Genomic DNA, 101,687 nt, shown 5'->3' on the forward strand with positions numbered 1-101,687 from the left:
ATCATGGTGCCGCACTTTTGCAGCGGAGAAAGACATGGCCACCAAGGAAGAACTCGAACAGCAACTCGAAGTCGCGCGCCGCGACATCGAAACCCTCGCCACCATGGCGGGCGGCACTGTGCGCGAGCAGGTGCAATCCGGCGTCGACCGCGCCGGCACCGAGATCGAGCATCTCTCGGCCGAGGCGCGGGCGCTCTATGATCAGGCTCGCAATGAAGGCGCGCGGATGCGGCAGATGACCGAAGAGCACATCCGCTCCAACCCGCTGGCGACGGTCGGACTGGCCTTTGCAGCCGGGGTCATCCTGTCGGGGCTTCTGGGGCGGAAATGAGCCTCGGGGGCGGGTTGATGCATCTGGTGACGGAGTTCCTGGCGCTCAAGTCCCGCAGGATCATCCGGCAAGCTACCCTGGGGCTGGCGGCCGGGTTGCTGGTGGTGGCGTTTCTCGGGATCACCCTGACCTTTGCCTGCATCGGTCTCTTTCTGGCGCTTGAGCCGAGCGTCGGTGGCCCCGGCGCGGCCTTGGTCGTGGCCGGGATCTCGCTGGTGCTGGCGCTGGTGATCCTGCTGGCGATCTTCGTGGCGATGCGCCGTCGTCGCCGCCCGCGCCGGCGGCCCGGGCCGATGCCCGCGACCCCGGCGGCGGGCCCGCCGCCGGCCCCGGGAGCACCGCCGCAGACGCCCGGATCGACACCCGGCAGGCGCAGCGTTCCGGTTGCCGCAGCGTCAGGTTTTCTGACCGGGTTTCTGACCGGCCGGGCGACAGAGAAAACCCCGCCCCGGCGTTGACCGCAGCCCGCATGCTGGGCCATATGGGGAAAACGCCGGGGAATATCATGGACGTATCACGCGAAGGTTCCGGTCAGGATCACGGGCCTTTCGGCCGCGCCCTGTTCGACGATCCCAGCGCCCGCCGCCTGGCGCGCGTCGGGGTGGTCGATATCGGGTCGAACTCGGTCCGATTGGTGGTGTTTGACGGCGCCGCGCGTTCACCGGCGTATTTCTACAACGAAAAGATCATGTGCGGGCTGGGCGCCGGCATGGCGGAATCGGGGGCGCTGAACCCCGAAGGCCGCCGTCGGGCGCTTTCGGCGCTGCGCCGGTTCCAGTACCTCGCCCGCGGCATGGATCTGCCTCCGCTGACCGCCGTCGCCACCGCCGCGGTGCGCGATGCGCAGGACGGGCCGGATTTCTGCGACCAGGTGCTGCGCGAAACCGGGCTGAAAATCCATGTCATCGACGGCGAGGAGGAAGCGCGGCTGTCGGCGCAGGGGGTGCTGCTGGGCTGGCCGGGCTCTTACGGGCTGGTCTGCGATATCGGCGGCTCGTCGATGGAACTGGCCGAGATCAACGATGGCGTTGTCGGCAAGCGGGTGACATCGCCGCTCGGGCCGCTGAAGCTGCGCGACGTCAAGGGCGGTGCCAAGGGCCGCAAGGCGCAGATCAAGTCGGTGATGGAAGACCTGCACACCCGCATGGGGCCGCAGTCGAACCGGCTGTTCCTTGTCGGCGGCTCGTGGCGCGCGATTGCCCGGATCGACATGGAGCGGCGCGGCTATCCGCTGCATGTGCAGCACGAATACCGCATGACCACCAGCGCGGTACGCGAGACGGCGAAATACATCGCCGGCTGGGATCTGGAGGAGCTGCGCAGCCTTTGCGGCCTGTCGTCGTCGCGGATGGCGCTGGTGCCCTATGCGGTCGAGGTGCTGAAACGGCTGGTGCAGACCTTCCGCCCCAAGGATATCGCGGTGTCGAGCTATGGCATCCGCGAGGGGCTGCTCTATGAGCAGATGCCGCAGCAGCTGCGCGACCGCGATCCGCTGATCGAGGCCTGTCTCTTTGCCGAGGCCAAGGATGCGCGGCTGCCGGGCTTTGGCCGCGATCTCTATGAATTCATCCTGCCGCTCTTTGCCAATGCCAAACCAGCCAAGCTGCGGCTGGTGCAGGCTGCCTGCCTGTTGCATGACGTGAGCTGGCGGGCGCATCCCGACTATCGCGCCGAGACCTGTTTCGACAATGCTACCCGCGCCAACCTGGGCGGGCTCAGCCACTGGGAACGGGTGTTCCTGGGGCTGGCGCTGCTGCACCGCTACAAGAACAAGCGTTCCGGCACCCGGTTCGAGGATCTGTTTCCCATTCTCGAGGAGAAAGAGCAGCGCGAGGCCGAGATTCTCGGCAAGGCGATGCGGTTCGGGGCGATGCTCTGGATGTCGGAAGGCGGCCACATCGGCGAGCTGGGCTGGCGGCCCAAGAAGCGGGTGCTGAGCCTGCGGCTGTCCGAGGGTGCCTGGCCGCTCTACGGCGAAGTGGCGGAGGCGCGGTTCCTGTCGCTGGCCAGCTCGCTCGACGCCACCATCGACGTGCAATTGACGGGCTGACGGGCGAAAAGGGCGGGCAAGCTAGCGGTGAGGCCCCGGATCAGGTCCGCGGCGGTGTGGTGCGGGACGCGATGCTGCCCCGAAGCCAGGGGGCGAGCGACCGCCCGCCCCCTGTTTCGCAATTCCTCGCTCAGAGTTCGCTCAACCGGGCGAGCGCATCCTTGAGCTTGGCTTCTTCCTCTTCGCGGGCGGCAAGGTTGGCGCGGGTTTCCTCGACCACCTCGTCCGGCGCGCTCTGCGCGAATTTCGGGTTGTTCAGCCGGCCGCGCAGCCCGCCGAGCTCCTTGGCGAGCTTGCCGAGGGTCTTTTCCAGCCGCGCCTTTTCAGCATCGACATCGATGATCTCGGCCAGGGGCAGGCCAAAGGTGGCGCCGCTGACCGGCAGGGTGGCGCAGCCCTTGGGGAAGCCTTCGACGGCGCTCAGACTGTCGATCCGCGCCAGGCGTTTGATCAGCGTGTCGTTGCGCGCCCAGGCGTCGCGGGCGAGGTTGTCCATCTCGGTCACCAGCATCGGCACATGCAGGCCGGCCGGCACATGCATCTGGGCCCGGACCGAGCGGGTGGTCTCGATCACCTCGATCACCCAGTTCATCTCGCGGTCGGCCTCGGGGTCGATCAGGCCGCTGCCATAGGTCGGCCAGTCGGCATGCACCAGCATCTTCTGCCGCTCGGCCAGGGTGCCCCAGAGCTCTTCGGTAATGAAGGGCATGATCGGATGCAGCAGGATCAGGCATTGGTCGATGACCCAGCCCATGACCTTCTGTGTCTCGGCCTTGGTCGCGTCGTCCCCGTCAAGCAGCAGTGGCTTGGAGAATTCGACGTACCAGTCGCAGACCTTGCCCCAGACAAAGGCATAAAGCGCCTGGGCGGCGTCGTTGAAGCGGAAGTCTTCGAGCGCCTGATCCACCACCTCGCGGACCCGAGCGGTCTCGCCGATAATCCACTTGTTGACCATGGCCGAAGCTTCCGGGACCACGCCGTCCGAGCCGGTGGCGTCGTTCATCTCGGCAAAGCGGGCGGCGTTCCAGAGCTTGGTGCCAAAGTTGCGGTAGCCGGCGATCCTTTGCATGTCGAGCTTGAGCACGCCGCCGAGCGAGGCCATGGCGGCATTGGTGAATCGCAGGGCATCGGCGCCATATTCCTCGACGATGTCCAGTGGATCGACCACGTTGCCGGTGCTCTTCGACATCTTCTTGCCCTTGGCGTCGCGCACCAGGCCGTGCAGGTAGACGGTGTCGAAGGGGATTTCATCCACCACGGCGAGCTGCATCATCATCATCCGGGCGACCCAGAAGAAGATGATGTCCTGGCCGGTGATCAGCGTCGAGGTCGGGAAGTATTTGCGCAGCGCCTCGGTGTCTTCGGGCCAGCCCAGGGTGCCGATCGGCCAGAGGCCCGACGAGAACCAGGTGTCGAGCACGTCCGGGTCGCGGAACACCGGGATCGCCTGCGGCCGGTGGCGCTGGTCGACGCCGGTCAGGTCGGGATCGGTGCGAATGGTCTCGGCCAGCAGGTCAACGGCGGCTTTCTCGTCCTCGACCAGGAGGAATTCGGCGTCGTCGCCAAAGGTCGCGTGCATCTGCGCCAGCGCCTCTTCCTCGGTGGCGGCGCAGAACGAGCGCCATTTGTCGCCGAGGCCCGGGGTGTGCCAGACCGGGATCTGGTGCCCCCACCAGAGCTGGCGCGAGATGCACCAGGGTTCGATGTTCTCGAGCCAGTTGAAATAGGTCTTTTCGCCGCTTTCAGGCAGGATCCTGACGGTGCCATCGCGCACCGCGTCGAGCGCCGGGCCAACGATCTTGGCGGTGTCAACGAACCACTGGTCGGTCAGCATCGGCTCGATCACCACTTTCGAGCGGTCGCCGAAGGGCTGCATGATCGGTTTGTTCTCGACATAGGGCATCATGCCGCCGTCGAAACAGGTCTCGCCATCCTCGTTCGGCGGGGCCGGGACCATGACCGCGAGGCCTTCCTCGGTGATCTGTTGCACCACCCGCTTGCGCGCCTCGAACCGGTCGAGACCGCGCAGATCGTCCGGCACCAGGTTGATGGCATCGGCCTCGGATTCGCTCAGCGTGCGGTCGCCGGTGGCAACCTCGATGGCAATCTCCGACGCCTCCTCGTAGGGGTCACCGTCGTCGCGCATCCGCCCCTGGGTGTCCATCAGCCGGTACATCGGGATGCCGCCGCGTTTCGCCACCTGATAGTCGTTGAAATCATGCGCGCCGGTGATCTTGACCGCGCCCGAGCCGAAATCGGGATCGGGGTATTCATCGGTGATAATCGGGATCAGCCGGCGGTGCTCTTTCGGCCCGACGGGGATTTCGCAGAGCTTGCCGACGATCGGCGCATACCGCGCGTCCGAGGGGTGCACCGCGACCGCACCGTCACCCAGCATGGTTTCCGGCCGGGTGGTGGCGATCGAGATATAGTCGCGGGTCTCGCGCAGGGTGACGTTGCCGTCTTCGTCCTTCTCGACGTATTCATAGGTCTCGCCGCCGGCCAGCGGATACTTGAAGTGCCACATGTGGCCCGGGGTCTCGATGTTCTCGACCTCGAGGTCCGAGATCGCGGTCTCGAAATGCGGATCCCAGTTGACCAGCCGCTTGCCGCGATAGATCAGCCCCTTGTCGTACATGTCGATAAAGACCTTGATCACCGCGTCGTGGAAATTGCCCTCTTCGCCGGCGGGCGCATTCGGCGCGCCCGACATGGTAAAGGCCGCGCGGTCCCAGTCGCAGGAGGCGCCGAGGCGCTTCAACTGTTGGAAGATGGTGTTGCCCGAGGTCTTCTTCCACTTCCAGATCTCGGCGGTGAAATCCTCGCGGTCCCAGTCGCGGCGCGGCGGCTTGCCTTCCTCGGCGAGTTTGCGTTCGACGACCATCTGCGTGGCGATGCCGGCGTGGTCGGTGCCGGGCTGCCAGAGCGTGTCATAGCCCTGCATGCGTTTCCAGCGGATCAGGATGTCCTGCAAGGTGTTGTTGAAGGCATGGCCCATGTGCAGCACGCCGGTGACATTCGGCGGCGGGATCATGATCGCATAGGTCGAGGCGCCGTCCTTGGCGTTGGCCCCGGCGCGGAAGGCGCCGATCTTTTCCCAAGCCTCGTAGATCCGCGTTTCGGCGGAGTTCGCGTCGAATGTCTTGTCCAGTGCCATGGGGCTTCTTCCGCTGTCGTATTGGGTCCGGCTCGGTCTAGCGAATGTGCGAGCGAAGGTGAAGCCGGTAAGCTACTCGGTGACCATCTCGACCTCGCGCCGCACGTCCTCGATCTGGCCGCGATGCTCGTGACGCGCGCGGGCGGCGGTGACCAGGGCGCGAAAGATCGCCCGCTGCCTTCGGGCGTAGAACAGGTGTTCGGGGTGCCATTGCACGCCAAGCGCGAAGGGATCGGCGATGCGCTCGACCGCCTGCACCATGCCGCCGAGATCGCGGGCGGCCACTTGCAGCCCTGCGCCCAGGGTGTCCACCGCCTGCGAATGCAGGGCGTTGATCTGCATCGGTTTCAGGCCCGAGACCCCGGCCAGCCTGGTCTCGGCGCAGATTTTCACCGTCTTGCGCGGCAGGATGGTCCAGACCCGTTTGGAGGCGGTATAGACGCCATAGGCGTCCTGGTGCAGTGTGCCGCCAAGCGCCACGTTCAGCATCTGCGAGCCGCGGCAGATGCCGAGCACCGGTTTGTCATGCTCGAACGCCGCGCAGACCAGCCGTCGCTCCAGCGCGTCGCGGTCCGGGTCGAGCCGGGCCGACGTGACCAGCCGGCCGCCGTAGAGGTCGGGCGAGATATCGTCGCCGCCGCCGATGATGATGCCGTCGACCCTGTCGATATCGGCATCGCGGCCGGCGACCCAACGGGTCGCCCGGCCGCCTGCCAGCCACACGTTGAGCGCGACCAGAGGAAAGATCCGCCATCCCGAGCGGCGCGAGGTGGTCACTCCGATCAGCGGTCGGCTCATGTTATCGGCTCCTCGGCCAGACCGGCGCCGATCAGCAGGTCGCCGCAGCGCTGCGCCCAGGTGCGGCGCGACAGGGTGACCGGCCCGTGCGCCGCCTGCCAGACCCGACCCATGGCGGCCAGCAGGCGCGGGTCTTCGGCCAGCCTTTCGACCAGCAGCCAGCGCTGCCATTCGGTCAGCAGCGACCAGTCGGGTTCGTCGATGCGACAATCGGGCAACCGGAAATGAAAGGTGGGCCGGGCCGAGGTGGCTTCGGTCTGGACGCTGGCCAGGTGGTCGGGGGCGAGATGCTTGAACAGAGGAAGCATGTCGAGCCCGCGATTCCGGGTCGGATTGTGCTGGACATAGAGATCGACCAGCTCGGCGAGCGGCGCGTTCTCGGGGAGCGCCAGAAGCGCGCGCACGAAGGTCGTGGGGTAGGGCGCGGTGAACGGCAGGATGCGGCGGGTGTCGTCGATCGGCATGGCGGCGCGCAGCCAGTCTTCGAGCAGGGCATAGGCGGTCAGCGGGCGGCGGATGTCCTCCATGCTGTCCGAGGCGATCTGAACGTTGAAATGCACGCCAAAGCCCAGCACCAGCCCGGCGCTGCTGCCGCGCGCGCCGCCATCGCGCAGGTGCGGCAGAAGCCTGTTGAGCCGGGCCAGCCCGTCAAGATCGAGCGGTTCGGTGACGATTTCGACCGGGATGATATCGCGGCCCAGGGCCATCGCCGCGTCGCGCAGCGCGCTTTTCTCGGATTTGCGCAGCGAGGTGTCGAGATAGATATCGAGCGCGCCGACCGGGCTGTCTTCCAGTTTCCAGGACGGGCCGCTGCCCCGGGCGAGCGTGCCGCCAAAGGCCTGTTGCGCGATCTTTGCCACCCGCGCCTCGGACAGTCCGCCCAACTCGATCTCGACCCCGACACGGCGGGGGCTGCCATCGGCGGCATCGGCGCGGGGCAGGGGGGCAAAGGCGGGTGTCGCGTCACTCATGCCAGAAAGCTTAGTGCCCCGGCGCGAAAAGGAAACGACGACCCGCGGTTCCGGCTCAGAGAATGCCTTCGTAGATCGGCTCCAGCGTCTCGTGATCGAACAGCGACGAAACCGAAGTGCCGTTCCAGATGTTCAGGATCGCCTGGGCAAACACCGGGGCCGTGGGCACGATGCGGATGTTCTTGGTCTTTTTCACCGCCTCGGTGGCCTCGATGGAATCGGTGATGACCAGCGATTTCATCACCGATTTCGAAATCCGCTCGACCGCCGGGCCGGACAGGACGCCGTGCGAGATATAGGAATGCACCTCGGTGGCACCGGCCTCGATCAGCACTTCGGCGGCCTTGCACAGCGTGCCGGCGGTGTCGCAGATGTCATCGACGATGATGCATTTCTTGCCTTTGACGTCGCCGATCACCGTCATTTCGGCCACTTCGCCGGCCTTTTCGCGGCGCTTGTCGACAATCGACAGCGGCGCGTTGATCCGCTTGGCCAGTTCCCGGGCGCGGGCCACGCCGCCGACGTCGGGCGAGACCACCATGATGTCGTTGAGCTTGCCCTTGAACTGGTTCTTGATGTCCAGCGCAAAGACCGGGCTGGCATAGAGGTTGTCGACGGGAATGTCGAAGAAGCCCTGGATCTGGGCGGCGTGCAGGTCCATCGTCAGAACCCGCTCGATGCCGGCCTCGACGATCATGTTGGCCACCAGCTTGGCACTGATCGGGGTGCGGGCCTTGGACCGGCGGTCCTGGCGGGCATAGCCGAAATAGGGGATCACGGCGGTGATCCGCGCCGCCGACGACCGCTTCAGCGCATCGGCCATGATCAGGAGTTCCATCAGGTTGTCATTCGCCGGGTTCGATGTCGGCTGGATGATAAACATGTCTTCGCCGCGCACGTTTTCGTAGACTTCGACGTAAACTTCCTGATCATTGAACCGCTCGACGCGGGCATTCACCAGATCGACATTGATGCCGCGATGCATCGACATCCGGCGGGCGATCGAGCGGGCCAGTGGCAAATTGGCGTTGCCGGACATGAGTTTAGGTTCGACGAGCTGCGGCATGTGAGTGAGATCCCGGGCAAGAAAAGTAAAGGATTCGTGACGTTGACTTCGCTTAGCACGCGGTTACGGTCCGCAAAACCCAACTGTCAGGGGACAGCGCGACATGACACAAATTGACTACTATCTGGCGACAATCTCGCCTTTCACCTATCTCGCCGGCACCGAGCTCGAGGCGATCGCCGCCCGCCATGGCGCCAGCATCACCTACCGGCCGTTCGATATCATGGCCTGTTTCGCCCGCACCGGCGGCACCCCGCCCAAGGACCGCCACCCCAATCGGCAGGTCTACCGTTTGCAGGACATGGAGCGCCGCGCCAAGCGGTTGGGCAAGCCGCTCAACCTCAAGCCGGCGCATTTTCCCACCAACATGGCGCCGTCATCTTATGCGCTGATCGCGGCGCAGAATGCCGGTGGCGGCGATCTGGGGGCGCTGGCGCACAGCTTCCCCCGCGCGGTCTGGGCCGAGGATCGCGATATCGCGCAGGATGACGTCATCCGCGACCTTCTGGAACAGGCGGGCTTTGATCCGGGGCTGGCCGACAGCGGGCTGCTGACCGGTGCCGAGACCTATGCCGCCAACCTCGAGGCGGCAATCGAGGCCGGGGTCTTCGGCTCGCCCTTCTACGTGGTGGGCGAGCAGCGGTTCTGGGGGCAGGACCGGCTCGAGGATCTCGACCTGCACCTCGCCGGCAAGCTCTAGCCGGGGCGGGTGCCTGCCGGACCAGTCCGGGCAGGCGCCGTTTTCCGGTTCAGGCCGTCTCGGGCACGTTGCTGCGGGCTCGGGCGAGCCATTGCCAGACCAGCCCGATGACCAGCGCCATGCCGACGTGACCGACAAAGGACGATTGCGTGTAGGCGCCGAACCCCATCATGAAGCTGCGCCCCATCGCCGGCGCGAGGATGCCCTGCGCCACGAACCAGAGCAGGACCCCGGCGCCGAGACCGGCGGCCGCATGGCCGACGCCAGAGAGCCGCTTGACCGCCCAGACCGTGGCAGCAAATCCGAACACTCCGATCAGCACATGCACGGCAAAGGCCGCCGCATAAGGCACCTGCACCCCGCTGGCCATCCGCGTCAGGCCGATGACCAGATTGGCCGGTTCAAGCTGCACGCCGAAGAGCGAAGGCGATATCAGCCAGGCATAAGCCTCGAAGCTGAGTTCGCCGGCAAGCCCGGCTAGGGCAAGATGTGTCGCGGTGCTGGTGATCTTCTTGGTCATGGTGTCCCTTGTCTGTCCTGATCCTGTGATCCTGCCGGGCCTGTCCGGGGCGCCGGTCAGTGACAGATGTGCGGGTGTCCGCCGCGCCACCAGAGGCCAGGGCGGCCGCTTGCGGTGACGTTATCAACCGTGATGACCGCCGGGCAAAGAAAGACCCCGGCAGATGGGCTGCCGGGGTCTTGTCTGAGCGGATTGTCTGAGCGGGCTCAGGGCTGTTCGTCTTCGTCGTCATCTCCGCCGGGCAGGTTGAAGAAGCTGTCGGCATCGCGGATGTCGCGGTTGTCCTCTTCCTCGTCGTCGTCACTGTCGGACAACGAAAAGGTTTCCAGCCCCTCGATGGCGGTCGGCATGCGCGGCTCGGGCGCCATTTCAAGGCTCTGCTCGGTCGAGAGCAGCTTGCGGCGCTCGTCGTCCGACATCGCCTCGCCTTCGGCGGCGCGTTTCTTGGCCGCCTTCTGCACGGCGGCGTCAAGCTCGGTCTGCTTGCAGAGCCCCAGCGCCACCGGATCGATCGGCTGCATGTTGGCGATGTTCCAGTGGGTGCGCTCGCGGATCGACTGGATCGTCGGCTTGGTGGTGCCCACCAGCTTGGCGATCTGGCTGTCGGCCAGCTCGGGGTGGAATTTCACCAGCCAGAGGATCGAGTTCGGCCGGTCCTGACGCTTCGAAAGCGGCGTGTAGCGCGGGCCCCGGCGCTTGTCCTCGTCGTGGGCTGCGGGATTGAACTTGAGCTTCAGCTTGGCCAGCGGGTTGGCCTCGGCCTTGTCGATGTCGGCCTGGGTCAGCTGGTTGTTGGCAATCGGGTCGAAGCCCTTGACACCGGCGGCGACATCGCCGTCGGCGATGCCCTGAACCTCGAGCTCATGCATGCCGGTGAAATCGGCGATCTGCTTGAAGGTCAGCGTGGTGTTGTCCACCAGCCAGACGGCGGTTGCCTTGGGGTGCAGCAGTTTGGCCATGCGGCGGTCTCCTTGAAAACAAAACTCTCCCGTCGCCTGGATTGGGCTGTCCCGGTCTCTGCCGGAACGGTTTCCATTGTCGGGGAACTTCGGAGGCTTATAGTGCCGCAAACCGCGAAAGGGAAGTAAAAATGCGTGTGATTGCTCTGTGCGCGGTGCTCTGCCTGCCGCTGATGGCCCGGGCCGATGGCGAGAAAGCCGGCGATTTCGACTATTGGGTGCTGGCGCTGAGCTGGTCGCCGAACTGGTGCGAGATCGAGGGCGATGCCAAGGGGTCTGAGCAATGTGATCCGCGTCACGACTTTGGCTGGACGTTGCATGGTCTCTGGCCACAGTACCAGCGCGGCTGGCCGGCCTATTGCCCGACGGCCGAGCGCCCGCCATCGCGGGCGATGACCCGCGACATGAGCGATATCATGGGCACGGCCGGGCTCGCCTGGCACCAGTGGAAGAAACACGGCAGCTGTTCAGGGCTCTCGGCGGCGGGCTATTTCGAGGCCTCGCGTGCGGCTTACGAGGCGGTGGTGCGGCCGGAGGTGTTTCGCAAACTCGACCGCCCTGTGCGGCTGCCGGCGGCGGTGGTGGAGGAGGCCTTTCTCAAGGACAACCCGGCGCTCGAAGCAGACGGGATCACCGTGACCTGCCGCGACGGGCGTATCCAGGAAGCGCGGATCTGCCTGTCGCTGGAGATGGAGCCGGTGCCCTGCGGGCGCGACGTGGTGCGCGATTGCACCTTGCAGGATGCGCTGTTTGCGCCGGTGCGGTAGCGATTGCAGGGCTGGGTGGGGCGGCGCGCCTGTCAGGCGCGCGTGGCGTGTGATCGCTGAACCCCCGCCCCGGGCCTGAACCGGGGCCTCGCCGGCCGCCAGGAGGTCCCGGGTCAGGCCCGGGACGGTTGCGCTCAGAGGCCGGTTTCCGCCGCGATCTCCTTGCGCGACTTGCGCGCTCGTTCGGTGGCGGATTTCAGCTGGCCGCAGGCCGCCATGATGTCTTCGCCCCGCGGTGTGCGGATCGGGCTGGCATAGCCGGCCTTGTGCACGATATCGGCGAATTTCTCGATCCGCTCCCAGTCCGAGCGCTCGTAGGGCGAGCCGGGCCATTCGTTGAACGGGATCAGGTTGATCTTGGCCGGAATGCCCTGGATCAGCTTGACGAGCCGGCGGGCGTCGGCATCGCTGTCGTTCACGCCTTTCAGCATGACATATTCAAAGGTGATCCGCTCGGAGTTCGACAGACGCGGATAGTCGCGCAGCGCGCCCAGCAGCTCTTCGATGTTCCAGCGCTTGTTGATCGGCACCAGCTTGTTGCGGGTCTCGTCGGTGGTGGCGTGGAAGCTGACCGCCAGCAGGCAGCCGATCTCCTCGGCCGTGCGCGCGATCTCGGGCACCACGCCGGAGGTCGAGAGCGTGATGCGACGGCGCGAGAGCTGGATGCCCTCGGCGTCCATGGCGATTTTCATCGCGTCGCGCACGTTCTCGAAATTGTAGAGCGGCTCGCCCATGCCCATCAGCACGATGTTGCTCAGCAGCCGCGTTTCGTTCTTGGGTGCGCCCTTTTCCGGCCATTCCCCCAGGTCGTCACGCGCCAGCATGACCTGGCCGATGATCTCGCCGGCGGTCAGGTTGCGCACCAGTTTCTGGGTGCCGGTGTGACAGAAGGAGCAGGTCAGCGTGCAACCCACCTGGCTGGAAATGCAGAGCGTCCCGCGATCGGCCTCGGGGATATAGACCACCTCGACCTCGTGGCCGCCGGCAATCCGCACCAGGTATTTCCGGGTGCCGTCGGCGCTGACGTTCTTTGACACCAGTTTGGGCACATCGATGCTGAAATGCTCTGCCAGCTCAGCGCGGTAGGCCTTCGACAGATTGGTCATGGCGTCGAAGTCGCGCACACCCCATTGGTAGATCCACTGCCAGATCTGGCCCACGCGCATCTTTGCCTGCTTCTCGGGCGTGCCGATCGCCAGCAGCGCGTCGCGCATGGCGTCACGGGTCAGGCCAACGAGGTTGGTCTTGCCGCCTTCGGGCAGCTTGCGGGGGATGGTCATCACATCCTGGGTGATCGGCGCGGTCATGTCAGCGGCTCATTTTCCGAAAGAAGTGCCCCACATATAGGATTCGGGCGCGGAATCAAAAGGATTCCCGCCCCTTTGCGACAAGTCGCCCACCAAAGCGCCCGGGTCAGGGCGCAGGCCGATCAGCCGGCGCAGCGGTTTTCGGCATCCTCGATCATCGCGGTGAACCCCAGAAGCGAGAAGGTGTCCTTGGTGACCGTCCCGCGCGACGAGCGTGCGGTCAGCACCGCCGCCGAGCCGCGCTTCATCGCCGTCACGATCTTGGCATCGTCGCTCGGCGACGCCGCCCAGGCCCATTCACCCTCGGTGAACATCTCGAACTCGGTGCCGTCGATATCGACGGTCACCGTCGAACCGCTGGCAAAGGGATAGCCGCCGGTAAAGGTGATCTGCGGCGTGTTCACCCCAGCCTCGGGCCGGAAGAAGGCAAACAACAGGATATCGCCCCGCCGCACCGCCACCACCCGGCCATCGCGGGTGTTCACCGTTTCCTTGGGCCGTGTCACCGCCCAGCATTCCTTGGGATCGTCCTCGGTGAAGACGCTCCAATCCGTCTGGGCCGCGACGCGATTGGTGCTTTCCTGCTGCGCTGCCACGGCCGTTGCCGCCGCCAGTGCGATCACGGCGGCCATGCTGCGGGCAAAGGGAAGAATCATATGTCCAGCCTCCAAGCTGTCCTAGCCTCAACTACAATAACAAGGCCGCGCTGCCCCGTGATTTTGCTTCGGGTTTGCCACGCGGCCGTTTTCTTCTCGACAAAAGCACATTAGCGTCAAAGGTGCGACGGGCGAAAGGCCCGTTGGCAGAAAATCGCCAATATTTGAACGGTGTTTGATGACCCCAAATCCCCATGCCGCCGCTGTCCCGCTGGTCGAAATACGACGCGGTCCCTTCCTTGAAAGCCTGCATCACGGGCATGCCGTGATCTGTGATGCCGGCGGCGAGATCACCGAGGCCTGGGGCGACCCCGAGGCGGTGATCCTGCCGCGCTCCTCGATCAAGATGATCCAGGCGCTGCCGCTCCTGAGCAGTGGCGCCGGGGACGATCTCGACAGCCGCCGGCTGGCGCTGGTCTGTGCCAGCCACGATGGCGCCGCGATCCACACCGACCTCGCCAGGGCCTGGCTCGAGAGCCTGGGGTTGGGCGAGGACGACCTGCGCTGCGGCCCGCAATGGCCCGACGACCGGCCGGCGCAGGCCGAGCTGATCAAGGCCGATGCGCGGCCCTGCCAGGTGCACAACAATTGTTCCGGCAAGCATTGCGGCTTCCTGATGCTCAACAAGCATCTCGGCGGCGGTCCCGAATACGTCCTGCCCGATCACCCGGTTCAGCGCGCCGTTCTGGCAGCCTATGAGGAGGTCACCGGCGAGACCAGCCCGGGCTATGGTATCGACGGCTGTTCGGCGCCGAATTTCGCCGCCTCGTTGCAGGGCGTCGCCCGCGCCATGGCCTGGTTTGCCAGCGCCCATCAGCGCAGTGACACCCAGAGCCGGGCCGCCGCCCGGCTGGTGTCGGCGATGCATGAGCACCCCGAGCTGGTGGCCGGCGAAACCCGCGCCTGCACCGAGCTGATGCGCGCCATGGACGGCGTGGCGATCAAGACCGGCGCCGATGGCGTCTATACCGCGATCCTGCCGCGGCAGGGCCTCGGCATTGCGCTCAAGATCGCCGATGGCGCTACCCGCGCCAGCGAGGCGATGATGGCGCAGCTGCTGATCCGGTTGGGCGTGCTCGATCCGGCGCATCCGGCCGCGCTGCGCCGCGTCAACCACGTGATCAAGAGCCGCCGCGGTATCGAGGCCGGGGTGATCCAGACCGTGGAGGGCGTCTGATGCCGGTCGAGGCCGTCGTTTTCGACATTGGCAACGTGCTGATCGAGTGGAACCCCGAGCGTTTCTTCGATGCGCGGCTCGGGGCCGAGCGGCGCAGGCAGCTGTTTTCCGAGGTGCCGCTCCTGGCGATGAACGACGAGGTCGACAGGGGCGTCGATTTCGCTGCCTCGGTTTCGGCGCTGGCGGCGGATCATCCCGGCTGGGCCGAGGATATCGCCTGTTGGCATGACAACTGGATCGAGATGGCCAGCCCCGCCATCGACCGGTCTGTGCGGCTGCTGCGGGCGCTGCGGGCGCGGGGCGTGCCGGTGTTTGCCCTGTCGAATTTCGGCCGCGCGACCTTTGACATCGCCTGCGCCCATTACCCGTTCCTGACCGAGTTCGATCAGCGCTACATCTCGGGCCATATCGGCGCGATCAAGCCCGAGCCGCGCATCTACGAGCTGCTCGAGAGCACCTGTGGCGTGGCACCGGCCGGGCTGCTCTTTGTCGACGACCGGGCCGACAATATCGCCATGGCGCAATCGCGCGGTTGGCAGGTGCATCACTTCGAGGGTGTGGAGGGCTGGGCCGACCGGCTGGTGGCCGAGGGACTGTTGGAAAAAGAGGAGGCGGAATGAGCATTCCTATCATCGGATTCGACGAGGGCGAGGCGCGGCTTGACTGGCTGCGACTGACCGAGGCGCTGGCGGCGGGCCACAGGCTGCCCGAGGCCGAGATCGGCGACACCTTCCTGCGGCGCGGCGGCGATACGCTTCTGAGCCGCGCCGCCTGGATCGACGGGCTGGGCGCATTGGTCAAGACGGCGACGATCCACCCCGGCAATACCGAGGCCGGTCTGCCCACGATCAACGGTGCGGTCAGCCTGTTCGACGACCGCACCGGGGTACTCAAGGCGATGGTGGATTTCCACCTTGTGACCAAATGGAAGACCGCCGGGGATTCGCTGCTCGGCGCCCTGCGGCTGGCGCGCAAAGATGCGCGCAACGTGCTGATCGTCGGCGCGGGCACGGTGGCGCGCTCGTTGTTCGAGGCCTTTGGCGCCGGGTTTCCGGATGCCCGCTTCACGGTCTGGAACCGCACCCGCGCCAAGGCCGAGGCGCTGGCGGCCGACTGCCCCGGCATGGCGGTGGCCGGGGAACTCGAGGCGGCGGTGCGGGCGGCGGACATCGTGGTCTCTGCCACCATGGCCACCGAGCCGGTGATCCGTGGTGACTGGTTGCAGCCGGGCCAGCACCTCAACCTGATCGGCGCCTACCGTGCCGACATGCGCGAGGTCGATGACGCGGCGCTGCAACGCGGGCGGGTCTTTGTCGACAGTTTCGACACCACCATCGGGCATATCGGCGAGATCGCGATTCCGCTGAAGTCAGGGGCGATTGCCCGAGAGGACCTGTTGGCCGATTTCTATCAGCCCGAAGCGATGACCCGGCAGCGCGAGGACGAGATCACCGTGTTCAAGAACGGCGGTGGCGCGCATCTCGACCTGATGACGGCGCAGCATATCCTCGATCAATGGTCCGACGGCTAGGGGTGCAGCGCGCGGCCTGCGCTCAGGCCGTGACCGGCAGCGGCCGGTTTTCCTTGACCGGCAGATGCACCACCGCCGAAAACGCCCCGACACCGACGCCGATCCACCAGACCATGGTGTAATCGCCGTAAAGGTCATACATCCGGCCGCCCAGCCAGACGCCGAGGAAACTGCCGAGCTGGTGGCTGAAAAAGACGATGCCGTAAAGCGTGCCCATGTAGCGCAGCCCGTAGAGATGCGCGATCAGCCCCGAGGTCAGCGGCACCGTCGCCAGCCAAAGCGCGCCCATGGAAACCGAAAACAGCAGCACCGTCGCCGGGGTGATCGGAAACATGATGAAGGCCGCCGCAACGATTGTCCGGGCGGCATAGATGCCGGCCAGCAGGTATTTCTTGGAGTAGCGCTTGCCGAGGTAGCCGGCGGCCAGAGTGCCGGCGATATTGGCCAGACCGATCAGCGAAATCGCCCAGGCCCCCAGCGCCGACGTGGTGGTGATGCCGATATTGTACAACACGCCGCCGGGCAGGACGGGGCGGCTCATCTCGGTCACCAGCGCCGGAAAATGCGCGGTGACAAAAGCCAGCTGATACCCACAGGAGAAAAAGCCGAGGAAGATCAGCGTATAAGACGGATCGCGAAAGGCCCGGCCCAGGATCGCGCCCATGCTTTCCTCGAGCTCGAGCTTGCTGACGGGCTGCGGTGCGCGCATCAGGGGCAGCGCCAGCAGCGCGGCGAGGATCACCACCGCGAAGACCAGAAAGACGCTCTGCCAGGACATCAGCCCCAGCAGGTATTCCGCCACCGGCGCGCCAAAGACCTGCCCGGCGCTGCCCGCCGCGGTGGCAATGGCAAGGCTCATCGAGCGATTCTCGTCTGAACTGGCCCGGCCCACCACCGCGAGGATCACGCCGAACCCGGTGCCGGCGATGCCGAAGCCCACCAGCACCTCGAGCAGCTGATGCGCTTCCGGCGTCACCGCCAGCGACGACAGCACCAGCCCGGCCGCATACATCACCCCGCCCAGCACGATCGCCACCCGGTCGCCCAGCCGCTCGCCGACCATGCCGAACAGCGGCTGGCCGATGCCCCAGGCCAGGTTCTGGATGGCGATGGCCAGCGAAAACTCGGCCCTGAGCCAGCCGAATTCCTCGGCAATCGGGATCTGAAAGACGCCAAAGCTCGCCCGGATGGCAAAGCTCAGCAACATGATGAAGCACCCGACAATCAGGACGGGCGTGAAAAGCGGCGTGCGGGCCTGCATGGCGGCCTCCGTCAGAGAAACGCCGGCGACATTAGCTGATCTGAACGGCCGGTCAATTCAGCAATTGTGATGGATACAATTCAGCCCCGGAATGCACCCGGGGCGATCGCGCCCCGAGCCTGATCCGGGCCTCGCCCTCTGCGCGGTCCGGGAGGTTCCGGCACGGGGGCCGGAACGGGGCCGCGGGGGGGCCGGTATGCGCGCTCTGGGCAAGGCAGGTCCCGCGCGTTATGTGCATCTCATGATGACGATACAGGACATTTATGCCGCCCGGGTGGTCGCAGGGACGCTGGAGCCGGACGACGCCCAACAGGCCGTGCTGGCGGAATTCGAACGCATCCGCGCCGGCCTGGCCCAGCCGGTCAAGCGCGGGCTGTTTCGCAAGGCGCCGGAGCCGCCCAGGGGGCTCTATCTCTGGGGCGGGGTCGGGCGCGGCAAATCGATGCTCATGGATCTCTTTGTCGAAGCGCTTCAGGCGCAGGACATTGCCGTCCGCCGGGTGCATTTCCACGCCTTCATGCAGGAGATTCACAAGGGCATGCACGCCGCCCGGCAATCCGGTGCCAAGGATGCGCTGGCGCCGGTGGCCAAACAGGTGGCCGAAGGGCTGCGCTGCCTCGCCTTCGACGAGATGCAGATCACCGATATCACCGACGCCATGGTGGTGGGCCGGTTGTTCGAATTCCTGTTCGCCGCCGGCGTGGTGGTGGTGACCACCTCGAACCGGGTGCCGGACGATCTCTACAAGGACGGGCTGAACCGCCAGCTCTTTCTGCCATTCATCGAGATCATCAAGCAGAACCTCGAGGTCTGGGAGTTGGTCAGCCCGCGCGACTACCGGCAGGACCGCCTGTCGGGCGCGCAGGTCTATTTCACCCCCGCCGACGACCGCGCCCGGCGTGAGATCGAGCAGGTCTGGGAGCACCTGACCGGCGGGCAGGGGGCGCCGCTGACCCTGGTGGTCAACAAGCGCCAGGTCGAGATCCCGGCGTTTCACAACGGCGTGGCGCGGGCAAGCTTCTATGACCTCTGCGGCCGGCCGCTGGGGCCGGCGGATTACCTGGCGCTGGCCGAGGCGGCGCGGGTGCTGATCCTCGAGAACATCCCGCAGCTTGGCCGCAGCAATTTCAACGAGGCGAAACGCTTCGTGACGCTGGTGGACGCGCTGTACGAGGCGCGGGTCAAGCTGGTGGCCAGCGCCGCGGCGGCGCCGGAATTCCTCTACCTCGAGGGCTCGGGCGCCTTCGAGTTCGAGCGCACCGCTTCGCGACTTCGGGAGATGCAGGACGCCGATTGGGGCCGCGAGGCCTGAGGCCGCGCGTCTGGCGTTTGCTGATTTTCTTGGAACGCGAGGCCCCGGCGCGGGGCCGGGGCGGGGAGAGCGCTTTTGTCACCTCCCGCGTCCCGGCCGCCGCGCCGGGACCCCGGTCCGGTTTGGCCAGACCCCTGCCGGCGCGGGGCTGGCGCGGGGGCGCTACAGCGGCTTGCCCTGCATCAGACGTGGCACATCGCCGGTCAGCCCGGCGGCCTCGCGGATGAAGCCGCGGCGCAGGGAAGGGACCGCGTTGACCAGCCCCAGGCCGATGTCACGGGTGGCGCGCAAAATCGGGTTGTCGTTGGAAAACAGGCGGTTGAAGACATCGGTCGCACTGGCCAGCGTGGTGATGTCGAAGCGGCGCCATGCGGCGTAGCGGTCGAGCACCAGCGGACTGGCGATGTCTTCGCCGCGCCGGGCGGCCAAGGTCAGCACTTCGGCCAGGGCGGCGATGTCGCGGAAGCCGGCGTTCAGCCCCTGTCCGGCAATCGGATGCAGGCCGTGGGCGGCATCGCCGACAAGCGCGAGGCGCGGCGCGGTGAGCGCATCGGCCAGCGACAGGCGCAGCGGATAGGAAAACCGCGCGCCGGCAAGGGATATCTCACCCAGGAAATCGCCGAAGCGGGGCCGCAGGATCTCGAGATAATCCGCGTCGGAAAGCGCGTTGATGGCTGCCGCCTGTTCATGGCTCTCGCTCCAGACGATCGAGCTGCGATTGCCGGTCAGCGGCAGGATGGCCAGCGGTCCGGCGGGCATGAAGAACTGATGCGCGCAGCCATCGTGCGGGCGGGCATGGCCGATGGCACAGACCAGCGCGGTCTGGCCGTAGTCGTGTTCGGTGCGGGTGATGCCGGCGCGCCGGGCGGTGCCCGAGGCGCGGCCGTCGCAGCCGATCAGCAGCCGTCCGGTGAGGGTGCGGCCCGAGTCCAGCGTGACGCCGGCGCGCCGGCTGTCGGTCTCCTGCGCGGTGACAGTCTCGCCCGGCAGATGGGTGATCGCGGGTTCATCCGCCATGGCGTCCAGCAGGCGGCGGCGCAGGTGGCGGTCTTCGACCATGAAGCCCATCGGGCCTTCCTCGATCTCGTGATGGTCGAAATGCAGCACGAAGGGCGACGGCCCTTCGCCGGCGCGGCCGTCCGAGACCTTGATGTCGTGCATCGGCTGCGCTTCCGGGGCGAGCCTGTCCCAGAGCCCCAGCGCCGCCAGCATTCGCTGCGAGGCCAGCGCCAGCGCGTAGGAGCGGCCGTCGAAATTGTCGGCGCGCCGGGCCTGGGCCGATTGCGCGTCGATCACGGTGGCGGAAAACCCGGATCGGGCCGCTGCCAGCGCCAGAAGCGGACCATTGAGCCCGCCGCCGACGATCAGGATATCGCTGTCATAGGTCATGGCGCGAATATGACCCGCGCGGCGGGATTGTCCATGCGTGTCAACGCCGCTACCGTCCGGGCAAAAGGAGGCGCGACATGCAGGACTGGCTTTGGATGACGGCGGCGGAGCTGGGACGCGGCATCGGTGCGGGCGAGATCGACCCCGAGGCGCTGACCGAGGCCTATCTGGCGGCAATCGCCGCCCATGAGCATGGCGCCAGCACCTATGCCCGTCTGACCGAAACCCGCGCCAGGGCCGAAGCCGCGGCGGCGGCCGCGCGCGCCCGCACGGGGCAGCGACTGTCGCTGCTCGACGGGGTTCCGGTGTCGTGGAAGGATCTCTTTGACACTGCCGGCGTGGCCACCGAATCCGGCAGCGCGCTGCTCGAAGGGCGGGTGCCGGTGCGGGATGCCGAGGTCTTGCGCACGGCCGGCGCCGCCGGTCTGGTCTGTCTCGGCAAGACCCATATGAGCGAATTCGCCTTTTCCGGCCTCGGGTTGAACCCGATCACCGCCACCCCGCCCTGCGTCAATGGCGAGGGCGCGGTTCCGGGCGGCTCGTCCTCGGGCGCGGCGACCTCGGTGGCCTATGGGCTCGCCGCCGGGGCGATCGGCTCCGACACTGGCGGGTCGGTGCGCATTCCGGCGGCCTGGAACGATCTGGTCGGCCTCAAGACGACCCATGGCCGGATCTCGACCGACGGCGTGGTGCCGCTGGTGCCCTCCTTCGACAGCGTCGGCCCGCTGGCGCGCACGGTCGAGGATGCGGCGCTGTTGCTGGCCGCGCTCGAAGGGCGCAAGCCGGTCGATTTGCGCGGCGCGTCGCTCGCGGGGCGGCGCTTCGCGGTGCTCGAAACGGTGGCGATGGACGGGCTGCGCGAGGCCCCGCGCGCGGCATTCCTGAGCGCCATCGACCGGCTGCGCGCTGCCGGCGCGCGGGTCGAGGCTCTCGCGGTGCCGGAAGTGGCCGAGGCGATGGCGCTCTCGGGCATCCTCTACACGCCCGAGGCCTACGGCACCTGGGGCGAGGTGATCGAGGCCGCGCCCGAGAAAATGTTCGCACCGATCCTGGAGCGGTTCCGCGGCGGCGCCGAGGCCCGGGCCAGCGCGCTGATCGTGGCGGGGAACGTCCTGAAGCGCTGCAAGGCGGCCTATTTCGCGGCCACGGCCGGATATGACGCCGTGCTGATGCCGACGGCGGCCAACCTGCCCCCGGATCACGAGCGGCTGTTGAGCGATGCCGAGTATTATGTGACCGAGAACCTGCTGACCCTGCGCAACACCCGGATCGGCAATCTGATGGGCGGCTGCGGGATGAGCCTGCCGACCGGGGTGCCGTCCTGTGGCATGCAGATGCTTGCGCCGCCGATGACCGAGGCGAGGCTGTTGCGGCTGGCCGCGGCGGCGGAACGGGCCCTGGGGTAGGGGCGGCGGCGGGTTTGCACCCCGCCGCGCTCCGCCGGACAGCGGCCGGCCTGCAATCCGCCGCGGCTACGGCCGCCCGGCGCGCCGGAAAACCGCCGCTGCGGGGCGGAATTGGCGCAAATGCCACAAACCCTTACCGGATCGTGTCTTTTTCTGGACGGCGGCGGGGCACTGCCTTATCCTTGGGCGCAAACGGGGCGACAACGACCCCGGCACCCGAGGCAGAAAAAGCAGTAACCCCATGTTCCCCGAACGGTTCTCGAACCTTCCGGCCTATGCGTTCCCGCGTCTGCGGGCACTTCTTGATCCTCATGCACCGGCTCCGGCGCATGCGCAGGATGTGCTGCACATGACCATTGGCGAGCCGCAGCATGAATTTCCCGCCTTCGTCGGCGCGGTGCTGGCCGATAATCTGGCCGGATTCGGCAAGTATCCCCCGAACGACGGCACGCCCGAGCTGCGCGCCGCCATCGCCGATTGGGCGCGGCGGCGGTATGGCGTCACGCTTGACGCCGAGACCCAGGTGATGCCGCTTAATGGCTCGCGCGAAGGGCTCTACAACGCTGCCATGGCGCTCTGTCCCGAGCAGAAGAACGGCCAGCGGCCGGTCGTGCTGACGCCGAACCCGTTTTACCAGGTCTACATGATCGCGGCGATTTCGGTGGCGGCCGAGCCGGTCTTTGTGCCGGCGACCGCGGCGACCGGCCATCTGCCGGATTACGCCGGCCTGCCCGAAGAGGTGCTGAACCGCACCGCCATGGCCTATATCTGTTCGCCGGCCAATCCGCAGGGCGCGATTGCCAGCGCCGAGTACTGGCGCACGTTGATCGGGCTGGCGGAGCGATACGATTTCCGCATCGTCGCCGATGAGTGCTATTCCGAGATCTACCGCGATGCGCCGCCCACCGGCGTGCTGGAAATCGCCGCCGAACTCGGCGCCGACCCGGAGCGGATCATCCTGATCAACTCGCTCTCCAAACGGTCGAACCTGCCGGGGCTGCGCTCGGGCTTCATCGCCGGCGGTCCGCAGAGCATTGCGCGGGTCAAGCAGCTCCGGGCCTATTCCGGTGCGCCGCTGCCGCTGCCGCTGCAACGGGTGAGCGAAAGGGTCTGGGCCGACGAGGCGCATGTGGCAGAGAACCGCGCGCTCTATCAGGCGAAATACGCCGTGGCGGACGAGGTGTTTGCCGGGGTCGCGGGATATGCAGGGCCGGAGGCGGGCTTTTTCCTCTGGCTGCCGGTGGATGACGGCGAAGCGGCCGCAGTGAAGGCGTGGCAGGAAACGGCGGTGCGGGTCTTGCCCGGCGCCTATCTGTCGCGCGATGTTTCCGGGGCGAATCCGGGACAGGGATACATACGGGTCGCCATGGTGGCCCCAATAGACGACATGCGCCGCGGGCTCACGCGCCTGCGCGACTGTCTGTACGAGGTGAGGTGAGAATGGCTTTTCAGGCACGGGGACGCGATCCGCTACTCGACAGCAACACGCAAGCCGCGGTTGAAAAACGTGGCAAGGAGCTTTTCGGCATCGCGCTGATTCTTGTGGGTCTGGCGGCGGCCGCGATGATCTATTCCTACACCCCCGAAGACCCGTCCTGGATGTCGGCCACCGATGCGCCGGTGCAGAACTGGATGGGCCGCGCCGGGGCCTCGATTGCCGCGCCGCTGTTCATGATCGTCGGCTGGGGCAGCTGGGGGGTCGCGGTGGCCTTCCTCGCCTGGGGTGTGCGCTTTGCCCTGCACCTGGGTTCCGACCGGGCGACCGGCCGCGCCGTCTTTGTGCCGATCGCCATCGCGCTGGCGGCGGTCTATGCCGCGACGTTGGTGCCGGGGCCGGACTGGACCCATGCCTTCGGCCTTGGCGGGCTGTTCGGCGATACCGTTCTGGGCTCGGTGCTGACGGCGATGCCGGTGGGCTCGTCGCTGGTGGTCAAGCTGGCCTCGCTGATCATGGGGGTCGCGATCCTTGCCGTCGGCGCCTTTGTGCTGGGCTTTACCGTGCCGGAACTCAAGAGCATCGGCCGGTTCCTTCTGGTCGGCATGATCATGGTCTATGTCACGGTGCTCAAACTTCTGGGCCGGGGCGCCCATGGCGCGGTGAGTGCGGCCCAGACGCTTCAGGCCCGTCAGGCCGAGCGCCGCGCGCAACGCGCCGAAGAGCGGCGCGAGGCCGAGGAATGGGCCGCGCAGCAGGCCGTCGCGGCCGAGGCCGTGCAGAGCTATGTGCCGCCGGTGCCCGAGGAAGTGCCGGCCCAGAGCCCGCCGGAAAAGCCCGGCCTGCTGGCGCGCATGCCCTCGCTGATCCGCCGGACCGAGAGTGCGCCCGAAGAGATGCCCTCGCCGGAGCTGATCGAGAACGATGGTCCGCTGATCGAGCCCGACATGCCCGGCGAAGACCGGATCAAGGCCAAGATCACCTCGGTCATCAAGGACCGGGTGCGGCGCAACCCGGCGATCCAGGTCGAGGCGGTCGCGCCGCTGACCAAGGGCCGCGGCCGGGGCCCCGATCCGCTGATCTTCCGCAATGTGCCGCCGACGGGTGCCGAAAAGACCGAGCCGCCGCTGACCGCGCCCGCCGCCGCGATGCCGGCCGAACCGCCGCTGACGGCCGCTGCCGCGCCGGCCGCCGCGAGGCCCGCCGAACCGCCATTGACCGCACCGGCTGCACCGCGGGCGGCGCCCTCCGATCCGGCGCACCCGGCGCAGGCGCAGCCCGTACAGACGCAGCCCGCGCAGCCACAACCTGCCCAGGCCCAGGCCACCAAGACCCAGACGGCCCCGACACGCCCCCCGCAGGCACAGGCCTCCCCCTCCCCTGCCGTGCTCAGGGGCGGCATGGGCGCGCCCGAAGACTTCCCGGAGGATGAAGAACCGCGCAATATCTTCGTCGAGGACAGCTCCGGCTTTGTCACCCCGGACGAGGACGAATGGGCCGTCACCGCACCCACTCCGACGCAGGCGCCGGCCCGCGTCACCCCGGCCGAGCCCAAGAAGGTGGTGCAGCAATCAATGCGCAAGCCAACGCCGATGTCGCGCCGGGCGAGAGCCGAGGCGCAGCCCGAACTGGGCTTTGACCCAGCGGATGCGGAATACGAACTGCCGCCGCTGGCGCTTCTGGGCGATCCGGCGCTGATCGAACGGCACGTGCTCTCCGACGAGGCGCTCGAGGAAAATGCGCGGATGCTGGAATCGGTGCTCGACGACTATGGCGTCAAGGGCGAGATCGTTTCGGTCCGCCCCGGCCCGGTGGTCACCATGTACGAGCTCGAGCCGGCGCCGGGCCTCAAGGCCAGCCGGGTGATCGGCCTGGCCGACGATATCGCGCGCTCGATGTCGGCGCTTTCGGCGCGGGTCTCGACCGTGCCGGGCCGCTCGGTGATCGGCATCGAACTTCCCAACGAAAAGCGCGAGATGGTGTCGTTCCGCGAGATCCTCTCGGGCCGCGACTATGGCGACGGCAACCGCACCCTGCCGCTGGCGCTGGGCAAGGACATCGGCGGCGATCCAATTGTCGCCAACCTCGCCAAGATGCCGCACCTGCTGATCGCCGGGACAACCGGCTCGGGCAAATCGGTGGCGATCAACACGATGATCCTGTCGCTGCTCTACAAGCTGACGCCGGACGACCTGCGGCTGGTGATGATCGATCCCAAGATGCTGGAGCTTTCCGTCTATGACGGCATTCCGCACCTGCTGTCGCCGGTGGTGACCGATCCCAAGAAGGCCGTGGTGGCGCTGAAATGGGTCGTGGGCGAGATGGAAGAGCGCTATCGCAAGATGTCCAAGATGGGCGTGCGCAACATCGACGGCTACAATTCCCGGGTTTCCGATGCGCTGAACAAGGGCGAGATGTTCTCGCGCACGGTGCAGACCGGCTTTGATGACGAGACCGGCGAACCGGTGTTCGAGACCGAGGAATTCGCCCCCGAAAAGATGCCCTTCATCGTCGTCATCGTCGACGAGATGGCCGACCTGATGATGGTGGCAGGCAAGGAGATCGAGGCCTGCATCCAGCGGCTGGCGCAGATGGCACGGGCGAGCGGCATTCACCTGATCATGGCCACCCAGCGGCCTTCGGTCGATGTCATCACCGGCACCATCAAGGCCAACTTCCCGACGCGGATTTCCTTCCAGGTGACCTCCAAGATCGACAGCCGCACGATCCTGGGCGAGCAGGGCGCCGAGCAGCTTCTGGGGATGGGCGACATGCTCTACATGGCCGGCGGCGCCAAGATCACCCGCTGTCACGGGCCGTTCTGTTCCGATGAAGAGGTCGAGGAGATCGTCAATCACCTCAAGGCATTCGGTCCGCCGGCCTATGTCTCGGGGGTGGTCCAGGGGCCGGACGACGACAAAGCCGACAATATCGACGCGGTTCTGGGCCTCAACACCGGCGGCAACACCAATGGCGAGGATGCGCTCTATGATCAGGCGGTGGCGATCGTGATCAAGGACCGCAAATGCTCGACCTCCTACATCCAGCGAAAACTTGCCATCGGCTACAACAAGGCGGCCCGGCTGGTGGAACAGATGGAGGACGAGGGGGTTGTCTCCGCGGCCAATCACGTGGGCAAGCGCGAGATCCTGGTGCCGGAGCAGGCCTGATCCCGGCCGCTGTCTCACGGCATGGTGAGCGTTGATCCGTCCGTCGCGTCTGGCGCGCGCCGGGCGGGGGCTTACATGAGAGGTCAGAGGGCGTGATATCGCATATCATCGCGGTTTCGCCCATTGTGACGGCAGAAAAACCAGTGAGACCTATCCACATGCATGCACTCAAGACCCTCTTTCTCGCCCTCGGCGTGACCATGGCCGCCCTGCCGGCCGCCGCCGAGAAACTGTCGCTGGGGCAGATCTCGGCCTATCTCAACGAGTTGCAGCAGGCCAAGGGCGACTTCACCCAGATCAATGATGACGGCTCGATCTCGACCGGCACGATCTCGCTGCGGCGGCCGGGCATGGCGCGGTTCGACTACAACCCGCCGGCCAAGGCGCTGGTGCTGGCCTCCGGCGGCGAGGTGGCGATCTTCGACAAGAAGGTCGGCAGCGCGCCCGAACGCTATCCGCTGGGCGACACGCCGCTGAGCATCATCCTCGCCAAATCCGTCGATCTGTCGCGGTCGGGCATGGTGACCTCGCATACCTATGACGGCACTTCGACGGTGGTGCGCGCGCGCGACCCCAAGCGCCCCGAGATCGGCACCATCGATCTGGTGTTCACCGGCAATCCGGTCGAGCTGCGGCAATGGGTGATCCGCGATGACAGCGGCGGCGAGACCACGGTCATCTTGGGCGAACTGGACAAGAACGCCCGGCTGCCGCACACGGATTTTTCGATCATCCGGGCGATCGAAAGCCTGAACTGAGGCACCGGGCAGGGGCGGGGCAGCCTGTGGCTGCCCGCTTGGTGTCCGGGTTCCGGCGGCCGCCAGAGCGGCGTCCTTACAATCCCGTCTTGCGCAGAACCTCCGACAGGATCGGTGCCAGGCGTTCCGCCCAGGCGCGCTGCGTGGCCGCTTCGGCGATCAGGTCGTTGCGGATCTCGATCAGCACGTTGGGCAGCCCCATGGCGAGCGCATGCCGCTCGATGCTGTCGCCCGGCAGATGGCCGGAATAGGGCACGTTGCCCTCGACGCAGAGGTCGGGTTCCTGTTGCAGCCGTGCGATCAGCGGCTGCGCCAGCCGGGTGTCATGGGCATGCAGGATGCCGAGATGCCAGGGCCGCGGCGCGCGGGCCTGGAGCTGCGGCGTGAAACTGTGCACGGCACAGATCGCAGTGTCGGGCCGGCGCGAGGCGAGACGGTAGTATTCGGCGTGATAAGGCCGGTGATAGGCGTCGAGCCGGCGTTCGCATTCGGCGGCATCGGCATGGCGGTTGGCGGGAATGATCGTGCCGTCATACAGCTTCATCAGCAGCGTCGGATCGTCCTCGCCACGATTCGGATCGATCACCAACCGCGAGAAATTGGCAAAAAGCGCCGGGGAATCGAGCAGTTCGCCGAGATGCCGGCTGACCCCGAGCGCGCCCGGATCAAAGGCGATGTGGCGGCGCATGTCGTCGCGCGCCAGACCCAGATCACCGCCGTTCACGGCCTCCGGCACGGTATTTGTCGCGTGATCGCAGGTAATCAGCCAGCGGCCCGGCCGATCTGCGCCTTCTGTCCAATAGGGGTGGAAGCTCATGTCATCCCTTCGTAATGTGGCCGGGGGAATATGTACCGCGCCTGTCGCTTGCCTGCGAGGCCGAAGTGGTGCATAGAGCGGGTGAAGAGCGTTAGCGATAACATCGCCAGACTTGCGCGGTGTGTCCGACAAATACGAAAGGGCCTGATGCGCCATGAAACGCGACCGCAAAGTTAAGATCGTTGCCACACTTGGACCCGCGTCCAACGATTACGACATGATCCGCAAACTGCACGAGGCCGGCGCGGATGTGTTCCGGCTCAACATGAGCCACGGATCGCACGAAGAGATTGCCGAGCGGCACAAGATCATCCGCCAGGTGGAAAAGGACCTCGACAGCCCGATTGCCATCCTGGCCGACCTTCAGGGTCCGAAGCTGCGCGTCGGCACTTTTGGCGACGGTCCGCAGGATCTTCAGGAAGGTGCGAGCTTCCGGCTCGACCTCGACAAGACGCCGGGCGACATCAACCGTGTCTGCCTGCCGCACAAGGAAATCTTTGCCGCCCTCGAGCCGGGCGCGCATCTGCTTGTCAATGACGGCAAGATCCGCCTCAAGGTGGACAACTGCGGCGCCGATTTCGCCAATTGCACCGTGATCACCGGCGGCGTGATCTCGGACCGCAAGGGCGTGAACGTGCCCGACGTGGTGCTGCCGCTGGCGGCGCTGTCGGAAAAGGACCGCAAGGACCTCGAATTCGTGGCCGAATTGGGCGTGGACTGGATGGCGCTGAGTTTCGTGCAGCGCCCCAAGGACGTCTGGGAGGCACGCGAGCTGATCAACGGCCGCGCCGCGGTGCTGTCGAAGATCGAAAAACCCGCCGCCGTCACCAACTTCGACGAAATTCTCGACGCCTCTGACGGTATCATGGTCGCCCGTGGCGACCTTGGCGTCGAACTGCCCGTCCAGAATGTGCCGCCGATCCAGAAACGCCTGGTGCGCAAATGCCGCGCCGCCGCCAAACCGGTGATCGTCGCGACCCAGATGCTGGAAAGCATGATCGAGAGCCCGATGCCGACCCGCGCCGAAGTGTCCGACGTGTCGAATGCGATCTACGAAGGCACCGACGCCATCATGCTCAGCGCCGAGAGCGCCGCCGGCGATTACCCGGTCGAGGCCGTCACCACGATGAACAACGTGGCGATCGAGGTGGAAAGCGATCCGACCTATACCGACGTGATCGAGGCCAGCCGCAAGGCCGAGCGCCATTCCGTGGCCGACGGCATCGTCGCCGCCGCACGCGAGATTGCCGAGACCACCGAGATCAAGGCGATCTGCTGCTTCACCTCCTCGGGCACCACCGCCTCGCTGGTGGCACGCGAACGGCCCCGGGTGCCGATCATCGCGATGACCAACCGGCGCAGCACCGCCCGCGTCATGGCGCTGACCTGGGGCTGCTACTGCGTGGTGACCGGCGATCTCGAACGCTTCAAGCAGGCGGTGGTCAATGCCGCCCGCGCGGCCCGCGCCAGCGGCATCGCCAGCGAAGGCGACCAGATCGTGGTGACCGCCGGCGTGCCCTTCAACGTGCCGGGAACCACCAACATCCTGCGTGTCGCGCCCTGCGATGAACGTTTGATTTACAGCACTGACCCGGAGTAACCTTTCCCGGGTTCAATCGGGAAACGTTTGATGGATTCAGACCTCGCTCTGGTCATCGGGATCGTGGTGACCATTCTGGCGCTGCCCGCGATCATTTCAGCTGTCAGCGATGGCCGCGCCCCCCGGGCCGCGGCCATTGCCGTTCTGGTGGGCGGCGGACTCATTGTCTTTGCGGTCACCAGCCATCCCGGCGGCTACCGGATGGACGATCTGCCCGAGGTCTTCTACCGCGTGGTCGACCGTTTCGTCTGATCCCGTCCCCTCGCGCATTTGCTCTTGGCATTTCGGGCTAGCCGCTCTATACGGCGCTTTCCATCGCGCGGCCGGCCTGAGTGGCATGCCGAGTCGCGCGCATAGTTCCGACTTAGAGGAGACCGAAATGCCCAAGATGAAGACAAAATCGAGCTGCAAGAAGCGGTTCAAGGTGACGGCGAAAGGCAAGATCAAAGCCGGCCAGGCGGGCAAGCGCCACGGCATGATCAAGCGCAGCACCAAGTTCATCCGCGATGCCCGTGGCACGCAGGTTCTGTCGAAGGCTGATGAGCAGATCATCAAGCCGATGATGCCCTATTCGCGCTAAGGAGACCTGACACATGGCACGCGTTAAAGGTGGGACCGTTACCCACGCCCGTCACAAGAAAGTCACCAAGGCGGCGAAAGGCTATTACGGCCGTCGCAAGAACACCTTCAAGGTGGCCCGCCAGGCCGTCGACAAGGCCAACCAATACGCCACGCGCGACCGCAAGGCCCGCAAGCGCTCGTTCCGCGCGCTGTGGATTCAGCGGATCAACGCCGCCGTCCGCGCGCATGACGAGAGCCTGACCTATTCGCGCTTCATCAACGGCCTGACGCTGGCCGGGATCGAAGTGGACCGCAAGGTTCTGGCCGATCTGGCGGTGCACGAGCCCGAGGCGTTCAACGCCATCGTCGACCAGGCGAAAGGCGCCCTGCCGGCCTGAGGCCCGCAGCAGCCGTGAATTCGAAAGGCCGCTCCTCGGGGGGCGGCCTTTTGCGTTCGGCGCCGGTTTTCGCCACGCCTGCGCGTGTCGACGGTGGCGGGCTTCGCCCGCAGTTTTTTAAGAGGGGGCTTTGCCCGCAGTTTGTCAGGAGGGGGGGCTTTGCCCCCCGGGCTTCCAGCCCTCCCCCCAGGAATATTTGTGGCCAGAAGAAGGACTGGCGGCGCGCCGGCGCTGACGGCTTGCGCAGGCCCGCGGGGGCGGGTAGGTGAGGCGCAACGCCGAACTGAACCGAGGGCCCTGCGATGGATGACCTGCGCGACAAGTATATTCAGCTGATTGCCGATGCCGGCGAGGAAGCCGCGCTCGAGGCGCTGCGGGTGCAGGCCGTGGGCAAGAAGGGCGAGATCAGCCTGAAGATGCGCGAGCTGGGCAAGATGACGCCGGAAGAGCGGCAGGTCATGGGGCCGAAGCTCAATGCGCTGAAGGACGAGATCAATTCGGCGCTCTCGGCGCGCAAGGCCTCGCTGGCCGATGCGGCGCTGGAAGAGCGGCTGCGTGGCGAATGGCTTGACGTGACATTGCCGGCCAACGGCCGCCGTCAGGGCAGCATCCACCCGATCAGCCAGGTGCGTGAAGAGGTGACGGCGATCTTTGGCGAGATGGGCTTTTCGGTCGCCGAGGGGCCGCAGATCGACAGTGACTGGTACAATTTCGATGCGTTGAACATCCCCTCGCATCACCCGGCGCGGGCCGAGATGGACACCTTCTACATGCACCGCGCCGAGGGCGACGCGCGTCCGCCGCATGTGCTGCGCACCCATACCTCGCCGGTGCAGATCCGCTCGATGGAGAAACAGGGCGCGCCGATCCGCATCATCGCGCCGGGCCGGGTGTACCGCGCCGATTACGACCAGACCCATACGCCGATGTTCCACCAGGTCGAGGGCCTGGCGATCGACCGCGAGATCTCGATGGCGCAGCTGAAATGGACGCTGGAGGAATTCCTGCGGGCGTTCTTCGAGGTCGAGGGGGTGGAGTTGCGCTTCCGCGCCTCGCATTTCCCCTTCACCGAACCTTCGGCCGAGGTCGATATCCGCTGCTCCTGGGAGGGCGGTCAGCTCAAGGTGGGCGAGGGTGACGACTGGCTCGAGATCCTCGGCTCGGGCATGGTGCATCCCAAGGTGCTCGCGGCGGGGGGCATCGATCCGGACGCCTGGCAGGGCTTTGCCTTCGGCATCGGCATCGACCGGATCGCCATGCTGAAATACGGCATCCCCGATCTGCGCGCCTTCTTTGACAGCGATCTGCGCTGGCTGCGGCATTACGGGTTCGGCGCCTTGCAACAGCCGAACCTGCATGGCGGGTTGAGCGGCTAAGCGGGCATTCTCTCCGCGCCCCGGGCTTGATCCGGGGCGTGTCGTGCCCGCAATCAGCGCCGCGTGGCGGCCCGGACGGCGCGCTCCAGGGCGTCGAGAAACCGCGAGCGGTCGGATTTGGAGAACGCCTTGCCACCGCCCTGGCGAAAGGGATCGGCGGCGCGCAGATCGGTCATCAGGTCGCGCATCGCCAGTTGCTGGCCGATATTGGCCGGGGTGAAGGCCTCGCCATTGTGGCGCAGCACCTGGGCACCGGCCGCGACGCATTTGGCCGCCAGGGGAATGTCGCCGGTGATCACCACATCACCGGGGCCGGCGCGCTCGGCGATCCACATGTCGGCCACATCCGGCCCGTCGGGCACGATCACCGCCTCGACCAGCGGGTTCTGCGACAGCCGCAGCCCGCCGTTCGACACCAGATACATCTGCATCCGGTGCCGCGTGGCGACCTTTTCGGCCTCGGGTTTGACCGGGCAGGCATCGGCGTCGACGTAGATCGCCACGGTTCAGGCCCAGAGCGCGTCGGCGTGAAAAGCGATATGTTCTTCGATGAAGCTCGCAACGAAGAAATAGCTGTGGTCATAGCCCTTCTGCATGCGCAGGCTGTGCGCCACGCGTTTCTCGGCCATGGCCTGGGCCAGGGCTTCGGTCCGGAGCAGGTCGCCGAACTGGTCGTCGGTGCCGGTGTCGATCAACACCGGGATGTCGATCCCGTCCTGGCGCATAAGCCGGGCGGCGTCGTGGGCCTCCCAATCCGCATCCGCGCCGAGATAGGCGGTGAACTGCTTGCGGCCCCAGTCGCTGTCGGAGGGGTTGCAGATCGGTGAAAAGGCCGAGACGCTGGAAAAGCGGCCGGGGGTCTTCATCGCCAGGGTCAGCGCGCCATGGCCGCCCATGGAATGGCCCATGATCGACTGCCGCGCCGCGTCCAGCGGGAAATTGGCAGAGAGCAGGCCGGGCAGCTCGTCCGCGATATAGCTTTGCATGCGGAAATGCGGGGCCCAGGGGGCTTCGGTGGCATCGATGTAGAAGCCGGCGCCCTGGCCCAGATCATAGGCCGCGTCATCGGCCACCGCGGTGCCGCGCGGCGAGGTGTCGGGAAAGACCATGGCGAGACCGTGTTCGGCGCACCAGGCTTGGGCGCCGGCCTTGGTCATGGCGTTTTCGTGGGTGCAGGTCAGGCCCGAAAGATACCAGATCAGCGGCACCGGCCCGTCCTGCGCCTGCGGCGGCAGGTAGAGGCCGAAGGTCATGTCGCATTGGCAGGCCTCGGAGGCATGGGTGGCAACGATCTGGCGACCGTCGAAGGCGCGGTTTTCTGCGGTGATGTCCATGGGATCCCTTTGATGTGAGTGCGATGGGAGATGTGCCTGTCGGGCCGGAGAAGACGCGCTGCACGGCGCGAGGTCAAGCGCCGGAGATCCAGGCGATGACATAGGGCAGCGTCAGGATCGAGGCGGCGGTGGAAAACAGGATCGCCGCCGAGACGCGGTGCGGCGCCACACGGTAATGCTGGGCGAGGATGTAGACATTGCCGGCCACCGGCAAGGCCGCTGCCGCAACCACCACCGTGGCGATGAAGGGATCGAGCGGAAACAGGAGCAGCACCGCCAGCGCAACCGCCGCCGGATGCAGCACCAGCTTGCAGAAGCTCAGGTAGCCCGCGATGGTGACCCGCTCGGCCGATTTCGAAGCCAGCGAGGCGCCGATGGCAAACAGCGCGCCGGGTGTGGCGGCGCCGCCGAGGATGACGACAAACTCGTTGACCGGGTTGGGCAGAGGGGTGCCCAACGCCGCCCAGCTCAGCCCCAGCACCATCGAGACGATCATCGGATTCTTGAGCAGGCCCATCCCGACGGTGCCGAGCACGCCCAGCGACATACGACCGTCGCGCGCGCCGGTGATCAGGATCACGATCAGCGAGGAGAACACGATCAGGTCGACCGCCAGCACCAGCATCACCGGGCCGATGACCTGTTCGCCGAAGAGCACCACGAACATCGGCACCCCGAGAAAGCCGGTGTTGCCGATTACCGCGCATTGCGCCTCGATCGCGGTCTGTTCGATGCCGATGCCGCGCGCCAGCCCGATGGCGGTGGCCAGCAGATAGACCGCCAGGCTGCCGACCAGATAGCCCAGCACCAGCTGGCTGTCCCAGATTTCGGCCAACGACAGGTTGGCAGAGAAGCGGAAAATCATCGCCGACAGGGCGAAGTAGAAGATGAACTTGGTGAGATAGGCGGCCGCTTCCTCGGTAAAGAACCGGGTCCGCCCGGCGCCGTAGCCCAACGCGATGATCGCAAAAAACGGCAGGGTCTTGAGGAAGATGGCCAGCATGGGCCAAGGGGTATCATCTCGGGCGGCGGGGTCAATTTGAAAGGCGGGCCTGCCGCGTTTCGGCAGGCCCGTCCCGGACCCGTCAGAGCAAGGCTCGGCGTTGGTGGGGCGTGGGGCCCCGGATCGGGGTACGGGGCAGGGTGGGCTAGCCCGAGCCGATCAGCACGCCGGCGGCAAAGACCAGCGCGCCGCCCAGCACCACCTGAAAGGCGGCGCGCAGCATCGGGGTTTCCATGAAACGATTCTGAATCCAGGCGATGGCCCAGAGCTCGACAAAGACCACCAGGATGGCAACCGTGGTCGCGGTCCAAAAATCCGGGATCAGATAGGGCAGGGCATGGCCCAGCCCGCCAAGGGTGGTCATCACGCCCGAGGCGATGCCGCGTTTGACCGGCGAGCCGCGGCCCGAAAGCTGGCCGTCGTCCGAGGCGGCCTCGGTGAACCCCATGGAAATGCCCGCCCCGACCGAAGCGGCGAGGCCGACGAGGAAGGTGGTCCAGGTGTCCTGGGTGGCAAAGGCGGTGGCAAAGATCGGTGCCAGCGTCGAGACCGAGCCATCCATCAGCCCGGCTAACCCGGGCTGCACCCAGGTCAGCAGAAAACGCCGCTTGGCGGTGGTGGTCTCGCCGGCCGCGCTGGCGCTGTCGAGGTGGCGTTCGCTGAGCTGTTCGGCGCTGAGCTGGTGGTCCGCCTCGGCCGCCGCCAGATCGCCCAGCAGCCTGCGGGTGGCTGCGTCGCCGGTGCGCTTGGCGGCGGCGAGGTAGAAGCGCTCGGCCTCCTGTTCCATCGCCGCGGCCTCTTCGCGGATGCGCTCCAGCCCGAGGTTCTCGACCAGCCAGACCGGGCGGCGGGCGTGATAGCCGGCCACATGCTCGCGCCGGATCAGCGGGATGACCTCGCCGAACCGGGCGCGATGCGCCGCGATCAGTTGCTGGCGGTGGGTGTCCTCTTCGGCCGCCATGCCGTCGAACACCCGGGCGGTGTCCGGGTAATCTTGGCGCAGCCGTTCGGCATACATCCGGTAGATCCGCGCATCGTCTTCCTCTGACGAGATCGCCAGGGCAAGGATGTCCTGCTCGGACAGGTCGGAGAAACGGCGTCTTTGGGTGATGAATCGCATCGGCTTGTCCAGTTTAGAATAGTTCTAAACATAAGGAAGCTGCCCGGCTTGGCAAGCCCTTGCCGGGGCGGGCATCTCCGGGTCGGCGCGGCCCGCCCGTGCTTGAAACTGAACTGTCTGGTCTATAGCTATGAGGAAACGGGGAGAGGCGAGATGAGCTCAGATGCCAGGCTGGTGGACGGCGCAGAGATGCCGCAGGTGCGCCGGGGCCGTAAATTCGATCAGGTGCTGGCCGGGGCCCGCGACGTCTTTCTCGCGCATGGGTTCGAAGGCGCCTCCGTGGACGATATCGCCCGGGCGGCCGGGGTGTCGAAGGCCACGCTCTACAGCTATTTTCCCGACAAGCGGTTGCTGTTTTCCGAGGTGGCATCCTGCGAATGCTGCCGTCAGGCCGATCACGCGCTGACGGTGATCGATGCCGAGGCGCCGCCGCGCGAGGTGCTGGAAAAATGCGGCCGGCAGTTCCTCGGCTTCATCCTGTCCGAGTTCGGCCAGTCGATCTTTCGCATCTGCGTGGCCGAGGCCGACCGGTTCCCCGATCTGGGCCGGCAGTTCTACAACTCCGGCCCCGCCGTGATGCATTGCGCGGTGCGGGATTACTTGCAGGCGGCGGCAGCGCGCGGCGATCTTAGGATCGAGGATTTCGACCTGGCGGCCGATCAGTTTGCCGAATTGTGCAAGGCCGATCTCTGGACGCGGATGATCTTCAACGTCGCCACGCGGTTCGAACCGGAAGAGATCGACCGGGTGATCCGGGGGGCGGTCGATACCTTCATGGCACGTTACGGAGTGGTTTGACCCCGTCATGCGGTCGCCGTGCCCGGGCCTCGGGTGTTGCGGTCTCGCCGGAGAGCGGGCTGGCGCCCGGCGCGCCCGCTCAGACCAGCGGCGGGCGCGGGGCGAGCTGCGTCAGCCCGTCGACCCAGGCCAGTTGCCGCGGCAGGCAGGTGGATTTCAGGTCGTACTCCGCCACCACCTTGGCCCGCGCCGCGGCCCGCAGATGTGCCCGCAGCGCGGGATCGTCGAGCAGGGTGCACACCTGATCGACCAGCGCCTCGCGGTCGAAGAAATCCACCAGAAGCCCGGTTTCGCCGTTGCTCAGCACCTCGCGCACCGGTTCGGTGTCGCTGGCCACGATCGGCGCGCCGGCGCTCATCGCCTCGAGCAGGGACCAGCTCAGCACGAAGGGGTAGGTCAGGTAGACATGCGCCCGGCTGACCCGCATGAACGACAGGAACGTGTCGTAAGGCACCCGGCCGAGGAAATGCACCCGCGCCCAATCGGCATCGGGGATCTGGCCGCGCACCTCGTCGATGAACACCTGTTTCCAGGTCTGGCCATCGGGCGCCTTGGCGCCATAACTCACCTGGTCGCCGCCGATCAGCACCACCTGCGCCCGCGGCCGCCGCCGCAAGAGCTCGGGCAGGGCGCGCATGAAGACGTGATAGCCGCGGTAGGGCTCGAGATTGCGGTTGATGAAGGTGATGACCTCATCCTCCGGCGTCACCTCGCTGCCGTCCGGCAGGGCCAGGCGCGCGGTGTCGTCGGCGGTGACCTGGGCGGTGTCGATGCCATCGTGCACCACGGTGATCCGCTGGCGCATCTCGGGCGGGAAAGTGTCGGCCTGAAAGGCGGTCGGGCTGATTCCGGCATCGCCGATTTCGAAATGCAGCCGGTTGTTGAGGTTCTTCATGCGCAGACGCAGCGCGTCGGCCTCCGGCGCGCTGCCGGTAAACTCCGGGTCGAAGCCGACAAAGGGGTAATCGGCGGTGTGGTAGAGCTCGCAATAGAGGCCAAGCCGGGCCTCGGGCCAGACATCCTTGAGAAACAGGCTCTCGCCCCAGCCGTAATGGGCGAGGATCACATCCGGCGTGAAGCCGCGTTCCCGGAGCGCGCGGGCGGCGCGGTAGCAGGACTGGCCGCGGATGAACTTGGTTTCGAAATCGACCAGCCAAGGATGCAGCCCCCGGGCGGGTTTGCCCTGGTACTTGTAGGGCAGGATGGTGACACCCAGCCACTTGGTCACCTTGTCCACCTTGGGGGTGAGCGCGACCACCTGATCGCCACGCGCCGCCAGCGCCGGAGCGAGATGCTTGTACTGGCCGGGGAAATTCTGGTGAATCAGGAGGTACTTGGTCACTGGGATCACTGCTCTGGATTTTTGCTGTGACTATGGGACAGAACCGGGCGGCGCTCAACTGCTGCCACGCCGGACCGGTCATGCTATGATCGCGGCAGCCATCGCAACAGGTCGAAAAGGAGCAGCAGCATGCCGAAGGGCTATCTCATTGCGCATATCCGCGTGCAGGACAAGGCGGCCTTCGAGGAGTTCAAGGCGCTCTCGGGACCGGCAATCGAGGCGCATGGCGGCAAGGTGCTGGTGCGCAACCCGGCGCCGGACCACCGCGAAGGCGCGGCCGAGGGGCTGGCCGTCGTGATCGAGTTCGAAAGCCTCGCGGCGGCGCAGGCGTTCTACGACTCAGAAGCCTATGGCGCGGCGCGCGCGGCCCGCGAAACCTGTGCCGAGACCGACCTCGTTCTGGCGGAGGGTCTGTAGCCCCCGGGGAACCGCCGACGGCGAATCGAAAAGGCCGCGCGATCTCTCGCACGGCCTTCCGAATTCGTCGCTGTCAGCGCTCAGCCCTGACGGGCCTTGAACCGCCGCTGCGTCTTGTTGATCACATAGACGCGGCCTTTGCGGCGCACAACGCGGCAATCGCGGTGGCGATTCTTGAGCGAACGGAGCGAGTTCTTGACTTTCATGTCCGTCTCTCCTTCTACGCGGCGCGTGGCGTGCGCCTTGGTTGCGGTCTGCCTTGTCCCGGGGGACAGGGCGGTGAAATGGTGGGCGATACTGGGATCGAACCAGTGACCCCTTCGATGTCAACGAAGTGCTCTACCGCTGAGCTAATCGCCCGGAAAACCCGAACCGGCCAGGAGCCCCAAATGAATGGGGCGCGGAACCCCGCGCCAGTGGCCGGTTCTATAAAAGGGAACGGTGGGGGGATCAAGGGCTTTTGCTAGGGAAAAAAAAGGGACTATGATCCAAGCACATCCGAAGGAGGGCTTCGTGCCGAAATTCGCCTTTCACCTGACCCGGCCGGAGCGTCCCGCCACACCGGTTGTTTTCGCGTCGCCGCATTCCGGGCGGGATTATCCCTGGTCGTTCCTGCGGCGCACGGTGCTCGACGAACATGTGATCCGAACCTCCGAAGATGCCTATGTAGACAGGCTTTTCGAATGCGCCCCGCAGTTTGGCGCGGCCTTTCTCAGGGCCGGCGCACCACGCGCCTTCATCGATCTGAACCGCTCGGCCGACGAGCTGGACCCGGCGCTGATCGAGGGCGCGCGCAAGCCCGGGCACAATCCGCGGGTGACCTCGGGCCTGGGCGTGATTCCCCGTGTCGTGGCCGGCGGCCGGTCGATCTATCGCGGCAAGCTGTCGCTCTCCGAGGCGGAAATGCGAATCGAAAAGTACTGGCGGCCCTATCACGGCCAGTTGCAGCAGCTTCTGACCGAGGCGCATGACCGGTTCGGCGAGGCGATTCTCGTCGATTGCCATTCGATGCCGCATGAGGCGCTCGATCCCATCGCCCGGTCCGGGGCGCGGCGGCCCGAGGTCGTCATCGGCGACCGGTTCGGCGCCTCGGCCAGCGCGGCGGTGGTCGACCGGATCGAGACCGCCTTTCTCAATGCCGGGCTCTGCGTGGTGCGCAATGCGCCCTTTGCCGGGGCCTATATCACCCAGCATTACGGCCGCCCGTCGCGGCGCCAGCATGCGGTGCAGATCGAGATCGACCGGTCGATCTACATGAACGAACACGCGATCCGGCCGAATGCCAATTTCCAGGCATTTCGCAAGGTGCTGCGCGGTGTCGTGTCCGAGATCGCCACCATCGGCGGTCAGGACATGCCGATGGCGGCGGAGTAGCGGCGGCCGGGGTCCACCCGTCCCGGACCGGGTCCGGGACCTCTGGGCGGCCGGGTCTGCCGGCTAGCGCAGGGCGCGGCCCTTGAGAATCGCATCCGGCCCGAAGCGGGCGCGAATCGCATCCGTCGCCCGTTCGGCGCCGGCGCGGCGCGCGGCATTGGGATCGAGCAGGTCGGCCGAACGATCGGCCTCGGCCGCCGGCACCAGATGCGACAGGCCGCAGCCGATCAGCCGATAGGGCCCCTTGTCGCCCACCGCATCGAACAACCCGCGCGCGCAGCGATAGATCGTGTCGGCCATCTGCGTCGCGTCGCGCAGCGACTGCCGGCGCGAGAGTGTCTGGAAATTCGCCTGTTTCAGCTTCAGCGTCACCACCAGCCCGGCCTTGTCCTTGGCCTTGGCGCGGTCTGCCACCTTTTCGGCCATGCGCCAGAGGTGCCCGTCGAGCAGATCGGGGTCGGAGGTGTCCTCGCCAAAGGTGGTTTCGTTCGAGATCGACTTGACCGGCGCATGGGCCGAGACCCGCCGCCGGTCCTGCCCGCGCGCCAGGTGCCACAGCCGGGTGCCCATCGAGCCGAAACGTGCCGTCAGATCGCGTTCGTCCCAGCGCCGCAGATCGTCGAAGCTGCGGATGCCGGCACGCTCCAGCGCCTCCTGCGTCGCCTGACCGACGCCCCAGATCATCCGCACCGGCTTGCCGGCAAGGAAATCCTCGGTCTCGGCCTGGCCGATCACCGAAAAACCGTGCGGCTTGTCGAGATCGCTGGCGATCTTGGCAAGAAACTTGTTGTGCGACAGGCCGATCGAGCCGGTCACTCCCAGCTCGTCCCGCATCCGCCGCACCAGCCGGGCCAGCATCACCGCCGGCGGATGGCCATGCAGCCGCGCGGTGCCGGTGAGGTCGAGAAAGGCCTCGTCGAGCGACAGCGGCTCCACCACCGGCGTCAGCTCGTCCATCATCGCCCGGATGGCGCGCGAGACCTCGACATAGGCGCTCATCCGCGGTTTGATCACCACCGCGTCGGGGCAGAGCTTGAGCGCCTTGAACATCGGCATCGCCGAGCGCACGCCGCGGATTCGCGCCACATAGCAGGCGGTCGAGACCACGCCGCGCCGGCCGCCGCCGATGATCACCGGCTTGTGTGCCAGCGTAGGATCGTCGCGTTTTTCGACACTGGCGTAAAAGGCATCGCAATCCATATGGGCGATGCTCAGCGCCATAAGTTCCTTGTGCGCCACCACGCGCCGCGACCGGCACGCGGGACAGGCGGTGCCGCTGTCGAATTCGTGAAGGCAGTCGCGGCAAAGGGTGGGCATTTGGAGGACTCGGGCAAAAGGCACACTATATATACGGAACGCGGCCCATCAGAGCGAGAGGCAGTATGGAGAATTCGCAATTTGCAGGTACCAAGCTGGCGCTGTTCATCGGCGGCAAGCTGCTGGTGATCCGGCGCGACAACGATCCGGATATCCCCTGGCCCAACCACCTGGATCTGCCGGGCGGCGGGCGCGAATGCGGCGAATCCGCTGCCGATTGCGTGCTGCGCGAAACCCACGAAGAGGTGGGGCTGCGGCTGGACCGCAAGCAGCTTGTCTATGAAAGCGCCTATGACCGGCCGATCGGGCCGATGGTGTTCTTTGCCGCCCATCTGCCGCAAGATACCGTGGCCGACATCGTCTTTGGCAACGAAGGCCAGGGCTGGATGCTGATGTCGCCGGAGGATTACGCCAATCACCCCGAAGCGGTGCCGCATTTCCGCGAACAGATCACGAAGTACCTGGGAAGCCGGTAGCGGGGCGCGGGCAGAAGATGCCTTCAACCGGAACGGAGGGGACGAGATGCCATCAGAGCGCGGGGCGCGGCGCATAGCGATCATCGGCATGGGCCCACGCGGGCTGGGCGCGCTCGAAGCGCTGGCGGCGCGCTGGCCGGGCGCGGGCGACAGGCTCTGCGTCGATGTCTTCGAGCCGCGGGCGGATCCGGGCGCGGGGCCGAATTTCGCGCCCGACGAGGCGCCGGTCTGCCTGCTCAACACGCCGTTGCGCGCTCTCGACATTCCGCCGCCGGAGGTCTCGCGCGTCGGACGGTTCGACATGCAGTTCGACGCGCCGCTCGATCCCGACAGTTTCCCCACCCGGGCAGAGATCGGCGGTTATCTCACCGCGCGGTTCGCCGATCTCCATGCGCTCGACCGAATGGCGGTGACGCTGGTGCCGGCCCGGATCGAGGCCCTGCGCCCGCTGGCGGGTGGCTGGGAGCTGCGCTCTGACCGGGGCTGGCACGGGCCCTATGCCGCGGTGCTGCTCACCCCCGGTCAGCCCTCGGTGGAGCCGGACCGGCAATGGGCGCAGTGGCAGGGCCATGCCGCCCGCGGCCAGGGCGCGGTGGCCCAGGCCTATCCGGCACGGCAGCTGATCGTTGCGGCACAGGGCTGGCGTGGCTGCACCGTGGCGATCCGCGGTATGGGGCTGTCGGCGATCGACGTGCTGCGGGGGCTGACCGTGGCGCAGGGCGGGGCATTCTTTGACGGGCAATACCTGCCGTCGGGGCGCGAGCCGGCGCGCATCCTGCCCTTTTCGCTCGATGGTCTGCCGCCCTTTCCCAAGCCCGAGACCGGCGCGCTGGATCGGCGGTATGCCCCCAGACTGGCCGAGACGCGGATTTTCGATGACGCCATGGCCGAGGCCGCCCAGTCGGCACCCTACACCGCCCGGCGGCTGATCAACGCGGCGCTGATCGCCCCGGTGACGCGCATCCTGCGCGACGCCGATGACGAAGACGGCGCCGCGCAGGTGGCGGATTGGCTCGAATGCGAATGGGATGCGCCCGGCACGCAGGAGACCGACGGCCCGGTCGACACCCTGCGCCAGGGCATTGCCATGGCCGAGGGCAGTCGCGCGCCGTCGGTGGGCTATACCGTGGGCCAGGTCTGGCGGCACTGGCAGAACCGCCTGCGCGCCGGGTTCAACCCGGCCCGCCCGCCGGCCGAGACGGCGGCGTTGATCGTCGGGTTCGACGAGGGGCTGAAACGCTATTCCTATGGCCCGCCGGTGGCTTCGGCGCGGGAATGGCTGGCGCTGGCGGATGCCGGGCTGGTGGACATGCGACTGTCGGCCGATCCGGCGATCGCGCTGATCGAGACCGGCTGGGAAATGACCGCCGGCGAGGCCGAGGCGCAGGTCGACCTGATGATCGACGCGGTGCTGCCCGACCCGGACATCGCGATCGTCTCGGCGCCGCTGATCCGGTCCCTGTGTGCCGCCGGGCGGCTGGTGCCGGTGGCCGAGGGGCTGGGCGCGCGGACCCTCGCCGATGGCACCGTGGTCGGCCGCGACGGGGCGCCGCAAGCGGGACTTTATCTGCTGGGGCGGCTGTCGCTCGGCAGCGTGATCGCGGCGGATTCGCTGCACGATTGCCTTGGCGCGGCGGCGGATCGCTGGGCGGAGGGGGTGATGGCGCGGCTGCTGTCCCAGGCGTTGGACGAGGCGGGACCTTGACAGCGCACGCACATCGCGCCCCGGCCCCCGCGCCGGGGCCCCTTCGCTCGGGGATCGCGGGGTCCCGGGTCAGGCCCGGGACGGGGTGGTTTGGTGGCCGGTCGGCTCAGCCGCAATGCGCCAGCATTTCGTTGAGGTCAGTCGGGGGGTTGTCCTCCGCGACCGGCTTGCCCCTGCGCCCGCGCAACCAGCGCGCCAGATACATCGCGCGCCGGCCCCCGCGCCGGGGCCTCTTCGCGGGCGGGCCGCGGGGGCCCGGGTCATGCCCGGGACGGGGTGGTTTGGAGGCCGGTCGGCTCAGCCGTAAAGCGCCAGCATTTCGTTGAGGTCGGCCAGGGTGTTGGCCTCCGCGACCGGCTTGTCCCTGCGCCAGCGCAGCATGCGCGGAAAGCGCAGTGCGACGCCGGATTTGTGGCGCGACGAGGCCTGTATCCCTTCGAAGGCAATCTCGAAGACATGGGCCGGCGTGACCTGCCGGACCGGGCCGAACCGCTGTAATGTGTTGCGCCGCACCCAGGCGGTGATCTCGCGGAACTCGGCATCGGTGAGGCCGGAATAGGCCTTGGCGAAGGGCACCAGATCGTCGCCGTGCCAGACCGCGAAGGTGAAATCGGTGAACAGGTTGGCGCGCCGGCCGCTGCCCGATTGCGCATAGATCATCACCGCGTCGACGGTCAGCGGATCGACCTTCCATTTCCACCAGTCGCCGCGCCTGCGGCCGGCCAGATAGGGGCTGGCGCGGCGCTTGATCATCAGGCCCTCGACATTGTGGCTGCGGCTCTCGTGCCGGACCGCGGCCAGCGCCGCCCAACTGTCAAAGGCGACTTCCCGCGACAGCCGCAGGGGCGCGTCGGGAGGCACTTCGGCCAGAACAGCTTCGAGCCGGGCCCGGCGCGCGTCGAACGGCTCCTGTCGCAGATCCGCCCCCCCGGCTTCGAGCAGATCGTAGGCCATGAAGATCACCGGTGCCTCGCGCAGCGCCTTGGCCGAGACCTTCTTCAGCCCGATGCGTTTCTGCAAGGCGTTGAACCCCAGTGGCGCACCCGCGGCAAAGGCCAGGATCTCGCCGTCCATCACCGTGCCGTCGGGCAGGAAATCGGCGAGCTGCGCCAGCTCCGGGAAGCGGTCGGTCATCAGTTCTTCGCTCCGCGACCAGATATGATGCCCGCCGCCGCGCCGGATGAACTGGCCCCGGATGCCATCCCATTTGCGTTCGGCGTGCCACCCGGCAGGGGCGCCCAGATCGGCCGGGTTCTCCACCGGATGGGCGAGGTAGAACGGATAGGGGCGCGAAAGAACGGCTGTCGGGTCATCGGCCTCGATCAGTGCTTCCCAGCTGGTGGTTTCCGGCGTCCAGTTGCCCATCAGCTTGTGGGTCAGCACCGCCACGTCCTGACCGGTGGAGATGGCCAGCGCGCGGGTCATCAGCCGGGCGCTGACACCCATGCGAAAGCCGCCGGTCAGCAGCTTGTTGAACAAGAACCGCTCTTGCGTGGCAAGGCTGTCCCAGGCGGCGATGACGGCGGATTTGCGCGCCGCCTCGTCGAGCGTCGCCAGCGCCTTGACCGTGGCGATCCAGTGGCTGAGGCTCTGGTCGCGCGGTTCGCGGGGCGCGGGCAGGACGAGGCTGATGGTCTCGGCCAGATCGCCGACCACGTGATAGCTGTCTTCGAAGAGCCATTCGGGCAACCTCGCCACCTCGGCCGCCCATTGGCGCAGCCGGGTTGCGGTGACGGCGCGTTTCGGCCGGCGGCCGGTAAAGAGCGCGATGGTCCAGAGCCGATCCTGTGGCGTGGCGCGGCCCAGGTAATCGGCCAGCGCCGCGAGTTTGACATTGGTCTTGGTGCTTTCGTCGATGCGGGCGAAGAGGGCGGCGAAATCCTTCATGTCGCGTCCTCGCCATCGTCGCCGCTGTAATCGGTCGAGACGACATGGGCGTCATGGCCCTGTTCGCAGAGCCAGCGCTGAAATGCCGAAGTGTAGCCGTGGGTGACAAAGACCTTCTCGGCCCCGGTCGCCTTGATCGCGGCGTTCAACCCCGCCCAATCGGCATGGTCGGAGACCACGAAACCGCGATCGATGCCGCGCCGCCGGCGCACGCCGCGCAGCGTCATCCAGCCCGAGGCAAAGGCGGTGGCGGCCCCGGGGAAGCGACGTGCCCAATTCTGCGTCGTGCTGCCCGGCGTGGCGATGATCAGCGCGCCGGGATGGCTCTTGGCCGAGACGTCCTCGGTGATCGGTTGCGTCCCGGGCAGGGTGATCCCCTGGGCACGCAGTACCGCGTTGGTGTTTTCCACCGCGGTCACGGTCAAGAGCGGGCCGATCCCGGCGTCCACCGTCCGCATCAGCCGCTGCGCCTTGCCCAGCGCATAGGCGCCAAGGATCGAGGCCCGCCCCTCGGCCGCATTGGCGGCCCACCACCCGTTGATCTGTTGCGCGAGCTGTTCCTGTGGGGTCCATTTGAAGATCGGCAGGCCAAAGGTGCATTCCGAGATGAAAGCATGGCAGCGCACCGGTTCGAAGGCCTCTGAGAGCCCATCATCGACGGTCTTGTAATCGCCCGAGGCAACCCAGACCTCGCCGGCAACCGCGACGCGGATCTGCGCCGAGCCGGGCACATGGCCGGCCGGGTGAAAGGAGACGTCTGCATCGCCGATCCGCCGGGTCTCTCCATAGGCGATGGTCTCGATCCGGGCGTCATCGCCCAGCCGGTGGCGCAGCACCGGGGCTGTGCCTTCGGTCGCCAGGTAACGGCCTATCCCGGGGCGGGCGTGGTCGGAATGACCGTGGGTGATCAGCGCGCGCGCCACCGGGCGCCAGGGGTCGATGTAGAAATCGCCCGCCGGGCAATAGATGCCCCTGTCGGTGAAGGTGAGAACGCCGGCCATGCCCCTTGTTATAGGACGGCAGGCCGGGCGGCAAAGACGGCAGTGGCCCGTGTGACGGGGGGCGGGGGCATCGCCGCGCCGAAACGAAGAAGGCCCGCCCTTTCGGGCGGGCCTTCGGAAGGTGCGGGGTGGGTTTTCAACCCACCGCGCCTCACAGTTTCTCGGTCAGCTCGGGCACCGCGGTAAAGAGATCCGCCACCAGGCCATAGTCGGCCACCTGAAAGATCGGCGCCTCCTCGTCCTTGTTGATCGCGACGATGACCTTCGAATCCTTCATCCCTGCAAGGTGCTGGATTGCGCCAGAGATGCCGACGGCAATATAGAGGTCCGGCGCCACGACCTTGCCGGTCTGGCCAACCTGCCAGTCGTTCGGCGCAAAGCCCGAATCGACCGCCGCACGCGAGGCGCCGACCGCCGCGCCGAGCTTGTCCGCCAGGGCTTCGATGATCTTGAAGTCCTCTTCCGAACCGACGCCGCGGCCGCCCGAGACAACCACGCCCGCCGAGGTCAGCTCCGGCCGGTCGCTCTCGGCCAGCTTGTCCTCGACCCACTCGGACAGGCCCGGATTCTCGGCCGCGCCGATGGTTTCGACCGGGGCGGCCGCCTGGTCGCCCGCCGCGTCGAAGGTCGAGGTGCGGATCGAGACCACCTTCTTGGCGTCCGAGGATTTTACCGTCTGCACCGCATTGCCGGCATAGATCGGGCGCTCGAAGGTGGCACCGTCGATCACCCCCGAGACATCCGAGATCACCATGACGTCGAGCAGTGCCGCCACGCGGGGCAGCACGTTTTTCGCATCGGTCGTGGCCGGGGCAACGATATGTTCATAGGTGTCGGCCAGGCTGACGATCAGCGCGGCGGTGGATTCCGCCAGCCGGTGGCCCAGCGAGGCATCCTCGGCCACCAGAACCTTGGCGACACCCGCGATCTTCGCGGCCTCATCACCTGCGGCGGCGGCATGGCCACCGGCGCAGAGCACATGCACGTCGCCCAGCTGGGCCACCGCGTTCACCGCCTTGGCGGTGGCGTCGAGGCTCAGCTCGCCATCATTGACTTCGGCAAGAAGGAGTACAGCCATTTAAACAGCCCCCGCAGCTTTGAGTTTCGCGATCAGCTCGTCGACCGAACCGACCATTTCGCCGGCGGCGCGCGCCGGCGGCTCTTCGGTCTTGAGCACTTCGAGCCGCGGGCTCACATCGACGCCGTAATCCTCGGGGGTCTTTTCCTCGAGCGGTTTCTTCTTGGCCTTCATGATGTTGGGCAACGAGGCATAGCGCGGTTCATTGAGGCGCAGGTCCACGGTGACCACGGCCGGCATCTTGACGCTGATCGTCTGAAGGCCGCCGTCGACCTCGCGGGTGACCTTGGCGGTCTCGCCCTCGATATCGACCTCGGAGGCGAAGGTCGCCTGGCTCCAGCCAAGCAGCGCGGCGGTCATCTGGCCGGTTGCGTTCATGTCGTTGTCGATCGCCTGCTTGCCGCAGAGCACGAGGCCGGGGGCCTCTTCCTCGACGATTTTCGCCAGGATCTTGGCCACGGCCAGCGGCTCGATGTCCTTGTGCACGTCATCGGCGGCCACCACCAGGATCGCGCGGTCGGCGCCCATCGCCAGCGCGGTGCGCAGGGTTTCCTGCGCCTGCTTGACGCCAATGGACACGGCGACGATTTCCTCGGCCTTGCCGGCCTCTTTCAGGCGGATCGCCTCTTCCACGGCGATCTCGTCGAAGGGATTCATCGACATCTTGACATTGGCCAGATCGACACCGCTGCCGTCCGCTTTGACACGAACTTTCACGTTGTAGTCGATCACGCGTTTGACGGGTACGAGGACCTTCATCTGCGCAACTCTCCTATTGGTTTTCGCCCCTTGCGGGCCGAGTCAGAACTTCTTGTCCGGGGTTGTTGATAAAGGCTGGTTTCCGGCGGCAACAGGCCAAAATCGTCACGCTAGCGCTAAAGGACGCCGCGTTTACGCGAAACTCCGACGCCTATGCGCTCCGCCAATCGAAGAAACCGGGGCCCGCGCGCTCCAGCAGACGGCGGCCCATGTCGCGGCCCAGCGCCGCGCCATCGGCGATCGGCGCCTCGCCCGCATCGGTCAGCGTCTCGGAGCCGTCGGGCCGCAGGATCTCGCCGCGCAGGCGCAACGTGCCCCCCGAAAGCTCGGCCAGCCCGGCTATCGGTGTTTCGCAGGAGCCATCGAGCGCAGCGAGAAAGGCGCGTTCGGCGGCAAGCCGCTGGGCGGTCTCGCGGTGATGGATCGGCTCGAGCAGGGCGGCGGTGGCCGTGTCATCGGCGCGCCGTTCGATGCCGATGGCGCCCTGGGCCACGGCGGGCAGCATGTCTTCGGGGGCAATCGGATAGGCCGGCACCTCGGCCAGCATGCCCAGCCGGGTCAGCCCGGCCATGGCGAGAAAGGTGCAGGAGGCGACGCCCTCCTCGAGCTTGCGCAGCCGGGTCTGGACGTTGCCGCGAAACTGCACCACCTCGAGATCGGGACGGCGGTTGAGCAGCTGCGCCCGGCGCCGCAGCGACGAGGTGCCCACCACCGCGCCGCGAGGCAGATCGGCGATGCCGCCGAGGCGGGGCGAGATAAAGGCATCACGCACATCCTCACGCGGGAGATAACAGTCGAGCACAAGGCCCTCGGGCTGGTCGACCGGCATGTCCTTCATCGAATGCACCGCGATGTCGATGGCGCCGGAAAGCAGGGCCGCCTCGATCTCCTTGGTGAACAGCCCCTTGCCGCCCAGCTCCTTGAGCGGTGTATCACTGGCGATCAGCGCCCGGTCGTCGCCGGTGGTCTTGATCACCACGATGGCAAAGGCCGCCTCGGGCAGGGCGAAGGCGGCGCAGATGCGGGCGCGGGTTTCATGCGCCTGGGCCAGCGCCAGCGGCGAGCCACGGGTGCCGATTTTCAGCGGCGCGTCGGGGGAGGGGAGGGCATGCGTCATGCGCCGATGTCTAGCTGCGGGCCCGGGGCGTGGCAAGCGGCTGGCTTGACATCGCTGTCCGGGCGAGAGACCAACCCCGGAACCAAAGCGGAGACCGGCATGACCCAAGCGAACAAGACCATCCTGCGCGCGCTGGCGGGCGAGACCCTGCCGGTGCCGCCGATCTGGATGATGCGCCAGGCCGGCCGCTACCTGCCGGAATACCGGGCGACGCGGGCCCAGGCGGGCGATTTCCTGTCGCTGTGCTACAATCCCGAGCTGGCGGCCGAGGTGACCTTGCAGCCGATCCGGCGCTACGGGTTCGATGCCGCGATCCTCTTTGCCGATATCCTTCTGGTGCCGCAGGCACTGGGCGCCGATCTGTGGTTTGTCACCGGCGAGGGGCCGCGGCTGTCGACGATCACCGAACAGCGGCAGTTCGACGCGCTGAAACCGGCCTCGGACATCCACGACACCCTGGCGCCGATCTACGAGACGGTGCGCCTCCTTTCGCGCGAGCTGCCTTCGGAGACCACGCTGATCGGCTTTGCCGGCGCGCCCTGGACGGTGGCGACCTATATGATCGCCGGGCGCGGCACGCCCGATCAGGGCCCGGCGCATGCGCTTAAAGACGAAAACCGCGCGCTCTTCGAGGCGCTGCTGGATCGGATCACCGAGGCCACGATTCTCTATCTCTCGGCGCAGATCGAGGCCGGGGCCGAGGTGGTGAAACTGTTCGACAGCTGGGCCGGCTCGCTCAAGGGGGCGGATTTTGACCGTTATGCGCTGGCCCCGGCCAAGCGGATCATCGCGGCGCTGAAGGAAAAGCATCCGGGCATTCCGGTGATCGCCTTTCCGCGTGAGGCGGGCGAGAAATACGTGGGCTTCCATCAGGCGACCGGCGCCGATTGCGTGGCGCTCGACAATTCCGTCGATGCGGCCTGGGCGGCTGCGCATGTGCAGGTGGATGGCTGCGTTCAGGGCAACCTCGCCTCGTCGCATATGGTCACCGGCGGCCAGGCCCTGGTTGCGGAGACCCGCGCCATTGTCGAAGCCTTTCGCGGCGGGCCGCATATCTTCAATCTCGGCCACGGGATCACCCCGGATGCGGACCCGGAGAACGTGGCGTTGATGATCGAGACGGTGCGCGGAATGTAAGGCGCGCGCCCCGGACCTGATCCGGGGCCTCCCCGCCCTTGGCCCAAGAGGTCCCGGATCGGGGTCCGGGACGCGGAGCGCTTTGGGGCGTGCTTCAAGTTGGCGCCGCGCCCGACTTATGTGCGTCACCGCACAGGCGGCTCTGCGCTGCGAATTGCACATTGCACCGTCACACATGACCATTAGATTGCCGCTGCGCGCGCAAGGAGGCTCCGATGACGACGATCGTGGAAATCGACGACCTGAAAAAAGTGTATGACGGCGGCTTCGAGGCGCTCAAGGGGGTGTCTCTCGATATCCGCGAGGGCGAGATCCTGGCGCTGCTGGGGCCGAACGGCGCCGGCAAGACGACGCTGATCTCGACCGTTTGCGGCATCACCAATGCCACCTCGGGCAGCGTGCGCGTCGGCGGGCATGACATCGTCACCGACTTTCGCGCCGCGCGCGCGATGATCGGCCTGGTGCCGCAGGAAATCTCGCTCGAACCTTTCGAGACGGTGATCCGGGCGGTGCGTTATTCACGCGGGCTGTTCGGTTGCAAGCGCGACGACGCCCATATCGAAAAGGTGCTGCGCGACCTGTCGCTCTGGGACAAGCGCAATGCCAAGACCATGGAGCTCTCCGGCGGCATGAAACGCCGGGTGCTGATTGCCAAGGCGCTGAGCCACCAGCCCCGGGTGCTGTTTCTCGACGAGCCCACCGCCGGGGTCGATGTCGAACTGCGCCGCGACATGTGGAAGGTGGTGGCCGAGCTCAAGGCCTCGGGCGTGACCATCATCCTGACCACCCACTACATCGAGGAGGCCGAGGCCATCGCCGATCGGGTGGGGGTGATCGCCAAGGGCGAACTGCTGCTGATCGAGGAAAAGACGGCGCTGATGGCGCGGATGGGGCGCAAGACGCTCGACATCGAGCTGACCGATCCGGTCGAAACCATTCCGGCGAGCCTGTCGGGCTATGAGCTGGAGATCGTCCAGGACGGCGCCGCGCTGCGCTACAGCTATGACACCAACGCCGACCGCACCGGCATCACCAAGCTGCTGTCCGACCTGTCCGGGGCCGGGTTGCAGATGAGCGACCTGCAAACCCGGCAGTCCAGTCTGGAAGAGATTTTCGTCGACCTCGTGGCCGACAACGGCAAGGAGGAAGCGGCATGAACCTGCGCGCGGTCGGGGCCATCTACAAGGTTGAAATGGCGCGGTTCTTCCGCACTCTGGCGCAGAGCTTCATCTCGCCGGTCATTTCCACCTCGCTCTATTTCGTGGTCTTCGGCACCGCCATAGGCAGCCGCATCGATCAGGTTGAAGGCATCAGCTATGGCGCCTTCATCGTGCCGGGGCTGATCATGCTCACGGTGATGACCCAGGGCATCTCGAACGCCTCTTTCGGCATCTATTTCCCGAAATTCATCGGCACCTTCTACGAGTTGCTTTCGGCGCCGATCAACTTTCTCGAGATCGTGGTGGGCTTTGCCGGGGCGGCGGCGACCAAGGCGCTGTTCATCGGGCTGGTGATCCTGGCCACCTCGGCCTTCTTTGTCGATCTCACGATCCTGCACCCGATGGCGATGCTGGCTTTTCTGGTACTGACCTGCATTTCGTTTTCGCTCTTCGGTTTCATCATCGGCATCTGGGCCAGAAACTTCGAGCAATTGCAGCTTATCCCGCTGCTGGTGGTGACGCCGCTGGTCTTCCTCGGCGGGTCGTTTTATTCGATCTCGATGCTGCCGCCGTTCTGGCAGGGGGTCTCCTTCTTCAATCCGGTGGTCTATCTGATTTCGGGCTTCCGCTGGGCCTTTTTCGGCACGTCGGACGTGCCCATAGGGCTGAGCCTGCTGGCGATCGCCGGCTTCACCACGCTCTGCCTTGCCATCGTCTGGTGGATCTTTCGCACCGGCTGGCGCATCCGGACCTGACCGGGTGCCCCAGGCAGATGGTGGCCGCTCTGCCGGGAACGGACGCCCGGGGTCTGTGTGACGCAAGGATATGCCCGGGGTTTTCGCACCCACGGAAGAGATTGCGCAGATGAACCTTGTTTATCGGTGCCCGGCCTTCTAGATCCCTCGTCATGAAACGCTGGCTTCCCTTTGTGAAATCCGGGCCCACCGTGGCCGTCCTGCGGCTCAACGGCGCGATTGGCCTCGGGGGGCGCATGGCGCTCAGCGATACCTCGCTGGCGCCGCTGATCGAAAAGGTCTTCAAACGCGGCAAACCCGATGCGGTGGCGCTGGAGATCAATTCCCCCGGCGGCTCGCCGGTGCAATCCTCGCTCATTGCCGGCCGTATCCGGCGGCAGGCGGCGGAAAAGAACATTCCGGTGATTGCCTTCGTCGAGGATGTGGCGGCCTCGGGCGGCTATTGGCTGGCCAGCGCGGCAGATGAAATCTACGCCGACCATTCCTCGATCATCGGCTCGATCGGGGTGATTTCGGCGGGCTTCGGCGCCAATGTCTTTCTTGCCCGTCAAGGGCTCGAACGGCGGGTGCATACCGCTGGCGCGTCCAAGAGCTTTCTCGATCCCTTCCAGCCGGAAAAGGAAGAGGATGTGGTGCGGTTGCGGCGCCTGCTCGACCAGTTGCATGTGAATTTCATCAGCCAGGTCAAGGAACGCCGCGGGGCCAAGCTGGCCGACAACCGCGATCTGTTTACCGGCGAGATCTGGGTCGGCGAGACGGCGCAGGAAGTCGGGCTGATCGACGGCATCGGCCATCTCGATCAGGTGATGAAGGACCGGTTCGGCGACAAGGTGAAATTCCGCCGCTACGGCCGCGGACGCAGCCTGGCGCAGCGGCTCGGCCTGTCGCTGGCCGAGGATGCCCTGGGGCTGATCGAAGAGCGGGCGGCCTATGCCCGGTTCGGGCTCTGACGTGATCGTCAAGATTGTCACATTGTTTCTCATCGGGATGGGCGTGCTGGCCATGTTCGGAAAGCTGCGCCTGCCGAAACGCCTGACCTCGGCGAAATGCCCGGCTTGCGGACGCTACCGGATCGGCAAGGGCCCTTGCCCCTGCGGCAAGGACAAGGGTCGCCGGGGATGACGGTCTGGCTTCTTTGTGGACTGGGGCTGGTGATCCTGGTGCTGGCCGGCGACGCACTGGTCAAGGGCGCGGTCAACCTGGCGCTCCGGGTGGGTATTCCGGCGCTGATCGTCAGCCTGACGATCGTTGCCTTCGGCACCTCGGCGCCGGAGCTGCTGATCGCCATCGAGGCGGTGTTGCAGAATGCCCCGGGTATCGCGCTGGGCAATGTCGTCGGCTCGAACACCGCCAATATCCTGCTGGTGCTGGGCCTTCCGGCGATCATTTCCGGCCTGCATACCTCGGGCTGTGACACCCGCGCGACCTATGTCCAGATGCTGATCGCCTCGGTGCTGTTCATGGGGCTGGCTTTTGTCGGCGTCTTTGTCTGGTGGTCGGCGCTGATCCTCCTCGCGGCGCTGGGGGCGATGCTCTACCTCGCCTCGCGCCAGGCGGTGCAGCATCGGCGCGACGCCAAAGCCGCGGCCGCGGTCGAGACGGTGGACGATCTCGAAGGCGCCGATCCCAGCATGTCCTGGGCCAAGATCGCCATGTTCCTGGCGCTGGGCCTCGTCGGCCTGCCGCTGGGTGCCGACCTGCTGGTCGAGAATGCCGCGGTGATCGCCCGCCGATATGGCGTCTCGGACACGGTCATCGGGCTGACGCTGGTGGCGGTGGGCACCTCGTTGCCGGAACTGGCGACCACGGTGATGGCGGCGCTGCGACGGCAGGCGGATGTGGCGCTGGGCAATGTGATCGGGTCGAACATGTTCAACCTGCTCGCCATCATCGGCGTGGCCGCCCTGATCAACCCGGTGCCGGTGGATGCGCAGTTCCTGACATTCGATCTCTGGGTCATGCTGGGGGCGTCGCTGTTGATCTTTCCCTTCGTGTTCCTGCGCTGGGACATGGGGCGGCTCTGGGGCGTGGTGCTCACGGCGTTGTATGTCGGATATATTGTGGTGGTGATCGCCTGAGAAGGAGGCCGGGATGCGGGCACTGGTGACGGGAGCGGGCAAGAGGTTGGGCCGGGCCATGGCGCTTTGTCTGGCCGAGCGGGGCCATGATGTGGCGGTTCATTACGCCAGCTCGGCCGAGGCCGCCGACGAGGTGGTCAGCCTGATCCGCGCGATGGGGCGCAAGGCGGTGGCGCTGGAGGCCGATCTCCTGGACGAGGCGGCGACGCAGGCGCTCTTGCCGCGGGCGGCCGAGGCGCTGGGCGGGCCGGTCACGGTGCTGGTGAACAACGCCTCGATCTTCGAATACGACACGATCCAGACCGCCACCCGCTCGGGCTGGGACCGGCACATGGAAAGCAATCTGCGCGCGCCCTACGTGCTGATCCAGGCGCTCGCGGCGCAGGCACCAAAGGCGGTGGCCGACGCGGCGGGCGAGCCGGTGGCGCAGGGCCTGGCGGTCAACATGATCGATCAGCGGGTGCGCAAGCTGACGCCGGAATTCTCGACCTATACGCTGGCCAAGATGGGCCTTTGGGCGCTCACCCGGACGGCGGCACAGGGGCTGGCGCCGGACGTGCGGGTCAATGCCATCGGCCCCGGACCGACACTGCGCGGCGCCCGCCAGAGCCAGGAGCATTTCGACCGCCAGCGCGCCGGCACGGTGCTGAACCGGGGCGCCGACCCCGCGGATATCACCGCCGCGCTGGGGTATCTGCTGGAGGCGAAGGCGGTGACCGGACAGCTGATCTGCGTCGATGGCGGGCAGCACCTCGGATGGCAGACCCCTGACATTCTCGGGGTGGAATGAGCCGTTTTGAAGACGCTTTGAGACCGGCCTCGGACGAGTTGTGCACTGCCCGCAGTCGCCCTCGGCGAAAAATCGAGAATCTGCAAAGTTTTCATGGCGTTACAAATTGGATATAAAAGTTTCCTTTGAAATCAAGGGGTTGAAAATGTGCCTAAAAAATAGGCAATTTAATCAACCCGCGTGAAGAAAACGGAAAAACCCCGGTCTCCAGTTGTAACCCCCAGAGTTCTCCACAGGATCCGTGGATTTGTTTTTGCTTGCCGCCGTAGGGAGGCCGTTGCAGCGCCAGAAGGGGAATCATAGGTTAACGCAATGACGGAATTGCCAGAGGGGCGGGCTGCCCCGGACCTGACCGGCCACGCCTGTATTCAGGCTTATCTCAAGACGTTGGACAGTTCGCCCGGCGTGTATCGGATGCTGGATGCCAAGAACGCCGTGCTTTACGTCGGCAAGGCGCGCAACCTGCGGGCGCGGGTGTCGAACTATGCCCGGCCGGCCGGGCACAGCCCGCGCATCGCCCGGATGATCCGCGATACCGCCTCGATGATGTTCCTGACGACGCGGACCGAAACCGAGGCGCTGCTGCTCGAACAGAACCTGATCAAGCAGCTCAAGCCCAAGTACAACGTGCTGCTGCGCGACGACAAATCCTTTCCCAATATCCAGGTGACCAATCACGCCTATCCGATGATTCGCAAGCATCGCGGCGCCAAGAAGGAGAAGGGGGCCTATTACGGCCCCTTTGCCAGCGCCGGCGCGGTCAATCGCACGCTGAGCCAGTTGCAGAAGGTGTTTCAGCTGCGCAATTGCGCCGACACGATGTTCGAAGGCCGGACCCGACCCTGCCTGCTGCACCAGATCAAACGCTGCTCGGCGCCCTGCGTCGGCAAGATCTCGGAAGCGGATTATGCCGAGAGCGTGCGCGATGCCGAACGCTTCCTGTCGGGCCGGTCGACCAAGATACAGGAAAAGCTGGCCGGCGAGATGCAGGCGGCCTCGGAGGCGATGGAATTCGAGCGCGCCGCCAGCCTGCGCGACCGCATCCGCGCCCTGACCCAGGTGCAGACCGCGCAGGGCATCAACCCGCGCACGGTGGACGAGGCAGACCTGATCGCGCTGCACCTGGAGAACGGCCAGGCCTGCGTGCAGGTGTTTTTCATCCGCGCCGGGCAGAACTGGGGCAACCGCGACTTCTATCCCCGGGTCGGCGAGGATGTGGAGGCGGCCGAGGTGCTCGAGGCCTTTGTCGGCCAGTTCTACGACAGCAAGGAGCCGCCGAAGCAGCTGATCCTGAGCCATGCCATCGAGAACGCCGACCTGATGGTCGAGGCGCTGGGCCAGAAGGCCGGGCGCAAGGTCTCGTTGCTGGTGCCCCAGCGCGGCGAAAAGGCCGAGCTGATCGAGAGCGCCACCCGCAACGCCCGCGAGAGCCTGGGCCGCAAGATGGCCGAGACGGCGACCCAGGCCAAGCTGTTGCGGGGTGTGGCCGAAGCCTTCGGGCTCGACCGTCCGCCGGCGCGGATCGAGGTCTATGACAACAGCCACATCCAGGGCGCCCATGCGGTGGGGGCGATGATCGTGGCGGGGCCCGAGGGCTTCATGAAGAGCCATTATCGCAAGTTCAACATCCGTGGCGACGACCTGACGCCGGGGGATGACTTCGGCATGATGAAGGAGGTGCTCACTCGGCGCTTCAAGCGGCTGCTGAAGGAGGACCCGGAGCGCGAGAAAGGGCTCTGGCCCGACCTGCTTCTGATCGACGGCGGTGCCGGCCAGGTCTCGGCGGTGGCCGAGATCATGCGCGAATACGGCGTCGAGGATATTCCGATGGTCGGCGTCGCCAAGGGCATCGACCGCGATCAGGGCAAGGAGGAGTTCCACCGGGTCGGCCAGCGGGTGATGGCGCTGCGCCGCAATGACCCGGTGCTCTATTTCATCCAGCGCCTGCGCGACGAGGCGCACCGCTTTGCCATTGGCACCCACCGGGCGAAACGATCGAAGGCGGTCGGGGCGACGCCGCTGGACGAGATCGCCGGCGTCGGCGCGGCGCGCAAGCGAGCGTTGTTGGCGCATTTCGGCTCGGCCAAGGCGGTGAGCCGGGCCAACCTGGTGGACCTCAAGGCGGTGGACGGCGTGTCGGAGGCGCTGGCGGAGAAGATCTACGCCTTCTTTCACGAGAACGGCTAGCGGCTCTCTCGCGGGGCGCTGGCGCGCGCCGGCCTGTCTCCGTTCACGCCACGGAGGCGTTGGGGGCGCTGCCCCCAAACCCCCACTTCAAACCGGGGGCTCTGCCCCCAGACCCCCGGCGGTATTTTCAAAGAGAAGAAGACCGGGTTGCGATGAGATTCGGCAGGTCGGCGAAGCTGGAGAAGCTGGCGGTATGGGACAAGTCTTCGACCGCGGACTTGCGGTAGCCTTCGGTGAACAACAGGAAGGGAATGCCGGCCGCCTCGGCGGTTTCGGCATCGGTTTCGCTGTCGCCGACGTAGAGCGCGGTCCCGGAGCCGTCGAGGGCGGCATGCAGCATCGCGGGATCGGGTTTGCGGGTGGGCAGGCTGTCGCCGCCGATCACCCGGTCGAAGAGCAGCGTCAGGCCGGTGTCGGCAAGGCATTTCAGTGTCGCCGCATGCGGTTTGTTGGTGCAAATCGCAAGGCTGTGGCCCTCGTCCCTGAGCACCGCCAAAGCGGCGCGGACGCCGGGATAAAGCGCGCTCGCCGGGGTTTCGACACGGGTGTAGAGCGCGAGGATCTCGCCGTGCAGCGGGTCTGTGTCGGCCTCGGGCAGGCGCAGTTCCCGGGCGACCTGACGGACCAGCGCGGGCAGGCCCTTGCCGACAAAGCCCTGTACCGTCCGTTGCGTGAGCGGGCCGGCCCCGCGGGTGGCCAGCGCCGTGTTCACGCAATCGGCGATCTGGGGCACGCTGTCGATCAGCGTGCCGTCGAGATCGAAGGCGATGGTCAGGCTCATGTCAGGCTGTCGCGAATGGCCTGCATGTTGCGGCCGTAGACCTCGGGGGCCTCGACCGAGCCGCCCTTGAACACCGCCGAGCCGGCGACCAGCACGTCGGCACCGGCCGCGACCACCAGCGGCGCGGTGTTCGGGTCGACGCCGCCGTCGATCTGGATATGCACCTCGCGGTCGCCGATCATCTCGCGCACCTTGCGGACCTTGGCGGTCAGGTCGATGAACTTCTGCCCGCCGAAGCCGGGGTTGACGGTCATCACCAGCACCATGTCGGCGAGGTCGAGCACATCGGCCACCGCTTCGGCCGGGGTGCCGGGGTTGAGCGCGACACCGGCCTGCATGCCGGTCGCCTTGATCGCCTGAAGCGTGCGGTGGATATGCGGCCCGGCCTCGACATGGGCGGTGAGCATGTCGGCGCCGGCTTCGGCATAGGCCTCGATATAGGGATCGACCGGGGCGATCATCAGATGCACGTCCATGAAGGTCTTTACATGCGGTCGGAACGCCTTCACCGCCGGGGGGCCGAAAGTAAGGTTGGGCACGAAATGCCCGTCCATCACGTCGACATGCACCCAATCGGCGCCCTGATCCTCGATGGCGCGGATCTCCGCCCCGAAGTTGGCGAAATCGGCGGAAAGGATCGACGGGGCGATCTTGACGGAACGGTCGAAGGGCATGGGCATCTCCTGGCGGTTTGCCGCCTCATAAGCCGCGCCGGCCACAAGGTCCAGTGATCCGGGCGCCGGCCGGGCTTCAGCCCGGCCCCCCCGAAGACCAGCAGGGCATCGTGTCCTCCGGCGCCGGGGTGGCGTGAAACACCGCCCGCGCGATTGCCCGGCTGAGGCAGGTGGCGGCCGCGTGGCAGATCTCGATCATCTGCCAGTCCGGCGCGGTCATCTCCATCGCTCCGGTGGCGGCCGCAAAGACCAGGTCGCCGTCCATCGGCGTATGGGCCGGCACCACCGCCCGCGCGATGCCGTCATGCGCCGCCACCGCCATGCGCCGGGCCTGCGCCTTGGTGAGCCGGGCGTCGGTGGCGACCACGGCGAGGGTGGTATTGGCGCCTGGGGCCAGCGCCGCGAGCTTGCGGCTCTGCGCCAGGTCGAGGTGTTGCGGCGCGGGATCGGGGCCCAGACCGCCGAATTCGCCGCCAAGTTCGAAAGGCGCAGCCCAGAAATGACCTGTGCCGGGGGTGGTGACGCTGCCCACCGGGTTGGCGGCGACCAGCGCCCCGACGGTGATCTCGCCGCGCCGGAGCGAGGCCGAGCCGAGACCGCCCTTGAGCATTGCCGTGGTCGCGCCGGTGCCGGCGCCGGCAGTGCCGAGGGCGAAATCCTCGGCCGCATTGGCCAGGGCGCTGCGGCCGAGCGCGGGATAGGGGTTGGCCGCCCAGGCCTTGTCGCCGCCGTTGAGCAGGTCGAAGAGGATCGCCGCCGGCACGATCGGCACACGGGCGGGGCCGACGGCAAAGCCGCGGCCCTGTTCGGCCAGCGCGTCCATCACGCCCTGCGCCGCCGCAAGGCCGAAGGCCGATCCGCCGGAGAGCACCAGCGCATCCACCGCCGGCGCCATCTTGTCGGGTTCCAGGAGATCGGTCTCGCGCGTGCCGGGGGCGCCGCCCATGACCGCGACCGAGGCCACGAAAGGCGCCGCGCCCACCAGCACCGTGGTGCCGGATTTCAGCGTCGCGTCCTCGGCATTGCCGACGCGCAGACCGGCGATATCGGTGATCAGGTTGCGGGGACCGGGGGTCATATGCAGCGGCCTCCGTCGACTTCCATGCAGACCCCGGTGACAAGACCGGCCTCGTCGGAGCAGAGGTAGCAGGCGGCGCCGGCGATGTCCTCGGGCGTCGAAAAGCGGCCCAGCGGGATGGTGGCGAGGAACTGGGCCCGTCGTTCGGGCGTGTCCTCGCCCATGAAAGAGGCCAGCAGCGGGGTGTCGCCCGCCACCGGATTGACGGCGTTGACGCGGATGCCATGTGGCGCCAGCTCGATCGCCATGGCGCGGGTGGCGGTGGTCATCCAGCCCTTCGAGGCGTTGTACCAGTTCAGGTTCGGCCGGGGCGAGACAGCGGCGGTGGAGGCGATGTTGAGGATCACGCCCGACCCGCGCGCCTTCATCAGCGGCACCACGGCGCGGGCGGCAAGATAGACCGATTTGCAGTTCACCGCGAAGACCCGGTCGAACTCGGCTTCCTCGATCTCCTCCATCGGGGCCGGCATATGGGTGACGCCGGCGTTGTTGACCAGGATGTCGATCTCGCCCATGGCCGCGCGGGCCTCGGCCACCATCCGCGCCATGCTGCCGCCGTCGGAGACATCCACATGTGCCGCGCGACCGCCAATCTCGCGGGCCTGCGCCTCGGCGGCCTCGTGATTGATATCGGCGAGCAGGACCAGCGCGCCCTCGGCGGCAAATTTCCGCGCGATGCCGGCGCCAAAGCCCGATCCCGCGCCGGTCACGATGGCGCGTTTGTCCTTCAATCTCATGCTCTCTCTGCCTCCCTCAGCCATGATAGGCCGCCACGGTCTTGAGCGTTGAAAAGCCGTATAGCGCCTCGAAGCCCTTTTCCCGGCCGTGGCCGGATCTGCCGGTGCCGCCAAAGGGCAGTTCCACCCCGCCGCCGGCGCCGTAATTGTTGAGGAAGACCTGGCCCGAACGCAGCCCCCGCGCCAGCCGCATCTGCCGCGCGCCGTCCCGGGTCCAGACACCGGCCACCAGGCCGTAATCGGTGCCATTGGCAATCCGCAGCGCCTCTTCCTCGGTGTCGAAGGGAATGATCACCTGCACCGGGCCGAAAATCTCCTGCTGGGCCAGCGGGTGGTCCGGCGGCACCCTGTCGAGCAATGTCGGCGCGGTGAAATAGCCCGGGCCCTCGGGCACCTCGGCCCGGGCCGCCATGGCGAGCCCCTGCGACTGGTCCAGAAAGCAAGCGACAAGGCCTTGCTGGCGGGCGCTGATCAGCGGGCCGACATCGAGATCCTCGAGCGCCGGGCCGACCCGCAGGGCGGCGTAGCGCGCGGCCATCCGGTCGCGCAGCGCGGCATGCACCTCGCGCTGCACCAGCACCCGCGACGCGGCCGAGCAGGTCTGGCCGGCATTCTGGATGCCGGCGCCGACGAGAAAGGGCAGGGCGGCGTCGAGATCGGCATCGGCAAAGACCAGCTGCGGCGACTTGCCGCCCAGTTCCAGCGTTACCGGCACGACATGTTTCGCCGCCAGCGCCTGCACTGTCGCGCCGGTGGCGACCGAGCCGGTAAAGCTCAGGTGGTTGATGCCCGGATGGCCGGCCAGCGCCGCACCGGCCTCGGCGCCGAGGCCCGGCACCACGTTGAGCGCGCCCTTCGGCAGCCCGGCCTCTTCGGCCAGCCAGGCAAAGGCCAGCGCGGTCAGACAGGCCTCTTCCGCCGGTTTCAGCACGCAGGCATTGCCCGCCGCCAGCGCCGCGCCGACGGATCGGCCGATGATCTGCATCGGGTAGTTCCAGGGCACGATATGGCCGGTCACCCCATGCGGCTCGCGCAGGGTATAGACGGTGTAGCCATCGAGATAGGGCAGGGTTTGGCCGTGCAGCTTGTCGGCGGCGCCGCCGTAGAATTCGCAGTAGCGCGCCAGCGCCACCGCATCGTTGCGCGCCTGGGTCAGCGGCTTGCCGACGTCGCGCGCCTCGAGCTCGGCAAGCCAGTCGACACGCGCGCGGATCAGCCCGGCCAGGCGCGTCAGGATGCGGCCGCGCTCTGCCGCGGGCATCCGGCCCCAGCCGCCATCGCGGGCAGCCTGCGCGGCCGTGACGGCGGCGTCGATATCTTCGGGGCCGCCGCGGGCGATGCGGGCCAGATCGCTGGCGTCCGACGGGTCGATCAGCGCGAGCGTCGCGCCGCCCTGCGCCGCGCGCCAGCCGCCGCCGATCAGCACCAGCGACGGATCGAACGGCAGATCCGTGAGCGTCATCCGAGCCTCCTCTTGCTTTGCCCCACGATCCGTCAGCGGTTCGCGGACCGCAAGCCACGATTTATCCTTGCGTCACGGCGCCCGCTTCGGCCACGATCTTGCGCGGCAAAGTGCGGTGGTCACTGGATTCCCCCGATGGCCGCTGTTACATCGGGGCAACGCGAAGCAACCGGAGGCCCGCCATGAGCGCGACCGCCCGCCAGAAAGCCCTCATGCCCAGTGAAATCCGGGCGATGAAGGGCGGCACACCGATCGTATCCCTCACCGCCTATACGACGCCGATGGCGCAGATGATGGACGCGCATTGCGATTTCGTCCTTGTCGGTGACAGCGTCGCCATGGTGCAGCACGGGCTCGCCTCGACGCTTTCGGCGACGATGGAGATGATGATTCTGCACGGCCAGGCCGTGGCGCGCGGGCTCGAGACCGCGATGATGGTGGTCGACCTGCCGTTCCGCAGCTTCGAAGAAAGCCCCGAGCAGGCGTTCCGCAATGCTGCGCGGATGATGGCCGAGACCGGCGCCGGAGCGATCAAGCTCGAGGGTGGCGAACATATGGCCGAGACCATCCACTTTCTCACCCGGCGCGGCATCCCGGTGATGGCGCATGTGGGCCTCACGCCACAGGCCATCCATACGCTGGGCGGCTACAAGGTGCAGGGCCGCGGGGCTGGGGCCGAGCAGATCCTCGCCGATGCGCGCGCCGTGTCCGACGCCGGCGCCTTTGCAGTGGTTCTGGAAAAGGTCACCGAGAGCCTGGCCGACCGGATCACCGCCGAAGTGCCGATCCCCACCATCGGCATCGGCGCCTCGGTGGGCTGCGACGGCCAGGTGCTCGTGGTCGACGACATGCTGGGGCTGTTCACCGCCTTCAAGCCGAAATTCGTCAAACGCTATGGCCAGCTCGGCCAAGACGGCGCGGCGGCGATTGCCGCCTATGCCGCCGATGTGCGCGCCCGCGCCTTTCCGGCGGCCGAACATGTCTTTGCCGACGAAGCGCCGGGAAAAGCCTCGTGAGCGTGCCGATCATTCGCGAGCCCGCGGCGCTGCGGGCGATGACCGCCGGGTGGCGGCGCGCCGGCGAGGCGATCGGCGTGGTGCCCACCATGGGCGCGCTGCATGACGGCCATCTCAGCCTTGTAGCGGCGGCGAAACAGCGCGCCGACCGGGTGATCGTGACGATCTTTGTCAATCCAAAGCAGTTCAACAATCCCGACGACCTCAAGAACTATCCCCGCACCGAAGAGGAGGACGCCCGCAAGCTCGAGCGCTTCGGGGTCGATGCGATCTGGGCGCCGGAGGGCGACATCATGTATCCGCCGGGGTTTTCGACCAATGTGTCGGTGGCCGGGCTGACCGACGTGCTCTGCGGCGCCTATCGGCCGGGGCATTTCGATGGCGTGGCGACGGTGGTGACCAAGCTCTTTCGTCAGACTGCGGCCGATTTCGCCTTTTTCGGCGAGAAGGATTTTCAACAGCTTCAGGTCGTCCGCCGGCTGTCGCGCGATCTTGATCTCGGGGTCGAGGTGGTGGGTTGTCCGACGATCCGCGAGATCGACGGGTTGGCGATGTCGTCGCGCAACCTGCTGCTGTCGGATCGGGCCCGGGTCAAGGCGCCGCGCCTGCATGAAGTGATGGAAGAGATCGCCGCCGGGCTGGCTGCGGGCCGGCCGATGCCGGAACTGGTGCCGCCGGCGCTGCTGGCGCTGGAAAAGGCGGATTTCCTCAAGGTCGACTACCTCGAACTGCGCAGCTGCAACACGCTCGCGCTGCTCGAGTCCCCGCGCGAGCCGGCCCGGCTCTTTGCCGCCGCCTATCTCGCCGGGGTGCGCCTGATCGACAATATCGATATCCCGGTGCGTGGCTGACGCTGCCTCGGTCGGCGGCGAGCTGACCGCGGGGCGCGCGGCGATATCCGGCTTGAGGCTTGGTTTGCCGCCGGCGGCCAGGCCGCACCGGTGTCGCACGGGCAAGCGGCCGGGCACCGGGGTGCCCGGCGCGGCTTCATGCCCGGGCTTCCGTTTCTCCCGGCAGGCGGGCGAGGGCGGCGACGAGGAAGGCCGCCGCCAGGGTGATGGTGATGATGATCGGCCAGCTTGTCAGGAACCAGCCCGCCACGCCGGTCAGCACCGCGGCAAGCAAGGCAAAGGCCGAGGCGGGCCCCTGTGAGGGGTGGTGCGGAAAGAGCGCGACATAAGCGGCCAGCAGTGCCGCTGCGGCACTGCCCAGCGCGGTGAGCAGCGCGCCCAGAGTGCCGTCTCCTCCGGTCGGCGTGCCGAAATAGAGCCGGAGCGAGATTGCGAAGGCCCCGAGCCCGAGCAGGACGGAGAGGGCCAGAAAAATGCGGGTCATCGAACACCTCGGATGCTTGCGGTAATCTAGGAAAAAACGCATGGCAGCCGGCGAAGGTTCCGGCCGGTTCCGGGGTGTCGCGAGGTCAGTCGGTCAGCAAAAGCGTAGCCAGGGACAGCGCCATGACCTGCGCGCTCTGGACCATGTCGTCGATGCCGACCCATTCGTCGGGCTTGTGCGCCAGTTCCAGAACGCCGGGGCCATAGGCGATGCAGTTTTTCAGTCGGCCGATGCGGTCGATATGCTTCTGATCGTAGGTGCCGGGCGAGGCGACATATTCCGGCGCCTTGCCCATGACCTCGCGGATCGCCTGCGCCACCGTTGTGACAACCGGCGCCTCGCGGTCGGTCATCGAGGGGGCGACATGGTTGATCTCCTGCAACCGGTAGTCGAACCTCGCGCGGGTCGCCTTCAAATCGTCGAGCAGCGCGCGGACCTCGCCGGCGACGCCGGCATGGGTCTCTTCGGCAAGATAGCGCCGGTCGATCACCACGCGGCAGCTGTCGGGCACGCAATAGGCGGGCAGGCCGGTGTAATCGTCGGGCGGCTCGGGTTCGCCGCCGTGGATCGAATTGATGTTCATCGTCGATTGCCGCGCGCCTTCGGGCACCACCGGCATGTCGGTGCGCCGTTGCGCCATGGCGGGGTAGAGCCGGCTCTCGAAGGCATCGATCACCGCCCCCATGTGGCGCACCGCGCAATCGCCGAGAAAGGGCATGGCGCCATGGGCGATCTCGCCTCTGGTTTCGATCTCGGCCCACCAGGCGCCGCGATGGCCCAGGCAGATCCGGTCCTTGTTGAGTGGCTCGGGGATGATGACATGCTGCACGCGGTCGGGTGCAAAAAATCCCTGTTCGGCGAGATAGGCGACGCCGCCATAGCCGCCGGATTCCTCGTCGGCGGTGCCGGAGATCTCGACCGCGCCGTGAAAGTCGGGGCAGAGATCGACAAAGACCTCGGCCGCGAGGATCGCCGCCGCCAGCCCGCCCTTCATGTCACAGGCACCACGGCCATAGATCCGACCTTCCTTCACCTCGCCGCCGAAAGGATCGACCGTCCATCCTTGGCCGACCTCGACCACATCGGTATGCGAGTTGAAATGCACGCAGGGCCCGGTGTGCCGGCCCTCGCGGCGGGCCATGACGTTCCAGCGCGGGTATCGGTCGCTGTCGCCCGGGGCGCCGGTCGCGCGGATCATCTGGATGTCAAAACCGCGTTTTTCCAGGCGCTGGCCGAGAAACTCGCAGATTTCCCGATAGTTGGCGCCGGGCGGGTTCAGCGTGGGAATGCGGATCAGCGCCTGCGTCAGCGCGATCAGATCGTCGCGCCGGGCGGTGAGTTCGTCTTTCAGGCGGTTGGTGATGGCGGTCATGGGCGCAGTCTCGCGTTTGGGACCGCGGGGCGCAAGGGCATGATCCGGCCGCTCCTCAGGCCGCGAGGTCTTGGGTCGAGCCCGGGACGGGGTCAGCGCAGGAGGAACCTCGGGGCCTCACCCACCGGCACCGGGCCAAGCCAGATCGCGCCCTCCTCGAGCCGCAGCGTCAGATCGAGCGAGCGGCGACCGCCGGAGAGCCCGGCCATCAGCGTCAGCGTCGCTTCGACCCCGTCGGCCAGCACATCCGCGACCTGCCCGGAGGCGCGGGCCACTGCGAGCATCTCCTGCCAGTTCTGCGCCTGCACATGCACATCGCCGGTGGCATGGCCTTCTCCATCGATCTCGAGATCGCCAGTCAACCGGAGCGCCATCGGACCCCATTCCAGCGCCGCTTCGCGGACCGCGATCCGGGTCGGCTGCGGCCGCGCCTCGGCCGAGGTCAGCGTCCATGGCGCGTCAAAGCGCAGTTGCGCCGCGATCCGCGCCTCGGAAAAGGTTTGCGGCAGGGCGCCGCCGGTGGCCTGGTTGAGCCCGCGCGGCAGGGCCAGCCCCTCGGCGGTCAGCGCCACGTCATAGCTGGCCGCGTCCACCCGGGTGCCGGCCAGGCGCAGCTGCGCCAGCGCCGTGGTCGCGCCATCGGTGCCGGTGATGTTGAGCACATCGGCCACCAGGGTGCCCCGCGTCAGCGCGTGGTCCTCGCCCTCGGTCACCAGGCTGGCTTGCATCTGCTCGCTGGTGACGTGCAGCGGGCCGTCGGGCGTCACGATCACCTGGTGGCGGGGCCAGGCGGCAATCGCGTGATGGCGGTTGTAGCTCAGCAGAAAGAGCTGAAAGAACGGCGCTTCCCAGCCCAGACCGCTTTCGGGGTCCAGGATGCGCAGATCGGTCCAGGTGGTGTCGTGGCGGTTGGGAAAGCCGCGCACCTTCATCTCGGCATACCCGGCCTCCCAGCCATCGTCGCGGCGCTCGGCGAACCAGCGCTGGTAGCCGGCCATGAGGCTCTGTTTGCCCCAGAGCCAATAGCCCGACCAGGCCAGGGCGGCGGCGAGGATCACAAAGGCGAGACGTTTCATCATGGGCTTTCTCCGCGCGTGGGCTTTCGCCTCTTGCGGCAATGCTTTACTGGCAGAAGGCGGAAAGGAAAAGCATGATGGCACTCTGGGTCTTCGGATACGGCTCGCTCCTGTGGAACCCCGGCTTTGCGGTGGCGGAAAGCCGCCTTGCCTCGCTTGAGCATTATCACCGCAGTTTCTGCATGCATTCGATCCATCATCGCGGCACCGAAGCGGCGCCGGGCCTGGTTCTGGCACTCGACGAGGCGCCGGGCGCGATCTGCGACGGGGTGGCGCTGCGGGCCGAGCCGGGCACCGAGGACGACACGCTGGCCTATCTGCGCGACCGCGAGTTGGTGTCTTCGGCCTATGTCGAACGGCATGTGATGCTGGGGCTGGAGGATGGCCGCCAGGTCGAGGCGCTGGCCTATGTCATCAACCGCGATCACTGGCAGTACTGCCGCGACATCCCGCTCGAGGACCAGGCGCAGATCATTGCGCAGGCGGTGGGCGGCCGGGGGCCGAATACCGAATATCTCTGGAACACCGCGCAACATCTGACCGAACTGGGCATCGAGGATGCAGATTTGCAATGGTTGGCCGACCGGGTCCGTGACATTTGCCGATAACGCCTTGGCTTGACCGGGAATCCTCCCTAGAGTCCGGACGGATTTAGCTATCTTCAGGAATGGTCCCTCATGGTGGACAAGCCGGACCGCGAGGCCGCACCGAGATTTTCCCAGCCTGTCCGTCAGGTCTTCTTCATGGTCACCGTTCTGGGGCTTGTCGTGGCCGGTCTGGTGCTGGCGTTGCCCCGCGTGCTGCCGGTGTTCCTGTCGAACCCCTATCTGAACGGCTTCATCGTGCTGGTCTTCGTGATCGGCGTGCTGGCGACCTTCTGGCAGGTGCTGACGCTGATCGGCTCGGTCCGCTGGATCGAGAATTTCGTCTCGGAGAACGACGCCGGCAAGGAGGCGCCGCGCATCCTTGCGCCCCTGGCCGCGCTGATGCGGACCAGGGGCAAGCGGATGCAGATTTCGGCCACCTCGTCGCGCTCGATCCTCGACTCGGTGGCGCAGCGGATCGACGAGGCGCGCGAGATCACCCGCTACATCGTCAGCCTGCTGATCTTTCTGGGGCTTCTGGGCACCTTCTACGGGCTGGCCACCACGGTGCCGGCGCTGGTCGATACCATCCGCTCTCTGACCCCGGCCCCGGGCGAGACCGGCGGCCAGATCTTTGAGCGGTTGCAGGAAGGCCTCCAGGCGCAGCTCGGCGGCATGGGCACCGCCTTTGCCTCGTCGCTGCTGGGGCTGGCCGGCTCGCTGGTCGTGGGGCTGCTGGAATTGTTTGCCGGCCATGGCCAGAACCGGTTTTACCGCGAACTCGAGGAATGGCTCTCGACGATCACCCGTCTGGGGTATGCCGGCTCGGGTGAGGGCGAAGGCGCGAGCGACCAGCAATTGCTGGTCGCGGTGGTCGATCACATGTCCGAACAGATGGAGCATCTGCAACAGATGTTCGCCCAGTCCGACGAAAGCCGCGCGGTGGTGGATGACAAGCTCTCGACGCTGGCCGACAGCGTCGAGCGGATGACCGAACAACTCGAGCGGCAATCGGCACCGACCACGGCCCTGACCCGGCTGGCCGAGGGGCAGGAACGGCTGATCGACGCGCTCGAGAGCCGCAAGGGCGACGGCGAGGGCGGCATCGACGCCGAAAGCCGGATGCGGCTGCGCTCGATCGACGTGCAGATGTTGCGCATTCTCGAGGAAATGTCCGCCGGCCGGCAGGAAAGCATGGCCGAGCTGCGCACCGATCTGGCGCAGCTGACCCGGGCGCTCAACATGGCGGTGCGGCAGGTCAGCGCCGCAAGCGCCGCCTCGTCCCGGCCCGGCCGCCACCTGAGGCCGCCCAAGGTGGGAACCCCCGAACAGGAGGGCTGATCCATGGCGTTGTCACGCCGCACCGGTCAACGGTTTCAAAATTCGATCTGGCCCGGCTTCGTCGATGCGATGACCGGCTTGCTGCTGGTGCTGATGTTCGTGTTGACCATCTTCATGGTGGTGCAATTCACGTTGCGCGAAACCATCACCGGCCAGGAAAGCGAGCTCAACCAGCTCTCGAACGAGATCGCGGCGCTGGCGCAGGCCTTGGGGCTCGAACGGGAAAAGACCGCCGAATTGCAATCCGAGGTCGGCAATCTGGTCTCGACGCTGGTCGATGCCAATACCCGTGCCCGGGAACAGGCCGCCCTGATTGCCGGCTTGCAGCAGGACGTGACCGAGCGCGATGCCGCGCTGTCGCAGGCTGGACAGCGGATCGCCACGCTGGAACAGACCGTTGCCGAACGCGAGGATGCGCTGGGCGCGGCCAATGCGCGGATCGCCTCGTTCGAGGATCGGGTCGCCGGGCTGCTGGCCGATCAGGAAACCGCCACCGCGCGGATCGCCGAGCTGGAAGATAGCGAGCAGGCGCTGCTGTCGGAGCAGGAGGCGCTGCAACTGGCCTTGGCCCAGGCCCGCGACGAGATCGACGCCGAGGTCGAGGCGGCGCGGCTGGCGGCGGCGCAGGCCGATGCGCTCGAGGCGATGATTGCCGATCTCAAGGCGCAGCAAGAGGAGTCCTCGGCGGAATTTATCAGCCAAGTCAGCGCGTTGGAAGACCGGCTGAGCGAGGAAGAGGCGCGGCGGCTGGCCGAGGCGGCAGCGGCGGAGGCCCTGCGCGAAAAGCTGATGACGGCGGATGCCGAGCTTTCGGCAATGACGCTGGCGCTCGAGGAGCAGCGGCGCGAGGCGGAAGAGACGCTGTCGATGTTGGCGGCGGCGCAGGCGGCGGAACAGGATCTGGATGCGCGGCTGGCGGCGGCGCTGCTGTCGCAACGGGCGGCCGAGACGCGGGTTGCCGAGATCGGTGCAACGCTCGATGAAACCGCGGCCGAGACCGAGGCGCTCAAGCAGCAGCTGGCGGCGGCGCTTCTGGCCCAGCGGCAGGCCGAGCAGCGCAATGCGGCCCTGGCCGAGGATTTGCAGGCCGCGATCAGCGACGACCGGAGCACCTCGTCTCAGCTCAATGCGCTCGAGGCGCAACTTGCGGCCGCGCTGCTGGACAGCCAGGACCAATCGGCCCGGATCGGTGAGCTGGAACAGGCGCTGACCGCCCTGCGTGACAGCACCGACGCGGAAAAGGGCGCGCTGGAGCAGCAACTGGCCGAAGCGCTGGCCGCCAAGATCACCGCCGAACGCAGCGCCCGCGAGGCCGGGCAGGCGGCACAGGCCGCCGAGGACCGGCAGGCGACGCTCGAGGCCGAGTTGGCGCGGGCGCTGGCGGCCCAGTCCGATCTGGCGGGCGTCGAGGACGAGTTGGCCGAAGCGCTGGCCGCTCAGGTCGCGGCGGAACAGGCGCGGGCGGCGGCGGAAGGCCGTCTCGAGACCGCGCAGGCGCGGCTTTCGGAGGCGCGGACCGAGACGCAATCGCTCGAGGACCGGCTGGCCGAGGCGCTGGCGGCACAATTGGCGGCGCAGGAAAACGCCGCGGCGTTGGGCGGGCAGCTGGAAGCTGCGCAGGAGGGTGTGGCGGCGCTGGAAAGCCAGCTTGCCAAGCTGCGCGCGACGCTGGACGAGACCGAGACCGGCGAGGCCAGCCTGCGCGATCAGCTTTCGGCGGCGCTGGCGGCGACGGTCAAGGCCGAGACCGCGCAGGAGGACATTCGCAAGCAGCTGGCCGAGGCCCTGGCGCTGAAGCTCGCCGCCGAAGAGGCGGCCGAACAGGCCGAGGCCGCGGCCCGGACGCGGGCGCAGGAAGTGACCAACCGCGAAGCGCTTCTGGCGGCGGCACGGCAGGAGCTGGAGCAACAGACCCAGGTTTCGACCGAAGCGCAGAGGCGCGCCGCGCTTCTCAACCAGCAGGTTGCCACGCTGCGCGACGAACTCGGGCAGTTGCGGGCCTTGCTCGATGATTACAAGGCCCGCGACGCGGCGCAGAACATCCAGATCGAGAACCTCGGCTCTGACCTCAATGTGGCGCTGGCGCAGAAGGCGCTGGAAGAGCGCCGCCGGGCCGATGCTGAGGCGCGCAATGCGGCGTTGCTGGCGGCCGAGAAGGCGCGGCTCGAGGAAGAGGCCAAAGACCTCGAAAGATACCGTTCGGAATTCTTCGGCCGGCTGCGCGATCTGCTGGGCAGTCAGGAAGGCGTGCGGATCGAGGGTGACCGCTTTGTCTTTTCCTCGTCGGTGCTGTTCGGCTCCGGCGATGCCCGTCTCTCGGACGCGGGCCAGCACGAGATCGCCAAGGTGGCGAACATCCTCAAGGCGGTGGCCGATGACATCCCCGACGAAATCGACTGGGTGATCCGTGTCGACGGCCATACCGACGATGTGCCGATCGTGGGCTCGGCGCAGTTCGCCGACAATTGGGAGCTGAGCCAGGCCCGGGCGCTTTCGGTGGTGCGCTACATGATCAATTTCCTCGGCATCGCGCCCGAGCGGCTGGCGGCAAACGGCTTTGGCCAGTTTCAGCCGGTCGATCCCGGCACTTCCGAGGCCGCGCGGGCCCGCAATCGCCGGATCGAGCTGAAACTGACCGAGAAATAGCCCGACCGGTCAGAGCGCCACGATCTGCTTGCCGAGGTTGCCGCCCCTGAGCATGTCGAGAAACGCCTGCGGCGCGTTCTCCAGCCCCTGCGCCACATCCTCGAGCCAGGTGACGCCGCCGGATTTCACCAGCGGCGCGACCTCGTCGAGGAAGGCGGGGAAATCGTCCCAGTGGTCAAAGATGATCAGCCCCTGGATGCTCAGCCGCTTGACCAGCACCTGACGCCAGAGGGCGGGCAGGGTGTCGGGCCCGTCGGTGGAAACGCCCTCGTACCAGGCGACGGTGCCGATCACCGGCACCCGCGCATGGGTGTTGAGCAGGGGCAGCACCGCGCGCAGGACGTCGCCGCCGACATTCTCGAAATAGACATCGACGCCATCGGGCGCGGCAGCGGCAATCGCCGCGCGCAGATCCGCCACCTCGTCAAAGGCATGGTGATCGATCGCGGTGTCAAAACCGAAGGTCTCTTGTGCGATGCGGCATTTCTCGGCCCCGCCGGCAATGGCCACGGTGCGCATTCCGGCGCGTTTCGCCAATTGCCCGACCATCGATCCCACAGGCCCGGTCGCCGCGGCGACGACCAGTGTCTCGCCCTGTTGTGGCCGGCCGTATTTGGTCATCCCGGTCCAGCCGGTAAAGCCCGGCATCCCCAGCACCCCGAGCGCGGTCGAAGGCGCGAGAACGGCGTCGAGCTTGCGCAGCTCCTTGCCCGACAGCACCGCGTGGCTTTGCCAGCCGGTCATGCCGGTCACCAGATCGCCCTCGGCAAAGCCTTCGGCGCGGCTCTCGACCACATGGCCCACGCCCTGGCCGGTCATCACCGCGTCCACCGCCACCGGATCGGCATAGGATTTCGCATCGCTCATCCGCCCCCGCATGTAGGGATCGAGCGACAGATGGCTGACCTTGACCAATACCTCATCTTCGCCCGGGGCCGGCATTTCCGCCTGCTCGAGCCGGAAATGTTCCGGCCCTGCTTCGCCTTTGGGCCTTGCTGCCAATACCACACGTTCTACGACCATCTTACGTTCAGTCCTTTTCCGAAATCTGTTGCACCGCGGCGCGCTTCGCCGCCAGACTGTCACCTAGGCCGCCGGGAGAGCAAGCCAAAGGGAGGACGCCCCATGATGGGTCAAATGATGCAGCGCCCGCTGCAAGTGATTGAACTCTTGCGATATGGGGCGGAAATCTTCCCCGAGGCCGGGCTGGTCTCGGCGCTGTGCGAAGGCGGGCGTCACCGGCAGAGCTACCCCGAGACCCTGGCGCGCACCGCGCAGCTTGCGCATGGGCTGGCCGGGCTGGGCATTGTGCCGGGCGACCGGGTCGCGACCCTGGCCTGGAACACCCATCGGCATTTCGAGCTCTACTACGCCACCGCCGGCATGGGCGCGGTGGTGCATACCATCAACCCGCGGCTCTCGCCGGAACAGATGCTCTATGTCATCGGCCACGCCGGGGATGCCGCGATCTGTGCCGATCTGACCTTCGTACCGATCCTCGAGGCGCTGGCGCCGCAACTGCCCGAGGGGATCCGCCTGATCGTGATGACCGACCGGGCGCATATGCCCGACAGCCCGCTCGACCTGATCTGCTACGAAGAGCTGCTGGCTGGCCAGCCCGAGACCTACCATTGGCCCGAGACCGACGAGAACGCTGCCATCGGCCTGTGTTACACCTCGGGCACCACCGGCCACCCCAAGGGCGCGCTCTATTCGCATCGCTCGACGGTGCTGCATGCCTTTGCCATCACCCTGGCGCTGCGGTCCTCGCTGACCGAGGGCGCGCGCATCCTGCCCGTGGTGCCGATGTTCCACGTCAACGCCTGGGGGCTGCCCTATTCCGCGCCGCTGGCCGGGGCCTCGCTGGTGATGCCGGGGCCGGGGCTGGCGGGCGATGCGCTCTGGGAGCTGATGAACGAGGAAGAGGTGACCTCGGCCTGGGGCGTGCCCACCGTTTGGCTCGGGCTTCAGGCAGAGATCGCCAGGCGCGGCGGCAATCCCAAGGGGTTCTCGCAGGTGGTGATCGGCGGTTCCGCCGCCTCGCGCGCGATGATCGAAAGGTTCGAGACGGCAGGGGTGTCGGTCTGCCACGCCTGGGGCATGACCGAGATGAGCCCGGTCGGCACCCACGGCATCCTCAATGCCGCGATGCAGGCCCTGCCGCTGGACGACCGGCTGAATCTTCAGGCCAAGCAGGGCCGCCGGGTGTTCGGCTGCGAGATGAAGATCATCGACGCGGATGGCGCCCCGCTGCCCCATGACGGCACTTCGGTGGGCGAACTGCATGTGCGCGGCAACACCATCATCTCGGGGTATTTCGCCAATGACGCCGCCACAAGTGAGGCCTTCGATGCCGAGGGCTGGCTGGCCACCGGCGATGTGGCGACGCTTGATTCGCAGGGCTTCCTGTCGATCCAGGACCGCGCCAAGGACCTGATCAAATCGGGTGGCGAGTGGATTTCTTCGATCGACCTCGAGAATTGCGCCATGGCGCATCCGGGGGTGGCCAATTGCGCCGTGATCGCCGTGCCGCATCCGAAATGGGACGAGCGGCCGCTGCTGGTGGTAGTGCCCGACGGCGATGACCGCCCCGTGCTGTCGGAGTTTCACGACCTGATGCAGACGCGGTTCGCCGCGTGGCAAATGCCCGACGATCTGGTCTTTGCCGAAGATCTGCCGCTGACCGCCACCGGCAAGGTCTCCAAGCGGCAGCTGCGCGCGCGCTTTGCCGAATACACACACCCCGATCTGCGAAAGGGATAATCCATGGATCTTGGTATGACAGACCGGGTGCGCCCGCTGGTCGAGGCGGTGCGCGCAATGGTGCGGGACGAGATCGCGCCGCTGGACCGGGAGTTCCACGCAGAGGTGGGCCGGCATCCCTCGGGCGACCGGTTCCGCCACAGCGCGCGGCAGATCGAGATTCTCGAAACCCTCAAGGCCCGGGCCCGCGACCGCGGGCTCTGGAATTTCTGGCTGACTGACAGCACGCGCGGCCAGGGGCTGACCACGGTCGAATATGCCTATCTCGCCGAGGAGATGGGCAAGGTGCATATCGCCGCCGAGGTGTTCAACTGTAACGCCCCGGACACCGGCAACATGGAGGTCTTTGAACGCTACGGCCCGCAATGGATGAAGGACCGCTGGCTGGCGCCGCTGCTCGAGGGCGAGATCCGTTCGGCCTATGTGATGACCGAGCCCGATGTCGCCTCGTCCGATGCGGCCCAACTCGCCTTTGCCGCGCGGCGCGACGGCGACGATTACGTGCTGAATGGCGAAAAGTGGTGGATCTCCGGCGCCGGCGATCCGCGCTGCAAGGTCTATATCCTGATGGCCTGCACCGATCCCCAGGCCCCGAAGCACCAGCGGCACACGATGTTCGCGCTGGATGCCGAGACGCCGGGGATCGAGGTGCTGCGCCCGATGCAGGTCTTTGGCCAGGACGACGCGCCGCATGGCCACATGCACCTGCGTTTCACCGATGTGCGCATCCCGGCGGAGAGCGTGATCCTGGGCGAGGGCCGGGGCTTCGAGGTGGCGCAGGGGCGGCTGGGGCCAGGGCGCATCCACCATTGCATGCGCGCCATCGGTCAGGCGGAAAAGGCGCTCGAGATGATCTGCCGTCGCGGCCTCACACGCGAGGCCTTTGGCAAGCCGCTGGCCGAGCTGGGCGGCAATTTCGACAGGATCGCCGACGCCCGGATGGAGATCGAGATGGCGCGGCTTCTGTGCCTCAAGGCGGCCTGGATGATGGACACGGCGGGGGTGCGCGCGGCGCAGCCGTGGATTTCCAAGATCAAGGTGGTGGCGCCGCTGATGGCCGGCCGTGTGCTGGACGAGGCGATGCAGATCCACGGCGCGGCCGGCATCTCGCAGGATTTCGATCTGGCGCATATGTGGACCCATGTGCGCACCCTGCGCTTTGCCGACGGGCCCGACGCGGTGCACCGCCGGCAGGTGGCGCGGGCCGAGCTGCGGAAGTATCGCAATGGGTGAATGGCGGCGCGACAGAGGGATGCGCCCGCCCGGGATCGGCGCGGAATGCGCCCGGCCTGGGGCGGGGCGGGCCATGCGGGGGAGGCCGAGCTGATGGACAGCGATGCGCTTTCGCGCCTGACCCCCTGGCTGGCTGACCATATCGCCGGCTTCCAGGGCCCGGTCACCGTGGAAAAATTCGCCAGTGGCCAATCGAACCCGACCTTCCGCCTCACAACCCCCGGCGCGGATTACGTGCTGCGCCGCAAGCCGCCGGGCCAGCTCCTGAAGTCCGCCCATGCCGTCGACCGCGAATTCCGCGTGCAAAAGGCGCTGGCCGACACCGATGTGCCGGTTGCCCGCGTACTGGCGCTCTGCGACGACGACAGCATCCTCGGCGCGATGTTCTATGTCATGGAGCATGTCCCCGGCCGGGTGATCCTTGACCCCTCACTGCCTGGCGCCACGCCGGACCAGCGCGGTGCGCATATGGCCGAGATGAATCGCATTCTTGCCGCCATCCACGAGGTCGACCTGGCCGCCTGTGGCCTGTCTGACTATGGTCCGCCCGGCGATTTCTATGCCCGGCAGCTCGGCCGCTGGACCAAGCAGTACCGGGCCAGCGAGACCGGTGCGCTGCCCGAAATGGACCGGCTGATCCTCTGGCTCGAAAGCAATCTGCCGGAAGAGGACGGCCAGCGCTGCCTTGTTCATGGCGATTACCGGATCGACAACCTTCTCTTTGCCCCGGAAGCGCCCGAGATCCGCGCCGTGCTCGACTGGGAACTGTCCACCCTTGGCCATCCCTTTGCCGATCTGGCCGGCGTCATCATGCAATGGCAGTTGCCGCCCGGCGAAGAGGGCCGGGGGCTGGCCGGCCTCGACCGTGCGGCGCTGGGCCTGCCCGACGACGCGGCCTTTCTTGCCAGCTATTTCGACCGCCGGGGAATCGACCCGCCGGACAGTTTCGGCTTTTACCTGGCCTTTGCCTTCTTTCGCATGGCGGCGATCCTTCAGGGGGTCAAGAAAAGGGCTCTGGACGGCAGCGCCTCGAACCCCGAAAAGGGCCGCAGGCTTGGCGCCTTCGTGCCGCGCTTTGCCGAATTGGGACTGGAGGCCGCAGATGCGCGATGACACCGCCGCCGATTGGGAAAGCCCCTCGCCCTGGGGCAGCCATATCGGCATGGACCTGACAGAATGGCAGGCGGATTTCGCCCGGGTCGAGCTGTCTCTCGCGGCGTTCATCCGCAATCGCCATGGTGCGCCGCACGGCGGGGTGCATGCCAGCCTACTCGACACCGCCATGGGCTTTGCCGGATGTTACACCGGCGATCCGGCGCGGCGGCAGATGTGCCTGACGCTGAACCTCTCGGTCAATTACCTGTCACGGCCGCAGGGCAGTCGGCTGGTCGCTGAAGCTCGCAAGACCGGCGGCGGCCGGTCGACTTTCTTTGCCGAGGGCAAGGTGCTGGATGTGGATGGCACGGTGATTGCCACCGGCACCGGGGTGTTTCGCTACCGCAAGTAAGGCTCAGCCGATCGCTTCGAGCAGTGCGCGCCGGGGCGCGTCAAGCGGGCTGGGGCGGTGGCTTTGGGCATCGACCTGCACCTGCGCGAAAAAACCGGTGGCGGCGGCCTCTTCGGAGGTGCCCCGAAACAGCGCCAATTCCAGCGTGAAAGAGCTGGTGCCGATGCGGCCACAGCGCAGGCCGGCATGGATCAGATCGGGAAAGCGGAGCTCCTGGAAAAAGCGACAGCCGTTTTCGACCACCAGAAAACGGGGCGAATCCACGGTCTCGCCGAGAAAGCCGGTCTCGATCTGCCACAGGGTCAGCGCGGTGTCGAAAAGCGAGAAATAGGTCGCGTTGTTGAGATGGCCGTATTGGTCATTGTCGGCCCAGCGGGTGGGCAGGGCCGTGTGCCAGGGATATGCGCCGCGCGCGCGGGTCATCCCCGGTTGAGCAGACGGAAGGCCGAAGAGGCGCCCCAGCCGGCGGCGATGGCAATCGCCAGCGACAGCAAGCCATAGATCAGTGGTTGTTCGCGCGACAGGTTGAACAGGAAGCGTTCCAGCCCGACCTTGCGCACATCGATCACCGTCTGGTGCAGCGAGATGACCTTTTGATCGCGCACCAGGAAGACGCGGGCGATATAGGGGCCTTCGGTCAGGTTCGCCGGCATCTGGACAGTGCTGCGGAACAGCGCCTGTTCGGCCACTTCCACCGCGCCCTCGTTGCGCTGATACAGCCCGTTGTTGCTACGAATCCGCAGCACGGCCTCGGCAAAGGCGGCTTCGGATTTCAGCGTCCAGACCGCGCGGTCGGCGGTGATCCGGTACTGGTTGTTGGCGTTCTCGCTCAGGATTTCGTCGAGCGGACGCGAGGAGGACACGGCATAGAAGCTGGGTGCCGCCGAGACATCGACCGACTCGGTGTTGATCCAGATGCCGAAGCGCCGCTCCTTGCGGCGCACCACCACCGGCTCGGACGGGCCGGCAATGGCGATGATCACGTCAAGCTCGCCCTCGGGCTGCGGCGCATTGCGCTTGATCGCGCCAAACAGCAGGATTTCGGAGCCGTCGAAATTGGCGGTGATGCGAACCCGCTTCTGCGACAGGCCCAGAACCACGTCTTCTTCGACGGCTTCGGTCTGTGCGGTGACACCAAGCGGGGTGAGCAGGCAAAGCAGGAAGGCGGCCAGTCGCAGCATCAATGGCCCTCCACATCGCCGATGGAATAGAGCTCACCGGGTTGCAGCAGCAGGTCGAGCGCCAGTTTGCCGCACACCACCAGGACCAGGATCGCCAGCAGGATGCGCAGTTGCTCGGCCTTGAGCTTGACACCGATCCGGGTGCCGATCTGGGCGCCGATGACACCGCCCACCAGCAAGAGGACCGCCAGCGCCATGTCGACGGTAAAGTTCGTCGTGGCGTGCAGCAGCGTGGTAAAGGCGGTGACGAAGATGATCTGAAAGAGAGAGGTGCCGACCACGACCTTGGTCGGCATGTGCAGGATATAGATCATCGCGGGCACCATGATGAACCCGCCGCCGACGCCCATGATCGCCGCGAGAATGCCGACAAGCACCCCCACCATGATCGGCGGGATCACCGAGATATAAAGACCGGAGGTGCGGAAGCGCATCTTGAACGGCAGCGCGGTGACCCAGCCGCGATGCTTGCGCTTGGCCGGGGCGACGCCGCCGGACTGGCGCATCTTGCGGATCGCGCGCAGGCTTTCGATGAACATCAACGCGCCGATGATGCCGAGGAACACGACATAACAGAGGCGCACAAGAAGATCGACTTGGCCCAAGGATTTCAGGTAGTTGAAGACAAATACACCCACCGCGGCGCCAATCAGGCCGCCGATCAGGAGGACAACCCCCATTCGGAGATCGACGGTCTTTCGCTTGAGATGCGCCAGGAGGCCAGAGAAGGAAGAGGCGACAATCTGGTTGGCCTCGGTGGCCACGGCAACCGCCGGCGGGATGCCGATGAAGAACAGCAGCGGCGTCATCAGAAAGCCGCCGCCCACGCCGAACATGCCAGACAGGACGCCCACCATGCCGCCCAGCCCGAGGAGCAGGAAGGCGTTTACCGAAACTTCGGCTATAGGCAGGTATATTTGCATGCGGTTCTCTAGCCGCAACTCAGAGGGCTTTGCAAGCGGGCCGGCGGCCTCTGAAGGCAAGTTTTTCCGCGTTGCGGCATTTTTTTTGACGACGGGTCAGGTTGAAGCGGTTTGATGTTGTGTCTTCTGCGAAAAGATTTCCGTAAATACTCGTTATGGTTGTGCAATCTTTGAGGGAAAGGAAAAAATGTCTCTGGTGCGGGCGGTTTTGCAGGAATCTGTCGCAAAAGGATTCGCAGGCGCAATTCGTGCTGCGCCTGCGAGATGTCGGCCCCTGGCGTTCAGCGCTCCTTGACGTAGGGCTGGCCGCCGGCGCGCGGCGGGATCGCCTTGCCGACAAAGCCTGCGAGGATCACCACGGTCAGCACATAGGGCAGCGCGTCCATGAACTGCACCGGCAGGGTGATGAGGCCGAGATCGATGTTCTGATAGCGCAGAGCCACGGCTTGCAGCAGGCCGAAGAGCAGACAGGCATAAAGCGCATACCACGGCCGCCACTTGGCAAAGATCAGCGCCGCCAGCGCGATGAATCCGCGACCGGCCGTCATGTCCTTGACGAAGCCGGCCTGAAGCCCGGTCGCCAGATAGGCGCCGGCGATGCCGCAGAGCACGCCGCAGATCGCTACCGCCGCATAGCGCAGCCCGACGACCGAGACGCCGGCGGTATCGACCGCCGCCGGGTTTTCGCCCACGGCGCGCAGGCGCAGGCCGAAGCGGGTGCGAAACAGCACCCACCAGCTCAGCGGCACCATCAGGAAGGCGACATAGACGAGGATGGAGTGGCCCGAGATCAGTTCGTAATAGATCGGGCCGAGCACCGGGATGTCGATGACTTCTTCGGCGAAGGGCAGGGTGATCGGTTCGAACCGGCCCTTGCCGATCAGCGATGGCGTGCGCCCGCCCTGGCTGAACAGATCCTGCGCGATCAGCACGGTCATCCCGGCGGCAAGGAAGTTGATGGCGACGCCGGAAATCAGCTGGTTGCCGCGAAAGGTGATCGAGGCCAGCCCGTGGATCGCCGAGAGCATCAGCGAGGCGGCAATGCCCGCCAGCAGCCCGAGCCAGACCGAGCCGGTGATCGCCGCCAGCGCGGCGGCAAAGAATGCCGCCGCCAGCATCTTGCCTTCGAGGCCGATGTCGAAGATGCCGGCGCGTTCGGAAAACAGCCCGGCGAGGCAGGCAAGAAGCAGCGGCGTCGCCAGCCGGACGGTGGAATCGAGCACTTGCAGGATGGTGAAAAGATCCATGACTCAGCCCTCCTTCCGGCGCAGCGCCAGGAAGACACGTTCCAGCGGCATGCGCACCATATTGTCGAGCGCGCCGGTGAAGAGGATCACCAGAGCCTGGATGACGACGATCAGCTCGCGCGGAATATTGGTCCAGAGCGCCAGCTCGGCCCCGCCCTGAAAGAGGAAGCCGAACAGGATCGCGGCAAGAAAGACGCCAAAGGGATGCGACCGCCCCATCAGCGCCACGGCGATGCCGATGAAGCCCGCGCCCTCGGTCGCGTTGAGGATCAGCCGCTCGCTTTCGCCCTGGGTGGTGTTGAGCGCCATCATGCCCGCAAGCGCGCCAGAGATCAGCATGGCGATGACGGTGATGCGCACCGGCGAGATGCCGGCGTATTTCGCCGCGCTCTCGGAATGACCGAAGGCGCGGATCTCATAGCCCAGACGGGTGCGCCAGAGCAGCAGCCAGACCACGAGACAGGCAATCACGGCAAGGAAGAAGGTGACATTGGCCGGCGCACCGCGAAACATGATGGTCTCGGCGCTCGAGAACATGTCGCGGAAGGTGGGCAGATGGGTGGCCTCGGGGAATTTCTCGGTCGCCGGGTCCATCGCGCCCTGTGGCCGCAACAGGTTGACCAGAACGTAGTTGAGAAAGGCGGCGGCGATGAAGTTGAACATGATCGTGGTGATCACGATATGGCTGCCGCGCTTGGCCTGAAGGTAGGCCGGGATGAAGGCCCAGATCGCGCCAAAGGCGGCCGCCCCCAGGGTTGCGGCCAGCAGCGCCAGCGACCAGTGCGGCCAGGGAATGTAGAGCAGCACCAGCGCCACCCCGAGCCCGCCCAACGTGGCCTGCCCCTCGCCGCCGATGTTGAACATCCGCGCATGGAAGGCGACGGCCACGGCAAGGCCGGTGAACATGAAGTTGGTGGCGTAATAGAGCGTGTAGCCCCAGCCGGCCGAGCGCATCAGCGCGCCTTCGACCATCAGGTTGAAGGCGGCGACCGGGTCTTCGCCGATACCGATGATCACCAGCGCCGACAGGATCGCCGCGAGGATCAGCGAGATCAGCGGCACGAGGACGGCATCGGCCCAATGTGGCATTCTATCCATGGAGCGGGTCTCCGTCGTTGAGTAACCAGGCGTGAAGCCGCGCGATCGCCGCCTCGCGAGGGGGTGAACCGACGGCGCTTCGGGCCACTTTATGGCGCCAAATCCGCAGGAGTTCGGAACAGAGCGCCAAATTTGCGAAATCGCCGCCCCGGGCGGCAGTCGGGTAATCTCGCGGCGGCCTCGGGCCTTGATCCCACGCGCGGGAACCTGTCTCACCCATGTTGCTTGGCCTCCCGCGCTTCCTTGGCCGCCAGTTGCTCTTCGACCGCGTCGATGATCGGCTTGTCCGGCATCTCGGTGATCCCGGCCATCAGCAGCCCCAGCTCCTTCTCGTCGGTCTCCGAGGCGCGCCGTTCGCCCATGATCACCCCGTCGAACATCACCGCCACCCGGTCCGCGAGCGACAGGATCTCGTCCAGCTCGACCGAGACCAGCAGCACCGCCTTGCCGGCCTCGCGCAGGGAAACGATCTGCTGGTGAATGAACTCGATGGCGCCGATATCGACGCCGCGCGTCGGCTGGCCCACGAGCAGCAGATCGGGATTGCGCTCGATTTCGCGTGCGACGACGATCTTCTGCTGGTTGCCGCCCGAGAAATTCTTGGCGGCAAGGTTGGGATCGGGCGGGCGGACGTCGAATTTTTCCATCTTGCGTTCGGTGTCGGCCTTGATCGCGGCATTGTTCATCAGAATGCCGGATTGATAGGCCGCGTCGTGGTGATAGCCAAAGGCCACGTTTTCCCAGGCGTGGTAATCCATGATCAGCCCTTCGCGCTGGCGATCTTCGGGCACATGGGCGATGCCCCGCTTGCGGCGCGACTGGCCATCGGATTTCTTGCCGGTCAGGTCGATCACGTCGCCGTTGAGCCGCACCTCGCCGGTGGCGTCGCGATAACCGCCCAGCACTTCGAGCAATTCCGACTGGCCATTGCCGGCCACCCCGGCGATGCCGAGGATCTCGCCGGCATGCACCTCGAGGTCGATGCCCTTGAGCCGTTCGACCCCGTCGCCATCGACAACCCGCAGCCCCCGCACCTGTAGGATCGGAGCGCCGGGCTCCGCCGGCTGTTTGTCCACCCGGAGCAGGACCTTGCGGCCCACCATCAGCTCGGCCAGCGCCTCGGGGTCGGTCTCGGCGGTCTTGACCGTGGCGGTCATCTCGCCGCGGCGCATCACCGACACCGTATCGGTGATATCCATGATCTCGCGCAGCTTGTGGGTGATCAGGATGATCGTCTTGCCCTCTTCACGCAGCCGGTTGAGGATGCGGAACAGCTGATCGGCCTCGGCCGGGGTCAGCACGCCGGTGGGTTCGTCGAGGATCAGGATATCGGCCTGCCGATACAGCGCCTTGAGGATCTCGACCCGCTGCTGGTGACCGACCGAAAGGGTCTCGACCACGGCATCCGGGTTGATCTTGAGTTCGTATTCCGCCGCCAGATCGGTCAGCGCCTCGCGCGCCTTGGCCAGCGAGGGTTTGAGCAATTCGCCATCCTCGGCCCCGAGAATGACGTTTTCCAGCACGGTGAAATTCGGCACCAGCTTGAAATGCTGAAACACCATGCCGATGCCGGCGGCGATGGCGGCCTGGCTGTCGGGGATGGTGGTCTTCTGCCCCTGAATGAAGATCTCGCCGGCATCGGCCTTGTAGAAGCCGTAGAGGATCGACATCAGCGTCGATTTGCCGGCGCCATTCTCGCCGATGATGCCGTGGATCGTGCCCGGCATCACGCGGATCGAAATGTCCTTGTTGGCCTGAACCGGGCCAAAGGCCTTGGATATGCCTTTGAGTTCAATGGCGGGGGCGGTCTGGGTCATCCGGTCTGTCCTCGTGATCCTGGTCAGAGTTGCAAAGCTGGACGGATTTGCAAAGAGGCAAATGCCCCGTGCCGTGGCGGCAGGGCGGGGCCTGGTGCGACTTGTGCGTTTTGTCAGTCCGGGGCCGGGCGTCGGGCGGTCGGCGGCGCAGAGAGCGGCGAAAAATCCCGGCGCGCGAATGTCCGCCGGCTTGGTCCCGGGTCTCGGGCCTCGGGAGATGCAAAGAAGCCGCGCCATTGCGGGCGCGGCTTCGGTTTCAGTCTCGCGCGGGGATCAGAAGTTCAGATCCGGGCAGCTGTCGTCCGAGGTGTAATCATGCACCGTCAGCTCGCCGCTGGCGATCTTGCCCTTGGCTTCATCGACGGCGGTCTTCATCGCCTCGCCGACCAGCGCTTCGTTGTGCTCATCCAGCGCGTAGTCGATGCCGCCATTGCCGACGCCCATCACGTTGATGCCGGTTTCCAGCGCCTCGCCCTGGGTCATCGCGTCATAGACCGCGTTGTCGACCCGTTTCAGCATCGAGGTCAGGACCTTGCCGGGGTGCATGTAGTTCTGGTTGCTGTCGACGCCGACCGAGAGGATGCCCTCGTCGGCCGCGGTTTGCAGCACACCGACGCCGGTGCCACCGGCGGCGGCATAGATCACGTCGGCGCCCTGGGAGATCTGCGCTTTGGTCAGCTCCGAACCCTTCACCGGGTCGTTCCAGGCCGCCGGCGTGGTGCCGGTCATGTTCGACAGCACGGTGATGTCACCGTTGACCGCCTTGGCGCCCTGGGCATAGCCGCAGGCGAACTTGCGGATCAGCGGAATGTCCATGCCGCCGATAAAGCCGACGGTGCCACTGTCAGAGGCCATCGCCGCCATCATGCCGACGAGGTAAGACCCCTCGTGCTCGTTGAACACCACCGAGCGCACGTTGGGCTCGTCCACCACCATGTCGATGATGGCGAATTTGGTCTCGGGGTAATCGGGGGCCACTTCCGAAAGCACGTTGCCAAAGGCAAAGCCGGTCATGACGATCGGGTTGTTGCCGTTTTCGGCAAAGCGGCGCAGCGCCTGTTCGCGCTGGGCCTCGGATTGCAGCTCGATCTCGCGGAAGCTTTTGCCGGTTTCTTCGGCCCAGCGCTGCGCGCCGGCAAAGGCGGCTTCGTTGAAGCTCTTGTCGAATTTGCCGCCGAGGTCAAAAATCAGCGCGGGTTCGGCCAGCGCCGCCCCGGCAGACAGCGCCATCGCGGCCGTGGTGGCAAGTACTTTATGCATGAATGTCATATGGTTGCTCCCGTTGGTATGCCTCGGGGTAGCCCCCCGGGCAAAGGTCTCTTGCCCGGGCTGCCCCGGATCATGGCCAATTAAGGCCGGGTTGCCGGCAAAGGGTCAACCGATTCTTGTGCAGTTCCGCTGCGGAAACCGGGGGTTAGCCCAGCGCGCGGCGCAAGATCAGCGCATCGACGGCGGCGCCGTCGCGACGCGGGTAATAGCCCCTGCGCCGGCCTGCCATCGCAAAGCCCGCGCCGGCATAAAGCGCGCGGGCGGCGGCATTGTCCTCGGCCACTTCCAGAAACAGCGTCTCGGCGCCGCGCCCGGCCAGTCCGCCGAAGAGCGCGCCAAGCAGCCCGCGCGCGACGCCCTGGCGGCGCCGGGCGGGATCGGTCGCGATGGTGAGAAGCTCGGCCTCGTCAAGTGTCACCCGCGCCAGGGCAAATCCTTCGGGGCGGGCCACCAGAAGACAGGCGGGATCGGCCAGAAAGCTGTCGAATTCAGCGGCGCTCCAGCCGCGGGCGGGGGCAAAGGCGGCGGAGTGCAGCGCCGCCAGAGCCTCAGGCCTCATCGAGGATCACCGGTGGCAGATCGCGCGCCGGTGCGGCATCGGCCGGGCGAATGTAGAGCGGCGCCGGCGGGCGGGTCTCGGTCGCAAAGCGCTGCGCGGCAATCCGGGCGATGGCCTCGGCTATCGGCACCGGCTGGGGCAGGGTCCGGGCGCTCAGCAGCGCGGCCCCGGGGCCGGTGATCGCGGTTTCCGGGGCAAAATCCGCCAGCGCCACCAGACCCGGAGCGCCGTCGGGAAACCGCTGCACATAGGCGCGCTCGCGCCGCGCGTCGACCACCGCCGTCACCGGCTCGGGCAGGCCGAAGGCCGCCGCCTCCAAAGCCGAGACGCCCACCGCCGGAAGGCCCAGCGACAGCGCCAGCCCGCGGGCGGCGGCGACCGAGATGCGGATGCCGGTGAAATTGCCGGGGCCGGTGCCGACGCCAAGCGCCGTCAGGCCGCGCCAGGTGACGCCGCCTTCGGCCAGCAGTTCCTCGAGCAGCGGAAACAGCCGTTCTGCCTGGCCGCGGCCCATGTCTTCGGCGCGTTGCGCGACAACCCGGTCGCCGCACAGCAAAGCGGCCGCGCAATGCGCGGCCGATGTGTCAAATCCCAGAACCAGCGGTTCAGACATCAGGACTATCCGCGCCGCCGCTCAGACAGCGACGGGGCGCACCTCGGTGACCTCGGGGATATAGTGGCGCAGCAGGTTCTCGATGCCCATCTTCAGCGTCAGCGTCGACGAGGGGCAGCCGGCACAGGCGCCCTGCATGTGCAGATACACGACGCCGCGCTCGAAGCCGTGGAAGGTGATGTCGCCACCATCCTGTGCCACCGCCGGGCGCACCCGGCTGTCGAGCAGTTCCTTGATCTGACTGACGATTTCGCCATCTTCGCCGGAATGCTCGGCATGGCCCGAGGGGCCTGCGGCATCGCCCGCCATGACCGGCGCGCCGGATTGGAAATGCTCCATGATCGCGCCGAGAAGCGACGGCTTGAGGTGATCCCAGTCCATTGCCTCGGCTTTGGTGACGGTCACGAAATCATGGCCGAAAAACACGCCCTCGACGCCATTGACCGCAAACAGCCGCTCCGCCAGCGGCGAGGCCGAGGCGCCCTCGGCCGAGGGGAAATCCGCGGTGCCCATTTCCAGCACGGTCTGGCCGGGCAGGAATTTCAGGGTCGCGGGGTTCGGTGTGGATTCGGTCTGGATGAACATGGGTCAGGGTCCTTATCGCTTGGATGAGATATGTCCATCCGCCGGCGCATTGTCAATGTTTGGAATGGTTCTAAACGGCGGTGCCCGGCGCATCCTTGCGGGTGCCGGCCCGCGGTGTATCGACAAGGTGAAGCGCCGAGTCCGCCTCGGGAGCCGCCCGCGGGCCGCGATGAGGGCCAGCGCTGGCGGTCAGGTGATCGCTTCCAACCGCTCCTTGGAAAGATCCCCCGGCACGATCGTGACCGGGATCGGCAGCAGGCCGGAGTTGCGGGTGAGCTGGGTGACCAGCGGGCCGGGGCCCTGCTTGTCGGTGCCGGCGCCCAGCACCAGCACGCCGATTTCGGGGTCCTCGCTGACCTGGGCGATGATCTGATCCACCGGCTCGCCTTCGCGGATCACCAGCTTGGGGTCGACGTTCTGCCGGTCGCGCATCCATTTGGCGAAGACCTCGAAATGCGCATGAATGCGCTCGCGCGCCTCTTCGCGCATCACTTCGCCGACGCCGATCCAGTGGTTGAACTCGTCCGGCGGGATCACCGAGAGAATCTCGACCCCCCCACCGGTATGGTTGGCCCGCATCGCGGCGAACCGCATCGCGTTCAGGCATTCTCGGCTGTCATCCAGCACGACGAGGAATTTGCGCATCTGTCCACTCCTTGCGACGGATCATGCCCGCCTTCGTCCTTACGGACAATTGGTTATTGCTGCGAGGCCGCCCAGTCCCAGTACAGCGCGCGGGCGCGGCGGGTCAGGGGGCCTGTTTGATAAACGGTGCCGTCGAACCCGGTGACCGGGGTGACCTTCATCATGTTGCCCGACAGAAACACCTCGTCGGCGGCATGGAAATCGGCAAAGCTCAGCACCTTTTCCACCACTTCGACGCCATCGGCGCGCAGGTTCTCGATATGCCGTGCGCGGGTGATCCCGGCGAGGAAGGTGCCGTTGGCCACCGGCGTGAAGACCACGCCGTCGCGCACCATGAAGACATTGGCTGTCGCGGTCTCGGCCACATTGCCCAGCGCATCGGCCACCAGCGCATTGCCAAAGCCCTTGGCGCGGGCCTCGGCCAGCATGCGGGCATTGTTGGGGTAGAGACAGCCGGCCTTGGCATTGACCACGGCATCGGCCAGCACCGGGCGGTGAAACTGGGTCCGGGTCAGCGTCGTGCTGGCCTCTTCGGACGCCATCGGGATGGCCTCGAGGGAAATGGCGAAGCCGGTGGCGCCAAGCTTGGGCACGACACCGAGGAAATCCCCCTCGAGCGCCCAATACATCGGCCGGATATAGACCGCGGTGCCGGGGGCATAGGCCGCGAGACCTTCCTGGACGATCGCCACCATGTCTTCGGTGCTGACGGTGGGGGTGATCATCAGCGCCTCGGCCGAGCGGTTGACCCGGGCGCAATGGCGATCGAGATCGGGGGTCAGGCCGTTCACCATGCGCGCGCCGTCGAACACGGTCGAGCCCAGCCAACTGCCGTGATCGGCCGCCTTCATCACGGCGACATCGCCGTCATGCCACTGGCCGTCGAAATAGGTGCGGATCTCTGTGCCGGTCGCCATATGCGTCCTCCTTCGCGCGGACACTAGGCGGGCCGGCGGGCAAGGTCCAGAGGTTGCGCCGGGCCCCGGCGCCAAGGCCCCGGGGCCATCGGAAAACCCGTTTTGCCCGAGAACCGCCCTCAAGAGGACACAATTACCGAGAAAAACCGGATTTGTTTCCAATTCGAGCGGTACAAGGAGACCCGCGTTGCCCGACGTCCTGTCCTTTGGCAAGAGCCTGACACTTTTCGCGACCTCGCCGATCACCGGCACGGCGCTTGGCGATTATCTGCGCGGCACGGGTGCGGCCGATACGATCCTTGGCGGGGGCGGCAGCGATACCCTGCGCGGCGGATATGGCGATGACCTGCTCTCGGGGGGCGCCGAGGCGGATTACCTGCATGGCAACCGGGGCGCGGACACGCTTGAGGGCGGCGCGGGCGACGATCACCTCAGCGGCGGCGGCGACGATGACATGCTGTCCGGCGGCCTGGGCGCCGATGCCCTGCGCGGCGGCAGCGGCAGCGATCTGCTCTACGGCGGTGCGGGGGCCGACACGCTCAATGGCGGCAGCGGCAGCGACACGCTGGATGGCGGCGCCGGAGATGACAGGTTCTACGGCGGCACCGGCGCGGATGTGATCCTTGGCGGCGCGGGGCATGACACGGCCTACGGCGGCACGGGCAACGACACGATCGCCGGCGGCGACGGCAATGACAGGGCCTATGGCGGCAGCGGCGCGGACCTGATCGGCGGCGATGCGGGCGATGACACGATCTACGCCGGCGGCGGCAATGACACGGTGCTGGGCGGCGCGGGCCACGACCGGATTTCGGCCAATGGCGGCCATGACAGCGTTGACGGCGGCGCCGGATACGACAGGCTGGCCGGCGGTGCCGGGCATGACACACTGGTCGGCGGCGCGGGCAATGACCGCCTCTCGGGCGGCAGCGGCCACGATTTCCTGACCGGCGATGAGGGCCGCGATGCTCTCTTTGGGGGCAGTGGCGACGATGTTCTGTTCGGCGGCGCGGCGCAGGACACCCTGACCGGTAGCAGCGGGCATGACCGGCTTGACGGTGGCGGTGACAGCGATCTGCTGCGCGGCGGGTCGGGCGCGGATACGCTGACCGGCGGGGCCGGCGACGACCTTCTGATCGGCGGCCAAGGGGATGATGTCTTTGTCTTTCTTCCGGGGTTCGGCGCGGATACGGTCGCGGGCCACGGCACTGGCGACGACCTGATCGACATGACCGCGGTCGGGGTGAGCGACCTTTCCGACCTGGCGTTTGCCGAGACCGAAGCCGGGCTGGTGATCACCGCGCCCGAGGGCGACAGCCTGCTGATTGACGGCGCCACGCTGGCGAATTTCGACAGCGACACCATCCTGATCTGATACGCATAGGCGCGCCGGGTTTCCCCGGCGCGCCTATGTGTTTCTCTCAGGTGTCTTTCGCTCAGTGAACGACGGCATCATCCGGCCGTGGCCGGTTGGTCGCCGCCACCCGATCGCCGATGATCAACCCCTCGGACCCGGCGCTCACCGGCACCAGATCGCCATCGGCCACGTCACCGGCCAGCAGCATTTCGGCCAGCGGATCCTGCAAGGCGCGCTGGATCACCCGCTTGAGCGGACGCGCCCCGAACACCGGATCATAGCCTTCGTCCGCCAGCCATTTGCGCGCCGTCTCGTCCAGCTCGAGCGCGATTTTGCGCGTGGCCAGCCGCTTGAGCAGCCGGGCAAGCTGAATGTCGACGATGCCCGACATGTCCTCGCGCTTGAGCCGGTCGAAGATGATCGTCTCGTCCAGGCGGTTGAGGAACTCGGGCCGGAAATGCGCCCGCACCGCATCCATCACGTCGCGTCGGGCCTGCGCCGAATCCGCGCCTTCCGGCAGTTGCGACAGCGCCTGACTGCCGAGGTTCGAGGTCAGCACGATCAGCGTCTGCTTGAAATCGACCGTGCGGCCCTGACCATCGGTCAGCACGCCGTCATCGAGCACTTGCAACAGCACGTTGAAGACATCCGGGTGCGCCTTTTCCACCTCGTCGAAGAGCACGACCTGATAGGGCCGGCGCCGCACCGCTTCGGTCAGCACCCCGCCTTCGTCGTAGCCGACATAACCCGGCGGCGCGCCGATCAGGCGGGCAACGGCATGTTTCTCCATGAACTCGGACATGTCGATACGCACCATCGCATTGTCGTCGTCGAACAGGAAATCGGCCACCGCCTTGGTCAGTTCGGTCTTGCCCACACCGGTCGGCCCGAGAAAGAGGAAGGAGCCAAGCGGCCGGTTCTCGTCGTTGAGCCCGGCGCGCGCGCGGCGTACGGCATTGGAGACCGCTTTGACCGCCTGATTCTGACCGACGACACGGCGGTGCAGGTCTTCCTCCATCCGCAGAAGCTTCTCGCGCTCGCCCTCGAGCATCTTGCCGGCCGGGATGCCGGTCCAGCGTTCGACAACCGAGGCGATCTGATCGGGGCGCACGGCCTCTTCGACCATGACGCCGTCCTGCTCCTGCTCTTCGGCTTCTGAGAGCTGCTTTTCGAGCTGCGGAATGACGCCGTAGGACAGTTCGCCGGCTTTGGCCAGATCGCCATTGCGCTTGGCAATGTCGAGCTCGGCGCGGGCGCGGTCGAGCTGTTCCTTCAGGTCGCGGGCCGAGGCCAGCTTGTCACGTTCGGCCTGCCATTTGGCGGTCAGCTGCGCCGACCGGTCCTGCAAGTCGCCCAGCTCCTTTTCCAGCTTTTCCAGCCGGTCCCGGGAGGCCTGGTCATCCTCGCGCCGCAAAGCTTCGACCTCGATCTGCTTTTGCAGGATGTCACGGTCGAGCGCGTCGAGCTCTTCCGGCTTCGAATCCACCGCCATGCGCAACCGGCTGGCGGCCTCGTCCATCAGGTCGATTGCCTTGTCGGGCAGGAAACGGTCGGTGATGTAGCGGTGCGACAGGGTCGCGGCCGCGACCAGGGCGCTGTCGGAGATCCGCACGCCGTGGTGCAGCTCGTATTTCTCCTTGATGCCGCGCAGGATCGAGATCGTGTCCTCTTCGGTCGGCTCGGCCACCATCAGCGGCTGGAACCGCCGCGCCAGAGCCGCGTCCTTTTCCACGTGCTTGCGGTATTCATCCAGCGTTGTCGCGCCCACACAGTGCAGCTCGCCGCGCGCCAGCGCCGGTTTCAGCAGGTTCGAGGCATCCATTGCGCCATCGGCCTTGCCGGCGCCGACCAGGGTGTGCATCTCGTCGATGAAGAGGATGATCTCGCCGGCGGCCGCCGTCACCTCGGCCAGCACCGCCTTCAGACGTTCCTCGAACTCGCCGCGGTATTTCGCGCCGGCGATCAGCGCGCCCATGTCGAGCGATAGCAGGCGCTTGTCCTTCAGGCTCTCGGGCACGTCGCCATTGACAATGCGCAGGGCGAGGCCCTCGGCAATCGCCGTTTTACCGACGCCGGGTTCCCCGATCAGCACCGGGTTGTTCTTGGTGCGGCGCGACAGCACCTGCATGGCGCGGCGGATTTCCTCGTCGCGGCCGATGATCGGGTCGATCTTGCCTTCGCGGGCCCGTTCGGTGAGGTCGAGGCTGTATTTCTTCAGCGCCTCATATCCGTCTTCGGCGCTTGCCGTATCGGCGGTGCGACCCTTGCGGATGTCGTTGATCGCGCTGTTCAGCGCCTGGGCATTGACCGCCCCGGCCTCCAGCGCCTTTTTCGCTTCGGAGCGGACCAGCGCCAGCGCCATCAGGATGCGTTCGACCGGCACGAAACTGTCGCCGGCCTTCTTGGCGACCTTCTCGGCCTCGTCCAGCACCTTGCCGGTGCCGCTGTCCATGTAGATCTGGCCGGCGTCGCCGGTCACCTGGGGGATCTTGCTCAGCGCCAGATCATTGGCCTGCACCACCCGTTCCGGCGCGCCGCCGGCACGTTTGATCAGGTTGGCGGCCAGGCCTTCCTCATCATCTAGCAGGGCTTTGAGAATGTGTTCCGGGGCGAGCCGCTGGTGGCTTTCCCGCATTGCGATGGTCTGCGCGGCCTGAATGAACCCGCGCGACCGCTCCGTGAACTTCGACAAGTCCATGGCTGTCTCCTTCATGTCAAGCGCCCGGTAATGTGGATGCCCGGCTTGGCGGCACATCCCCTTGTGGGCCTTATGACAGAAAAATGGGCACGGCGCCCGGCATTTCAAGCCTGCGGGTGCAGGCTTTGCCAGCCCGCACCGATGGGTCCGCCGGGGCCTCTGCGGCGCCGCGCCCGACAGCCCCGGAGCCAGGCGCGGGGCAGGGCGCGCCGGGGGTGGGCGGGAACAAACCCCGGACCTGCCGGGTTTTCTTGCCAGGGGTCACGCCCCGCGAGCAGACAGATGGAGGCAGGAGCATGCCGTTCAAGACCCGTATCACCGACGCCCGCCACAATGCCGAAACCGGTTGTTTCGAGGCGCATGTCACCCTGATGGAGGGCACCGAGAGCTTCACCTATTCGGTTGAATGCCCCGCCCCCATCGACAGTGACACCGACGAGGTGCAGGCGGCATTGGTGGCCCGCGCCCGGCGCCGGCACCGCCCGGCAGAATGCCGGCTGGTCCGTCGCCGTGTGGCCACGCCCCTGCCGGACCGGCAGGAGGATATCTCCCGCCGCATCCTCGACGCCCGGCCCAATTACCTCGAGCAGATCCTCACGCGGCACTGAGCTACATCTGTAGAACCACGCGCCCGCGCGCGTGCGTATGCCGATGGCGTGCAGGTCCGTGACCTCGGTAGCGCGGTAGAACCACGCGCCCGCGCGCGTGCGTATGCGCGAGGCTTGACCTCCTGCGGCCACTCGGCCAACAAGGCGCGACCCTGCCCAACGGAGCTGCGCCATGACCCTTCCCCCCTCTGATGACCGCCTGATCGTTGCCCTCGACGTGCCGAATGCCGTGGCCGGGCTGGCACTGGCCGAAAAGCTGGGGGACAGCGTTTCGTTCTACAAGATCGGGCTGGGCATGCTCACCGGCGGCGGCATGGCGCTGGCCAACGAGCTGAAGGCGGAACAGGGCAAGCGCATCTTTCTCGATATGAAGCTGTTCGACATCGGCGCCACGGTCGAGGCCGCGGTGCGCGGGCTGGCGCAGTTCGATCTCGATTTCCTGACCGTGCACGGCGATCCGCATGTGGTGCGCGCCGCCAAGGAGGGTGCCGCCGGCAAGGAACTGAAAATTCTCGCGGTGACGATCCTCACTTCGCTTGATCGCGACGATCTCGATGACGGGCTAATTGCGCCGGGCGACATTCATGACATCGTCGCCACCCGCGCCGCCCGCGCGCTGGAGGCGGGCGCCGACGGGGTGATCGCCTCGGCGCAGGAAGCCGCGATGATCCGCGGCCTGCCCGAGGCGCAGGGCCGGCTGATCGTCACCCCCGGCATCCGCCCCGCCGGTGCGGCGGCCGGCGACCAGAAGCGCATCGTCACCCCCGGTGCGGCGGTGGCCAGCGGCGCCGATCACATCGTCGTCGGCCGCCCGGTCTGGCAGGCCGGCGATCCGCGCGCCGCGGCCCAGGCCATCGTGGCCGAGCTCAATGGCTGAGCCCGGGCACCCCGGGGCGCCAAACGTTACAGAAAGGCCACGCAGAGTTGAGCAAGCGTGGTTTTGTCCAGACCCCGACGGCCGCTAGATAGAAGGCTAAGCGGGGCGCCTGCACTCGGACCCTGCGCGACAAACCAAAGGGAACGACATGGCCAATCGCTGGAAGAACACGCTGACCGAGACCGACGTCACGCCGGAAACCGTCTACCTTAATCGGCGGCAGCTCATGGGAGGGGCCGCCGGCATCGGCCTCGCCGGCCTCGCCGGCCCGGCGATGGCGCAGGAGGATGCGCTCGAGCCCAATGAATGGGACGACATCACCACCTACAACAACTTCTACGAATTCGGCACCGGCAAGGATGACCCGGCGCGCAATGCCCATGCGCTCACCACCGATCCGTGGAGCGTGAAAATCGATGGCATGGTCGACAATCCCGGCGAGTTTGCCTTCGAGGACATCATGGCCCGGATGACCGTCGAAGAGCGCATCTATCGCTTTCGCTGCGTCGAGGCCTGGTCGATGGTGGTGCCCTGGAACGGCTTCGAGCTGGCCGACCTGCTGAACCTGGCCGGGGTGCAATCGGGCGCGAAATACGTGGCCTTCGAGACGCTCTATCGCCCGGACGAGATGTGGGGCCAGAAATATCCGGTGCTGGAGTGGCCTTATGTCGAGGGGTTGCGGCTGGACGAGGCGATGCATCCGCTCACCATCATGGCCACCGGCATCTATGGTCGCGACATCCCCAATCAGAACGGCGCACCGCTGCGGCTGGTGGTGCCGTGGAAATACGGCTTCAAGTCGATCAAGTCGGTGGTGCGCATCACCCTGACCGATCAGGAGCCGCCGACAAGCTGGAACATTGCCAATGGCCGCGAATATGGGTTCTACAGCAACGTGAACCCCGAGGTGGACCATCCGCGCTGGTCCCAGGCCAGCGAACGGCGGATCGGCGGCGGGCTGTTTGCGCGCAAGATCCCGACGCTGATGTTCAACGGCTACGAAGAAGAAGTGGCCAGCCTCTATGAAGGCATGGATCTGCGAAAGTTCATCTGATGGTCGATTCCCTCAATACGGCGTTGCGCCGGGTGCCGGCGTGGCTGCTCTATATCGTGCTGCCGCTGCCGGCGTTCTGGTTCCTCTATCTCGGCCTGACCGGCGGGCTTGGCGCCGAGCCGATCAAGGCGCTCGAGCAGGAGCTTGGCGAATTTGCCCTGCAATTGCTGATCGTCGGGCTGGCGGTGACGCCGCTGCGGCGGTTCGCCGGGCTCAACCTGATCCGGTTTCGTCGCGCCATCGGCCTCATGGCCTTTTTCTACGTGGCGCTGCACCTGCTGACCTGGCTGGTACTCGACGTGCAGATCCTGTCGCAGATCTGGGCCGATATCGTCAAACGCCCCTATATCACCATCGGCATGGCGGGCTTTGTCCTGTTGGTGCCTCTGGCGCTGACATCGAACAACTGGTCGGTGCGCCGCCTGGGGCCGCGCTGGCGCAAGCTGCACAAGCTGACCTATCTGGCGGTGTTGCTGGGCGGTGTGCATTACCTGATGCTGGCCAAGGGGCTGCAACTGGAACCATTGCTCTATCTCGGCGTTATCCTCGGACTGCTCGCGCTCCGGATCGAACCCGGCAAGCTGCGTCGCCGCATCGGCCGGCGCAGCGCGGCCTGACCGGCGCCATAGACATATTGGAGAGACCCATGTTGCGTTCCCTCATCCTCGCCTTGCCCTTTCTGGCCGCCACCGGCGCCGGCGCCGAGACCGTGAAGGTCGCCACCGGCAAATCCGTGGCCGAAGCCGCCGAGGCGCTGGCCCAGGCGATCGAAGCGGCCGGGGCCACGCTCTTTGCCCGCGTCGATCACGGGGCAGGGGCGCAGAAGGTGGGCCAGGACATCGGCGCATCCGAATTGCTGATCTTCGGCAACCCCGAGGTCGGCACGCCGGCGATGGTCGAGGCCCGCGAAGCCGGGCTGGCCCTGCCGCTCAAGGTTCTGGTCTATGAAGACCGCCAGGGCGGCACTTGGCTGGCCTATGAGGCGCCCGCCGAACGGCTCGCCGATCTGGCCGATGGCGCCTTGCCCTCCGAGGTGACCGATCCGATGACCGGCGCGCTCCGGAAGCTGACGGCCAAGGCGGCGGAATAACCTGCGGGGTCCGGCGGGCGCGATTCCAGGGCGCGCGTCGGTCACATCCGGAGATTCGACTCGGCAACGGCTCCTTTCGGGGCCGTTTTTGATTCCGAAGGGGGTGACTCGGCCGAGTCACGGGGCTGAATCGGGGGCTATAGGGCCCGGAACTGTGGGTAAGCCTGTGGATAGGCCGTTCGAGTCGGAATCGCCGCCTCCGAGAGGCCTTCCGGCAGGCGGCAAAATCCGCGCCCAAGCAAGAAAGCGCAGAAAAAATGACATCGTAACCTTATGATTTTGTGTCATTTTTTGTATTTGTGTTAGAAAGTTTTGGATTTGAGTGAAAAAGCGCTTGCGGGTTTGTGTGGGTATACGTAAAAGCCCCCTCACCGGCGGCGCTGAGGCGCACAACGGGACGCCAGACGGGGCGGCGGCGACGAGGCAACGAGACGCTGACGCAGACGAGGCGGAAGATTTTGAGGGAATGACGGGCGGGCGCGCCAAGAAGTTAGGGCGCATCCGGTTGGTTTTTGTCTCTACGCTGTTTGAAATTGATGGTATCTGAAGAGATATGTGGGCGGTTTGGTTCGTTTCGACGAACGACGTCTGTATATCAACGCTGGTAGGGTTTCGACCCGATGATCCAGTGTCAGCTTCACTGTTTGAGCGGCTTTCGGTTTCTTTAGGAAACCAGAAGCACAATCAAACAGATGACTTTCAATACGTGTCCAATCCTTAGCCGGGTGGACATAGGGTTCTGCCCCCAAAGCGGACCTGAAGTATTGAAGATGTGCAGAGGTTCGAACGTCAAGGATACGCTGGTGACAGCGTTTCAACTTGAGAGTTTGATCCTGGCTCAGAACGAACGCTGGCGGCAGGCCTAACACATGCAAGTCGAGCGAGCTCTTCGGAGCTAGCGGCGGACGGGTTAGTAACGCGTGGGAACGTGCCCTTCACTGCGGAATAGCCACTGGAAACGGTGAGTAATACCGCATACGCCCTTCGGGGGAAAGATTTATCGGTGAAGGATCGGCCCGCGTTAGATTAGATAGTTGGTGGGGTAACGGCCTACCAAGTCTACGATCTATAGCTGGTTTTAGAGGATGATCAGCAACACTGGGACTGAGACACGGCCCAGACTCCTACGGGAGGCAGCAGTGGGGAATCTTGGACAATGGGCGCAAGCCTGATCCAGCCATGCCGCGTGAGTGATGAAGGCCTTAGGGTCGTAAAGCTCTTTCGCCAGAGATGATAATGACAGTATCTGGTAAAGAAACCCCGGCTAACTCCGTGCCAGCAGCCGCGGTAATACGGAGGGGGTTAGCGTTGTTCGGAATTACTGGGCGTAAAGCGCACGTAGGCGGATCAGAAAGTTGGGGGTGAAATCCCGGGGCTCAACCCCGGAACTGCCTCCAAAACTCCTGGTCTTGAGTTCGAGAGAGGTGAGTGGAATTCCGAGTGTAGAGGTGAAATTCGTAGATATTCGGAGGAACACCAGTGGCGAAGGCGGCTCACTGGCTCGATACTGACGCTGAGGTGCGAAAGTGTGGGGAGCAAACAGGATTAGATACCCTGGTAGTCCACACCGTAAACGATGAATGCCAGTCGTCGGGTAGCATGCTATTCGGTGACACACCTAACGGATTAAGCATTCCGCCTGGGGAGTACGGTCGCAAGATTAAAACTCAAAGGAATTGACGGGGGCCCGCACAAGCGGTGGAGCATGTGGTTTAATTCGAAGCAACGCGCAGAACCTTACCAACCCTTGACATCCTCAGCTACATCGAGAGATCGATGGTTCCCTTCGGGGACTGAGTGACAGGTGCTGCATGGCTGTCGTCAGCTCGTGTCGTGAGATGTTCGGTTAAGTCCGGCAACGAGCGCAACCCACATCCCTAGTTGCCAGCAGTTCGGCTGGGCACTCTATGGAAACTGCCCGTGATAAGCGGGAGGAAGGTGTGGATGACGTCAAGTCCTCATGGCCCTTACGGGTTGGGCTACACACGTGCTACAATGGCAGTGACAATGGGTTAATCCCAAAAAACTGTCTCAGTTCGGATTGTCGTCTGCAACTCGACGGCATGAAGTCGGAATCGCTAGTAATCGCGTAACAGCATGACGCGGTGAATACGTTCCCGGGCCTTGTACACACCGCCCGTCACACCATGGGAGTTGGGTTCACCCGAAGGCCGTGCGCCAACCTTTCGAGGAGGCAGCGGACCACGGTGAGCTCAGCGACTGGGGTGAAGTCGTAACAAGGTAGCCGTAGGGGAACCTGCGGCTGGATCACCTCCTTTCTAAGGATGTTTCTGGTATCAAGAGCTTGCTCCTGATCGTGAAACACTTAGCAGCTTCCAGTCCTCAAGTAGCCGCAAGGCGGTAGGACATAAGCGGAAGCAATATCAGCTCCTCAAGAGCTTGAACCCGACCGTCCTCATATCTCTTCAGACAGAACAAGCGGGCCGCCGGCCCGTCGATATTTGCCAGCAGGCAATATCAACTTGGGTCGGTAGCTCAGGTGGTTAGAGCGCACGCCTGATAAGCGTGAGGTCGGAGGTTCAAGTCCTCCTCGACCCACCAACGTCATCTTCGCCGGAGGCGAAAATGACGGTCGCGGCAGTGCTTGGCATGGCCAAGCACCTGCGACACGGCTGAACCACAAGCGGATCGCAGGGTCTTTCCCCTCTCGGTGATTTCCTTCGGAATCACCTGTCGGGTTTACGGCCCCTTTGATGATCCGCAGGCGGATCATCAAAGGGGCCTTAGCTCAGCTGGGAGAGCGCCTGATTTGCATTCAGGAGGTCAGGAGTTCGATCCTCCTAGGCTCCACCAACGTCACATCGCGACGCGAGGTGACGGCGAGCGAAAGCACGTGGCGCAGCCAGGTGCGTGCGAGATGACATTGTTCTGACCCGGTCGATTAGATCGTTAAGCACTGTCTGAGTGTTTAACCGTCCAATCGGACGTTGGCTTTCTTCGGAAAGCCTTTGACATCGTTTAGAGAGATACAAATATCAACACTGTTTGGTCACCCGAGTATGGGATTGACCTCGGTTTGGTTCTGCTTCGGCAGAAGGCACATTCTGGAATGCTTCCTCACTCCAGCCTGTGTATCCCGGATCGAAAAGAACAGCGTTGTCCAAGTCAAGTACACTAACTGATGCTGATCAATGATCAGCATGGGATAGTTTGCTTTTGATCGGAAAGAGCATTTGCACATATTGCGATACGGCTGGCTGCCTGGTGTTTAACCGCGCTCAAGTAGCCGAATAGGCGGTAGCGCAAGCGAATCTGTCTCTTTCTGGATCAAATCAAGCGCGAGAAGGGCGTTTGGTGGATGCCTTGGCAGTAAGAGGCGATGAAGGACGTGATACTCTGCGATAAGTCATGGGGAGCCGAGAATAGGCTTTGATCCATGAATTTCCGAATGGGGGAACCCACCTGAATGTTCATTATAATAACTTCGGTTGTTTATAATGTGCATGACCAGGTACTTGAGACCTGAATACATAGGGTTTTAAGAGCAAACCCGGGGAACTGAAACATCTAAGTACCCGGAGGAAAGGACATCAATTGATACTCCCCTAGTAGCGGCGAGCGAACGGGGACCAGCCGAGCTGTGAGTGTGAATAGAATGGCATGGAATGGCCAACCAGAGTGGGTGACAGTCCCGTATATGAAGCATGATCAGACGTATTAAGTAGGGCGGAACACGTGAAATTCTGTCTGAAGATCGGAGGACCACCTTCGAAGGCTAAGTACTCCTTACTGACCGATAGCGAACCAGTACCGTGAGGGAAAGGTGAAAAGCACCCCGACGAGGGGAGTGAAACAGTACCTGAAACCGAACGCCTACAATCAGTCGGAGCTTGACTGGACTCTAATGACAATCTGATGCACCTCTGATCCCGGAAACCGGGAGACGAAGATGGCAGACGGAACCTTTGCAATTCTCATGCTGGTCGCAGGGCTGGCGGATATGGGATTGAACTATTGCGGCACGGAGACGGGCTGCGTCGGCCGGACCGAGACAGCGCCCCGCGTTGCGATCTCGGGCGGGCAGGTTCTTGAACGCCGGGCAGAGACGGGTGGCGAGGCTTACCTGCGCTACGATCTGGGACACCGCATCGGGCCGTTCGGCCAGGCTGTGGGGCTCAGCATCGGCGACAAGGGTGAGGCTTGGGTCGGCTTCGGCCAGACCTACAGGCAGAGCTTCGGATCGACCCCGTTCTATGCCGAGCTGCATGCGATGACCGGCCTTTACCGGGCCGGTGACGGTCTTGATCTGGGCGGGCCCATCGTGTTCCGCTCGGGCATCGAGGCCGGCTGGGAAAACCGCCGGGGATGGCGGTTCGGTCTCGGCTTCGACCATCGGTCGAACGCGGGGATTTACGACGAGAACCCCGGTGTCGAGACGGTGCACCTGCGGGTGTCCATTCCGACGCGGTAGCATCGAGATTATTATTAGTGTCCAGTCTTGTGACGGCGTACCTTTTGTATAATGGGTCATCGACTTAGTGTATCTAGCAAGCTTAAGCCGTTAGGTGTAGGCGCAGCGAAAGCGAGTCTTAATAGGGCGACTGAGTTAGATGCATTAGACCCGAAACCGAGTGATCTAGGCATGACCAGGATGAAGGTAAGGTAACACTTACTGGAGGTCCGAACCCACACCTGTTGAAAAAGGTCGGGATGAGTTGTGCCTAGGGGTGAAAGGCCAATCAAACTCGGAGATAGCTGGTTCTCTGCGAAATCTATTTAGGTAGAGCGTCATCCGAATACCCCGGGGGGTAGAGCACTGGATGGGTAATGGGGCCCCACAGGCTTACTGATCCTAACCAAACTCCGAATACCCGGGAGTACTAGATGGCAGACACACTGCGGATGCTAACGTCCGTAGTGGAGAGGGAAACAACCCTGACCTACAGCTAAGGCCCCCAATTCATGGCTAAGTGGGAAAGCAGGTGGGACGACCAAAACAACCAGGAGGTTGGCTTAGAAGCAGCCATCCTTTAAAGATAGCGTAACAGCTCACTGGTCTAAACAAGTTGTCCTGCGGCGAAGATGTAACGGGGCTCAAGCCATGAGCCGAAGCTTAGGATGCCGTAAGGCATGGTAGCAGAGCGTAGTGTGACATAGGACCTCTCCTCTTTAGCGATCTTCGGATCGCCTTGGAGGAACGGGTTCTTTCTGTGAAGCCGGCGCGTGAGCGATCCGGTGGAGAGATCACTAGCGAGAATGATGACATGAGTAGCGACAAAGAGTGTGAGAGACACTCTCGCCGAAAGTCCAAGGGTTCCTGCTTAAAGCTAATCTGAGCAGGGTAAGCCGGCCCCTAAGGCGAGGCAGAAATGCGTAGCCGATGGGAACCACGTTAATATTCGTGGGCCAGGAGGATGTGACGGATCAAGAGGGTAGTTCATTCTTATCGGATTGAATGGGCTGCTTATTGGTCCCTGGAAATAGCCCTCCATCAGACCGTACCCTAAACCGACACAGGTGGACTGGTAGAGAATACCAAGGCGCTTGAGAGAACGATGTTGAAGGAACTCGGCAAAATACCTCCGTAAGTTCGCGAGAAGGAGGCCCGGTTCCTAGGCAACTAGGGGCTGGGGGCACAAACCAGGGGGTGGCGACTGTTTACTAAAAACACAGGGCTCTGCGAAGTCGCAAGACGACGTATAGGGTCTGACGCCTGCCCGGTGCCTGAAGGTTAAAAGGAGAGGTGAGAGCCTTGAATTGAAGCCCAGGTAAACGGCGGCCGTAACTATAACGGTCCTAAGGTAGCGAAATTCCTTGTCGGGTAAGTTCCGACCTGCACGAATGGCGTAACGACTTCCCCGCTGTCTCCAACATCGACTCAGCGAAATTGAATTGCCTGTCAAGATGCAGGCTTCCCGCGGTTAGACGGAAAGACCCCGTGCACCTTTACTACAGCTTCGCACTGGCATCAGGACTGCAATGTGCAGGATAGGTGGTGGGCTTTGAAGCGCGAACGCCAGTTTGCGTGGAGCCTCCCTTGAGATACCACCCTTTGCATTCTTGATGTCTAACCGCGGTCCGTTATCCGGATCCGGGACCCTGCGTGGCGGGTAGTTTGACTGGGGCGGTCGCCTCCTAAAGAGTAACGGAGGCGCGCGATGGTTGGCTCAGACCGGTCGGAAATCGGTCGTTGAGTGCAATGGCAGAAGCCAGCCTGACTGCAAGTCTGACAAGACGAGCAGAGACGAAAGTCGGTCATAGTGATCCGGTGGTCCCGAGTGGAAGGGCCATCGCTCAACGGATAAAAGGTACGCCGGGGATAACAGGCTGATACTGCCCAAGAGTCCATATCGACGGCAGTGTTTGGCACCTCGATGTCGGCTCATCTCATCCTGGGGCTGGAGCAGGTCCCAAGGGTACGGCTGTTCGCCGTTTAAAGAGGTACGTGAGCTGGGTTTAGAACGTCGTGAGACAGTTCGGTCCCTATCTGCCGTGGGTGTAGGATACTTGAGAGGAGTTGCCCCTAGTACGAGAGGACCGGGGTGAACGATCCACTGGTGGACCTGTTGTTGCGCCAGCAGCAGTGCAGGGTAGCTATGATCGGACAGGATAACCGCTGAAGGCATCTAAGCGGGAAGCCCCCCTCAAAACAAGGTATCCCTGAGGACCGTGGTAGACCACCACGTCGATAGGCCGGAGATGTAAGTGCAGTAATGCATTCAGTTGACCGGTACTAATGGTCCGATAGGCTTGATTTGATCCAGTAACAGACAGATTTGTCAAACTGGTCACGATCAAAGCAAACTACACACACATATATCAGTAACTTGACTTGGAATTTGCCTCTGTCTTACGGCCTTGAACGCATAACGCGCTCAAGTAGCCGAATAGGCGGTAGCGCAAAATACCGGGGCTTTCCCGGTTTGGTGATCACAGCACGAGCAAAACACCCGGTCCCATCCCGAACCCGGCCGTTAAGTGCCGTCGCGCCAATGGTACTGCGTCTCAAGACGTGGGAGAGTAGGTCATCGCCAAACCTGATAAGCCCCGAGAATACGTATCTCTCAAAACGATGAAACACCCAGGCCTCAAACAGCCGTCAGGCGCGAGGCCGCACCGGCCTCAAGCAACCGCAAGGCAGCAGGCCAACAAAAGTGTCGCGGGGTGGAGCAGCCCGGTAGCTCGTCAGGCTCATAACCTGAAGGTCAGAGGTTCAAATCCTCTCCCCGCAACCAAATCTACACACAAAAATATACCGCCAAAACAGACCAGCCC

The 101,687-nt window shown here is 65.8% G+C and carries 91 protein-coding genes, 4 tRNA genes and 3 rRNA genes; 52 read left to right on the plus strand and 46 right to left on the minus strand.

Features of this window, described 5'->3' with window-relative positions; all coding sequences use genetic code 11:
- Positions 1–34 precede the first annotated feature (34 nt).
- From BMW90_RS12705 to BMW90_RS12715, 3 genes are read left to right on the plus strand one after another with little or no spacing between them, the layout of a single operon-like run.
- Complete coding sequence (locus tag BMW90_RS12705) at positions 35–331, plus strand: ElaB/YgaM/YqjD family protein (RefSeq protein WP_048529388.1); 297 nt, start codon at positions 35–37, stop codon at positions 329–331.
- A 17-nt stretch (positions 332–348) separates the two neighbouring features.
- Positions 349–789, plus strand: coding sequence for a hypothetical protein (locus BMW90_RS12710; protein WP_074836960.1), 441 nt, complete (start codon positions 349–351; stop codon positions 787–789).
- Positions 790–836: 47 nt separating this feature from the next.
- Positions 837–2,381, plus strand: a complete 1,545-nt coding sequence (locus BMW90_RS12715) for a Ppx/GppA family phosphatase (protein ID WP_074837032.1) — start codon at positions 837–839, stop codon at positions 2,379–2,381.
- Between the two features lie 130 nt (positions 2,382–2,511).
- Here the strand turns inward: BMW90_RS12715 and BMW90_RS12720 are convergent, their stop codons facing one another.
- The 4 genes from BMW90_RS12720 to BMW90_RS12735 form a co-directional block, all read right to left on the minus strand.
- Complete coding sequence (locus BMW90_RS12720) at positions 2,512–5,538, minus strand: valine--tRNA ligase (protein ID WP_074836962.1); 3,027 nt, start codon at positions 5,536–5,538, stop codon at positions 2,512–2,514.
- A gap of 72 nt (positions 5,539–5,610) precedes the next feature.
- Complete coding sequence (locus BMW90_RS12725) at positions 5,611–6,336, minus strand: gamma-glutamyl-gamma-aminobutyrate hydrolase family protein (protein WP_048529397.1); 726 nt, start codon at positions 6,334–6,336, stop codon at positions 5,611–5,613.
- Positions 6,333–7,307: an amidoligase family protein gene (locus BMW90_RS12730; RefSeq protein WP_074836963.1), complete on the minus strand. Its 975-nt coding sequence runs from the start codon at positions 7,305–7,307 to the stop codon at positions 6,333–6,335. Before BMW90_RS12730 ends, BMW90_RS12725 begins: the two co-directional genes overlap by 4 nt.
- 55 nt (positions 7,308–7,362) lie before the next feature.
- A complete protein-coding gene (locus BMW90_RS12735; RefSeq protein WP_048529401.1) occupies positions 7,363–8,373 on the minus strand; it encodes a ribose-phosphate pyrophosphokinase in 1,011 nt (336 codons plus the stop codon).
- A gap of 103 nt (positions 8,374–8,476) precedes the next feature.
- On the opposite strand from BMW90_RS12735, the gene BMW90_RS12740 reads away from it, so the two are divergent.
- Positions 8,477–9,073 carry a 2-hydroxychromene-2-carboxylate isomerase gene (locus tag BMW90_RS12740; RefSeq protein ID WP_074836964.1) on the plus strand — a complete coding sequence of 199 codons (597 nt, stop codon included), beginning with the start codon at positions 8,477–8,479 and terminating at the stop codon, positions 9,071–9,073.
- Positions 9,074–9,122: 49 nt separating this feature from the next.
- On the opposite strand, the gene BMW90_RS12745 is transcribed toward BMW90_RS12740, so the two are convergent.
- Entirely contained in the window at positions 9,123–9,593 is a 471-nt protein-coding gene (locus BMW90_RS12745; RefSeq protein WP_074836965.1) for a hypothetical protein, read from the minus strand.
- A gap of 206 nt (positions 9,594–9,799) precedes the next feature.
- Positions 9,800–10,552: a DUF1013 domain-containing protein gene (locus BMW90_RS12750; RefSeq protein ID WP_048529406.1), complete on the minus strand. Its 753-nt coding sequence runs from the start codon at positions 10,550–10,552 to the stop codon at positions 9,800–9,802.
- Positions 10,553–10,683: 131 nt separating this feature from the next.
- Here BMW90_RS12750 and BMW90_RS12755 point away from each other — a divergent pair, with 131 nt between their 5' ends.
- The gene (locus BMW90_RS12755) at positions 10,684–11,319 is read left to right on the plus strand and encodes a ribonuclease T2 family protein (RefSeq protein ID WP_048529408.1); all 636 of its coding nucleotides are present in this window, start codon (positions 10,684–10,686) and stop codon (positions 11,317–11,319) included.
- A gap of 134 nt (positions 11,320–11,453) precedes the next feature.
- On the opposite strand, the gene rlmN is transcribed toward BMW90_RS12755, so the two are convergent.
- Both rlmN and BMW90_RS12765 read right to left on the minus strand, forming a co-directional pair.
- Entirely contained in the window at positions 11,454–12,626 is a 1,173-nt protein-coding gene (rlmN, locus tag BMW90_RS12760; RefSeq protein ID WP_074836966.1) for a dual-specificity RNA methyltransferase RlmN, read from the minus strand.
- A 122-nt stretch (positions 12,627–12,748) separates the two neighbouring features.
- Positions 12,749–13,282 (minus strand): invasion associated locus B family protein, encoded by a 534-nt coding sequence (locus tag BMW90_RS12765; protein ID WP_048529411.1) that lies wholly within the window; start codon positions 13,280–13,282, stop codon positions 12,749–12,751.
- Between the two features lie 178 nt (positions 13,283–13,460).
- Here BMW90_RS12765 and BMW90_RS12770 point away from each other — a divergent pair, with 178 nt between their 5' ends.
- From BMW90_RS12770 to BMW90_RS12780, 3 genes are read left to right on the plus strand one after another with little or no spacing between them, the layout of a single operon-like run.
- Positions 13,461–14,459 carry an asparaginase gene (locus BMW90_RS12770; protein ID WP_074836967.1) on the plus strand — a complete coding sequence of 333 codons (999 nt, stop codon included), beginning with the start codon at positions 13,461–13,463 and terminating at the stop codon, positions 14,457–14,459.
- Positions 14,459–15,079 carry an HAD family hydrolase gene (locus tag BMW90_RS12775; protein ID WP_074836968.1) on the plus strand — a complete coding sequence of 207 codons (621 nt, stop codon included), beginning with the start codon at positions 14,459–14,461 and terminating at the stop codon, positions 15,077–15,079. The genes BMW90_RS12770 and BMW90_RS12775 overlap by 1 nt, the downstream gene beginning before the upstream one ends.
- The gene (locus BMW90_RS12780) at positions 15,076–15,990 is read left to right on the plus strand and encodes an ornithine cyclodeaminase family protein (protein ID WP_074836969.1); all 915 of its coding nucleotides are present in this window, start codon (positions 15,076–15,078) and stop codon (positions 15,988–15,990) included. The genes BMW90_RS12775 and BMW90_RS12780 overlap by 4 nt, the downstream gene beginning before the upstream one ends.
- A 22-nt stretch (positions 15,991–16,012) precedes the next feature.
- Here BMW90_RS12780 and BMW90_RS12785 read toward each other — a convergent pair whose 3' ends face one another.
- Positions 16,013–17,251, minus strand: coding sequence for an MFS transporter (locus tag BMW90_RS12785; protein WP_074836970.1), 1,239 nt, complete (start codon positions 17,249–17,251; stop codon positions 16,013–16,015).
- Positions 17,252–17,492: 241 nt separating this feature from the next.
- Between BMW90_RS12785 and zapE the strand changes: the two genes are divergently transcribed.
- A complete protein-coding gene (zapE, locus tag BMW90_RS12790; protein WP_074837033.1) occupies positions 17,493–18,563 on the plus strand; it encodes a cell division protein ZapE in 1,071 nt (356 codons plus the stop codon).
- 162 nt (positions 18,564–18,725) lie between these two features.
- On the opposite strand, the gene BMW90_RS12795 is transcribed toward zapE, so the two are convergent.
- Positions 18,726–19,952: a UbiH/UbiF/VisC/COQ6 family ubiquinone biosynthesis hydroxylase gene (locus BMW90_RS12795; RefSeq protein ID WP_074836971.1), complete on the minus strand. Its 1,227-nt coding sequence runs from the start codon at positions 19,950–19,952 to the stop codon at positions 18,726–18,728.
- 77 nt (positions 19,953–20,029) lie between these two features.
- Here BMW90_RS12795 and BMW90_RS12800 point away from each other — a divergent pair, with 77 nt between their 5' ends.
- From BMW90_RS12800 to BMW90_RS12815, 4 genes are all read left to right on the plus strand, one after another.
- Entirely contained in the window at positions 20,030–21,358 is a 1,329-nt protein-coding gene (locus BMW90_RS12800; protein ID WP_074836972.1) for an amidase, read from the plus strand.
- 241 nt (positions 21,359–21,599) lie between these two features.
- Positions 21,600–22,796, plus strand: coding sequence for an aminotransferase class I/II-fold pyridoxal phosphate-dependent enzyme (locus BMW90_RS12805; protein WP_074836973.1), 1,197 nt, complete (start codon positions 21,600–21,602; stop codon positions 22,794–22,796).
- Positions 22,797–22,798: 2 nt separating this feature from the next.
- Positions 22,799–25,963 (plus strand): DNA translocase FtsK, encoded by a 3,165-nt coding sequence (locus tag BMW90_RS12810; protein ID WP_074836974.1) that lies wholly within the window; start codon positions 22,799–22,801, stop codon positions 25,961–25,963.
- A 158-nt stretch (positions 25,964–26,121) separates the two neighbouring features.
- On the plus strand, positions 26,122–26,721 hold the full coding sequence (locus tag BMW90_RS12815; RefSeq protein WP_048529429.1) for a LolA family protein: 600 nt from the start codon (positions 26,122–26,124) through the stop codon (positions 26,719–26,721).
- A gap of 76 nt (positions 26,722–26,797) precedes the next feature.
- Here the strand turns inward: BMW90_RS12815 and BMW90_RS12820 are convergent, their stop codons facing one another.
- Positions 26,798–27,538: an N-formylglutamate amidohydrolase gene (locus BMW90_RS12820; RefSeq protein ID WP_074836975.1), complete on the minus strand. Its 741-nt coding sequence runs from the start codon at positions 27,536–27,538 to the stop codon at positions 26,798–26,800.
- 154 nt (positions 27,539–27,692) lie between these two features.
- On the opposite strand from BMW90_RS12820, the gene pyk reads away from it, so the two are divergent.
- From pyk to pheS, 5 genes are all read left to right on the plus strand, one after another.
- A complete protein-coding gene (gene pyk, locus BMW90_RS12825) occupies positions 27,693–29,138 on the plus strand; it encodes a pyruvate kinase (RefSeq protein ID WP_074836976.1) in 1,446 nt (481 codons plus the stop codon).
- A gap of 30 nt (positions 29,139–29,168) precedes the next feature.
- Positions 29,169–29,390: a hypothetical protein gene (locus tag BMW90_RS12830; RefSeq protein WP_074836977.1), complete on the plus strand. Its 222-nt coding sequence runs from the start codon at positions 29,169–29,171 to the stop codon at positions 29,388–29,390.
- A 127-nt stretch (positions 29,391–29,517) separates the two neighbouring features.
- Positions 29,518–29,718 (plus strand): 50S ribosomal protein L35, encoded by a 201-nt coding sequence (gene rpmI, locus BMW90_RS12835; RefSeq protein ID WP_048529438.1) that lies wholly within the window; start codon positions 29,518–29,520, stop codon positions 29,716–29,718.
- A 13-nt stretch (positions 29,719–29,731) separates the two neighbouring features.
- Positions 29,732–30,097: a 50S ribosomal protein L20 gene (gene rplT / locus BMW90_RS12840; protein ID WP_048529439.1), complete on the plus strand. Its 366-nt coding sequence runs from the start codon at positions 29,732–29,734 to the stop codon at positions 30,095–30,097.
- Positions 30,098–30,399: 302 nt separating this feature from the next.
- Positions 30,400–31,473 (plus strand): phenylalanine--tRNA ligase subunit alpha, encoded by a 1,074-nt coding sequence (pheS, locus tag BMW90_RS12845; protein ID WP_074836978.1) that lies wholly within the window; start codon positions 30,400–30,402, stop codon positions 31,471–31,473.
- A 53-nt stretch (positions 31,474–31,526) separates the two neighbouring features.
- Here the strand turns inward: pheS and BMW90_RS12850 are convergent, their stop codons facing one another.
- The 4 genes from BMW90_RS12850 to mbfA form a co-directional block, all read right to left on the minus strand.
- Positions 31,527–31,976, minus strand: coding sequence for a YaiI/YqxD family protein (locus BMW90_RS12850; protein WP_074836979.1), 450 nt, complete (start codon positions 31,974–31,976; stop codon positions 31,527–31,529).
- A 3-nt stretch (positions 31,977–31,979) separates the two neighbouring features.
- Positions 31,980–32,807 (minus strand): S-formylglutathione hydrolase, encoded by an 828-nt coding sequence (fghA, locus tag BMW90_RS12855; protein ID WP_074836980.1) that lies wholly within the window; start codon positions 32,805–32,807, stop codon positions 31,980–31,982.
- A gap of 73 nt (positions 32,808–32,880) precedes the next feature.
- On the minus strand, positions 32,881–33,810 hold the full coding sequence (locus BMW90_RS12860; protein ID WP_074836981.1) for an AEC family transporter: 930 nt from the start codon (positions 33,808–33,810) through the stop codon (positions 32,881–32,883).
- Between the two features lie 145 nt (positions 33,811–33,955).
- On the minus strand, positions 33,956–34,930 hold the full coding sequence (gene mbfA / locus BMW90_RS12865; protein WP_074836982.1) for an iron exporter MbfA: 975 nt from the start codon (positions 34,928–34,930) through the stop codon (positions 33,956–33,958).
- A 153-nt stretch (positions 34,931–35,083) separates the two neighbouring features.
- Between mbfA and BMW90_RS12870 the strand changes: the two genes are divergently transcribed.
- Positions 35,084–35,728 (plus strand): TetR/AcrR family transcriptional regulator, encoded by a 645-nt coding sequence (locus BMW90_RS12870; RefSeq protein ID WP_048529450.1) that lies wholly within the window; start codon positions 35,084–35,086, stop codon positions 35,726–35,728.
- 79 nt (positions 35,729–35,807) lie between these two features.
- Here the strand turns inward: BMW90_RS12870 and BMW90_RS12875 are convergent, their stop codons facing one another.
- Entirely contained in the window at positions 35,808–37,070 is a 1,263-nt protein-coding gene (locus BMW90_RS12875) for a glycosyltransferase (protein ID WP_074836983.1), read from the minus strand.
- A gap of 129 nt (positions 37,071–37,199) precedes the next feature.
- Between BMW90_RS12875 and BMW90_RS12880 the strand changes: the two genes are divergently transcribed.
- Positions 37,200–37,487, plus strand: a complete 288-nt coding sequence (locus BMW90_RS12880) for a DUF1330 domain-containing protein (RefSeq protein WP_074836984.1) — start codon at positions 37,200–37,202, stop codon at positions 37,485–37,487.
- Between the two features lie 80 nt (positions 37,488–37,567).
- On the opposite strand, the gene ykgO is transcribed toward BMW90_RS12880, so the two are convergent.
- Together ykgO and BMW90_RS12890 are read right to left on the minus strand one after the other, a co-directional pair.
- Complete coding sequence (gene ykgO / locus BMW90_RS12885) at positions 37,568–37,693, minus strand: type B 50S ribosomal protein L36 (RefSeq protein ID WP_008562923.1); 126 nt, start codon at positions 37,691–37,693, stop codon at positions 37,568–37,570.
- Between the two features lie 79 nt (positions 37,694–37,772).
- Positions 37,773–37,847, minus strand: a tRNA-Val gene (locus BMW90_RS12890).
- Positions 37,848–38,000: 153 nt separating this feature from the next.
- Between BMW90_RS12890 and BMW90_RS12895 the strand changes: the two genes are divergently transcribed.
- Positions 38,001–38,861 carry an N-formylglutamate amidohydrolase gene (locus BMW90_RS12895; protein WP_074837034.1) on the plus strand — a complete coding sequence of 287 codons (861 nt, stop codon included), beginning with the start codon at positions 38,001–38,003 and terminating at the stop codon, positions 38,859–38,861.
- 63 nt (positions 38,862–38,924) lie between these two features.
- On the opposite strand, the gene BMW90_RS12900 is transcribed toward BMW90_RS12895, so the two are convergent.
- Positions 38,925–40,178 carry a DNA polymerase IV gene (locus BMW90_RS12900; RefSeq protein ID WP_048529456.1) on the minus strand — a complete coding sequence of 418 codons (1,254 nt, stop codon included), beginning with the start codon at positions 40,176–40,178 and terminating at the stop codon, positions 38,925–38,927.
- Positions 40,179–40,243: 65 nt separating this feature from the next.
- On the opposite strand from BMW90_RS12900, the gene BMW90_RS12905 reads away from it, so the two are divergent.
- Both BMW90_RS12905 and BMW90_RS12910 read left to right on the plus strand, forming a co-directional pair.
- Positions 40,244–40,654 (plus strand): NUDIX hydrolase, encoded by a 411-nt coding sequence (locus BMW90_RS12905; protein WP_048529457.1) that lies wholly within the window; start codon positions 40,244–40,246, stop codon positions 40,652–40,654.
- 46 nt (positions 40,655–40,700) lie between these two features.
- Entirely contained in the window at positions 40,701–42,359 is a 1,659-nt protein-coding gene (locus tag BMW90_RS12910; protein ID WP_074836985.1) for an FAD/NAD(P)-binding protein, read from the plus strand.
- 297 nt (positions 42,360–42,656) lie between these two features.
- On the opposite strand, the gene BMW90_RS12915 is transcribed toward BMW90_RS12910, so the two are convergent.
- From BMW90_RS12915 to hemC, 5 genes are all read right to left on the minus strand, one after another.
- Positions 42,657–44,246, minus strand: a complete 1,590-nt coding sequence (locus tag BMW90_RS12915; RefSeq protein ID WP_074836986.1) for an ATP-dependent DNA ligase — start codon at positions 44,244–44,246, stop codon at positions 42,657–42,659.
- A complete protein-coding gene (locus tag BMW90_RS12920) occupies positions 44,243–45,247 on the minus strand; it encodes a ligase-associated DNA damage response exonuclease (protein ID WP_074836987.1) in 1,005 nt (334 codons plus the stop codon). The genes BMW90_RS12915 and BMW90_RS12920 overlap by 4 nt, the downstream gene beginning before the upstream one ends.
- A gap of 151 nt (positions 45,248–45,398) precedes the next feature.
- Positions 45,399–46,325, minus strand: coding sequence for an electron transfer flavoprotein subunit alpha/FixB family protein (locus BMW90_RS12925; protein WP_074836988.1), 927 nt, complete (start codon positions 46,323–46,325; stop codon positions 45,399–45,401).
- A complete protein-coding gene (locus tag BMW90_RS12930) occupies positions 46,326–47,084 on the minus strand; it encodes an electron transfer flavoprotein subunit beta/FixA family protein (RefSeq protein WP_048529466.1) in 759 nt (252 codons plus the stop codon).
- Between the two features lie 151 nt (positions 47,085–47,235).
- Positions 47,236–48,201 carry a hydroxymethylbilane synthase gene (gene hemC, locus BMW90_RS12935; protein WP_074836989.1) on the minus strand — a complete coding sequence of 322 codons (966 nt, stop codon included), beginning with the start codon at positions 48,199–48,201 and terminating at the stop codon, positions 47,236–47,238.
- Positions 48,202–48,300: 99 nt separating this feature from the next.
- On the opposite strand from hemC, the gene hemE reads away from it, so the two are divergent.
- The 8 genes from hemE (at position 48,301) to uvrC (ending at position 56,308) form a co-directional block, all read left to right on the plus strand.
- Positions 48,301–49,338, plus strand: coding sequence for a uroporphyrinogen decarboxylase (hemE, locus tag BMW90_RS12940; protein ID WP_074836990.1), 1,038 nt, complete (start codon positions 48,301–48,303; stop codon positions 49,336–49,338).
- 215 nt (positions 49,339–49,553) lie between these two features.
- Positions 49,554–50,495 (plus strand): ABC transporter ATP-binding protein, encoded by a 942-nt coding sequence (locus tag BMW90_RS12945; protein WP_074836991.1) that lies wholly within the window; start codon positions 49,554–49,556, stop codon positions 50,493–50,495.
- A complete protein-coding gene (locus BMW90_RS12950; RefSeq protein WP_048529474.1) occupies positions 50,492–51,253 on the plus strand; it encodes an ABC transporter permease in 762 nt (253 codons plus the stop codon). Before BMW90_RS12945 ends, BMW90_RS12950 begins: the two co-directional genes overlap by 4 nt.
- A gap of 152 nt (positions 51,254–51,405) precedes the next feature.
- Positions 51,406–52,203, plus strand: a complete 798-nt coding sequence (locus BMW90_RS12955; protein ID WP_048529476.1) for a S49 family peptidase — start codon at positions 51,406–51,408, stop codon at positions 52,201–52,203.
- A complete protein-coding gene (locus tag BMW90_RS12960; protein ID WP_074836992.1) occupies positions 52,184–52,375 on the plus strand; it encodes a hypothetical protein in 192 nt (63 codons plus the stop codon). The genes BMW90_RS12955 and BMW90_RS12960 overlap by 20 nt, the downstream gene beginning before the upstream one ends.
- On the plus strand, positions 52,372–53,331 hold the full coding sequence (locus tag BMW90_RS12965) for a calcium/sodium antiporter (RefSeq protein WP_074836993.1): 960 nt from the start codon (positions 52,372–52,374) through the stop codon (positions 53,329–53,331). The genes BMW90_RS12960 and BMW90_RS12965 overlap by 4 nt, the downstream gene beginning before the upstream one ends.
- A 13-nt stretch (positions 53,332–53,344) precedes the next feature.
- Positions 53,345–54,121: an SDR family oxidoreductase gene (locus BMW90_RS12970; protein ID WP_074836994.1), complete on the plus strand. Its 777-nt coding sequence runs from the start codon at positions 53,345–53,347 to the stop codon at positions 54,119–54,121.
- Positions 54,122–54,433: 312 nt separating this feature from the next.
- On the plus strand, positions 54,434–56,308 hold the full coding sequence (gene uvrC / locus BMW90_RS12975) for an excinuclease ABC subunit UvrC (RefSeq protein WP_074836995.1): 1,875 nt from the start codon (positions 54,434–54,436) through the stop codon (positions 56,306–56,308).
- A gap of 127 nt (positions 56,309–56,435) precedes the next feature.
- On the opposite strand, the gene gph is transcribed toward uvrC, so the two are convergent.
- The 5 genes from gph to BMW90_RS13000 form a co-directional block, all read right to left on the minus strand.
- Positions 56,436–57,089 carry a phosphoglycolate phosphatase gene (gene gph, locus BMW90_RS12980; protein WP_074836996.1) on the minus strand — a complete coding sequence of 218 codons (654 nt, stop codon included), beginning with the start codon at positions 57,087–57,089 and terminating at the stop codon, positions 56,436–56,438.
- A complete protein-coding gene (gene rpe, locus BMW90_RS12985; RefSeq protein ID WP_074837035.1) occupies positions 57,086–57,763 on the minus strand; it encodes a ribulose-phosphate 3-epimerase in 678 nt (225 codons plus the stop codon). Before rpe ends, gph begins: the two co-directional genes overlap by 4 nt.
- Before the next feature lie 76 nt (positions 57,764–57,839).
- Entirely contained in the window at positions 57,840–58,841 is a 1,002-nt protein-coding gene (locus tag BMW90_RS12990; RefSeq protein ID WP_074836997.1) for a P1 family peptidase, read from the minus strand.
- Entirely contained in the window at positions 58,838–59,578 is a 741-nt protein-coding gene (locus tag BMW90_RS12995; protein WP_048529488.1) for a glucose 1-dehydrogenase, read from the minus strand. The genes BMW90_RS12990 and BMW90_RS12995 overlap by 4 nt, the downstream gene beginning before the upstream one ends.
- Positions 59,579–59,594: 16 nt before the next feature.
- Entirely contained in the window at positions 59,595–61,040 is a 1,446-nt protein-coding gene (locus BMW90_RS13000) for an aldehyde dehydrogenase family protein (protein WP_074836998.1), read from the minus strand.
- A 182-nt stretch (positions 61,041–61,222) separates the two neighbouring features.
- Here BMW90_RS13000 and panB point away from each other — a divergent pair, with 182 nt between their 5' ends.
- Both panB and panC read left to right on the plus strand, forming a co-directional pair.
- Entirely contained in the window at positions 61,223–62,056 is an 834-nt protein-coding gene (panB, locus tag BMW90_RS13005) for a 3-methyl-2-oxobutanoate hydroxymethyltransferase (RefSeq protein ID WP_074836999.1), read from the plus strand.
- Positions 62,053–62,907, plus strand: coding sequence for a pantoate--beta-alanine ligase (gene panC / locus BMW90_RS13010; RefSeq protein ID WP_074837000.1), 855 nt, complete (start codon positions 62,053–62,055; stop codon positions 62,905–62,907). The genes panB and panC overlap by 4 nt, the downstream gene beginning before the upstream one ends.
- A gap of 136 nt (positions 62,908–63,043) precedes the next feature.
- Here the strand turns inward: panC and BMW90_RS13015 are convergent, their stop codons facing one another.
- From BMW90_RS13015 to BMW90_RS13025, 3 genes are all read right to left on the minus strand, one after another.
- Positions 63,044–63,391, minus strand: a complete 348-nt coding sequence (locus tag BMW90_RS13015; protein WP_048529493.1) for a hypothetical protein — start codon at positions 63,389–63,391, stop codon at positions 63,044–63,046.
- A gap of 85 nt (positions 63,392–63,476) precedes the next feature.
- On the minus strand, positions 63,477–64,763 hold the full coding sequence (locus tag BMW90_RS13020; RefSeq protein WP_170850547.1) for an acetylornithine deacetylase/succinyl-diaminopimelate desuccinylase family protein: 1,287 nt from the start codon (positions 64,761–64,763) through the stop codon (positions 63,477–63,479).
- A 92-nt stretch (positions 64,764–64,855) separates the two neighbouring features.
- Positions 64,856–65,842: a DUF2125 domain-containing protein gene (locus BMW90_RS13025; RefSeq protein ID WP_074837001.1), complete on the minus strand. Its 987-nt coding sequence runs from the start codon at positions 65,840–65,842 to the stop codon at positions 64,856–64,858.
- A gap of 74 nt (positions 65,843–65,916) precedes the next feature.
- On the opposite strand from BMW90_RS13025, the gene BMW90_RS13030 reads away from it, so the two are divergent.
- The 3 genes from BMW90_RS13030 to BMW90_RS13040 all read left to right on the plus strand — a co-directional run bounded on the left by BMW90_RS13030 (position 65,917) and on the right by BMW90_RS13040 (position 70,410).
- Complete coding sequence (locus BMW90_RS13030) at positions 65,917–66,447, plus strand: gamma-glutamylcyclotransferase (RefSeq protein ID WP_048529498.1); 531 nt, start codon at positions 65,917–65,919, stop codon at positions 66,445–66,447.
- Positions 66,448–66,519: 72 nt separating this feature from the next.
- Positions 66,520–67,764, plus strand: a complete 1,245-nt coding sequence (locus BMW90_RS13035) for an AAA family ATPase (RefSeq protein ID WP_048533649.1) — start codon at positions 66,520–66,522, stop codon at positions 67,762–67,764.
- A gap of 3 nt (positions 67,765–67,767) precedes the next feature.
- Positions 67,768–70,410 carry a peptidoglycan -binding protein gene (locus BMW90_RS13040; RefSeq protein ID WP_074837002.1) on the plus strand — a complete coding sequence of 881 codons (2,643 nt, stop codon included), beginning with the start codon at positions 67,768–67,770 and terminating at the stop codon, positions 70,408–70,410.
- A 9-nt stretch (positions 70,411–70,419) separates the two neighbouring features.
- Here BMW90_RS13040 and BMW90_RS13045 read toward each other — a convergent pair whose 3' ends face one another.
- A complete protein-coding gene (locus BMW90_RS13045) occupies positions 70,420–71,433 on the minus strand; it encodes an NADP-dependent oxidoreductase (RefSeq protein WP_074837003.1) in 1,014 nt (337 codons plus the stop codon).
- Positions 71,434–71,535: 102 nt separating this feature from the next.
- On the opposite strand from BMW90_RS13045, the gene BMW90_RS13050 reads away from it, so the two are divergent.
- The 4 genes from BMW90_RS13050 (at position 71,536) to BMW90_RS13065 (ending at position 75,913) form a co-directional block, all read left to right on the plus strand.
- Positions 71,536–73,173 (plus strand): long-chain fatty acid--CoA ligase, encoded by a 1,638-nt coding sequence (locus BMW90_RS13050; protein ID WP_074837004.1) that lies wholly within the window; start codon positions 71,536–71,538, stop codon positions 73,171–73,173.
- A gap of 3 nt (positions 73,174–73,176) precedes the next feature.
- Positions 73,177–74,406 carry an acyl-CoA dehydrogenase family protein gene (locus BMW90_RS13055; RefSeq protein WP_074837005.1) on the plus strand — a complete coding sequence of 410 codons (1,230 nt, stop codon included), beginning with the start codon at positions 73,177–73,179 and terminating at the stop codon, positions 74,404–74,406.
- A 93-nt stretch (positions 74,407–74,499) separates the two neighbouring features.
- Entirely contained in the window at positions 74,500–75,519 is a 1,020-nt protein-coding gene (locus BMW90_RS13060) for a phosphotransferase family protein (RefSeq protein ID WP_074837037.1), read from the plus strand.
- On the plus strand, positions 75,509–75,913 hold the full coding sequence (locus BMW90_RS13065) for a PaaI family thioesterase (protein ID WP_074837006.1): 405 nt from the start codon (positions 75,509–75,511) through the stop codon (positions 75,911–75,913). The genes BMW90_RS13060 and BMW90_RS13065 overlap by 11 nt, the downstream gene beginning before the upstream one ends.
- Before the next feature lie 3 nt (positions 75,914–75,916).
- On the opposite strand, the gene BMW90_RS13070 is transcribed toward BMW90_RS13065, so the two are convergent.
- The 12 genes from BMW90_RS13070 to BMW90_RS13125 form a co-directional block, all read right to left on the minus strand.
- The gene (locus BMW90_RS13070) at positions 75,917–76,336 is read right to left on the minus strand and encodes an acyl-CoA thioesterase (protein ID WP_048529511.1); all 420 of its coding nucleotides are present in this window, start codon (positions 76,334–76,336) and stop codon (positions 75,917–75,919) included.
- Positions 76,333–77,094 carry a TIGR02186 family protein gene (locus BMW90_RS13075; RefSeq protein WP_074837007.1) on the minus strand — a complete coding sequence of 254 codons (762 nt, stop codon included), beginning with the start codon at positions 77,092–77,094 and terminating at the stop codon, positions 76,333–76,335. The genes BMW90_RS13070 and BMW90_RS13075 overlap by 4 nt, the downstream gene beginning before the upstream one ends.
- Complete coding sequence (locus tag BMW90_RS13080; RefSeq protein ID WP_048529515.1) at positions 77,094–78,017, minus strand: sulfite exporter TauE/SafE family protein; 924 nt, start codon at positions 78,015–78,017, stop codon at positions 77,094–77,096. The genes BMW90_RS13075 and BMW90_RS13080 overlap by 1 nt, the downstream gene beginning before the upstream one ends.
- Before the next feature lie 281 nt (positions 78,018–78,298).
- Positions 78,299–79,264, minus strand: coding sequence for an ABC transporter permease (locus tag BMW90_RS13085; protein ID WP_048529516.1), 966 nt, complete (start codon positions 79,262–79,264; stop codon positions 78,299–78,301).
- Positions 79,265–79,267: 3 nt separating this feature from the next.
- On the minus strand, positions 79,268–80,362 hold the full coding sequence (locus BMW90_RS13090; protein WP_074837008.1) for an ABC transporter permease: 1,095 nt from the start codon (positions 80,360–80,362) through the stop codon (positions 79,268–79,270).
- Between the two features lie 212 nt (positions 80,363–80,574).
- Positions 80,575–82,179 (minus strand): ABC transporter ATP-binding protein, encoded by a 1,605-nt coding sequence (locus BMW90_RS13095; RefSeq protein WP_139211357.1) that lies wholly within the window; start codon positions 82,177–82,179, stop codon positions 80,575–80,577.
- Positions 82,180–82,452: 273 nt separating this feature from the next.
- Positions 82,453–83,448 carry a BMP family lipoprotein gene (locus tag BMW90_RS13100; protein ID WP_074837009.1) on the minus strand — a complete coding sequence of 332 codons (996 nt, stop codon included), beginning with the start codon at positions 83,446–83,448 and terminating at the stop codon, positions 82,453–82,455.
- Between the two features lie 145 nt (positions 83,449–83,593).
- Complete coding sequence (locus BMW90_RS13105; RefSeq protein WP_074837010.1) at positions 83,594–84,007, minus strand: GNAT family N-acetyltransferase; 414 nt, start codon at positions 84,005–84,007, stop codon at positions 83,594–83,596.
- Positions 83,997–84,623, minus strand: a complete 627-nt coding sequence (gene tsaB / locus BMW90_RS13110; RefSeq protein ID WP_074837011.1) for a tRNA (adenosine(37)-N6)-threonylcarbamoyltransferase complex dimerization subunit type 1 TsaB — start codon at positions 84,621–84,623, stop codon at positions 83,997–83,999. The genes BMW90_RS13105 and tsaB overlap by 11 nt, the downstream gene beginning before the upstream one ends.
- 18 nt (positions 84,624–84,641) lie before the next feature.
- Entirely contained in the window at positions 84,642–85,205 is a 564-nt protein-coding gene (locus BMW90_RS13115; protein ID WP_048529526.1) for a NifU family protein, read from the minus strand.
- Positions 85,206–85,394: 189 nt separating this feature from the next.
- Positions 85,395–85,850 carry a universal stress protein gene (locus tag BMW90_RS13120; protein WP_048529528.1) on the minus strand — a complete coding sequence of 152 codons (456 nt, stop codon included), beginning with the start codon at positions 85,848–85,850 and terminating at the stop codon, positions 85,395–85,397.
- Between the two features lie 53 nt (positions 85,851–85,903).
- Positions 85,904–86,767, minus strand: a complete 864-nt coding sequence (locus BMW90_RS13125; protein ID WP_074837012.1) for a branched-chain amino acid aminotransferase — start codon at positions 86,765–86,767, stop codon at positions 85,904–85,906.
- A gap of 187 nt (positions 86,768–86,954) precedes the next feature.
- Here BMW90_RS13125 and BMW90_RS13130 point away from each other — a divergent pair, with 187 nt between their 5' ends.
- Positions 86,955–88,142: a calcium-binding protein gene (locus BMW90_RS13130; RefSeq protein WP_074837013.1), complete on the plus strand. Its 1,188-nt coding sequence runs from the start codon at positions 86,955–86,957 to the stop codon at positions 88,140–88,142.
- A 61-nt stretch (positions 88,143–88,203) separates the two neighbouring features.
- Here the strand turns inward: BMW90_RS13130 and clpB are convergent, their stop codons facing one another.
- Positions 88,204–90,822 carry an ATP-dependent chaperone ClpB gene (gene clpB, locus BMW90_RS13135; protein ID WP_074837014.1) on the minus strand — a complete coding sequence of 873 codons (2,619 nt, stop codon included), beginning with the start codon at positions 90,820–90,822 and terminating at the stop codon, positions 88,204–88,206.
- A gap of 296 nt (positions 90,823–91,118) precedes the next feature.
- On the opposite strand from clpB, the gene BMW90_RS13140 reads away from it, so the two are divergent.
- The 11 genes from BMW90_RS13140 (at position 91,119) to BMW90_RS13190 (ending at position 101,647) form a co-directional block, all read left to right on the plus strand.
- Positions 91,119–91,430 (plus strand): hypothetical protein, encoded by a 312-nt coding sequence (locus tag BMW90_RS13140; RefSeq protein ID WP_074837015.1) that lies wholly within the window; start codon positions 91,119–91,121, stop codon positions 91,428–91,430.
- A gap of 172 nt (positions 91,431–91,602) precedes the next feature.
- Positions 91,603–92,307, plus strand: a complete 705-nt coding sequence (gene pyrF / locus BMW90_RS13145; RefSeq protein WP_074837016.1) for an orotidine-5'-phosphate decarboxylase — start codon at positions 91,603–91,605, stop codon at positions 92,305–92,307.
- 148 nt (positions 92,308–92,455) lie between these two features.
- Positions 92,456–93,361, plus strand: coding sequence for a protein-methionine-sulfoxide reductase catalytic subunit MsrP (gene msrP, locus BMW90_RS13150; RefSeq protein ID WP_074837017.1), 906 nt, complete (start codon positions 92,456–92,458; stop codon positions 93,359–93,361).
- Positions 93,361–93,978, plus strand: a complete 618-nt coding sequence (msrQ, locus tag BMW90_RS13155) for a protein-methionine-sulfoxide reductase heme-binding subunit MsrQ (protein WP_074837018.1) — start codon at positions 93,361–93,363, stop codon at positions 93,976–93,978. Before msrP ends, msrQ begins: the two co-directional genes overlap by 1 nt.
- 29 nt (positions 93,979–94,007) lie before the next feature.
- Positions 94,008–94,451, plus strand: a complete 444-nt coding sequence (locus tag BMW90_RS13160) for a DUF302 domain-containing protein (RefSeq protein ID WP_048529542.1) — start codon at positions 94,008–94,010, stop codon at positions 94,449–94,451.
- Positions 94,452–95,266: 815 nt separating this feature from the next.
- Positions 95,267–96,730: ribosomal RNA gene (locus BMW90_RS13165) — 16S ribosomal RNA — on the plus strand.
- Between the two features lie 206 nt (positions 96,731–96,936).
- Positions 96,937–97,013: transfer RNA gene (locus tag BMW90_RS13170), tRNA-Ile, on the plus strand.
- 176 nt (positions 97,014–97,189) lie between these two features.
- Positions 97,190–97,265 (plus strand) — tRNA-Ala (locus BMW90_RS13175).
- Positions 97,266–97,742: 477 nt separating this feature from the next.
- Positions 97,743–101,170: ribosomal RNA gene (locus BMW90_RS13180) — 23S ribosomal RNA — on the plus strand.
- A gap of 164 nt (positions 101,171–101,334) precedes the next feature.
- Positions 101,335–101,449: ribosomal RNA gene (rrf, locus tag BMW90_RS13185) — 5S ribosomal RNA — on the plus strand.
- The 16S, 23S and 5S rRNA genes sit together here with 3 tRNA genes alongside, the layout of an rRNA operon.
- Before the next feature lie 121 nt (positions 101,450–101,570).
- Positions 101,571–101,647: transfer RNA gene (locus BMW90_RS13190), tRNA-Met, on the plus strand.
- The last annotated feature ends 40 nt before the right edge of the window (positions 101,648–101,687 follow it).

The sequence above is a fragment of the Marinovum algicola genome (genome assembly GCF_900109145.1).
Lineage (GTDB): Bacteria > Pseudomonadota > Alphaproteobacteria > Rhodobacterales > Rhodobacteraceae > Marinovum > Marinovum algicola.

Excerpts from the sequence above, each read along its gene's own strand:
- BMW90_RS12815 (WP_048529429.1), top strand. The coding sequence starts at position 26,122 with ATGCATGCACTCAAGACCCTCTTTCTCGCCCTCGGCGTGACCATGGCC.
- BMW90_RS12740 (WP_074836964.1), top strand. The coding sequence starts at position 8,477 with ATGACACAAATTGACTACTATCTGGCGACAATCTCGCCTTTCACCTAT.
- BMW90_RS12800 (WP_074836972.1), top strand. The coding sequence starts at position 20,030 with ATGCAGGACTGGCTTTGGATGACGGCGGCGGAGCTGGGACGCGGCATC.
- BMW90_RS13025 (WP_074837001.1), bottom strand. The coding sequence starts at position 65,842 with ATGATGAAACGTCTCGCCTTTGTGATCCTCGCCGCCGCCCTGGCCTGG.
- BMW90_RS12880 (WP_074836984.1), top strand. The coding sequence starts at position 37,200 with ATGCCGAAGGGCTATCTCATTGCGCATATCCGCGTGCAGGACAAGGCG.
- BMW90_RS12770 (WP_074836967.1), top strand. The coding sequence starts at position 13,461 with ATGACCCCAAATCCCCATGCCGCCGCTGTCCCGCTGGTCGAAATACGA.
- BMW90_RS12995 (WP_048529488.1), bottom strand. The coding sequence starts at position 59,578 with ATGAGATTGAAGGACAAACGCGCCATCGTGACCGGCGCGGGATCGGGC.
- BMW90_RS13030 (WP_048529498.1), top strand. The coding sequence starts at position 65,917 with ATGGCACTCTGGGTCTTCGGATACGGCTCGCTCCTGTGGAACCCCGGC.
- gph (WP_074836996.1), bottom strand. The coding sequence starts at position 57,089 with ATGAGCCTGACCATCGCCTTCGATCTCGACGGCACGCTGATCGACAGC.
- BMW90_RS13040 (WP_074837002.1), top strand. The coding sequence starts at position 67,768 with ATGGCGTTGTCACGCCGCACCGGTCAACGGTTTCAAAATTCGATCTGG.
- msrQ (WP_074837018.1), top strand. The coding sequence starts at position 93,361 with ATGGTCGATTCCCTCAATACGGCGTTGCGCCGGGTGCCGGCGTGGCTG.
- BMW90_RS12720 (WP_074836962.1), bottom strand. The coding sequence starts at position 5,538 with ATGGCACTGGACAAGACATTCGACGCGAACTCCGCCGAAACGCGGATC.
- rlmN (WP_074836966.1), bottom strand. The coding sequence starts at position 12,626 with ATGACCGCGCCGATCACCCAGGATGTGATGACCATCCCCCGCAAGCTG.
- BMW90_RS12810 (WP_074836974.1), top strand. The coding sequence starts at position 22,799 with ATGGCTTTTCAGGCACGGGGACGCGATCCGCTACTCGACAGCAACACG.
- msrP (WP_074837017.1), top strand. The coding sequence starts at position 92,456 with ATGGCCAATCGCTGGAAGAACACGCTGACCGAGACCGACGTCACGCCG.
- BMW90_RS12960 (WP_074836992.1), top strand. The coding sequence starts at position 52,184 with ATGCCCGGTTCGGGCTCTGACGTGATCGTCAAGATTGTCACATTGTTT.
- mbfA (WP_074836982.1), bottom strand. The coding sequence starts at position 34,930 with ATGCGATTCATCACCCAAAGACGCCGTTTCTCCGACCTGTCCGAGCAG.
- zapE (WP_074837033.1), top strand. The coding sequence starts at position 17,493 with ATGATGACGATACAGGACATTTATGCCGCCCGGGTGGTCGCAGGGACG.
- BMW90_RS12915 (WP_074836986.1), bottom strand. The coding sequence starts at position 44,246 with ATGAAGGATTTCGCCGCCCTCTTCGCCCGCATCGACGAAAGCACCAAG.
- BMW90_RS13055 (WP_074837005.1), top strand. The coding sequence starts at position 73,177 with ATGGATCTTGGTATGACAGACCGGGTGCGCCCGCTGGTCGAGGCGGTG.
- BMW90_RS12705 (WP_048529388.1), top strand. The coding sequence starts at position 35 with ATGGCCACCAAGGAAGAACTCGAACAGCAACTCGAAGTCGCGCGCCGC.
- BMW90_RS13115 (WP_048529526.1), bottom strand. The coding sequence starts at position 85,205 with ATGTTCATCCAGACCGAATCCACACCGAACCCCGCGACCCTGAAATTC.
- BMW90_RS12805 (WP_074836973.1), top strand. The coding sequence starts at position 21,600 with ATGTTCCCCGAACGGTTCTCGAACCTTCCGGCCTATGCGTTCCCGCGT.
- BMW90_RS13020 (WP_170850547.1), bottom strand. The coding sequence starts at position 64,763 with ATGACCGCCATCACCAACCGCCTGAAAGACGAACTCACCGCCCGGCGC.
- uvrC (WP_074836995.1), top strand. The coding sequence starts at position 54,434 with ATGACGGAATTGCCAGAGGGGCGGGCTGCCCCGGACCTGACCGGCCAC.
- BMW90_RS12965 (WP_074836993.1), top strand. The coding sequence starts at position 52,372 with ATGACGGTCTGGCTTCTTTGTGGACTGGGGCTGGTGATCCTGGTGCTG.
- BMW90_RS12925 (WP_074836988.1), bottom strand. The coding sequence starts at position 46,325 with ATGGCTGTACTCCTTCTTGCCGAAGTCAATGATGGCGAGCTGAGCCTC.
- BMW90_RS13080 (WP_048529515.1), bottom strand. The coding sequence starts at position 78,017 with ATGCAAATATACCTGCCTATAGCCGAAGTTTCGGTAAACGCCTTCCTG.
- pyrF (WP_074837016.1), top strand. The coding sequence starts at position 91,603 with ATGACCCTTCCCCCCTCTGATGACCGCCTGATCGTTGCCCTCGACGTG.
- BMW90_RS12905 (WP_048529457.1), top strand. The coding sequence starts at position 40,244 with ATGGAGAATTCGCAATTTGCAGGTACCAAGCTGGCGCTGTTCATCGGC.
- BMW90_RS13045 (WP_074837003.1), bottom strand. The coding sequence starts at position 71,433 with ATGGTCGTAGAACGTGTGGTATTGGCAGCAAGGCCCAAAGGCGAAGCA.
- BMW90_RS12970 (WP_074836994.1), top strand. The coding sequence starts at position 53,345 with ATGCGGGCACTGGTGACGGGAGCGGGCAAGAGGTTGGGCCGGGCCATG.
- BMW90_RS13100 (WP_074837009.1), bottom strand. The coding sequence starts at position 83,448 with ATGACATTCATGCATAAAGTACTTGCCACCACGGCCGCGATGGCGCTG.
- BMW90_RS13140 (WP_074837015.1), top strand. The coding sequence starts at position 91,119 with ATGCCGTTCAAGACCCGTATCACCGACGCCCGCCACAATGCCGAAACC.
- BMW90_RS13065 (WP_074837006.1), top strand. The coding sequence starts at position 75,509 with ATGCGCGATGACACCGCCGCCGATTGGGAAAGCCCCTCGCCCTGGGGC.
- BMW90_RS12735 (WP_048529401.1), bottom strand. The coding sequence starts at position 8,373 with ATGCCGCAGCTCGTCGAACCTAAACTCATGTCCGGCAACGCCAATTTG.
- BMW90_RS12900 (WP_048529456.1), bottom strand. The coding sequence starts at position 40,178 with ATGCCCACCCTTTGCCGCGACTGCCTTCACGAATTCGACAGCGGCACC.
- BMW90_RS13120 (WP_048529528.1), bottom strand. The coding sequence starts at position 85,850 with ATGCGCAAATTCCTCGTCGTGCTGGATGACAGCCGAGAATGCCTGAAC.
- panB (WP_074836999.1), top strand. The coding sequence starts at position 61,223 with ATGAGCGCGACCGCCCGCCAGAAAGCCCTCATGCCCAGTGAAATCCGG.
- pheS (WP_074836978.1), top strand. The coding sequence starts at position 30,400 with ATGGATGACCTGCGCGACAAGTATATTCAGCTGATTGCCGATGCCGGC.
- hemE (WP_074836990.1), top strand. The coding sequence starts at position 48,301 with ATGACCCAAGCGAACAAGACCATCCTGCGCGCGCTGGCGGGCGAGACC.
- BMW90_RS12795 (WP_074836971.1), bottom strand. The coding sequence starts at position 19,952 with ATGACCTATGACAGCGATATCCTGATCGTCGGCGGCGGGCTCAATGGT.
- BMW90_RS12930 (WP_048529466.1), bottom strand. The coding sequence starts at position 47,084 with ATGAAGGTCCTCGTACCCGTCAAACGCGTGATCGACTACAACGTGAAA.
- BMW90_RS12955 (WP_048529476.1), top strand. The coding sequence starts at position 51,406 with ATGAAACGCTGGCTTCCCTTTGTGAAATCCGGGCCCACCGTGGCCGTC.
- BMW90_RS12870 (WP_048529450.1), top strand. The coding sequence starts at position 35,084 with ATGAGCTCAGATGCCAGGCTGGTGGACGGCGCAGAGATGCCGCAGGTG.
- BMW90_RS13085 (WP_048529516.1), bottom strand. The coding sequence starts at position 79,264 with ATGGATCTTTTCACCATCCTGCAAGTGCTCGATTCCACCGTCCGGCTG.
- BMW90_RS12780 (WP_074836969.1), top strand. The coding sequence starts at position 15,076 with ATGAGCATTCCTATCATCGGATTCGACGAGGGCGAGGCGCGGCTTGAC.
- BMW90_RS12950 (WP_048529474.1), top strand. The coding sequence starts at position 50,492 with ATGAACCTGCGCGCGGTCGGGGCCATCTACAAGGTTGAAATGGCGCGG.
- BMW90_RS12945 (WP_074836991.1), top strand. The coding sequence starts at position 49,554 with ATGACGACGATCGTGGAAATCGACGACCTGAAAAAAGTGTATGACGGC.
- BMW90_RS12755 (WP_048529408.1), top strand. The coding sequence starts at position 10,684 with ATGCGTGTGATTGCTCTGTGCGCGGTGCTCTGCCTGCCGCTGATGGCC.
- BMW90_RS13095 (WP_139211357.1), bottom strand. The coding sequence starts at position 82,179 with ATGACCCAGACCGCCCCCGCCATTGAACTCAAAGGCATATCCAAGGCC.
- rplT (WP_048529439.1), top strand. The coding sequence starts at position 29,732 with ATGGCACGCGTTAAAGGTGGGACCGTTACCCACGCCCGTCACAAGAAA.
- BMW90_RS12730 (WP_074836963.1), bottom strand. The coding sequence starts at position 7,307 with ATGAGTGACGCGACACCCGCCTTTGCCCCCCTGCCCCGCGCCGATGCC.
- BMW90_RS12785 (WP_074836970.1), bottom strand. The coding sequence starts at position 17,251 with ATGCAGGCCCGCACGCCGCTTTTCACGCCCGTCCTGATTGTCGGGTGC.
- BMW90_RS13160 (WP_048529542.1), top strand. The coding sequence starts at position 94,008 with ATGTTGCGTTCCCTCATCCTCGCCTTGCCCTTTCTGGCCGCCACCGGC.
- BMW90_RS13000 (WP_074836998.1), bottom strand. The coding sequence starts at position 61,040 with ATGACGCTCACGGATCTGCCGTTCGATCCGTCGCTGGTGCTGATCGGC.
- BMW90_RS13070 (WP_048529511.1), bottom strand. The coding sequence starts at position 76,336 with ATGACCCGCGCGCGCGGCGCATATCCCTGGCACACGGCCCTGCCCACC.
- hemC (WP_074836989.1), bottom strand. The coding sequence starts at position 48,201 with ATGACGCATGCCCTCCCCTCCCCCGACGCGCCGCTGAAAATCGGCACC.
- BMW90_RS12765 (WP_048529411.1), bottom strand. The coding sequence starts at position 13,282 with ATGATTCTTCCCTTTGCCCGCAGCATGGCCGCCGTGATCGCACTGGCG.
- BMW90_RS12775 (WP_074836968.1), top strand. The coding sequence starts at position 14,459 with ATGCCGGTCGAGGCCGTCGTTTTCGACATTGGCAACGTGCTGATCGAG.
- BMW90_RS13125 (WP_074837012.1), bottom strand. The coding sequence starts at position 86,767 with ATGGCGACCGGCACAGAGATCCGCACCTATTTCGACGGCCAGTGGCAT.
- BMW90_RS12750 (WP_048529406.1), bottom strand. The coding sequence starts at position 10,552 with ATGGCCAAACTGCTGCACCCCAAGGCAACCGCCGTCTGGCTGGTGGAC.
- fghA (WP_074836980.1), bottom strand. The coding sequence starts at position 32,807 with ATGGACATCACCGCAGAAAACCGCGCCTTCGACGGTCGCCAGATCGTT.
- clpB (WP_074837014.1), bottom strand. The coding sequence starts at position 90,822 with ATGGACTTGTCGAAGTTCACGGAGCGGTCGCGCGGGTTCATTCAGGCC.
- BMW90_RS13075 (WP_074837007.1), bottom strand. The coding sequence starts at position 77,094 with ATGCTGCGACTGGCCGCCTTCCTGCTTTGCCTGCTCACCCCGCTTGGT.
- BMW90_RS12820 (WP_074836975.1), bottom strand. The coding sequence starts at position 27,538 with ATGAGCTTCCACCCCTATTGGACAGAAGGCGCAGATCGGCCGGGCCGC.
- BMW90_RS12745 (WP_074836965.1), bottom strand. The coding sequence starts at position 9,593 with ATGACCAAGAAGATCACCAGCACCGCGACACATCTTGCCCTAGCCGGG.
- BMW90_RS13050 (WP_074837004.1), top strand. The coding sequence starts at position 71,536 with ATGATGGGTCAAATGATGCAGCGCCCGCTGCAAGTGATTGAACTCTTG.
- BMW90_RS12990 (WP_074836997.1), bottom strand. The coding sequence starts at position 58,841 with ATGACCCCCGGTCCCCGCAACCTGATCACCGATATCGCCGGTCTGCGC.
- BMW90_RS12830 (WP_074836977.1), top strand. The coding sequence starts at position 29,169 with ATGGATTCAGACCTCGCTCTGGTCATCGGGATCGTGGTGACCATTCTG.
- BMW90_RS13090 (WP_074837008.1), bottom strand. The coding sequence starts at position 80,362 with ATGGATAGAATGCCACATTGGGCCGATGCCGTCCTCGTGCCGCTGATC.
- BMW90_RS12725 (WP_048529397.1), bottom strand. The coding sequence starts at position 6,336 with ATGAGCCGACCGCTGATCGGAGTGACCACCTCGCGCCGCTCGGGATGG.
- rpe (WP_074837035.1), bottom strand. The coding sequence starts at position 57,763 with ATGCCCTTCGACCGTTCCGTCAAGATCGCCCCGTCGATCCTTTCCGCC.
- pyk (WP_074836976.1), top strand. The coding sequence starts at position 27,693 with ATGAAACGCGACCGCAAAGTTAAGATCGTTGCCACACTTGGACCCGCG.
- BMW90_RS13060 (WP_074837037.1), top strand. The coding sequence starts at position 74,500 with ATGGACAGCGATGCGCTTTCGCGCCTGACCCCCTGGCTGGCTGACCAT.
- BMW90_RS12715 (WP_074837032.1), top strand. The coding sequence starts at position 837 with ATGGACGTATCACGCGAAGGTTCCGGTCAGGATCACGGGCCTTTCGGC.
- rpmI (WP_048529438.1), top strand. The coding sequence starts at position 29,518 with ATGCCCAAGATGAAGACAAAATCGAGCTGCAAGAAGCGGTTCAAGGTG.
- BMW90_RS12860 (WP_074836981.1), bottom strand. The coding sequence starts at position 33,810 with ATGCTGGCCATCTTCCTCAAGACCCTGCCGTTTTTTGCGATCATCGCG.
- BMW90_RS12710 (WP_074836960.1), top strand. The coding sequence starts at position 349 with ATGCATCTGGTGACGGAGTTCCTGGCGCTCAAGTCCCGCAGGATCATC.
- BMW90_RS12920 (WP_074836987.1), bottom strand. The coding sequence starts at position 45,247 with ATGGCCGGCGTTCTCACCTTCACCGACAGGGGCATCTATTGCCCGGCG.
- ykgO (WP_008562923.1), bottom strand. The coding sequence starts at position 37,693 with ATGAAAGTCAAGAACTCGCTCCGTTCGCTCAAGAATCGCCACCGCGAT.
- BMW90_RS13015 (WP_048529493.1), bottom strand. The coding sequence starts at position 63,391 with ATGACCCGCATTTTTCTGGCCCTCTCCGTCCTGCTCGGGCTCGGGGCC.
- BMW90_RS12910 (WP_074836985.1), top strand. The coding sequence starts at position 40,701 with ATGCCATCAGAGCGCGGGGCGCGGCGCATAGCGATCATCGGCATGGGC.
- BMW90_RS13105 (WP_074837010.1), bottom strand. The coding sequence starts at position 84,007 with ATGAGGCCTGAGGCTCTGGCGGCGCTGCACTCCGCCGCCTTTGCCCCC.